Source organism: Actinomadura sp. J1-007 (assembly GCF_009793335.1).
Taxonomy (GTDB): Bacteria; Actinomycetota; Actinomycetes; order Streptosporangiales; family Streptosporangiaceae; genus Spirillospora; species Spirillospora yumaensis.
The window spans coordinates 966,885-1,080,275 of sequence record NZ_WING01000001.1 but is presented as its reverse complement, the minus strand read 5'-3'; the positions used below and the strand labels follow the sequence as shown (position 1 = coordinate 1,080,275).

104 protein-coding genes, 6 tRNA genes and 10 pseudogenes (1 of these 120 cut by a window edge) are annotated in these 113,391 nt (G+C 74.2%); 75 read left to right on the top strand and 45 right to left on the bottom strand.

Annotated elements, in window-relative coordinates; all coding sequences use genetic code 11:
* On the top strand, positions 1-130 hold the 3' portion of the coding sequence (cimA, locus tag GEV43_RS04935; protein WP_160819661.1) for a citramalate synthase. It extends 1,448 nt beyond the left edge of the window; only the last 130 of its 1,578 coding nucleotides appear in the window; the start codon falls outside the window, past its left edge; the stop codon is at positions 128-130.
* A 69-nt stretch (positions 131-199) separates the two neighbouring features.
* Positions 200-478 carry a GNAT family N-acetyltransferase gene (locus GEV43_RS04930; protein WP_160819660.1) on the top strand — a complete coding sequence of 93 codons (279 nt, stop codon included), beginning with the start codon at positions 200-202 and terminating at the stop codon, positions 476-478.
* Positions 479-555: 77 nt separating this feature from the next.
* On the opposite strand, the gene GEV43_RS04925 is transcribed toward GEV43_RS04930, so the two are convergent.
* Positions 556-945: an antibiotic biosynthesis monooxygenase gene (locus GEV43_RS04925; protein WP_160819659.1), complete on the bottom strand. Its 390-nt coding sequence runs from the start codon at positions 943-945 to the stop codon at positions 556-558.
* 312 nt (positions 946-1,257) lie between these two features.
* Between GEV43_RS04925 and GEV43_RS04920 the strand changes: the two genes are divergently transcribed.
* From GEV43_RS04920 to GEV43_RS04905, 4 genes are all read left to right on the top strand, one after another.
* On the top strand, positions 1,258-1,635 hold the full coding sequence (locus GEV43_RS04920; RefSeq protein ID WP_160819658.1) for a tol-pal system YbgF family protein: 378 nt from the start codon (positions 1,258-1,260) through the stop codon (positions 1,633-1,635).
* Positions 1,636-1,713: 78 nt separating this feature from the next.
* On the top strand, positions 1,714-2,682 hold the full coding sequence (locus GEV43_RS04915; RefSeq protein ID WP_160819657.1) for a cellulose binding domain-containing protein: 969 nt from the start codon (positions 1,714-1,716) through the stop codon (positions 2,680-2,682).
* Positions 2,683-2,725: 43 nt separating this feature from the next.
* Complete coding sequence (locus GEV43_RS04910) at positions 2,726-3,490, top strand: fumarylacetoacetate hydrolase family protein (RefSeq protein WP_160819656.1); 765 nt, start codon at positions 2,726-2,728, stop codon at positions 3,488-3,490.
* Positions 3,491-3,676: 186 nt separating this feature from the next.
* Positions 3,677-4,351, top strand: a complete 675-nt coding sequence (locus GEV43_RS04905; protein WP_309239459.1) for a DUF2461 domain-containing protein — start codon at positions 3,677-3,679, stop codon at positions 4,349-4,351.
* Between the two features lie 143 nt (positions 4,352-4,494).
* Here the strand turns inward: GEV43_RS04905 and GEV43_RS04900 are convergent, their stop codons facing one another.
* Entirely contained in the window at positions 4,495-5,097 is a 603-nt protein-coding gene (locus tag GEV43_RS04900) for a PadR family transcriptional regulator (RefSeq protein ID WP_160819655.1), read from the bottom strand.
* Between the two features lie 77 nt (positions 5,098-5,174).
* On the opposite strand from GEV43_RS04900, the gene GEV43_RS04895 reads away from it, so the two are divergent.
* The 4 genes from GEV43_RS04895 (at position 5,175) to GEV43_RS04880 (ending at position 5,985) form a co-directional block, all read left to right on the top strand.
* On the top strand, positions 5,175-5,576 hold the full coding sequence (locus tag GEV43_RS04895) for a VOC family protein (RefSeq protein ID WP_160819654.1): 402 nt from the start codon (positions 5,175-5,177) through the stop codon (positions 5,574-5,576).
* A gap of 130 nt (positions 5,577-5,706) precedes the next feature.
* Positions 5,707-5,778, top strand: a tRNA-Gln gene (locus GEV43_RS04890).
* A 30-nt stretch (positions 5,779-5,808) separates the two neighbouring features.
* Positions 5,809-5,883, top strand: a tRNA-Glu gene (locus tag GEV43_RS04885).
* A 29-nt stretch (positions 5,884-5,912) separates the two neighbouring features.
* Positions 5,913-5,985, top strand: a tRNA-Glu gene (locus GEV43_RS04880).
* 70 nt (positions 5,986-6,055) lie between these two features.
* Here the strand turns inward: GEV43_RS04880 and GEV43_RS04875 are convergent.
* From GEV43_RS04875 to GEV43_RS04865, 3 genes are all read right to left on the bottom strand, one after another.
* The gene (locus GEV43_RS04875; RefSeq protein ID WP_160819653.1) at positions 6,056-8,164 is read right to left on the bottom strand and encodes an MMPL family transporter; all 2,109 of its coding nucleotides are present in this window, start codon (positions 8,162-8,164) and stop codon (positions 6,056-6,058) included.
* A 557-nt stretch (positions 8,165-8,721) separates the two neighbouring features.
* Positions 8,722-9,195: a transcriptional regulator gene (locus GEV43_RS47890; RefSeq protein ID WP_206681065.1), complete on the bottom strand. Its 474-nt coding sequence runs from the start codon at positions 9,193-9,195 to the stop codon at positions 8,722-8,724.
* A gap of 81 nt (positions 9,196-9,276) precedes the next feature.
* Complete coding sequence (locus tag GEV43_RS04865) at positions 9,277-10,140, bottom strand: hypothetical protein (RefSeq protein ID WP_160819652.1); 864 nt, start codon at positions 10,138-10,140, stop codon at positions 9,277-9,279.
* Between the two features lie 209 nt (positions 10,141-10,349).
* Between GEV43_RS04865 and GEV43_RS04860 the strand changes: the two genes are divergently transcribed.
* On the top strand, positions 10,350-10,835 hold the full coding sequence (locus tag GEV43_RS04860) for a helix-turn-helix transcriptional regulator (RefSeq protein WP_160819651.1): 486 nt from the start codon (positions 10,350-10,352) through the stop codon (positions 10,833-10,835).
* Positions 10,836-10,876: 41 nt separating this feature from the next.
* On the opposite strand, the gene GEV43_RS04855 is transcribed toward GEV43_RS04860, so the two are convergent.
* Positions 10,877-12,970, bottom strand: coding sequence for a hypothetical protein (locus tag GEV43_RS04855; RefSeq protein ID WP_160819650.1), 2,094 nt, complete (start codon positions 12,968-12,970; stop codon positions 10,877-10,879).
* Between the two features lie 1,147 nt (positions 12,971-14,117).
* Between GEV43_RS04855 and GEV43_RS04850 the strand changes: the two genes are divergently transcribed.
* The 8 genes from GEV43_RS04850 to GEV43_RS04815 are packed head-to-tail and all read left to right on the top strand — an operon-like array spanning position 14,118 to position 22,207.
* Positions 14,118-14,465, top strand: coding sequence for an NADH-quinone oxidoreductase subunit A (locus GEV43_RS04850; RefSeq protein ID WP_160819649.1), 348 nt, complete (start codon positions 14,118-14,120; stop codon positions 14,463-14,465).
* Positions 14,456-15,583, top strand: a complete 1,128-nt coding sequence (locus GEV43_RS04845; RefSeq protein ID WP_160819648.1) for a hypothetical protein — start codon at positions 14,456-14,458, stop codon at positions 15,581-15,583. Before GEV43_RS04850 ends, GEV43_RS04845 begins: the two co-directional genes overlap by 10 nt.
* Entirely contained in the window at positions 15,576-16,472 is an 897-nt protein-coding gene (locus GEV43_RS04840; RefSeq protein ID WP_160819647.1) for a complex I subunit 1 family protein, read from the top strand. Before GEV43_RS04845 ends, GEV43_RS04840 begins: the two co-directional genes overlap by 8 nt.
* Positions 16,473-16,481: 9 nt before the next feature.
* The gene (locus GEV43_RS04835) at positions 16,482-17,033 is read left to right on the top strand and encodes an NADH-quinone oxidoreductase subunit J (protein WP_160819646.1); all 552 of its coding nucleotides are present in this window, start codon (positions 16,482-16,484) and stop codon (positions 17,031-17,033) included.
* Positions 17,030-17,332, top strand: a complete 303-nt coding sequence (gene nuoK, locus GEV43_RS04830; RefSeq protein ID WP_160819645.1) for an NADH-quinone oxidoreductase subunit NuoK — start codon at positions 17,030-17,032, stop codon at positions 17,330-17,332. The genes GEV43_RS04835 and nuoK overlap by 4 nt, the downstream gene beginning before the upstream one ends.
* Positions 17,329-19,323, top strand: coding sequence for a proton-conducting transporter membrane subunit (locus GEV43_RS04825; protein ID WP_160819644.1), 1,995 nt, complete (start codon positions 17,329-17,331; stop codon positions 19,321-19,323). Before nuoK ends, GEV43_RS04825 begins: the two co-directional genes overlap by 4 nt.
* Positions 19,320-20,834, top strand: a complete 1,515-nt coding sequence (locus tag GEV43_RS04820) for an NADH-quinone oxidoreductase subunit M (RefSeq protein WP_309239458.1) — start codon at positions 19,320-19,322, stop codon at positions 20,832-20,834. Before GEV43_RS04825 ends, GEV43_RS04820 begins: the two co-directional genes overlap by 4 nt.
* Positions 20,831-22,207: an NADH-quinone oxidoreductase subunit N gene (locus GEV43_RS04815; protein WP_160819643.1), complete on the top strand. Its 1,377-nt coding sequence runs from the start codon at positions 20,831-20,833 to the stop codon at positions 22,205-22,207. The genes GEV43_RS04820 and GEV43_RS04815 overlap by 4 nt, the downstream gene beginning before the upstream one ends.
* A 12-nt stretch (positions 22,208-22,219) precedes the next feature.
* Here the strand turns inward: GEV43_RS04815 and GEV43_RS04810 are convergent, their stop codons facing one another.
* The 7 genes from GEV43_RS04810 to GEV43_RS04780 form a co-directional block, all read right to left on the bottom strand.
* Entirely contained in the window at positions 22,220-22,936 is a 717-nt protein-coding gene (locus GEV43_RS04810; protein WP_160819642.1) for an alternative oxidase, read from the bottom strand.
* Between the two features lie 305 nt (positions 22,937-23,241).
* On the bottom strand, positions 23,242-26,253 hold the full coding sequence (locus tag GEV43_RS04805; protein WP_160819641.1) for a chitinase C-terminal domain-containing protein: 3,012 nt from the start codon (positions 26,251-26,253) through the stop codon (positions 23,242-23,244).
* A gap of 224 nt (positions 26,254-26,477) precedes the next feature.
* Entirely contained in the window at positions 26,478-27,593 is a 1,116-nt protein-coding gene (locus GEV43_RS04800; protein ID WP_160819640.1) for an abortive infection protein, read from the bottom strand.
* A 105-nt stretch (positions 27,594-27,698) separates the two neighbouring features.
* Entirely contained in the window at positions 27,699-28,541 is an 843-nt protein-coding gene (locus GEV43_RS04795; protein ID WP_160819639.1) for an alpha/beta fold hydrolase, read from the bottom strand.
* A gap of 121 nt (positions 28,542-28,662) precedes the next feature.
* Complete coding sequence (locus GEV43_RS04790) at positions 28,663-29,094, bottom strand: PaaI family thioesterase (protein ID WP_160819638.1); 432 nt, start codon at positions 29,092-29,094, stop codon at positions 28,663-28,665.
* 37 nt (positions 29,095-29,131) lie between these two features.
* Positions 29,132-29,530 (bottom strand): NUDIX domain-containing protein, encoded by a 399-nt coding sequence (locus tag GEV43_RS04785; protein ID WP_160819637.1) that lies wholly within the window; start codon positions 29,528-29,530, stop codon positions 29,132-29,134.
* A gap of 50 nt (positions 29,531-29,580) precedes the next feature.
* Entirely contained in the window at positions 29,581-30,228 is a 648-nt protein-coding gene (locus GEV43_RS04780) for a TetR/AcrR family transcriptional regulator (RefSeq protein ID WP_160819636.1), read from the bottom strand.
* Between the two features lie 73 nt (positions 30,229-30,301).
* Here GEV43_RS04780 and GEV43_RS49435 point away from each other — a divergent pair.
* Positions 30,302-31,143, top strand: a pseudogene (locus tag GEV43_RS49435) (oxygenase MpaB family protein).
* A 31-nt stretch (positions 31,144-31,174) separates the two neighbouring features.
* On the opposite strand, the gene GEV43_RS04770 reads toward GEV43_RS49435, so the two are convergent.
* Positions 31,175-32,047: an SAM-dependent chlorinase/fluorinase gene (locus tag GEV43_RS04770; protein ID WP_309239456.1), complete on the bottom strand. Its 873-nt coding sequence runs from the start codon at positions 32,045-32,047 to the stop codon at positions 31,175-31,177.
* Positions 32,048-32,180: 133 nt separating this feature from the next.
* Here GEV43_RS04770 and GEV43_RS04765 point away from each other — a divergent pair, with 133 nt between their 5' ends.
* Positions 32,181-33,131 carry a LysR family transcriptional regulator gene (locus GEV43_RS04765; protein WP_160819634.1) on the top strand — a complete coding sequence of 317 codons (951 nt, stop codon included), beginning with the start codon at positions 32,181-32,183 and terminating at the stop codon, positions 33,129-33,131.
* Here GEV43_RS04765 and GEV43_RS04760 read toward each other — a convergent pair.
* From GEV43_RS04760 to GEV43_RS04730, 7 genes and pseudogenes are all read right to left on the bottom strand, one after another.
* Positions 33,080-33,478 (bottom strand): RidA family protein, encoded by a 399-nt coding sequence (locus GEV43_RS04760; RefSeq protein ID WP_160819633.1) that lies wholly within the window; start codon positions 33,476-33,478, stop codon positions 33,080-33,082. The two genes, GEV43_RS04765 and GEV43_RS04760, sit on opposite strands and share 52 nt — an antisense overlap.
* A gap of 131 nt (positions 33,479-33,609) precedes the next feature.
* Positions 33,610-33,939, bottom strand: coding sequence for a DUF202 domain-containing protein (locus GEV43_RS04755; protein ID WP_309239455.1), 330 nt, complete (start codon positions 33,937-33,939; stop codon positions 33,610-33,612).
* Positions 33,940-34,102: 163 nt separating this feature from the next.
* Positions 34,103-34,324, bottom strand: a pseudogene (locus GEV43_RS49430) (YidH family protein); the annotation flags it as partial.
* Between the two features lie 209 nt (positions 34,325-34,533).
* Positions 34,534-35,118 carry a DUF2165 family protein gene (locus GEV43_RS04745; RefSeq protein ID WP_160819632.1) on the bottom strand — a complete coding sequence of 195 codons (585 nt, stop codon included), beginning with the start codon at positions 35,116-35,118 and terminating at the stop codon, positions 34,534-34,536.
* 365 nt (positions 35,119-35,483) lie between these two features.
* Positions 35,484-36,110, bottom strand: coding sequence for a MerR family transcriptional regulator (locus GEV43_RS04740; protein WP_160819631.1), 627 nt, complete (start codon positions 36,108-36,110; stop codon positions 35,484-35,486).
* A gap of 103 nt (positions 36,111-36,213) precedes the next feature.
* On the bottom strand, positions 36,214-38,646 hold the full coding sequence (locus tag GEV43_RS04735; RefSeq protein WP_160819630.1) for a glycoside hydrolase family 3 C-terminal domain-containing protein: 2,433 nt from the start codon (positions 38,644-38,646) through the stop codon (positions 36,214-36,216).
* Positions 38,647-38,729: 83 nt separating this feature from the next.
* Positions 38,730-39,449: an IclR family transcriptional regulator gene (locus tag GEV43_RS04730; RefSeq protein WP_160819629.1), complete on the bottom strand. Its 720-nt coding sequence runs from the start codon at positions 39,447-39,449 to the stop codon at positions 38,730-38,732.
* A 100-nt stretch (positions 39,450-39,549) separates the two neighbouring features.
* Between GEV43_RS04730 and leuC the strand changes: the two genes are divergently transcribed.
* The 4 genes from leuC to GEV43_RS04710 all read left to right on the top strand — a co-directional run bounded on the left by leuC (position 39,550) and on the right by GEV43_RS04710 (position 42,390).
* The gene (gene leuC / locus GEV43_RS04725; protein WP_160819628.1) at positions 39,550-40,947 is read left to right on the top strand and encodes a 3-isopropylmalate dehydratase large subunit; all 1,398 of its coding nucleotides are present in this window, start codon (positions 39,550-39,552) and stop codon (positions 40,945-40,947) included.
* 15 nt (positions 40,948-40,962) lie between these two features.
* Entirely contained in the window at positions 40,963-41,550 is a 588-nt protein-coding gene (leuD, locus tag GEV43_RS04720) for a 3-isopropylmalate dehydratase small subunit (protein WP_160819627.1), read from the top strand.
* A 170-nt stretch (positions 41,551-41,720) separates the two neighbouring features.
* On the top strand, positions 41,721-41,954 hold the full coding sequence (locus tag GEV43_RS04715) for a hypothetical protein (RefSeq protein ID WP_160819626.1): 234 nt from the start codon (positions 41,721-41,723) through the stop codon (positions 41,952-41,954).
* Between the two features lie 157 nt (positions 41,955-42,111).
* A complete protein-coding gene (locus GEV43_RS04710; RefSeq protein WP_131900547.1) occupies positions 42,112-42,390 on the top strand; it encodes an HU family DNA-binding protein in 279 nt (92 codons plus the stop codon).
* A gap of 83 nt (positions 42,391-42,473) precedes the next feature.
* Here the strand turns inward: GEV43_RS04710 and GEV43_RS04705 are convergent, their stop codons facing one another.
* Both GEV43_RS04705 and cofC read right to left on the bottom strand, forming a co-directional pair.
* On the bottom strand, positions 42,474-42,680 hold the full coding sequence (locus GEV43_RS04705) for a hypothetical protein (protein ID WP_160819625.1): 207 nt from the start codon (positions 42,678-42,680) through the stop codon (positions 42,474-42,476).
* 110 nt (positions 42,681-42,790) lie between these two features.
* The gene (gene cofC, locus GEV43_RS04700) at positions 42,791-43,462 is read right to left on the bottom strand and encodes a 2-phospho-L-lactate guanylyltransferase (RefSeq protein ID WP_160819624.1); all 672 of its coding nucleotides are present in this window, start codon (positions 43,460-43,462) and stop codon (positions 42,791-42,793) included.
* Between the two features lie 85 nt (positions 43,463-43,547).
* On the opposite strand from cofC, the gene GEV43_RS04695 reads away from it, so the two are divergent.
* Genes GEV43_RS04695 through GEV43_RS04680 form a run of 4 tightly spaced genes read left to right on the top strand, consistent with a single transcriptional unit; the run spans position 43,548 to position 47,759 of the window.
* Positions 43,548-44,495, top strand: a complete 948-nt coding sequence (locus tag GEV43_RS04695) for a 1-acyl-sn-glycerol-3-phosphate acyltransferase (RefSeq protein ID WP_160819623.1) — start codon at positions 43,548-43,550, stop codon at positions 44,493-44,495.
* Positions 44,496-44,512: 17 nt separating this feature from the next.
* Positions 44,513-45,502, top strand: a complete 990-nt coding sequence (locus GEV43_RS04690; RefSeq protein ID WP_160824306.1) for an NAD(P)H-dependent glycerol-3-phosphate dehydrogenase — start codon at positions 44,513-44,515, stop codon at positions 45,500-45,502.
* 13 nt (positions 45,503-45,515) lie between these two features.
* Complete coding sequence (locus tag GEV43_RS04685; RefSeq protein WP_241682783.1) at positions 45,516-46,625, top strand: PLP-dependent aspartate aminotransferase family protein; 1,110 nt, start codon at positions 45,516-45,518, stop codon at positions 46,623-46,625.
* Positions 46,626-46,646: 21 nt separating this feature from the next.
* The gene (locus GEV43_RS04680) at positions 46,647-47,759 is read left to right on the top strand and encodes a D-alanine--D-alanine ligase family protein (RefSeq protein ID WP_160819621.1); all 1,113 of its coding nucleotides are present in this window, start codon (positions 46,647-46,649) and stop codon (positions 47,757-47,759) included.
* Positions 47,760-47,769: 10 nt separating this feature from the next.
* Here the strand turns inward: GEV43_RS04680 and GEV43_RS04675 are convergent, their stop codons facing one another.
* From GEV43_RS04675 to GEV43_RS04640, 9 genes and pseudogenes are all read right to left on the bottom strand, one after another.
* The gene (locus GEV43_RS04675) at positions 47,770-48,990 is read right to left on the bottom strand and encodes an alkyl sulfatase dimerization domain-containing protein (RefSeq protein WP_160819620.1); all 1,221 of its coding nucleotides are present in this window, start codon (positions 48,988-48,990) and stop codon (positions 47,770-47,772) included.
* Between the two features lie 12 nt (positions 48,991-49,002).
* On the bottom strand, positions 49,003-50,373 hold the full coding sequence (locus GEV43_RS04670) for an MFS transporter (protein WP_160819619.1): 1,371 nt from the start codon (positions 50,371-50,373) through the stop codon (positions 49,003-49,005).
* A 152-nt stretch (positions 50,374-50,525) separates the two neighbouring features.
* On the bottom strand, positions 50,526-51,203 hold the full coding sequence (locus tag GEV43_RS04665) for a TetR/AcrR family transcriptional regulator (protein ID WP_160819618.1): 678 nt from the start codon (positions 51,201-51,203) through the stop codon (positions 50,526-50,528).
* Positions 51,204-51,411: 208 nt separating this feature from the next.
* Entirely contained in the window at positions 51,412-52,203 is a 792-nt protein-coding gene (locus tag GEV43_RS53180) for a beta-propeller domain-containing protein (RefSeq protein WP_309239454.1), read from the bottom strand.
* A 92-nt stretch (positions 52,204-52,295) separates the two neighbouring features.
* A pseudogene (locus GEV43_RS53175) lies at positions 52,296-53,300 on the bottom strand (beta-propeller domain-containing protein); the annotation flags it as partial.
* Between the two features lie 165 nt (positions 53,301-53,465).
* Positions 53,466-53,945 carry a carboxymuconolactone decarboxylase family protein gene (locus GEV43_RS04655; RefSeq protein WP_160819617.1) on the bottom strand — a complete coding sequence of 160 codons (480 nt, stop codon included), beginning with the start codon at positions 53,943-53,945 and terminating at the stop codon, positions 53,466-53,468.
* Positions 53,938-54,813 carry an NAD(P)-dependent oxidoreductase gene (locus GEV43_RS04650; RefSeq protein WP_160819616.1) on the bottom strand — a complete coding sequence of 292 codons (876 nt, stop codon included), beginning with the start codon at positions 54,811-54,813 and terminating at the stop codon, positions 53,938-53,940. Before GEV43_RS04650 ends, GEV43_RS04655 begins: the two co-directional genes overlap by 8 nt.
* Complete coding sequence (locus tag GEV43_RS04645) at positions 54,810-55,550, bottom strand: SDR family oxidoreductase (protein WP_160819615.1); 741 nt, start codon at positions 55,548-55,550, stop codon at positions 54,810-54,812. The genes GEV43_RS04650 and GEV43_RS04645 overlap by 4 nt, the downstream gene beginning before the upstream one ends.
* A 210-nt stretch (positions 55,551-55,760) precedes the next feature.
* Positions 55,761-57,221 carry an aldehyde dehydrogenase gene (locus GEV43_RS04640; RefSeq protein ID WP_160824305.1) on the bottom strand — a complete coding sequence of 487 codons (1,461 nt, stop codon included), beginning with the start codon at positions 57,219-57,221 and terminating at the stop codon, positions 55,761-55,763.
* A 44-nt stretch (positions 57,222-57,265) separates the two neighbouring features.
* Between GEV43_RS04640 and GEV43_RS04635 the strand changes: the two genes are divergently transcribed.
* Complete coding sequence (locus GEV43_RS04635) at positions 57,266-57,949, top strand: hypothetical protein (protein ID WP_160819614.1); 684 nt, start codon at positions 57,266-57,268, stop codon at positions 57,947-57,949.
* A 102-nt stretch (positions 57,950-58,051) separates the two neighbouring features.
* Entirely contained in the window at positions 58,052-58,435 is a 384-nt protein-coding gene (locus GEV43_RS04630; protein ID WP_309239453.1) for a helix-turn-helix domain-containing protein, read from the top strand.
* A gap of 64 nt (positions 58,436-58,499) precedes the next feature.
* Here the strand turns inward: GEV43_RS04630 and GEV43_RS04625 are convergent, their stop codons facing one another.
* Positions 58,500-59,201, bottom strand: a complete 702-nt coding sequence (locus GEV43_RS04625; protein ID WP_160819613.1) for a crotonase/enoyl-CoA hydratase family protein — start codon at positions 59,199-59,201, stop codon at positions 58,500-58,502.
* Between the two features lie 79 nt (positions 59,202-59,280).
* Between GEV43_RS04625 and GEV43_RS04620 the strand changes: the two genes are divergently transcribed.
* The 7 genes and pseudogenes from GEV43_RS04620 to GEV43_RS04590 all read left to right on the top strand — a co-directional run bounded on the left by GEV43_RS04620 (position 59,281) and on the right by GEV43_RS04590 (position 64,278).
* Positions 59,281-59,865 (top strand): TetR/AcrR family transcriptional regulator, encoded by a 585-nt coding sequence (locus tag GEV43_RS04620; RefSeq protein WP_160819612.1) that lies wholly within the window; start codon positions 59,281-59,283, stop codon positions 59,863-59,865.
* Positions 59,866-60,087: 222 nt separating this feature from the next.
* Positions 60,088-60,965, top strand: a pseudogene (locus GEV43_RS04615) (metal-dependent hydrolase).
* Positions 60,962-62,029 (top strand): PDR/VanB family oxidoreductase, encoded by a 1,068-nt coding sequence (locus tag GEV43_RS04610; protein ID WP_160819611.1) that lies wholly within the window; start codon positions 60,962-60,964, stop codon positions 62,027-62,029. Before GEV43_RS04615 ends, GEV43_RS04610 begins: the two are co-directional and overlap by 4 nt.
* 138 nt (positions 62,030-62,167) lie before the next feature.
* Positions 62,168-63,712, top strand: a complete 1,545-nt coding sequence (locus tag GEV43_RS04605) for a protein kinase (RefSeq protein ID WP_160819610.1) — start codon at positions 62,168-62,170, stop codon at positions 63,710-63,712.
* Positions 63,713-63,959: 247 nt separating this feature from the next.
* A tRNA-Leu gene (locus GEV43_RS04600) sits at positions 63,960-64,032 on the top strand.
* Positions 64,033-64,036: 4 nt separating this feature from the next.
* Positions 64,037-64,111, top strand: a tRNA-Leu gene (locus GEV43_RS04595).
* Between the two features lie 84 nt (positions 64,112-64,195).
* Positions 64,196-64,278, top strand: a tRNA-Tyr gene (locus GEV43_RS04590).
* Between the two features lie 46 nt (positions 64,279-64,324).
* On the opposite strand, the gene GEV43_RS04585 is transcribed toward GEV43_RS04590, so the two are convergent.
* Both GEV43_RS04585 and GEV43_RS04580 read right to left on the bottom strand, forming a co-directional pair.
* On the bottom strand, positions 64,325-65,182 hold the full coding sequence (locus GEV43_RS04585) for an SAM-dependent methyltransferase (RefSeq protein WP_160819609.1): 858 nt from the start codon (positions 65,180-65,182) through the stop codon (positions 64,325-64,327).
* A 65-nt stretch (positions 65,183-65,247) separates the two neighbouring features.
* Positions 65,248-66,237: a hypothetical protein gene (locus GEV43_RS04580; protein ID WP_160819608.1), complete on the bottom strand. Its 990-nt coding sequence runs from the start codon at positions 66,235-66,237 to the stop codon at positions 65,248-65,250.
* 195 nt (positions 66,238-66,432) lie between these two features.
* Between GEV43_RS04580 and GEV43_RS04575 the strand changes: the two genes are divergently transcribed.
* From GEV43_RS04575 to GEV43_RS04565, 3 genes are read left to right on the top strand one after another with little or no spacing between them, the layout of a single operon-like run.
* Complete coding sequence (locus tag GEV43_RS04575) at positions 66,433-67,248, top strand: aspartate dehydrogenase domain-containing protein (protein WP_309239452.1); 816 nt, start codon at positions 66,433-66,435, stop codon at positions 67,246-67,248.
* The gene (locus tag GEV43_RS04570) at positions 67,245-68,036 is read left to right on the top strand and encodes an alpha/beta fold hydrolase (protein WP_160819607.1); all 792 of its coding nucleotides are present in this window, start codon (positions 67,245-67,247) and stop codon (positions 68,034-68,036) included. The genes GEV43_RS04575 and GEV43_RS04570 overlap by 4 nt, the downstream gene beginning before the upstream one ends.
* Positions 68,033-68,548 (top strand): cupin domain-containing protein, encoded by a 516-nt coding sequence (locus tag GEV43_RS04565; RefSeq protein ID WP_160819606.1) that lies wholly within the window; start codon positions 68,033-68,035, stop codon positions 68,546-68,548. Before GEV43_RS04570 ends, GEV43_RS04565 begins: the two co-directional genes overlap by 4 nt.
* Positions 68,549-68,686: 138 nt before the next feature.
* Here GEV43_RS04565 and GEV43_RS04560 read toward each other — a convergent pair whose 3' ends face one another.
* The 4 genes from GEV43_RS04560 to GEV43_RS04545 are packed head-to-tail and all read right to left on the bottom strand — an operon-like array spanning position 68,687 to position 72,649.
* Positions 68,687-69,886 carry an alcohol dehydrogenase catalytic domain-containing protein gene (locus tag GEV43_RS04560; RefSeq protein WP_160819605.1) on the bottom strand — a complete coding sequence of 400 codons (1,200 nt, stop codon included), beginning with the start codon at positions 69,884-69,886 and terminating at the stop codon, positions 68,687-68,689.
* Positions 69,887-69,897: 11 nt separating this feature from the next.
* Entirely contained in the window at positions 69,898-70,776 is an 879-nt protein-coding gene (locus GEV43_RS49425) for an ABC transporter permease (RefSeq protein WP_160819604.1), read from the bottom strand.
* The gene (locus tag GEV43_RS04550) at positions 70,773-71,570 is read right to left on the bottom strand and encodes an ABC transporter ATP-binding protein (RefSeq protein WP_160819603.1); all 798 of its coding nucleotides are present in this window, start codon (positions 71,568-71,570) and stop codon (positions 70,773-70,775) included. The genes GEV43_RS49425 and GEV43_RS04550 overlap by 4 nt, the downstream gene beginning before the upstream one ends.
* Entirely contained in the window at positions 71,570-72,649 is a 1,080-nt protein-coding gene (locus GEV43_RS04545; protein ID WP_160819602.1) for an ABC transporter substrate-binding protein, read from the bottom strand. The genes GEV43_RS04550 and GEV43_RS04545 overlap by 1 nt, the downstream gene beginning before the upstream one ends.
* Positions 72,650-72,842: 193 nt before the next feature.
* Here GEV43_RS04545 and GEV43_RS04540 point away from each other — a divergent pair, with 193 nt between their 5' ends.
* Entirely contained in the window at positions 72,843-73,382 is a 540-nt protein-coding gene (locus GEV43_RS04540) for a MarR family winged helix-turn-helix transcriptional regulator (RefSeq protein ID WP_160819601.1), read from the top strand.
* 48 nt (positions 73,383-73,430) lie between these two features.
* On the opposite strand, the gene GEV43_RS04535 is transcribed toward GEV43_RS04540, so the two are convergent.
* A complete protein-coding gene (locus tag GEV43_RS04535; protein WP_160819600.1) occupies positions 73,431-73,568 on the bottom strand; it encodes a hypothetical protein in 138 nt (45 codons plus the stop codon).
* 161 nt (positions 73,569-73,729) lie between these two features.
* Between GEV43_RS04535 and GEV43_RS04530 the strand changes: the two genes are divergently transcribed.
* Positions 73,730-76,672 (top strand): tetratricopeptide repeat protein, encoded by a 2,943-nt coding sequence (locus GEV43_RS04530; RefSeq protein WP_160819599.1) that lies wholly within the window; start codon positions 73,730-73,732, stop codon positions 76,670-76,672.
* 25 nt (positions 76,673-76,697) lie between these two features.
* Here GEV43_RS04530 and GEV43_RS04525 read toward each other — a convergent pair whose 3' ends face one another.
* Together GEV43_RS04525 and GEV43_RS04520 are read right to left on the bottom strand one after the other, a co-directional pair.
* Positions 76,698-76,892, bottom strand: coding sequence for a DUF397 domain-containing protein (locus GEV43_RS04525; protein ID WP_160819598.1), 195 nt, complete (start codon positions 76,890-76,892; stop codon positions 76,698-76,700).
* Entirely contained in the window at positions 76,889-77,695 is an 807-nt protein-coding gene (locus GEV43_RS04520; RefSeq protein ID WP_160819597.1) for a DUF5753 domain-containing protein, read from the bottom strand. Before GEV43_RS04520 ends, GEV43_RS04525 begins: the two co-directional genes overlap by 4 nt.
* A 159-nt stretch (positions 77,696-77,854) precedes the next feature.
* Here GEV43_RS04520 and GEV43_RS04515 point away from each other — a divergent pair, with 159 nt between their 5' ends.
* Genes GEV43_RS04515 through GEV43_RS04490 form a run of 6 tightly spaced genes read left to right on the top strand, consistent with a single transcriptional unit; the run spans position 77,855 to position 82,483 of the window.
* On the top strand, positions 77,855-78,415 hold the full coding sequence (locus GEV43_RS04515; protein ID WP_160819596.1) for a TetR/AcrR family transcriptional regulator: 561 nt from the start codon (positions 77,855-77,857) through the stop codon (positions 78,413-78,415).
* Between the two features lie 13 nt (positions 78,416-78,428).
* Positions 78,429-79,613 carry a cytochrome P450 gene (locus tag GEV43_RS04510; RefSeq protein WP_309239451.1) on the top strand — a complete coding sequence of 395 codons (1,185 nt, stop codon included), beginning with the start codon at positions 78,429-78,431 and terminating at the stop codon, positions 79,611-79,613.
* Positions 79,613-80,392, top strand: a complete 780-nt coding sequence (locus GEV43_RS04505) for an SDR family oxidoreductase (protein ID WP_160819594.1) — start codon at positions 79,613-79,615, stop codon at positions 80,390-80,392. The genes GEV43_RS04510 and GEV43_RS04505 overlap by 1 nt, the downstream gene beginning before the upstream one ends.
* A complete protein-coding gene (locus tag GEV43_RS04500) occupies positions 80,389-81,729 on the top strand; it encodes a cytochrome P450 (protein WP_160819593.1) in 1,341 nt (446 codons plus the stop codon). Before GEV43_RS04505 ends, GEV43_RS04500 begins: the two co-directional genes overlap by 4 nt.
* Positions 81,726-81,920 (top strand): ferredoxin, encoded by a 195-nt coding sequence (locus GEV43_RS54595; protein WP_160819592.1) that lies wholly within the window; start codon positions 81,726-81,728, stop codon positions 81,918-81,920. The genes GEV43_RS04500 and GEV43_RS54595 overlap by 4 nt, the downstream gene beginning before the upstream one ends.
* Before the next feature lie 11 nt (positions 81,921-81,931).
* Positions 81,932-82,483, top strand: a complete 552-nt coding sequence (locus GEV43_RS04490) for a nuclear transport factor 2 family protein (RefSeq protein WP_160819591.1) — start codon at positions 81,932-81,934, stop codon at positions 82,481-82,483.
* A gap of 13 nt (positions 82,484-82,496) precedes the next feature.
* Here the strand turns inward: GEV43_RS04490 and GEV43_RS04485 are convergent, their stop codons facing one another.
* Both GEV43_RS04485 and GEV43_RS04480 read right to left on the bottom strand, forming a co-directional pair.
* Positions 82,497-82,964 carry a DUF3515 domain-containing protein gene (locus GEV43_RS04485; protein ID WP_309239450.1) on the bottom strand — a complete coding sequence of 156 codons (468 nt, stop codon included), beginning with the start codon at positions 82,962-82,964 and terminating at the stop codon, positions 82,497-82,499.
* 7 nt (positions 82,965-82,971) lie between these two features.
* Entirely contained in the window at positions 82,972-83,205 is a 234-nt protein-coding gene (locus tag GEV43_RS04480; RefSeq protein ID WP_160819589.1) for an Lrp/AsnC family transcriptional regulator, read from the bottom strand.
* Positions 83,206-83,348: 143 nt separating this feature from the next.
* Between GEV43_RS04480 and GEV43_RS04475 the strand changes: the two genes are divergently transcribed.
* The 3 genes from GEV43_RS04475 to thiD all read left to right on the top strand — a co-directional run bounded on the left by GEV43_RS04475 (position 83,349) and on the right by thiD (position 86,685).
* On the top strand, positions 83,349-84,284 hold the full coding sequence (locus GEV43_RS04475) for a thiamine-phosphate kinase (protein ID WP_160819588.1): 936 nt from the start codon (positions 83,349-83,351) through the stop codon (positions 84,282-84,284).
* Between the two features lie 870 nt (positions 84,285-85,154).
* On the top strand, positions 85,155-85,838 hold the full coding sequence (locus tag GEV43_RS04470; RefSeq protein WP_160819587.1) for a cellulose binding domain-containing protein: 684 nt from the start codon (positions 85,155-85,157) through the stop codon (positions 85,836-85,838).
* Positions 85,839-85,872: 34 nt separating this feature from the next.
* Positions 85,873-86,685, top strand: coding sequence for a bifunctional hydroxymethylpyrimidine kinase/phosphomethylpyrimidine kinase (gene thiD / locus GEV43_RS04465; RefSeq protein WP_160819586.1), 813 nt, complete (start codon positions 85,873-85,875; stop codon positions 86,683-86,685).
* 140 nt (positions 86,686-86,825) lie between these two features.
* Here the strand turns inward: thiD and rpmB are convergent, their stop codons facing one another.
* The gene (gene rpmB / locus GEV43_RS47875; protein WP_030164391.1) at positions 86,826-87,020 is read right to left on the bottom strand and encodes a 50S ribosomal protein L28; all 195 of its coding nucleotides are present in this window, start codon (positions 87,018-87,020) and stop codon (positions 86,826-86,828) included.
* 262 nt (positions 87,021-87,282) lie between these two features.
* Here rpmB and GEV43_RS54590 point away from each other — a divergent pair.
* The 23 genes and pseudogenes from GEV43_RS54590 to GEV43_RS04355 form a co-directional block, all read left to right on the top strand.
* A pseudogene (locus GEV43_RS54590) lies at positions 87,283-87,564 on the top strand (DAK2 domain-containing protein); the annotation flags it as partial.
* A 167-nt stretch (positions 87,565-87,731) separates the two neighbouring features.
* The gene (locus tag GEV43_RS49415; protein WP_309239449.1) at positions 87,732-88,901 is read left to right on the top strand and encodes a dihydroxyacetone kinase; all 1,170 of its coding nucleotides are present in this window, start codon (positions 87,732-87,734) and stop codon (positions 88,899-88,901) included.
* 30 nt (positions 88,902-88,931) lie between these two features.
* A pseudogene (recG, locus tag GEV43_RS04450) lies at positions 88,932-91,123 on the top strand (ATP-dependent DNA helicase RecG).
* A gap of 269 nt (positions 91,124-91,392) precedes the next feature.
* Positions 91,393-92,445 carry a HEAT repeat domain-containing protein gene (locus tag GEV43_RS04445; RefSeq protein ID WP_302930644.1) on the top strand — a complete coding sequence of 351 codons (1,053 nt, stop codon included), beginning with the start codon at positions 91,393-91,395 and terminating at the stop codon, positions 92,443-92,445.
* A gap of 265 nt (positions 92,446-92,710) precedes the next feature.
* Positions 92,711-93,271: a 16S rRNA (guanine(966)-N(2))-methyltransferase RsmD gene (rsmD, locus tag GEV43_RS04440; RefSeq protein WP_160819585.1), complete on the top strand. Its 561-nt coding sequence runs from the start codon at positions 92,711-92,713 to the stop codon at positions 93,269-93,271.
* Between the two features lie 112 nt (positions 93,272-93,383).
* Positions 93,384-94,835 carry a penicillin-binding transpeptidase domain-containing protein gene (locus GEV43_RS04435; RefSeq protein WP_160819584.1) on the top strand — a complete coding sequence of 484 codons (1,452 nt, stop codon included), beginning with the start codon at positions 93,384-93,386 and terminating at the stop codon, positions 94,833-94,835.
* A gap of 169 nt (positions 94,836-95,004) precedes the next feature.
* Positions 95,005-95,487, top strand: a complete 483-nt coding sequence (gene coaD / locus GEV43_RS04430) for a pantetheine-phosphate adenylyltransferase (protein ID WP_160819583.1) — start codon at positions 95,005-95,007, stop codon at positions 95,485-95,487.
* A gap of 154 nt (positions 95,488-95,641) precedes the next feature.
* Positions 95,642-96,133 (top strand): annotated as a pseudogene (locus GEV43_RS04425) (DUF177 domain-containing protein); the annotation flags it as partial.
* 180 nt (positions 96,134-96,313) lie between these two features.
* On the top strand, positions 96,314-96,493 hold the full coding sequence (gene rpmF, locus GEV43_RS47870; RefSeq protein ID WP_309239999.1) for a 50S ribosomal protein L32: 180 nt from the start codon (positions 96,314-96,316) through the stop codon (positions 96,491-96,493).
* A gap of 322 nt (positions 96,494-96,815) precedes the next feature.
* Positions 96,816-97,661, top strand: a complete 846-nt coding sequence (gene rnc / locus GEV43_RS04420; protein ID WP_309239448.1) for a ribonuclease III — start codon at positions 96,816-96,818, stop codon at positions 97,659-97,661.
* Positions 97,654-98,547, top strand: a complete 894-nt coding sequence (gene mutM / locus GEV43_RS04415; protein ID WP_160819581.1) for a bifunctional DNA-formamidopyrimidine glycosylase/DNA-(apurinic or apyrimidinic site) lyase — start codon at positions 97,654-97,656, stop codon at positions 98,545-98,547. Before rnc ends, mutM begins: the two co-directional genes overlap by 8 nt.
* 71 nt (positions 98,548-98,618) lie before the next feature.
* Positions 98,619-98,900, top strand: coding sequence for an acylphosphatase (locus GEV43_RS04410; protein ID WP_160819580.1), 282 nt, complete (start codon positions 98,619-98,621; stop codon positions 98,898-98,900).
* 179 nt (positions 98,901-99,079) lie between these two features.
* Positions 99,080-99,277 (top strand): hypothetical protein, encoded by a 198-nt coding sequence (locus GEV43_RS04405; RefSeq protein ID WP_160819579.1) that lies wholly within the window; start codon positions 99,080-99,082, stop codon positions 99,275-99,277.
* A 638-nt stretch (positions 99,278-99,915) separates the two neighbouring features.
* Positions 99,916-103,583, top strand: a pseudogene (gene smc / locus GEV43_RS04400) (chromosome segregation protein SMC).
* A gap of 67 nt (positions 103,584-103,650) precedes the next feature.
* The gene (gene ftsY, locus GEV43_RS04395) at positions 103,651-104,805 is read left to right on the top strand and encodes a signal recognition particle-docking protein FtsY (RefSeq protein WP_160819578.1); all 1,155 of its coding nucleotides are present in this window, start codon (positions 103,651-103,653) and stop codon (positions 104,803-104,805) included.
* A gap of 417 nt (positions 104,806-105,222) precedes the next feature.
* The gene (locus GEV43_RS04390) at positions 105,223-106,563 is read left to right on the top strand and encodes an ammonium transporter (protein WP_175249977.1); all 1,341 of its coding nucleotides are present in this window, start codon (positions 105,223-105,225) and stop codon (positions 106,561-106,563) included.
* A gap of 2 nt (positions 106,564-106,565) precedes the next feature.
* On the top strand, positions 106,566-106,904 hold the full coding sequence (locus GEV43_RS04385) for a P-II family nitrogen regulator (RefSeq protein WP_160819577.1): 339 nt from the start codon (positions 106,566-106,568) through the stop codon (positions 106,902-106,904).
* Positions 106,905-106,912: 8 nt separating this feature from the next.
* Positions 106,913-109,270 carry a [protein-PII] uridylyltransferase gene (locus GEV43_RS04380; protein ID WP_309239447.1) on the top strand — a complete coding sequence of 786 codons (2,358 nt, stop codon included), beginning with the start codon at positions 106,913-106,915 and terminating at the stop codon, positions 109,268-109,270.
* Positions 109,271-109,734: 464 nt separating this feature from the next.
* Positions 109,735-111,320: pseudogene (ffh, locus tag GEV43_RS04375) on the top strand (signal recognition particle protein).
* A gap of 327 nt (positions 111,321-111,647) precedes the next feature.
* A complete protein-coding gene (rpsP, locus tag GEV43_RS04370; RefSeq protein ID WP_160819576.1) occupies positions 111,648-112,112 on the top strand; it encodes a 30S ribosomal protein S16 in 465 nt (154 codons plus the stop codon).
* A 1-nt stretch (position 112,113) separates the two neighbouring features.
* Positions 112,114-112,356, top strand: coding sequence for an RNA-binding protein (locus GEV43_RS04365; RefSeq protein WP_021598307.1), 243 nt, complete (start codon positions 112,114-112,116; stop codon positions 112,354-112,356).
* Between the two features lie 110 nt (positions 112,357-112,466).
* Positions 112,467-112,988, top strand: a complete 522-nt coding sequence (gene rimM / locus GEV43_RS04360; protein WP_160819575.1) for a ribosome maturation factor RimM — start codon at positions 112,467-112,469, stop codon at positions 112,986-112,988.
* Positions 112,985-113,206 (top strand): annotated as a pseudogene (locus tag GEV43_RS04355) (tRNA (guanosine(37)-N1)-methyltransferase TrmD); the annotation flags it as partial. The gene rimM and the pseudogene GEV43_RS04355, both read left to right, overlap by 4 nt.
* Positions 113,207-113,391: the final 185 nt, after the last annotated feature.

Genomic DNA, 113,391 nt, shown 5'->3' with positions numbered 1-113,391 from the left:
CGAGTCGGGCGACGGCGACCGCGAGTGGGGCACCGTCGGCGTCGAGGACAACGTCATCGCCGCGTCGTGGCAGGCCCTGGAGGAGGCCGTCACGTACTCCCTGCTGCACGCCGGCTACGAGGCCGGCTGACGTCCCGCCGCCCGCCCGGGCCCGGGGCGTCCCGGGCTTCGGGCGGCCGGGGGAGGGCATGATCGGGGCATGAGCACTGAGATCACCGACAACCCCCAGGCGGACCGGTACGAGATCCGCGTGGACGGGCGGCAGGCGGGCTTCGCCGAGTACCGGACGCGGCCGGGCGAGATCGTGTTCACCCACACCGAGGTGGACCCCGCGTTCGAGGGCCAGGGCGTCGGGAGCGCGCTGGCCCGGGGAGCGCTGGACGACGTCCGGGCCAAGGGCTCGCGCGCCGTCCCGCTGTGCCCGTTCATCAAGTCGTGGATCGACCGGCATCCCGACTACCAGGACCTGGTCGCCTGATCCGCTCCCCGCGCCCGTCCCGCGCGCCGCCGCACGGCGGGCCGCGCCGGCGGGCGCGGGGCGGGCGCGGGGGCGCGTCAGCTCGCGGGCTTGGGGTCGGCGCTCTCGACGACCTCGAAGCTCCACAGCTCCGAACCGCTCGCGGCCGGGCCGCCGTGCCCGTGCCCCTGGCCCGGGCTCTGCCCGTGGCCGTGGCCGTGGCCCTGCCCGGCGGCCTCGGCGTCCTTGGCGGCCTGGGCGTGGCCGCGCTGGAACGCCTGGCTCTCCGTCCAGCGCTGGAAGTCCTCCTCGCTGCGCCACCGCGTGTAGACCATGTAGCGGTCGGTGCCGTCCACCGGGCGCAGCAGCTCGAAGCCCTCGAACCCGTCGGCCGACTCCACCAGCCCGGCCCGCCCCGCGAACCGCCGCTCCAGCTCGTCCCGCATCTCCGGGCCCACCGTGAGAACGTTGATCTTGACTACGGACACGTCCGCCTGACCTCCCCTGGTCGCTGCGCCCACCGTACCGGTCCGTCCGGCGCCCCCTCGGGAGGCCCCGGATGGTCCGCCCGGCGGGCGTTCCGACTGGATCCTGTCAGGACCACTTGTCGCTCGAAGCGCCCCTTTCGCCGGATGATTTACGGCGTCGCGGGCGTCATCAGATGAAAAATCAACCCAAATTGACTAAAACGGTGGCGCGAAGCGGGGCCTGCCGTCACCATATGGGGCACGGTCGCGCGTCCGGCCCGGCACCGCCCCCGCCGCGCACCCGCCCCATCCGCTACCTCCCGGAGTGATCGCATGTCTGTCCGCCCCTGGCGCCCCGAGGACCTCGGGCGGCCCACGGACGGGTCGTGGGCGGACGTGGCGTTCGGGCTCGGCGAGATGTACGAGCGCGAGGGCGACCTGGAGCAGGCCGCCGACTGGTACCGCCGCGCGGCCGAGTCCGACCGGCCCGACGCGGCGCTGCGCCTCGGCGACGTCCTCGGGCGGCTCGCCGACGCGCGCCGCGACGCCTCCGCCGACGCCGCCGAGAACCTCATCGCCGAGGCGACCCGCTGGCTGAGCGGCGCCCACGACGCCACCACGCCGGACGCCATCGAGCTGATCACCGACATGCTCAACCGGCAGCTCCGCCAGGCGGCGCGCCGGGGCCTGGAGCCCGCCGCGGTGGCCTGACCGCCGCCCGAACCGAACCGCCGCCGCGTTCGTCGCACTCCATGACACCGGCGAACGGTGAGAAGGCGAGGCGGCGAGATGAGCGGCGGCGAGCCGGGATACGTCCCTCCGGACCACGAGACCACGACCGAGTTCCCGATCCCCCGCGTGCCGCCCGCCGACGCGACCGCCCCGGCCGACGCGACCGCCCCGGCCGACGCGACCGCCCCGGCCGACGCGACCGCCCCGCCGGGCGCGACGGCCCCGGACGGCGCGTTCGACGCGTTCGACGCGGACAGGACCGTCCAGGACGCGCCCGTGGACCTCTCCCCGGCCGAGACGGTCACGGACGAGCCGGTCACGGAGGCCATGACCGCCGTCACCGGCCTCCCCGCCGCGAACGCGGGGCCGATGCCGTCCCGCCCGCCGGAGCCCGCGCCGCCGTCCGCGCCGTCGTCGCCGTCCGTGGACGGGCGGGGGCGGAGCCGGTCGCTGGTGGGCGCGGCCGTCGCGGCGGTGGCGGTCGTCGGCGCCGGGGCGGTGGTGGCGGTCCTGATGGGCGGCGGCTCGGGCACGCCGGAGCGTTCGGCCGCCGCGACGCCGTCCGCCCCTGCCGCTCCCTCGGCGACGCCGGTCTCGCCGAGCCTGGCGTCCGGCGCCCCGGCCCCGTCCGCCCCGGCCACGCCGTCCGCCCCGGGCGAGCCGTCGTCCGCGACGCCTGGCGCACCGAGCGCTGCCGGGGCGCGGCCGACCATGGGCGTCGTGATGACCGGGAACGGGATCACGCACCGGCTCGTCCAGCGCGACGAGGGCTACTACGAGGGCGAGCTGCTCATCGCCAACCGAGGCACCGCACCCATGGCGAACTGGACGGTCACGTTCGCCGCGCCCGGCGCCGACGTCAAGAACGTCTGGGGCGGACGGCTCGTCCGCCGGGGCTCCGCCGTCGAGATCGGCGCCGCCGAGCCGATCCCGCCCGGCGAGACGTTGGAGGTGCGGTACGGGGCGGCGGGCGAGGCCGTCAGCCCGCAGGGGTGCAGGCTGAACGGGCGGCCCTGCGGGTTCTGACCACCGAGGATGCGCGGACGACCGCCGTACTAGGCTTCCGGCCATGCGTATCGCGAGGTTCTCCACCGACGAGGGCATGTCCTTCGGGGTGGTCGAAGAGAACACCGTCGCCGCCGTCGCGGCCCATCCGTTCGGCGAGCTGGCCTTCACCGGGCAGCGCTTCCCGCTCGCCGACGTGCGGCTGCTGGCGCCGATCCTGCCGAGCAAGATCATCGCGATCGGCAAGAACTACGCCGACCACGCCCGCGAGATGGGCGGCGAGCCGCCCGCCGAGCCGGTGCTGTTCGCCAAGCCGTCCACGGCGGTGATCGGGCCCGGCGAGGCGATCGCCTACCCGCAGAAGCTGTCCGAGCGCGTCGACCACGAGGGCGAGCTGGCCGTCGTGATCGGCCGCATGGTGCGCGAGGTCCCCGCCGCCCGGGCGAACGAGGCGATCCTCGGCTACACCTGCGCCAACGACGTCACCGCCCGCGACCTCCAGAAGCGCGACGGGCAGTGGACGCGCGCGAAGGGCTTCGACACGTTCTGCCCGCTCGGCCCCTGGATCGAGACCGAGATCGACCCGTCCGACCTCGCCATCTCCACGTCGGTCAACGGCGAGGTCCGCCAGGACGCGCGCACCTCGCTGCTGCTGCACGACATCCCGTCGCTCGTCGCGTACGTCAGCCAGGTCATGACCCTGCTGCCCGGCGACGTCATCCTCACCGGCACCCCGGCGGGCGTCGGGCCCCTGGAGATCGGCGACGAGGTCACCGTGACCGTGGAGGGCGTCGGCTCCCTGACCAACCGCGTCGTCGCCCGCGACTGACCGCCCACCCGAGCCCCGAACCCCAGCCCCGCGCGGGGGCGAGGCGCGAGCGGTGCCCAGATCGCCGCCGATCGTTCGCGTTCCGGCGCGCGGGGCGGGGGTCCGGTGGGTGATCGTGGCGGAAGTGTCGTACGGCGTCCCTAGGCTGGCAGCGACGGGACGCCGTACGGACGACGGGGAGGGATCGTGGCATTCAGCGGATTCGGCGAAGCGGCCTTCGAGTTCTACGAGGGGCTGCTCGCCGACAACAGCAGGTCCTACTGGACGGCGCGCAAGAGCGACTACGAACGCCACGTCCGCGGCCCCATGGGCGAGCTGTGCGCGGAGCTGGAGGACGAGTTCGGCCCGGCCAAGCTGTTCCGGCCCTACCGCGACGTCCGGTTCAGCAAGGACAAGACGCCCTACAAGACCCACCAGGGCGGCATCACTCCCGAGGGCTTCTACGTGCAGGTCGACGCCGACGGCCTGATGGTCGCCGGCGGCATGTACGCGCCGACCACCGAGCAGCTCCACCGCTACCGCGCGGCGGTCGACGAGGACCTGTCCGGCAAGGAGCTGGAGACGATCGTCGACGGCCTGCGCGAGGAGGGCCTGGAGATCGGCGGCGACCGCCTGAAGACCCGCCCCCGCGGCACGCCGCCCGACCACCCGCGCCTCGACCTGCTGCGCCACCGCTCCCTCTACGCGCACGAGGGCTGGCCCTCCGACCCCTGGATGGCCACCTCCGAATTGGTCGAACGCGTCCGCGTCGCGTGGCGCCGCCTCCGGCCCCTGGTCGAGTGGGGCCACACCCACATCGGCCCCCCGACTTCTCCCGCTGACCCCCGCCTCCTTCCGCTGACCCCCGGCTTCCCGCCCTGACCCCCGGCTTCGCCTCCTGATCCCCGGCTTCCCGCGCTGATCGTTGGCTTCCCACGCTGGCCCTCAGCGGCGGTCGGCTGACTTTCGGCCGCGTCCGCTGATCCGGCTTTTCCTGCCTGGTTCCGGCTGGTTCTTGGTGTGGGTCAGTCGGAGAAGGCGTTCGGGGGGACTCGGGCGCCGGTGCCGGGGGAGGTGCCGGTCCAGGTGGCGACCTCGGCCTCGGCCCATTCGGCCCAGCGCAGCAGCAGGTCGTTCTGCTCGCGGAGGAGGCGGGCGGTCAGCGCGATCACGGGGAGCCGGTCGGGGTACGGGCCGCCGGTCTGCTCGTACTCGGCCATCCGGGCGCTGGTGGCGGCCACGCGGCGTTCGGCGTCAGCGCGGACGCGGGCGAGGGTGGCGCGGAGCTGGTCCAGGTCGCCGTGGTCGGCGAACGCCACCTTGACCAGTGCCTCGAACTCCAGCACCGGGCCGGCGGCGGGCTCGTCCAGCCAGCGGCGCAGTGCCGCGCGGCCCTCGTCCGTGATCTCGTAGACGGTGCTGCGGCGGCGGCCGGTGTACTCGGCGTGCGACCGGGCGAGGCCGTGCTCGGCGAGCTTCTTCGGCTCCTCGTACAGCACGCTTCCGGCGCGCGGCCACATCGCGCGCAGCGAGCGGTCCATCTGCTGCTTGAGCTCGTACGTCGTCCACGGGCGGACGGCCAGCAGGGACAGGATCGCGTACGAGGTGGTGGTGAGTTCGCGGGCCATGCCCTTGACGATACTCCGCTCCGGAGTATCGTCGGAGGCGAGACCCATGCTCTGATCCGGAGTATCGAGGAGGCCCCGTGCCCGCCATCACCGGCCTGTCCCATGTGTCGCTGTCGGTCCGCGATCGCGACGCGAGCGTCCGCTGGTACTGCGACGTGCTGGGGTTCACGCCGTTCCACCAGGAGGACGGCGACGAGTGGCTGGAGACCATCTGCCTGCACCCGGCGAGCCTGATGGTCCTGGGCATGCAGCAGCACCGCGACGCGGCGGGGGAGGGGTTCGACCACCGCCGGACCGGGCTCGATCATCTGGCGTTCGCGGTCGCCGACCGGGCGGAGCTGGACGCCTGGGCGAAGCGGTTCGCCGAGCTCGGGATCGCGCACTCGCCGGTCGCCGAGACCGCGTTCGGGCCGGTCCTGTGCTTCCGCGACCCGGATGGGGTGCAGCTCGAACTGTTCGCGACCGTCGTGCCGGAGTGAGGGCCGGGCCGGACGGGTCCGGCGGGCGCGGGGGCGCCGCGGGAATCGTTTTGGTCCAGGTCCCCGGGTCCTGTATTCTCATCGAGGCGCGAGCGACCCGGGTGAAACGTCCGGGAAGTCCGCAACCCACTGGGGTATGGTGTAATCGGCAGCACGACTGATTCTGGTTCAGTTAGTCTAGGTTCGAGTCCTGGTACCCCAGCTTCGTCCATCACGGTGGACGATCGTGTCTGGCCCCCGTCGTCTAGTGGCCTAGGACGCCGCCCTCTCAAGGCGGTAACGGCGGTTCGAATCCGCTCGGGGTACGGAAAGCACAGGCTCCACGCTCCACCGCAGGCCCCCGTCGTCTAGTGGCCCAGGACGCCGCCCTCTCAAGGCGGTAACGGCGGTTCGAATCCGCTCGGGGGTACGCGAATCAGCCCGAAGCCCTGATCACCGAAATGGCGATCAGGGCTTCGGCCTTTCCCGCGCCTTCCGCGTCAAACCTTCTGCGGGACGGGCGGCGCTTCGGCGGGCACCGCGCGGGCGAGCCGTCCGGGCCACCAGAAACCGCGGCCCGCGTCCAGCGCGAGCGCGGGCACCATCACCGACCGCACGAGGAACGTGTCCAGCAGGACGCCGATCGCGACCAGCAGCCCGATCTGCACCATCATCGTGACCGGCATGAGGCCGAGCACCCCGAACGTGCTCGCCAGCACCAGCCCCGCGCTGGAGATCACGCCGCCGGTGACCGCCAGCCCCCGCAGCACCCCGGCGCGGTGCCCCGCGGGCCCGGCCGGGCCGCGCCCGACCTCCTCCCGCACGCGCGAGACCAGGAACAGGTTGTAGTCGACGCCGAGGGCGACCATGAACAGGAAGCCCATCAGCGCGACCTGGGTGTCCAGCGCCGGGAGGTCCAGCGCGTACCGGAACAGCAGCCACGAGCCGCCGAGCGCCGCGAAGTACGACACGATCACCGTCGCCATCACCAGCAGCGGCGCGACCAGCGCACGGAGCAGGACCATCAGGATCACCAGCACCACGCCCAGCACCAGCGGGATCACCGCCCGCCGGTCGTGGGCCTGGGCGTCCGCGAGGTCCAGTTCGGACGCCGCGCCGGCGCCGACGACCGCGCTCGGCGCGGGACCGGCCAGCGCGGCGCGCATGTCCCGCACGGTCCGCCACGCGGCGGGGCTGTCGGGCGCGTCGTCCAGCACCACGTCGATGCGGGCGAGCCGTCCGTCCGTGGACGGGGCGGGCCGCCCGACGCGGGCGACGCCGGGGACGCGGGCGACGGCCGGGCCGGCGGCGGGGGCGGCGGCCGCGTCCGCGACCACGGTGAGCGGCCGGTCCTGCCCGCCCGGGAAGTGCTCGGCCATGAGGTGCCGTCCGAGCGAGGAACTCGGCGTCGTGGTGAGGGTGTGGTCGCGGTCCAGGCCGGTGCTGATCCCGAGGACGCCCGCCGACAGCGCGGCGAGCACCGCGAGGCAGCCGATCCACACCAGGCGGGGGCGCGGCGCGACGAGCCGTCCGACCCGTTCCCACAGGCCGGTCCGGGCGGGCGGCGCGTCGCCGAACCGGGGGATCCGCGGCCAGAACACCCACCGCCCGAAGACCACCAGCGTGGCGGGCAGCAGCGACATCACGACCAGCAGGCCGCACAGCACCCCGATCGCGCCGATCGGGCCGAGCGCGTAGTTGAACCCCATGTCCGCGGCGAGCAGGCACAGCAGCCCGACGCTGACCGTCGCGGCGGACGCCACGATCGGCGCGGCGGCGCGGCGCAGCGCGGCCCGCATCGCCGCGTGCCGGTCCTCGTGCGCGCGCAGCTCCTCCCGGTAGCGGGCGAGGAGCAGCAGCGCGTAGTCGGTGGTGACGCCGAAGACCAGCGCGTTCAGGATCGCCGACATGCCGTCCGCCACGTACAGCCCGGCGTGCTCGGCCAGCAGGTAGACGACGGCGCTGGTCACCTGGAGCGAGATCGCGGCGTTCAGCAGCGGGAGCAGCCACAGCAGCGGACTGCGGTACGTCATCAGCAGCACCAGCATGACCAGCACCGCCGTGGCGGCGAGCAGCGCCCCGTCCACCTTGCCGAACGCGTCGCCCATGTCGAGCGCGTTCCCGGCGGGGCCGGTCAGCATGATCCGCAGGCCCGGCGGCGCGCCGCGCTCGGCCCGGTCGCGGACCGTCTTCGCGCGGTCGGCGAGGTCGTCGTCGTCCGCGAGCGGGACGGTCAGCAGCAGCGCCTCGCCGTCCCGGGACGCGGCGGGCGGCTCGACCCGCCCGGCGGCGAGCGGCGCGAGCGCCCCGGCGTCGGCGCGCGCCTTGGCCCGGTCGGCGGCGGTGACCCCGCCGTCCCGCGCGTACACCAGCAGGCCAGGGGCGAGCTCGCCGCCCGCGAACCGCGGCGCCAGCTCCTCGACCCTGGTCGACTGCGCGCCGCGCGGCAGTTCGGCGGCGGACTTGCTCTGGACGGCGTCGGACAGCTTGCCCGCGAACGGGACGGCCACGGCGACGATCGCGACCCACAGCAGCAGGACCGCCCATTTCGCCCGCCGTCCGGACGGGAGCCCGGCCAGGCGGCCGGGGAGTTTGCGCGAGAGCAGCACGAAGTGCTCTCCTTTCCGATGGAGGTCGTACACGGATGACCACGCCTCGGCGTGGCGATGCGGCTTCCTTCACCCGGGCCGTCGAGCTGCCACTCGACGGCCCGGGGCCGTTCACTGGATCCCGTCCGGCGCCTCCTTCGCCCCATCCGCACCGTCCGGCGCGTCCGTAACGGCGCCGGGCGGGTGGGTCCTTTCTGCGTTGTCGCCCGCGTTCGCAGTGGCGTCGGGCGGTCGCGTTTCTTTCGCGCCGTGTGCTGCGTTCGCCGTGGGGCCGGGCGGACGCGTTTCTTCTGCGTTGTCGCCCGCGTCCGTAGCGTCCGTGGCGGCGGTGGTCGGCTGTGGTCCTTCCGTGCGGTCGCGCGCGTCCGCGGCGGTGCCGGCTGGTTGCGTTGCTTCTGTGTCGTCGCCCGCGTTCGCCGGGGTGCTGGGTGGCTGCGTCCTTTCTGTGGTGGCTTCTGCTTCTGCTTCGGTGACCTCGGGGAACGCGCGGAACCTGGCGTGCAGCGTGCGGGTGCCCGGCGGGCGGGGCTCGCCGTCCGGGACGCGGTAGCGGTAGATCAGCGCGATGTACTCCTCGAAGAACGGCCGTACCTGTTCGGGCGCGAGCGTGACGGTCGAGTACGAGAACAGCAGGGCGTCCCCCCACGGGCCGAGCCCGTCGCGGGCCCGCTGGAACCGTTCGAGCAGTTCCATCTCGTCGGCGTACTCCGTGCGGAGCATCTGCCCGACGGCCTCCCGCATCCGCGGCGACTGCCTGCTGTACGGGGGAGGCGGCGGTCGCCGGGGACGACCCGCCACCAGCGCTCGCGGCCCTTGGCCAGCTCGGGCACCTCCTCGACGAAGCCGTACTTGGCGAGCCGCCGCAGGTGGTAGCTCGTCGAGCCGGTGCTCTCGCCGAGTTCGCGCGCGAGCGAGGTGGAGGAGACGGGGCCGTTCCTGAGGATCTGGGCGATGCGCTGCCGCAGCGGGTGGGCGAGCAGGCGCACCTGTTCGGGGTCGGTGAGCTCCTTCGGTGGCGGTTGCTCGGTCATGGCGCTGACGCTAATGCTTGCAAAGCCTATTTGCAATGCTTGTTGGCAAAGAGGCTTTGCAACTCGTCGCGGGGCGGATGGTCAGCGGTCGGCGGCCAGGTGGTCGCGCATCCGGGCCAGCGCGTCGGCGCGCGTGAGCACCGGGACCGTGCGGCCCGTTCCGGTGAGCCCGCCGTCCCGTTCCACCGTGCGGGTCGGGCCGTGCGGCCACGGTCCGTTCACCAGCGTGACGAGGCCGTGCGCGAGGCCGCGCCGGGCGAGGGGCGGGACGGCGGCGTCGTCCGGGCCGGGCGCGCGGATCCAGAACGTGGCGGGCAGGTCGCGGCCGCCGGTCGGGCTGAGGTCGGGGTTGGCGCGTTCGGCGGCGGCCGTGAGCAGTTCGAGTTCGAGGTGGGCGGCGGCGTCCTCGGAACGGTCGAAGACGTGCAGCCGGGCGTCCGGCGCGTAACGCAGCTCCTCGCCGAGGCCGTCGCCGAACAGGCGGTCCAGCTCCGCGCGCATGACGACGACGTTCGTCCGGGACGGCTCGCGGGTCAGCAGCTCGACGAGCACCGCGCGAACGAACCCGTCCGCGCCGGGGCCGACCACGCCGACGCCGTGGGGACGCGCCAGTTCGCGGGCCGTCGCCGCCGCACCGTCGGCTGCTCCGCCGGGAACGGGGGCGTGCGCGGACGCGTGGGTGGTGGCGGGGCGGTTGTCCGCGTTCTGCGGGCTTGGGGGATTGGTGTCCTGGGGGGACGGGGCGGGATGGGGGCGGAACCGGCGCATCAGGGACGCCGCGAGCAGGAGGGCGGCTGCGGTGATCGGCGCGGCGACGTCCAGCGGCGCGCCGCGTTCGTCCGGCGGGGGAGCGGGGAGGCCGGGAGCGGCGGCGCCGAACGTCGCGGCGGCGGCCAGCGCGAGTGCGCGTCCCACCCGTCCGCGCGAGCGGGCGCGAACCGTCACAGGCGGCCACCTCCCCCGACGATGACCTGCGATCAGTGACCCGATGCAACCAGCGTCCGGGGGGCGGTCCCGCTCCCGACACGGCGGGCGGGACGAAGGTTAGGGTTCCGTGATCACCTTGATACCGAGCGGGACCCGTCCGTGTCCTTGGCTGACGGACACGGCATCGGTCAACTAAAGTCGTTGGACGGACGATTCTGGAGGGTGCCGTGGACGCGGATCGGGCGCGAACCATCGAGGGGGTCTCCCCGGCGGCGACGCTGGCGGAGAAGGTCGAATGGCTGATCCGGAACCTGTGGCCGCCGCACGCCGAGCCGCCGCGCAACAACGTGGAGACGGCGGCGGCGATCGCGCGCGCCACCGGGGAGGACATCTCGTCCACCACCGTGTGGAAGCTGCGCACCGGCCGCCAGGACAACCCGCAGCTGAAGACGCTGACGGCGCTCGCCACGTTCTTCGGCGTGCCGATCGGCTACTTCGGCTTCCCGGGCGAGTCCGGCCCGATCGACGACGACCTCACCATGAAGGCGCTGCGCCGCGAGGTCGAGAACGGCGCCGTCCGCCCCGAGGTGCTGCGCGCCCTGGTCGACCTGTCGCCGCAGGCCCGCTGGGTCGTGGACGAGATGATCCTCGCCGCCGCCCGAGCCGACCGCGCCCGAGCCGACCACGCCCGCACCCACCCGCCCGCGCCCTGAGCCCGCGCCGAGCGCCCCGCGGACGGGCGGGGTGCGCGGCGTCAGGGGAGGGGGGTGTGCCAGAGGGTCGGGGTGGCGCCGTCCGTGCCGACCGCGAGGAGGCCGTCGCCCTGCGCGGTGAGGGCGGTGAGGCGTTGCGCGCCGTCGCCGTCGAGGCCGCGCCCGCGCGGGCGGATCGTTCGCCAGGACGTCCCGTCCGCCGAGGCCCACAGCGCCACGTCGGAGCCGCCGGCCGGGCTTCCCGCCACGACGAACCCGCGCGGACCGGCGAGCGCGGCGGTCAGCTCGCTCGCCTGGAGGGGCTGGGCGCGCCACGTCCGGCCCGCGTCGGACGACACGGCGACGGCGGCCCGCCCGTTCCCGGACGCGAGCGCGGTGAGGGTGTCGCCGCGTGCGACGACCTGCGTGAACGACGTCCCGGCGGGCAGTGCGGGCGCGGTGGACGCGCTCCACTCGCCGCCGTCGGGTGACGTCCACACGGCGGGCTTGCCGTCGCCGTCCTCGCCGACCGCGACGTAACCGGACGAGACGGCGGCGACGTCGCGCGGTTCCGCGCCCTTGACGTCGCCGGTCCCGGCGTGCCAGGAGGTGAGGTCGTCCGACCGCCACGTTCCGGCGGGGCCCGCGACGACGTAGCCTCGCGGGCCGTACGCGGCGCCGGTCAGCTCGCCGTCCTTGAACGCGGGCACTCCTGCGGCCGTGTTCCAGGCGGCGCCGTCGGCGGAGGTGAGCAGGAGGGGGCGGGTGCGGTTCGCGCCGCGGCCGGCGGCGACCCAGCCCTTCGGGCCGTACGCCGCCGCAGTGATCCGCTGGAGGCCGGGGCCCGCGAGCCCGGTGCCGCCCGCGCGCGTCCACGACGCGCCGTCCCTGGTCGTCCACACGGCCGCGTCGCCGCCGCCGCTGCCGACCGCGAGGGTCGTCCCGCCGCCGGACGCGAGCCGGGCCACCGTGCGGTCGGGCGTCACCGCGCCGGGCACGCCGAGCAGGTCGATGTCGCCGTGCCTGGCCCCGGGCGCGGCGAGGTACGCGCCGGTGTCCTGGCGGCCCGCGACGAGAACTCCCTTCGGCAGCGCGGCCGTCCCGTCCGCCTTCCGCCCGCCGTCGCCGGGGAGCCGTTCCACGTTGTCCCAGGTGACGCCGTCGCCGCTGCGCTGGACCGCGACCCGCCCGTCGGTGAGCGGGATCAGCACGGCGAGCCCGGCGTCCGACCCGCCGAACGCCGCGAGCCGCGCGTAGGTGCGGCGGTCGATCGTGCTCGACCGCGCCCAGCTCACCCCGTCCGCGGAACGGAAGAACACCGCGAGCCCGCGCCTCTTCGGATGCTTGGACGAACCGCTGGTGCGGCGGCCCTCCCGCGCCGCGAAGAACCCGCCGGGCCCGGCGGCCAGCCCGACGACCGAGCCGTACGACCCGTCGCTCTGCGGGATCTCGGCGCGCGACCAGGTACGCCCGGCGTCCGCCGACCGCCACACCTCGCCCTTGCTCTGGAGGACGAGCGTGTCGCCGCTCGCCGCCAGCCGTTCCGGGCGGACGCCGGGCAGGGACGGCGTCGTACGCGTCCACGCCGTTCCGTCCGGGGACGTCCACAGCACGGCCTGCCCCTGCCCGGACGTCCCGACCGCCGCGAACCCCGACGCGGTGGCGGCGACCGCCGTCACCTTGTCGCCGGCGGTGAACACGGCCTTGTCGCCTGCGCGGGGCGTCCACGTCCGCCCGTCCGCGCTGGTCCAGGTGGCGACGCCGGACGGGCCGTCCCCGAGCGCCGCCCAAGTCTTCGCGCCGGCCGCGACCACGCGCGGGACGTCCGCCGGGTCGCCGGGGGGCTCGACGTTCCCGAGGGCCCAGCCCTGGCCGCCGTCCGCGGAGACCAGGAACTGGCCGCGCGGCCGGTCCACGGTCTCGCTGCCCACGGTCACCGCGACGCCGCCGCGCACCGCGACGCCGCTGATGGACTGCTCGTGCCCGTCGTACAGCGCGGGCTGCACGGCGAAGATCCCGGACGCGTCGCGCGCCCCGCCCTCGCCGCCCTTGCCGCCGCCGGCGGCGTCCCCGCCGGACCCGCCGTCGCGGAGGAGGTACACGGCGCCGCCCGCCACGAGCGCCGCCACGGCCGCGACCGCGATCCCCGACCGCAACCCCGGACGGAAGATCCGCTGGGGTCCCGGGCGGGGAGGTGTCGGCGTCGCGCGGGGCCGCTCGAACGACGAGCCGTCCGTTTGTGGCACCCCCGCCAGCGGGGCCTCCGGTGGCGGGGCCTCTGGTGGCGGGGACGAAGGCGGGGGTGGGGCGGAGGCGGCAGTGCTTGGGCCGCTTCTTGGGCCACACCGCCGGACGACGAGGAGGTCGAACGCGACGGCGGCCCTCCCGGACGCACCGAAGCCTGCGGACCCGTCGCCGCAGAACGAGGCCACGGCCGCGCTCCCGTACCGGAGGGCGTCGATGCGGATGGAGTCGTGAGCCGGGGCGTTGAGGTGCGGGCGGACGGAGACGCCGTTGCGGCCGGAGGCATCGGCGCGGCTGCGGAACGCGGCGTCTCGGCGGGTGGCGGAACGGACGTCCAGGGCGGCTCGGGCGCTGTGGACGGAGTCGCGGGGGGCGTGGAGGAAGGGTGCGCGTGTTCGGGCGCGGCTGTGGGGCCGGAAGGTGCCTGAGGCGCAGGTGCAGGTGCAGGTGCAGGTTGGAGCGGCTGCACGGGCCGGTCGGTCGGTGGGGTGGCTGCGGGAGCTGTGGGAGTGGGTGCGGCCGGAGGCGGGAGCTGCGGGGGAGCGGTGTTCGGGGGCGCGGCGGCTGTGGGATCGGGGGCGGTCTGCGGATTGGGCGCGGACGTAGACGGGGCCGGGGTGGTGGCGGGAGTGGACGTAGGTGATGCGGGGGCGGGCTCCGGGGATGGGGTGGCGCGCCAGCTTGCGACGAGTTTGTCGTCGCTGGTGTCGTCGTACGTCGGGCGGCCCCAGTTCGGGGGCGGGGCAGGGGGTACGGGTGGTGGTGCCGCACGTTCCCGGTCCTCATGGTCGCCGGATGTGCTCACGTACGCCCCCTTCGTGACAGCACAAAGGCGAAGTGTACGAAACGTGCGACGGCGAGAGGAAGGCGAAGCGCGGGAGGCGGTCCGGGCGATCGCGGCAACGCGACGTGAACGCGGGGCGGACGGCCGGGCGGTCGGCGTCGCGTGCCGTTCGCGCTCAGGAGACACGTACCCCCGGGAGGTTTCCGAGCTCGAAGATCAGGTACACCGACCGTGGGCGGCCGGTCGGTCCCGGCCGTTCGCGGAAAGGGGCGCCGATGCAGCCGTACGTCGCCGTTCTCGCCCTGGCCGGGCTGGTCGGAGCCGTGGTCGCGGCCGTCTACGCCGTCTCGTCCGTGCTGGCGCCGCCCGGGACGGTGGATGCCGGTCCGTTCCTGTCGGGCGCCCGTCCGCGCGAGCACGCGCTGTCCCGCTACCACGCGCGGTGGTACGCGGTGACGATGGTCTTCCTCGCGTTCGACATGGAGATGGTCTTCATGTTCCCGTGGGCGCTCGTCGTGGCGTCGATGGGGGCGAAGGCCGTCGTGGAGATGTTCCTGTTCCTCGCGTTGCTGCTGGTCGGGGTGCTGTACGCGTGGCGGGAGGGCGCGTTCCGATGGGCGTGAGGGAGGTCCTCGCCCGGTACGCGGCGGCGCGTCCGAGGCCGTTCGTCGTAGCCGCGGCGGACGGGACGCGGGCGCGGCTTGCGGTGGAGGCGGAGCTGCGGCGGCGCGGTTGGCGGGCCGCGGCGTCCCCCGCCGAGACGGGACTCGTCGTCGTGTGCGGCGAGCCGGGGGCGGAGCTCGCCGAGGCCGTCGAGGTCGTCTGGCGGGACGTCCCCGGTCCGCGTGCGCGCGTCGATCTGCCCGGCGGGACGTCCCCGGAGGACGTCGCCCGCGCGCTGGACGGCGCCGTCGAACGGCTCGCCGACCTCGACGCGCAGCGTTCGGACGCGCAGGCGCGCGCGGCCGCCGGGTTCTGGACGCCCGAGAGCGCCGACGAGCACGAGGGGATGGGCCACGGGCACGCGGAGATGGGCGACGAGCACGGGGGGATGGGGAACGGCCAGGCCGGGATGGGCCACGGGCACGGCGGGCACGATATGGGCGGGCATGCGCATCACATGGGTGCGCCGGCCGGGCTCGCCATGGCGGAACGGGCCGATGACCGCGATGGGCTGCGGCTGGACGTCCTGCATGTGCCGCTCGGGCCCGTTCTGAACGCGTGGCCCGCCGGGCTGCGGGTCGATCTGTCGCTCCAGGGCGATGTGGTGCAGGCCGCCGACGTGACGGTGGTCGAACGGGGCGGCGGCGGGTCGTTCTGGGGCGGGCGGCCGGTCGCGCGGCGGCTCGACAGCGTCGGGCGGCTGGCGGAGGTGGCGGGGTGGCCCGCGGCGGCGCGCCGGGCCGCGGAGTTGCGGGACGCGGTGCTGGACGGACGGTCGCCGGGCTTGGACGCGTTCGCGCGCTGGATCGGACGTTCGTGGGCGCTGCGCTGGATGACGCGCGGCGTCGGAACGGTCACGCCCGAACTCGCCGGACGGTACGGGCTCCCCGAAGGCGACGTCGCGGCACGGCTCGACGGGTGGCTCGCGCAGATCGACGGCCGGGCCGTTCCGCGGGACGAGCCGTCCGGCGCGGCCCTGGCCGTCCTGCCCGAGCTGCTGGACGGGGTGGAGCTGGGCGAGGCGCGGCTGATCGTGGCGAGCCTGGACCCCGACCTGTCGGGAGGCGCGGATGCGTGAGTCCCCCGTCTGGGCCGTGGTGGCGCTGCCGTTCGCGCTGGCCCTGCTGGTGTACGCCGCCGCCGCGCTCGACGCGGTGCTGGCCGGGGGCGGCTTCCGCGACCCGCTGTACGAGGGCGTACGGCTGCTCGTCCAGCAGCGCCGCCGCACGCTCGCGCCCGACCGGCTCCTGACGCGGATCGGCGTCGTCGCGCTGCCGCTCGCGGCGGTGCTGGGCGCGGTCGTGGTGCCGCTCGGCGGGCGCGCGGTCGCGGACCTGACGGTCGGCGTCGTGTGGTTCAACGCGATGGAGGTCGTGGTCTGGGGCGCGGTGTGGCTGGCCGGTTGGGGCGCGAACTCGGCGTACGGGCTCGTCGGCGGGTACCGGTTCGTCGCGCAGGGCCTGGCGTACGAGCTGCCGCACATGTTCGCGCTGATCACGGCCGCGCTCGGGGCCGGGTCGCTGCGGGTGGACGAGATCGCGCACGCTCAGGGCGGGCTGTGGTTCGCGGTGTGGATGCCGGTCGCGTTCGCGGTGTACCTGCTCTCGGCGGTCGCGATGGCGTTCTGGGGCCCGCTCGGGCATCCGGCCGGGAACGACCTCGCGGGCGGGGCGGCCGTCGAGCTGACAGGCCCGGACCGCCTGGTGTTCCTCGCGGGCCGGTACCTGCTGCTGGTGGTCGCGGCGGCGATGGCCGTCCCGCTGTTCCTCGGCGGCGACGGCGGGCCGCTCCTACCGGGATGGCTCTGGACGCTCCTGAAGACGGGGGCCGTTCTGGCGGTGCTGGTCTGGTCGCGTCAGTGGCTCCCGGCGCTGCGGATGGACCGCTTCATGACGGCGGCGTGGACGGTCCTGATCCCGGCCACGCTGCTCCAGATGCTCGTCGTCGGAATCGTCGTCCTGGACTGAGGGGGGGACATGCAGACGTTCGCGTTCTGGGCACTGGCCGCCGCGGCGGTCGGGACCGGCGTCGCGGTGTTCGCGGTCGACTCGATGGCGCGGGCGACGTTCTCGCTGCTCGCGTCGTTCCTGTGCGTGGCGGGGCTGCTGCTGCTCGCGGGCCTCCAGTACCTCGGCGCGCTGGTCGTCCTGATGATGGTCATGGAGATGCTGGTGATGGCCGTCTTCATGATCATGTACATGATGAACCCGGCCGGGCTGATGCCGATGACGATGGTGCACAACCGGCGCGGCGCGCTGCTGGTCTCCGGCGGGCTCTTCGCCGTGATGGCGGCGGGGATCCTCCTCGTCCGCTGGCCGGAACGGCGCGGCCGCCCGCCCGCCGACCCGACGGCCGACCTCGGCATGGCGCTGATGGGCCCGAAGATGCTGGTCATGATGGTGATCGGGATCGCGATCCTGGCCACCATGATCGCCTCGGTGGTGCTGGCCGTCCGCGGCGGCCGCTACGGCCGCGCCGAGGGGGACGGCGCGGGCGGGGACGGCGCGAACGGCGGTGGTGCGGGGTGAGCCTGGAGGCGTTCTTGCTGGTGGCGGCGGCGCTGTTCTGCGTCGGGCTGTTCGGGGCGCTGTCGCAGCAGTCGATCGTGATGCTGATGATGGGCCTGGAGCTCATGATCAACGGGGTGGTGGTGGCGGGCGCCGGGTTCTGGCTGCGCGTCGCGCCGAACGCCGACGGGCAGGTGCTGCTGCTCGTCGCGATCACGGTGATGGCGCTGGAGATGGCGATGGGCTTCGCCGTCGTCACCGCGCTGTTCCGGGCCCGGGACGTGGACATGACCGACGACGCCGGGGACCTCAAGGGATGATCTGGGCCCTCGTCGCGACGCCGCTCCTGGCCGGAGGGGCGCTGCTGCTGTGCGGGCGCCGCGCCGACCGGTACGCGCCGCGCGCCGGCGTCGCGGTGGCCGCGGCGGTGCTCGCGCTGGCGGTCGCCGCCGCGGCCGTACGTCCGCGCGCGCGTTTCCGGTTCCTGCCCGGCTGGGACTCGGGCCTCGCCGTGGACGGCCTGTCCGCCGCCATGGCCGTGACGGTCGCCGCGATCACGCTGGCCGTCCTGCTGTACGCGGCGGCCGGCCGCGAGCACGAGCGCGCAGGCGTGCGCGTAGGCGTAGGCGATAACGGGGGCGGGGGCGAGGGGGAGGTACGGGAGGCGCGGTTCTTCGGGCTGATGCTCGTGTTCGCGGGGGCGATGCTCGTGGCGGTCACCGCGACGGACCTGGTCCTGCTGCTGATGGGCTGGGAGGTCATGGGCGCCATGTCGTACGCGCTCATCGGGTACTGGTGGGCGGACGGCGGGCGGGTGCGCGCGGCCGGCGTCGCGTTCCTCACGACCCGCGCGGGCGACCTCGGCCTCTACGCTGCGGCTGGGCTCGCCGTCGCCGGAACGGCCGTCGCCGGAACGGGCGCGGCGGGTGCGGGCGCGGCGGGCGCGGCGGACGGCGGAGCCGGTCCGGGGGCGGGGGCGCTCCTGCTCGGCGGGCTCGCGGGTACGGGCGAGCCCTGGCGGGATCTCGTGGCGGCGGGGATCGTCGTCGCGGCGCTGGGGAAGTCGGCGCAGCTCCCGTTCTCGTTCTGGCTGTCGCGGGCGATGGCGGGTCCGAGCCCGGTGTCGGCGCTGCTGCACTCCGCCACGATGGTCGCGGCCGGCGCGTACCTGCTGCTGCGCCTGCGCCCGCTGCTGGACGCCACCGGCTGGGCGGGGCCGCTCGTCGCGTGGGCCGGTGCGCTCACCGCGCTGCTGCTCGGCGCCGTCGCGCTCGCCCAGACGGATCTGAAGCAGCTCCTGGCCGCCTCGACGTGCGCGCAGATCGGGTTCATGGTGCTGGGCGCGGGCACCGGTGCGGTCGCGGGCGGGACGGCGCACCTGGTCGCGCACGCGGCGGTCAAGAGCCTGCTGTTCCTGTGCGCGGGCGCCTGGCTCGCCGTTCTCGGCACCAAGGACCTGGACGGGCTGCGCGGAGCCGCGCGCCGCCACCCGGTCGTCGGCGTCGCGTTCGCGGCGGGCGCGCTCGCGCTGGCCGGGCTGCCGCCGCTGTCGCTGTGGATCACCAAGGACTCCGTCCTCGCCGCCGCCCGGGACGTCTCGCCCGCCCTCTACGTGCTCGGACTCGCCGCGTCCGTGCTGTCGTCCGCCTACGCCGCCAAGGCGCTGCTGGCCGTCTGGCGTCCCGCACCCGAGCCCGCGCCCGAGCCCGCGCACAAGCCCGAGCCCGAGCCCGGGGCGTCGTCGGGTGAACGGGTCGGAGCGCTGCGGGTCCTGCCGCTGCCCGTCCTGGCGGTCGCGGCGTGCGCGCTGGGCGTTCTCGGCCTGCCGGGGGTCGCGGGCCCGTGGCGGCGGGCGCTCGGCGTGCCGGGAGAGCACGGCCCGGACGCGTCCGAACTCGCCGTGTCCGGGGTACTCGCCGCCGCCACGCTGGCCGCGGTCGTCGCCTTCGCCGGACGCCGCACCGCCCCGATCGCGTCCGCGTGGGCGTTCGGGTGGCTCGGGCTGGAGCGGGCGGTGGACGTCGTTGTCGTGCGGCCGGTGTTCGGTGCGGCCCGCGTGCTCGCCGCGTTCGACGACCGGGTGGTGCACGGGTGCGTGCGCGGCGTCGCGCGGGCCGGGCCGTGGGCGGCGGGGCTGGCGGCGCGGCGCGTGGAGGTCCGGGTGGACGGGCTGGTCGCCGCGGTCGGCCGCGGGGCGCGGCGCCTCGCGGTCCTGGCGCGCCGCCCGCAGACCGGGCAGGTCCACACCTACTACGCGCAGGCCGCGGTGCTGCTGGCCGCGCTCGTCCTCATCGCCGTCCTGATCGGGTGACCGTGCTCTCACTGGTGATCTTCCTTCCGCTGGCCGCCGCGCTCGGCCTCGCCGCCGTGCCGCGGGCGCCGCGCCGTGCGGTCCTCGCGGCGTGGATCGGGACGTCGGCCGTGGACCTCGCCCTCGTCGCCGCCCTGTGGATCCGGTACGGAACGGGCGGCGGCGCGGGAAGCGACGGCATCGCGTACGAGGAGAACGCCCGCTGGATCCCGTCGGTCGGCGCGGGCTACCACGTCGGCGTGGACGGCCTGTCGATGCCGCTGCTCGCGCTCACCGCGCTGCTGTTCCTCGCCTGCGCCGTCTACTCCGTACGGCAGGAGCACCGGCTCCGGGCGTTCGCCGTGCTGTTCCTGTTCCTGGAGACGGTGTGTCTCGGGCTGTTCGCGGCGCTGGACCTGCTGCTGTTCTTCGTGTTCTTCGACCTGTCGATCGTCGGCATGTACTTCGTGATCCTGCTCTGGGGGCACGGCGAACGGGCCCGTTCCGCGCTGACGTTCTTCCTCTACACGTTCCTCGGGTCGCTGGTGCTGCTGCTCGGCTTCATCGGCCTGTACCTCGGGGCCGACCCGCACACGTTCGACATGGTCGAGCTGATCCGGCGTCCGCCGCTGGACGGCTCCCCGGGGCTCGCCGCGCTGACGCTCCTCGCGATCGGGATCGGGCTCGGCGTGAAGACGCCGGTCGTGCCGTTCCACACCTGGCTGCCGCCCGCGCACACCGACGCGCCCGCGGCGGGCTCGGCGGTGCTGGCCGGGATCATGCTGAAGATGGGGACGTACGGCCTCGTCCGGATCGCGATGCCGATGCTGCCCGACGCGTGGCGCCGCTACGCGTGGGTGCCGCTGGTGATCGGCCTCCTCGGCGTCCTGTACGGGGCGCTCGTCGCGCTGGCGCAGGACGACCTGAAGCGGCTCGTCGCCTACACCTCCGTCAACCACATGGGCTACGTCGTCCTCGCGCTCGGCGCGGCCGGGTTCTCCGGCGGGACGGCCGCCCGCGAGCTGGCGGTGAGCGGCGCGGTCACGCAGATGGTCAGCCACGGGCTGGTCACCGGCGCGCTGTTCCTGCTGTGCGGCGTCCTCAGCGACCGCGCGGGCAGCTACGCCATCGGCCGGTACGGCGGCGTCGCGCGGGGCGCGCCGGTGTTCGCGGGGCTGACGGCGGTGGCGGCGTTCGCGTCGCTCGGGCTGCCGGGCCTGTCCGGCTTCGTCGCCGAGTTCCAGATCTTCACCGGCGCGATCGGCGCCGGGCGGGCCGGGGTGGCCGCCGCGGCGGCGCTGTCGGTGCTCGGCGTCCTCGTCACGGCGGGACTGTTCCTGCGCGTCCTGCACCGCGTGCTGCTCGGCGGTCCCGGCGAGCTGACGGGACGGGTCACCGACGTGCGCCGTCCCGAGCTGGCCGCGATCGCGCCGCTGCTCGTCCTGTCGCTGGCCGTCGGCGTCGCGCCGCGCCCGCTGCTCGACACGATCGCGCCGCTGTCGGACGCCGTCGTGGCGCTGGTGGCGCGATGAACGAGAACCCCGCCGACCTCGCCCCCGAGCTGTGCGTGCTGATCGCCGCCGTGCTCGGCCTGGTCAACGGGCTGTTCCTGCCCCGCGCCCGGCAGTGGTGGGTCGCGGGCGTGTGCGCGGCCGGGCTGCTGGCCGGCCTGGTCGTGGCGGGCCTCGCCGCGACCAGGCCCGACCTGGCGGCGTTCGACGCGTTCGCGATCGACCCGATCACGCACGTCACCCGGATCGCCGTCCTCGCCACCACCGCCGCCGTCATCGCGCTCGCCGCCGCGACGGTCCGCGGCCACCCGCGCGAGACCGAGTTCTACGTGCTGACGATGCTGTCGGCGCTCGGCGCGATCACGCTCGGGGCGTCGTCGGACCTGCTCGTGCTCGTCGCCGCGTACCTGCTCGCGAGCATCCCCGCGTACGCGCTCGCGGGGTTCGGCAAGGACGCGCCCGGCACCGAGGCGGCGCTGAAGTACTACCTGATGGGCGCGTTCCTCGGCATCCTCATGCTGGCCGGCGCCACCCTGCTGTACGGCGTCGGGCGCGGCACGGCGTACGGGCCGCTGCGCGACGGGCTCGGGACGGCGCCCGCCGCCGCCGTCGGCGCGGCCGTCGTGGCGCTGCTCGCCGGGCTGCTGTTCAAGGCGGGCGCCGTCCCCGGCCACTACTGGGTGCCGGACGTCGCGGAGGGCGCGCCGCCCGTCGTCGCCGCGTTCGCCACGACGGTCCCGAAGATCGGCGCGTTCGCGGCGCTGCTCCGGTTCGGCGCGGACGCGCTGCCGCCCGGCACGTTCGACTGGGCGCCGCTCGTCGCGGTCGTCGCGGCCGCCACGATGACGCTCGGCAACCTCGCCGCGTTCGGCCAGGACAACGTGCGGCGCCTGCTCGCGTACTCCACGGTCAGCCAGGCGGGCTACCTGCTCGTCCCCGTCGCGATGGCCGCCCGCGGCGACCTCGCCGAACCCGCCCTGCTCTACTACGCCGCCGCCTACGCGGTCACCAACCTCGGCGCGTTCGCCGTCGTCGTGGCGGTCGGACGGGACGACCTGGACGGCTACACGGGCCTGCTGCGCGCCTCGCCGCTCCTCGGCGCGTCCCTGGCGGTCTGCCTGCTCGGCCTCGTCGGAACGCCGCCGACCGCCGTGTTCGTCGGGAAGGTGCTGATGTTCGGCGCGGCGCTCGACGGCCACTACGCGTGGCTCGCCGTCCTCGCCGCCGTCAACTCCGTGGCCAGCGTCTTCTACTACCTGCGCTGGATCGTCCCCACGTTCGGCAAGCCTCGGCCCGGCCTCCGCCCGGCCCGCGCGCCGACGGCGATCGCGGTCGCGCTCGCCGCCGCCTCCCTCGCCCTCGGCCTCGCCAGCGGCATAGCCCTCTCCCTGTAGCGGAGGACCCGGTCACGGGGTGTCCTGGAAGCGGGGGGCGCGCAGGTTGGCCAGGCTGTCCTGCTTGTGGGTCCGCTCGTCGTGGCCGATCTGGCGGAGCAGGTCGGCGAGGGAGGCGTAGCGGCCGTACTCCTCGGCGTACGTGGCGGGGGCGGCGGCGTCCTCCAGCTCCGGGTGCTCGGCGACGAACGCCATGTACTCGTGCTCGGCGTGGTCCTCGAAGTCGGCGTTCAGCCGGTAGCTCGCCTCCGGCCGCACGAGGAACAGCATCCACGACACGTGGTAGTAGAAGAACGCCACGAGCCACGGCGCGACGCGGTGCAGCAGGAACGACTGCCGGTGCCCCTCCCGCTGGACGAGGTCCTGGAGGATCAGCAGGTGCCACTGCTCGTTGTCCTGCTCCTCCCGCGTCTCCACGATCCGCTCGTACACCCGCTTGGCGAGCGCGGAGCGGCGGCGGTGGCGGGCGAGCGAGAGGTAGCCCATCCGCTCCCACGCCTGGTACGGGACGCGCGCGATGAACTCCAGCATGGTGAACTTCACCAGCGTGCGCTCGCGCCCGTACACCAGGTCCATCTGCTTGAAGAGCATCCGCGCGAGCAGTCCGTAGCGCAGCCGCGGGTTCTCCAGCGTCTCGATCTGGGCGGCGCGCAGCTCCCACGGCGAGAGCTTGGGCGGCCCGCCCGCACGGGGGCCGGTGGTGGCCGGGTACGTCTCTGTGATCGTCATGCCCTGATCCTGCGCGGACGGTACGGGCCCGCACGTCGGCCGCGAAGAGTCACTTCCCGTACCGCTGGAGACGTCGCCCCCGCCCCCGCGGTACGCCGCCCGGCGTAAGGGAAGTCCCCTAGGGCCTGTCCGGTGGATCGTGTACTGGTCCACGGCGGGATGGTGGCCAGGACGATCGCCGCCCGGTAGTGGCCGGGTCGGCACCGGCGGCGACCTGCCCCGCGGCGCGGCTCCCGGCGGACACGGGCGGGGCGTATGCCGGGAAGCCGGCATACGCCCCGCGTCGTGTGGAGCCGCCTACCGTGTCAGCGGTTGCGGCCGCCCACCGAGGTGGTCAGCGGGTAGTCCTGGGTGAGCGCGTAGGACTTGCCTCCGAAGGTGAGGACGAAGTTGGACGGTGTCGCGATCGGCAGCTGGTAGCTGAGCGCGACGGTGGCGGTTCCGCCGTTCGGGATGCTCGTGTAGTTCGGGACGGTGAGCGTCGCACGATGGAAGTCGCCCTTCAGGCCACCGACGTTGTTGCCGGTGTGGCCCGCCTGGACGGACAGGGTCCAGCCCGTCTGCTGCGTCATGGACGCGGGCGCGGACGTGCCGTAGTCGAACTTGAACGTGGCGCCGCCCGGAATGGCCTGGCCCGAGTTGTTGGTGATGCGCAGCGTCGGAGTGATCGGGTAGTTGGCGTCGCCCACCGGGAACCGGACCAGGTCGACCTTCACGTCGAGCGTCTCCTTGGGCATCGTGTGGTCGGACTTGCGGTTCTGGTACGGGCCGGCGCCCTTGAGCTTGTCGTTGATGAGGCTCGTCAGCGTGTCGCCGATGAAGTACTCGCCCTTGCCGCCGTTGCGGGCCGGGTCCCAGGCGTAGTCGCCGGCGAGCTCCCAGTACATGACGCCGCCGATGCCCTTGTCGACCACGTACTGCGCCTTGGCGGCGATGGACTCGTCGTCCTCGGTGGAAAGGAACACCTTCTTGGTGCTGTTCCACAGCCACGGCGCCTTCATCGTGCTGTCGTACTGGCGCGTGTAGGTGCCGGTGAGACGGTCGGCGGGGTCGTTCACCGGGTCGAGGCCGTAGGCGCCGATGTAGCTGCCCTGGATGCCCTTCTCCAGGTTCTTGGCGTGCCACATCGGGTTGCTGCCCGACGCCTGTTCCACGCCGGCGTTGTCGAGGTCGTGCCAGAGGTTGTCGAGCCCGACCGCGCCGTTCCCGCACGGCGTCGTGGAGCCGACGTCCTTTCCTGTGCCGGGCGGGCACTTCGTCTGGTCGGGCAGTGCGGCCTTGCCCCACAGCCCGTTCGTCCCGCCGGTGACCTGCTGCCATCCGCGGGTGTAGAAGGGCAGGCCGAGGTTGATGCGCCCGGCCTGCATCGCGCCGCGGAAGTAGTGGTAGGCCCAGTCGGTGTTCAGATAGCCCATTCCGTAGGCGTTGTAGACGCCGCCTTCGGCCTGCTCGTTGTCCTTGCCGTCGTCGTAGAGGGCCGCGTTCGGGCCGACGAAATGGTTCCAGGAACCGTGCAGGTCGTACGTCATGATGTTGGCGTAGTCCAGGTAGGGCGTGACCTGGTAGCTGTCGTGCCCGCGCAGGATCCACCCGGACGCCGAGACGGCGGCCGTCAGCATGTAGTACTTGCCGTCGGCTGCGCTGGCCGCGTCCAGCTTCTCTCGCAGCGTCTTCATCAGCGCGACGTATCCGGCCATCAGCTTGGCGCGCCGCGCGTTGGAGAAGGTGAAGTCGTCGGGGTGCCCGGCGTACTTCATCGAGGTCGCGTACTCGTAGTCGATGTCGGCGCCGTTGAACCCGTACTGCCGCAGGAACGAGACGACCGAGTCGGCAAAGGTGTTGATCTTGTCCTGGCTGTCGGTCAGCGTGTAGAAACCGCCGGACGCGACGCGCTTTCCGTTGTCGTCGAGGTAGCCGCCGGTCTCCGCCCAGCCGCCGATCGAGACCAGCGTCTTGACGTTCGGGTGCTGCTTTTTGAACTTGTTGAGCAGGTTGAAGTGGCCCTTGTACGAATAGGCCGGGTCCATCTCCGCGCCCTTCACGCCCGGCCATTCCATGCCGATCGCCGGGTTGTTCGCGTTGTCGCCGCCGACCGACACCTTGTTCTGGCCGTCGATGTGGGCGAAGGCGTAGTTGATGTGAGTGACCTTGTCCCAGGGGACGTCGCTGGCGAGGTAGCGCGGCGCGCCGTTCTTGCCGTCCCGCCAGCCCGTGAAGTAGCCGATGGACCGGCGCGGGTGGCCGTCGCCCATCTTCTCGCGGCCGCCGTCGTCGTAGACCTCGCAGTACGGCGGCGTGACGCCCGGCGTCTGGTAGAGGCCGTCGGGGCGGCAGCCGGCCGTCCCGGAACCGATCTTCGCGGTGACCTCGTTGCTCAGCTCGGACACCTGGCCCGTGCCGTCCTTGGCGCGCACCGCGAAGCGGTAGCTGCCCGCGGTCAGCCCGGACACGGTGGCGCTCGTGCCGGTCACCGACTGGACGACCGAGCCGTTCTGGAGCACGTCGTACCCGGTCACGCCGTGGTCGTCGGTGGCGGCGCCCCAGCTCAGGCTGACCGAGTCGGCCGCGACGCCGGTGACGCGCAGCTCGCCCGGCTTGGACGGCGGCATGTCCTCGCCCGTCCCGGGGGTGGTGACGGTGACCGCTGGCGCGGCCTGGGAGACCTGGTCGGCGGTGTCGCGGGCGCGCACGGTGAAGGTGTAGCGGCCGCCCGCCTTCAGACCGTCGATCTTCGCGGTGGTGCCGGTGACGGTGGCCGCGACGGCGGTGTCGTTCAGCACCTCGTAGTTCTTGATGCCCTTGTCGTCGGTCGCGGCGTCCCAGGCCAGGGAGACGGACGTGGCGGTGACCTCGGTGGTGCGGAGGTTCGCGGGCGCGCTCGGCGGGGCGTCCACGGTGCCGCCGCCGCACGGCCGGCCGTCGAGCAGGCAGTTCTGCGGCTCGGTCAGCGTGCCGGTGAAGGAGACGAGGAAGCCGAACGACGCGGTGGCGCCCGGCGCGACCGAGCCGTTGTACTCGCGGTTGGTGAACGTGTGGTGGCTGCCCGAACTGGCGAGGGAGGCGTCCCAGTAGGAGCCCATCCGCACGTTGGACGCGAGATCGAATTCGAGCTTCCAGCCCGACATGGACGCGCTGCCGCCGTTGGTGATGGTGCAGGCGTACTGCGCGCCGCCGCCCCATTCCTGAACGGTGCGGCAGGCGGCGGTCGGCTCGGCTGCGCTGGCGGGCGTGGTGACGGCGACGGACAGACCGAGCATCAGGAGGAGCGCGGTGCATCCGGCGAGGATCGCCCGGAGCGGGGAACGGCGTGCGGCCACGGCAATCCTGCTCCTTCATTAATTAGGAAAGTATCCAAATTGTGGTGACCATAACCGCACTTCAACGGGCTGGCAAGCTGTGAAATTCAACGGTGCCATTCAGTCTGAATCGGTCCAGCAAGAGCACTGGACCACTGAAAAAGTCACCCATCGTGACCGGCCGGAAGCGTCCGCCGGGGGCGCGCGAAGACGCGGCGGAGACTGCTGTTCGGCGCCGGCCGGCCCTAGGGGGCGAACCGGCGCGCCACCGTGTGGAACGACTGCTTCGGCTCGAAGTGGCCCGTCGCCGCGTAGCCCTTGCCCGACTCCGGCGGGAGCACCTTGACCAGCGAGAATCCCGCCATGTCGTAGTCGTACAGGCGCTTGCCGTTGTGCGGCGAGTCGGACTCGATGAAGTTGTAGACGAACGCGCCGTACACGCCCTGCGCCTCGTACACGTCGAGCAGTTCGGAGATGTAGGCGGACTGGGTGCGCTCGTCGCGGACGTAGCCGGGCCGCACCACCGGTGGCTCCTTCGCCCAGTCGATGATCTGGAAGCCGTCGCCGCCCCGCTCGTCCGCGCCCCGGTACGTGCAGCACCCGAACTCGGTGATCACGACCGGCTTGCCGAACCGGTGCAGCGCCCGCACGTCCCGCTCGTAGGACGCCTCGTTGGACGCGTCGCGGTAGAGGTCGACGCCGACCGCGTCGAAGCCGCGCCAGCGCACCTCCTCCCACACGCCCGAGGAGTAGGTGACCCGGCCGCCGAACACCGGGCGCACCGCCTTGAGCGCCCCGGCGAGGAACGCGTTGAGCCGTTCGTTGTAGCCCGCCGCCTCCGGCGTGCCGAGCGCGGCGCCCCGCTCCTCCCAGTTCCGGCCGGGCACGAGGCCGTCCATGAAGATCGTCAGCTCGCAGCCGAGGGACAGGCCGACCCCGTGGCCGCGCCTCCGCAGGCGCTCCCCGTACCGCGCCACCTCCAGCACGAACGCCAGGGTGTCCTTCGCGCCGTGATCGAATTTGCGGGGCTCGAACCAGACGAACATCCCCTCCGCCGCCGCGTGCTCCGCCGCCTCCCTCAGCCGCCGCAGGTCGGACCCGAGCAGGATGACCGCGTTGCAGTGCAGGTCGCGCCGGATCGTCCGCATCTCGCGCCGGACGTACTCGCCGCGCCACACCTCCCGCTCGGTGTCGTAGTTGACCCCGCGCTGCGGCAGCCGCCCCGCCGGCGCGGCATCGGCCCGCGCGGCGGCGGGCCGCAAGGCGGACCAGCCCTGGTCGGTGCCGGACGCCGCCGTGAGCGCGACCGCGCCGAGCCCTCCCGCCAGTACGCTCCTGCGGCCGAACGACGCTTCACCCATCGGACACTCCTCGCTTGTCGGGCCACCCGACCGCGAGTCTCCGCCGCCCGCCGCGCCCCCCGCATCGGCCACCTGGGGCCGGGGGACAGACCAAAGTCGGTGCGTCTAGCCGCCGGAGGTATGGCGAAGGACGGCGGGCACCACGACGTCCCAGACCCGGCACGGGAGCTCCTGCCCCGTCTCGGGCAGGACGAGCAGCTCGGCGCCCGGGATCTCGCGCGCCAGCGCCCGCCCGTTGCCGATCGGGAAGAACGGGTCGTCGTCGCCGTGGACGACCAGCGTCGGCGCGGTGACCTCGGGCAGCCGCTCGCGCCACCGCTCGCCGCAGTCCATCGCGGCGAACGCGGTCCCGAGCTGGTTGGACCGCTGGAACCGCCCGCCGGCCCGGTCGAAGATCCTCCCGGCCCGCTCCCGCACCTCGGCCTCGTCGACGCCCCGCGTGCCGCCGAAGACCCGCGCGTGCGCGACCATGTACTCGACCACGTCGTCCCGGTCGGACCAGTCCGGCTTCGGGGCGCCCGTCACGAACGCCATCAGCTCGGGCGCGTGCTCGGGCAGGTCGGCGTCGGCGGGGCCCGGGGCCGTGGGCCGCGTCCCGACCAGGGTCAGCGACGCGACCCGGTCCGGGTGGTCCAGCGCGAGGAGCTGGGCGATCCAGCCGCCGGGCCCGAACCCCGCCACGTGCGCGCGGGGGAGCCCGAACGCGTCGAGCACGCCCACCGCGTCCGCGACGAGATCGCGCAACGTGTAGCCGGGCGCGTCCGGGTCGACCGTGACCGAACGGCCCGTGTCGCGCAGGTCGTACCGCACGACGAACCGCCGCCCCGCCGCGAGCCGCGCGCACAGGCCGTCGGGCCACGTCAGCATCGAGAGGCCGACGAGCAGCAGCGGCGGGTCGCCGCCGTCCCCGAACGTCTCCGTGCAGATACCGCCAGATGTCCCGTCCATCGATGCCTCCCTCTCGGTTCCCCATTCAGACCGACCCGGAAGCCGGAATTCATCGCACCCCTAAACCGCTCCCGCCCCGGTCCGGCCCGGTCCGGCCCGGCCCGGCACGCGAGCGGCGGCCCTAGCGGACGGTCTGGACGCGCGCGGTCGCCGTCGCGACCGCGACCGGTCTGCCGTCGGGCCCGGCCAGCTCCCCGGCGAGGAAGCACACCTCCCTGCCGCGCTGGACGATCCGGCCGTGCCCGATGAGCCGTCCCGGACGGGCGGGCCGGAGGTACTGGACGTGCAGGTCGAGGGTCGGCGCGAAACGGTCGGGCGGGAGCGTCGCCACCAGCGCCGGGCCGAGCGTGTCGTCGAGCATCGCCGCCAGGAACCCGCCCTGGATCACGCCCATCGGATTGGTGAACGACTCGCCCGCCTGGAACGCCACCTCGATCGTCCCCTGCTCGGGGTCGACGGCGACGAGCTCCCAGCCGAGGAGCTCCGCCGCGGGCGGCGGCGGGACCCGGCCCGCCACGACGTCCCAGAACGGGCCCTGCCTCTGAACGTCCATGGGCGGCATTGAACAGGCCGCCACCGACAGAACCGGGTCAGGGCAGCAGGCCGCGCGTCCGGGCGAGGTCCAGCGCGGCCCGGGCGGCGGGCGCCAGCAGGCCGCGGTCGGCCGGGGCGACGTAGTGGAACTCGTCCACCTCGTTCGTCGCCGCGATGTCGCCCCGGTAGGCGGCGGTGAAGCAGGCCATGCGGACGTGGGCGTGGGCGGGCTGGTCGTGGGCGGGGGCGCGCACGACGCCGAGCTCGCGGAACGTGGCGGCGTCGAGTTCGAGGGCGAGCTCCTCGCGCACCTCGCGCGACAGCGCCGACCAGTCGGTCTCGCCCGCCTCCCGCTTGCCGCCGGGAAGGTACAGCAGGTCGCGTCCGCGCGACCGGACGGCCAGCATCCGGCCCTCGTGAACCTGCACCCACGCGACGACGTCGAGATCCTCCATGGCGATCAGTCTCCCACCGCCCCGCCGCGGGCCGGGAGCGCGGCGGCGGGTCAGGAGTCGGACGCGCGGAGGGTGGCGAGGGCCGAGGTGGTCGCGAGGAAGAGCTCGACGCACTCGTCCAGGAGGCGGTCGCGGGGGGTGGACGGGTCCCGCATCCACGCGGTCAGCGTCTCGGCGAAGCCTCCGACCAGGAAGCGGGAGATCAGGATCAGGTGCCGGTCGCTCGGGGCCTCGCCGTCGCCGTACGCGTCGCGGGTGCGGTCGGCGACGAGGCGGGCGATGCGCTCGCCCGCGCTCAGGCGGCGCTCGGCGAGCGGCGGGCTGCCCATGGCCACGGTGAGCACGACGTGCCCCTTGCGGGGGTCGTCGCCGATGAAGTCGATCGCGGTGCCGAGGCCCGTGCGCAGGCGGCCCCGGGTGTCGGCCGGGGCGTCCGCGAGCGCCTCGGTCCCGGCCCGGACGAGCTGCTCGACGATGTCGTCGAACACGGCGACGATCAGCGAGTCCAGGTCGGGGAAGCTCTCGTAGAAGTAGCGGGCCGCGAGCCCGGCGTGCTCGCAGACCTTGCGCAGGGTCGTGGCCTGGAGGCCGCCGGTGCCGAGCAGGTCCAGCCCGGCCTCCAGCAGCCGGGCGCGGCGCTCGGCGCGGCGCGCGTCGGCGTCGACGCCGCCGTAGACCCGGGGTGACGCGGAGCTCACGCCCCCCATCTTGACACAGCCGTTTCTTGATCTCTAAATTCTGCACACAGGCGTTTACTGATCTGGAGGCGGCATGACCGAGCTTGCCGAACGGGCGGACGCCGCCCCCGTCCCCCGTGCGCACACCGAGCTGATGACCGGCCTCGCGCTGGTCGCGGGCGGCGCGAACGTCATCATGCAGCTCTCCCGGCGCCCCGTCGGGCGCGGCGTGGTCGAGAGCAAGGTCGACAGCGGACGGCTGGACCTGCACCCGGTCAAGCGCACCCGCACGACCCTCACCTACCTCGTGGTCGCGGCCGTCGGCACGCCCGAGGAGCGGGAGTGGATGCGCCAGGAGGTCAACAGGTCGCACCGGCTGGTCCGTTCGGACGAGGACAGCCCGGTCCGCTACAACGCGTTCGACCGCGAACTCCAGCTCTGGGTCGCCGCCTGCATCTACCGGGGTACGAGGACACCTACCGGGCGTTCTACGGCGACCCCGGCCCGGAGACGCTGCGCCGGTTCTACGAGCACGGCGCCCGCTTCGGGACGACCCTCCAGGTGCGGCCCGACATGTGGCCCGCCGACCGGGAGGCGTTCGAGGCGTACTGGAAGGAGTCCGTCCAGCGGATCGAGGTCGACCGCCAGACGCGCGCCTACCTGCGCGGGATCGCGGAGGTGAGGTTCCTCCCGGGCCCGCTCGCCAAGGTCCTCGGCCCGTTCAACCGGGTCATGACGGTCGGGTTCCTGCCGCAGGAGTTCCGCGACGAGCTCGGCTACGAGTGGACGGGCCGCGACCGGGCCGTCTTCGCCGCCGCGCTGAAGGGCATGGCCGTGGCCAACCGGCTGATGCCGGGGCCGCTGCGCAGGTTCCCGTTCAACGTCTACCTGTGGGACTTCCGCCGCCGCATGCGCAAGGGCCGCTCCTTCGTCTGAAGCGGCCCCGCCCTCTGCAGACCGCTCGCCCTCAGCGGGGCGCCGGGGCGGGCTCGGTCGGGGCAGGCACGGTCGGGGCGCGGCGGATCGTCAGCGTGCCGTCGTCGTCCAGGGCGAAACGTTCGGCGGCCGAGCCCTGGTTGACCGCCAGCCCGAGCCAGCCGGACGAGTCGACCCACACCAGCGGCTCCCCGCGCGCGACGCTCCCGAACGTCTCGGCGAACGGCGCGCGGACGCGGCGCGGCGTCCCGTCCGCGCCGGTCAGGGACAGGTCGAGCGGGTCGCCGTACGCGACGCCGCCGAGCGCCGCCGCGAGGTCGTCCCGGCCGGCGTGCAGGACCAGGCTCCCGTAGCGGTCGGTGTAGAGCACCCCGGCCGTCAGCTCGCCCTCGCGGACGGACGGCGCGCGGACGTCCAGCGGGACCAGCGCGTCGGGATCGACCGCCGGGCCGAGGTCGGCGACCTCGACGCCGCGCGCCACGTGCGCCCCGGCGGGCGCGAACACGTCGCGGCCGTGGAACGTGGTCGAGACCGACTCCTGCCGGTAGGCGGGGTTCTCCAAGACGTGCGCCCGGACGGCTCCGCCGAGCTTCTCGGCGGCGGGCGGCAGCAGGCCGTTGTCTGGGCCGATCAGCACGTCGCCGCGCCCGGTCACGACCGCGACGGGCCGCCGGGGCGTGCCGACGCCCGGATCGACGATCCCGATGTGCACGCCCACCGGCAGGTACGGCAGCGCCTGGCGCAGCAGCATCGCCCCCTCGCGCACCCGGTACGGCGTGATCTCGTCGCTCAGCACCAGCACGGCGGCCGTCGGCGCGATCGCGTGGACGACCCCGGCGCACGTGCCGGTGTAGGCGGCCCCGAAGTCGGTGGCGAGGCTGACGAACGGACGGCTCTCGGACACGGAACGACCCTCACGACCCGGCGGACCTGCGGAAACGACGAACGGCGCGGCGCCGGGCGTGCGCGCGGCACGGCCGCCCGAGGCGTTCGGCCCGAGGCTATCGCCGGGCGCGGCGTTACGTAAGCTCGCCCCCATGCGCGCCGAGTCCCTCGACCCCGTCCTGCTGCGGACGTTCGCGGCAGTCGCCGACCTCGGGTCGTTCACCGCCGCCGCGTCCGCCGAGGGCTACACGCAGTCGGCGGTCTCGCGGCAGATCGCCGCGCTGGAGGAGGTGTGCGGCGTCGAGCTGTTCGCGCGCGGCGCGCGGGGCGTACGGCCGACCCCGGCGGGGGAGTACCTGCTCCCGCACGCGCGCGCGTTGCTCGAACGGCTCGCCGACACCGCCCGCGCGCTCGACGGCCTGCGGCGGCTCGACGCCGGGACGCTGAGGCTCGGCGCGTTCCCGACGGCCACCACGGCGCTCGTCCCGCGCGCGCTCGCCCGGTTCCGCGCCCGGCATCCCGGCGTGCGCCCGTCGCTGCGCGAGGGCACCACCGAACGGCTGCTCCCCATGCTCGAAGCCGGCGACCTCGACCTCGCCGTGGTGAGCACGCACAAGACCCCGGACCTCGCCGCCGCGGACCTCGTCCACCTGCTGGACGATCCGCTGCTGGTCGCGCTGCCCGCCGGCCACCGCCTCGCCGGCCGGGACCGCGTCCCGATGGCCGAACTGGCGGACGACCCGTGGATCGTCGCCGACACCCCCGAGGCCGTCGCCGCGCTGCGGGCCCGCTGCGAGGCCGCCGGGTTCGTGCCCGAGACGCCGCTGCGGGCGTCCGAATGGCTGTCGAAGCTGGGCCTGGTCGCCGGAGGGCTCGGGGTCACGCTCGTGCCCGCGCTCGCCGCCGGCGCGGCGGCCACCGACGGCGTTGTGCTGCGCCCCGTCGCCCCCGAACCGCTCCGCCGGACGGTCTACGCGGCCGTGGCCCGGCACGCGCGGCGCTTCCCGCCGGTGACCGCCTTCCTGGACGACCTGCGCGCCGCCGCCGGGCCTCAGCCGGGCAGCGCGGCGACGACTTCCACCTCCAGCAGCGCGTCCGGGTGAAACAGGCGGGGCACCTCCACCGTGGTGCTCGTCGGAAGTCCGCCGCCGAAGAACGGGCCGCGCACCTCGGCGTACTCGGCGAGCAGCCCCAGGTCGGTGACGAACGTGCGCACGTTGACCACGTCGGCGAACGACGCGTCGTGCGCCGCGAGGATCCGTTCCAGGATCGAGAACACGACCTCCGACTGCCTGGCCATGTCGCCCGGCGCGTCGATCCCGCCGTCCGCCCCGAGCGCGATCTGTCCTGAGACGTACAGCATCGGCCCCGACGTGACCTGGACGGCGTGGGAGTAGCGGCCGGGCGGCGGCGCGGGAACGGTCGCCGGGTCGCTGCGGGTGAGACGCATAGCGGGATCAACCTCCGTCGTTCGGATTCGGCCCGAACGACGCTAGGCCGCGGCCAGACATGCCACAAGCGAGTCTCTCGCACACCACCCATGCGTACCGGACATGCCTGAACCGCCGCGGCCCGCCGCCGTCAGGCGAGCGCGAAGGCCAGGCCGACCGCGCCGAGCAGGACGGTCAGGCAGGTGGTGAGCAGGACCGAGGCCGGGTCGGCGACCGGGCGCCCCGCGCGGAGCCGGCCGTTCCGCGCGCCCAGCCGGGCGCGCGCCCGGTGCAGCAGCAGCCCGGCCGACCCGCACACGACGGCGGACGCGACGGCGGCGCCCGTCCACGTCGGAGCGAGCCGGATGCACAGCAGCCCCGTGACGATCAGCGCGAGCGTGGTCCGCGACCAGGCGAGCGCGGTGCGTTCCGGCTGGGCGCCCGGATCCCACAGGTCCGGACGGCGGCCGGACCCGTTCACCGGGTGGCCAGCAGCGCGACCACCAGCGCCACCGCCGCGGCGGCCAGCCCGTACGCCATGACCGGCGCGAGCGCGGGGGCGGCAGGGTCTCGTGGCGGCGCAGCGCGCGCTCGGTGCGCAGCCAGCGCCGGAACGCCAGCATCGCGAGCAGCGCGCCCGCGCCGGAGAACACCAGCGCGAGGACGTGCCGCAGCGGCGAGACGATCAGCTCCCCGCTGAGCGCGATGCCGATGCCGCCCGCGACGAGGGCGAGCGCGGTGCGGATCCAGGCGAGGAACGTGCGCTCGTTCGCGAGCGTGAAGCGCGGGTCGGGATCGCTGCCCTCGGCGAGGAGCCGGTCCCGCCAGCCTCCGCCGGTGGAGCCCGGGACGTCCTTCGCGGTCATCGGCACCTCAACCCTCGGCCCTGCCCTGTGGAAGCGCGGGGCCGGACGCCCCCGCGGACCTTCATATTAGGTCATGCCCGCGATTACGGATTTGTCGGGACCATTTGCTCAAAGAATTCCGACCCGTTATCCCGGAATTGTGCGGTAGGGGGCGCGGAATGCGGGCGGGCGCCCGCCGAGCGGCGGGCGCCCGCCGGCCGGGCCGCAGGTCAGGCGGCGCCCCGGCCGGACCGGGCCGCGTCGGACTCGTCCGCCGCGCGGTCGTTGGTCATCGTCAGGTAGACCAGCACGATGCCGATGTAGGTGCACAGCCGGACGGCGTCGGGAATCCCGTTCCAGGTCTCGTTCATCCACATGCCGAACCATTCCCCGGCCACGGCCTGGAAGCCGAAGAACCACAGGAACAGGCCGATCGTGCAGCCGACCACGCCCCACCGCTTGGCCTTGCGGTACGCGGCGTCGGGCGCGCGCAGCGTGCGCGCCTGCCGGTACGCCGAGGCCAGGCAGGTCACCATGATCAGCGCCTCGGTGACGATGACGCCGACGTAGGCGAGGTGGTGGAACCAGTTCCAGGAGATCGCGCGATAGTTGATCTTGCTGACCTCGTGCAGCGCCGGCTTCTGCGCGTCCATCGCGAACACGTGCGAGACGAAGTTGAAGTTCGTCCAGTAGTCGGTCACGTTGCCGAACACCACGAAGAAGGCGAAACCGCCGACGGTGAAGGTGAGCAGCGCCTTGGTGGCGCGGATGAACCACGTCGTGTCGAAGCGCTGCACGCGTGCGGGAGAAGTCATCGGACTCGTCCTTACGGTCGCGGGGACAGGGGTGAGAGCCCCTCGTGCGAGCGCAAGAACACGTACCCGGGGCCCGTTCGCCGCCCGACCTTGCGTACGGGTCCCCGGCGGGACGTCCGTGACGGGCGTGGTCCACTGGCTCCGTCGCCGGCTGCGACGTCGCGGGCCCCGTTGGCCTGAGGTGTGACCTGCGGTTCCCATGATACGCGATGGAAACGGTGAAATCGGACACAGCGCAGGTGGGCGCCCCCGAGCCGCCCGAGCGGCCCCGGACGGACGGGGCGCGGAGGTGGACGGGCGCGCGGCCACGCCTGGAGGCGGGCAAAGGTGCCCGAAGGCGGGCGAAGGCGGGACGGGGCCGGGGGTCAGGCGCCGAAGCGGCGGGCGGACGCGTCCTCCTGCGCGAGCCGGTGCAGCGCGGTGAGCACCTGCTCGTACAGGACGGTCGAGACCAGCAGCGAGTGGACGGTGCGGGTGCGCGGGGCGTCGTCGCTGACCCGGCGCAGCTCGTGCTCGGCGACCTCGGTCGCGGCCCGCACGTAGGGGCGCAGGTCGGTCAGCGTGATCGGGAAGCCGAGGCGGCGGAGCGCGACGAACGAGTGCGCCAGCAGGTCGCGGGCGGGCGCGCCGCCGCCGACCTTCCAGCCGAGCTCGCGGACCAGCGCGTCGACGTCCTCGCGCGCGGCCCGCCAGTGCGGGTCGTCGGGCCGCTCGACGTGCGGGCCGATCGCGTACTGGGTGGTGCCGAACAGCTCGTGCAGGCCGACCGACGGGTCGTCGACGCTCGCGATGATCTGCTGGATGGCGGCGACGGGCAGGTCGCCGATGTCGCGCAGCGCGTTGATCAGGCGGAGCCGCTCCAGGTGCCGCTCGTCGTACTCCGACCGGGTCGCGCTGACCGCCGAGCCCTTGGGGAGCAGGCCCTCCCGGATGTAGAACTTGATCGTCTGGACGGTCAGGCCGCTGCGATCGCTGAGCTCGGAGATCTGCACCGCGCACCCCCTCGGATGGATGGTAACGCCATCCAACCGGCCGGTGAGGGCGGTATCCGGCAACGCACCGGGGTCGTCCGGACACGATCCCGTCACGGCCCCGTCACCCGATCCGGGCCTCCAGGCGGGTGTCGGCGATCGACCGGCCGACCCGCAGCGTGAACGGCCCGGACGCCCGGTCCGCATGGCCTGACGGCCCGTCCTCGTGCCCGGACGGCCGCGCGGCGGTCAGGCGCTCGTCCAGCTCGACGCGGACGGTGACCGTCTCGCCCGGCGCGGCCTCGGCGATGCCGAAGCCCGCCAGCCGCACCGGGAACGCCTCCCCGTACGCGTAGCACTGCACGACCTCGCGCCCGGCGCGGGGCCCGGCGTTGCGGACGGCCACCTCGGCCGTTCCGCCCGACACGACGAGGGACGCGTACTCCCACGCGGTGTAGCCGAGCCCGTGCCCGAACGGGTACGCGACGTCCTGCGGCGGGTAGTGGCGGTAGCCGATCGCCGTCCCCTCGGAATATTCGAGGGTGCCGTCGCCGTCGGGGACGGGCGACAGCACGCCGGTCCCGGTCACCGGGAACGTGGTCGGCAGCCGCCCGCCCGGCTCGGCCGCGCCGGTCAGCACGTCCGCGATCGCGGCCCCGCCCTCCTGGCCCGGCAGCCACGCCCACAGCACGGCGGCGACCTCGTCCCGCCACGGCATCAGCACCGGCGCGCCCGCGTTGACGACCACGATCGTGCGGGGGTTGGCGGCGGCGACCGCCGACACCAGCTCGTCCTGGCGGCCGGGCAGGGCGAGTGACGTGCGGTCGAAGCCCTCGCTCTCGACCTCCGGGTTCGTGCCGACGACCACGACCGCCGCGTCGGCCTCGCGGGCGGCGGCGACGGACGCGGCCAGCTCGCCGTCGTCCGTCAGGCGCGGCGCCTGGTGGCCGATGCCGAACGAGGCGAACGGCCCGTCGCCCGTCAACGCGTGCCGCAGCTCGACGTCGACCGGCTCGCCCGCCTTCAGCGCCGCCTCCACGCGGTGCTCCGGAGGCCGCATCACCGCCTCGACCGGGTCGCGGTCGCCGCGCGCGAGCGCGACCGGCGCGACCGTGCCGCCGACCTTGAGCTCGTGGTCGCCGACGCCGGTGACGGCGAACGTGTGGACGCCCTCCTCGGCCGGGGTCACGCGCGTGCGCGCCACGATCACGCGCGTCTCCTCGGGGACGTCCTGGAAGAGGATGAACCGCGCGGCCTCGCGGCGTTCGGAGCGCAGCACGGCCCCCGCCGCGTCGAGGAACTCCAGCCGTACGCCCGGGTCGCCCGAGACCGGGTCGGTGGTCAGGCCGAGCGGTAGCGGGGCGAGCCGTTCGTGCGGGAACGCCCCCGGGCGCACCGTGATCCGCGCGCCGTCGCCGAGCGCGTGCCGGAGCCCTTCCTCGGGCGTCACGACGTGCTCGGGGTTGACGTGCGCGCTGCCTCCGCCCTGGGCGCTGAACCGTACGGCGTTCGGCCCGATCAGCGCGACGTGCGGGGCCGCGCCCGGACCGGCTCCCGTCCCGAGCCCGCCGGGCGTCAGCGGCAGGGCGTCGCGCTCGTTGCGCAGCAGGACCATGCCGCGCGCCGCCAGGGCGCGGAGCCGTTCGCGGACGTCGCCGGGAACGGGCGCGGGCGGCGGCACCGGGAAGCCGTCCAGGGCCCCGACCCGCGCGGCCAGCCGCAGCACGCGCCGTACCTTGTCGTCGACCAGTTCCTCGGCGACGCGGCCTTCGCGGACGGCGGCGGCGAGCCTGCCGCGCCAGCGGTTCTCGGGCAGGCCGGGCATCTCCAGGTCCATGCCCGCGTTCGCGCTGCCCTCGGTGGAACGGATCGCCGTCCAGTCCGACACCAGGACGCCGTCGAAGCCCCACCGCTCCTTGAGCAGGCCGGTGAGCAGGTCCCGGTGCTCGGTCATCGTCGTTCCGCCGACCTTGTTGTAGGCGGCCATCACCGCCCACGCGCCCGCGCGGACGGCCTCCTCGAACGGCCGCAGGTAGAGCTGGTGGAGGGTCTCCCCGTCGATGCGCGCGTCGTACGACATGCGCGCGGTCTCCGAGTCGTTGCCCACGAAGTGCTTGACCGTCGCCGCGACGCCCGCGGACTGCACGCCCCGCACGAACGCGACCGCGATCCGGGCGGTGAGCAGCGGGTCCTCGGACAGGTTCTCGAAGTGCCGGCCGCCGAGCGGGGTGCGGTGCAGGTTGACCGTCGGGGCGAGGAGGACGTGCACGCCCATCGCGCGGGCCCGCGCGCCGTTCAGCCGCCCGGCCTCCCCGGCGGCGGACGGGTCCCAGGTCGCGGCGAGCGCGGTCGGGTTGGGGAACAGCAGGCTCGTGGAGCGCTCGTCCCAGGTCGTGCCGCGGACGCCGCTCGGGCCGTCCGACATCACCAGGCGGCGCAGGCCGATCTCGGGGAGGGGGCGCAGCGTCCAGAAGCCGTCCCCGGTCAGCAGCCCGGCCTTCGCGTCGAGGGAGAGCGAGGCGACCCGTCGGTCCAGCGCGTTCTCATCGATGGTCACGTGGTCATCCTCTCCACCCGCGACCGGGCCGACCCCTCGGCCGGGAGGGAACTCGGAGGGGTCAGGCAGGGGGCGGGGAGGGCTCAGGACGAGGTGCGGCGCATCGACTCGCTGATCTTCTCGGCGGCGGCCATGACCGGTCCCGCGTGGAGGCGGCCGGGGGAGCGGGTCAGGCGTTCCAGCGGGCCGGACACCGAGACCGCGGCGATCACCCTGCCGCCGGCGCCACGGATGGGCGAGCTGACCGAGCCGACGCCCTGCTCGCGCTCGCCGACGCTCTGCGCCCAGCCGCGGCGGCGGACCGACGCCAGCGTCGTGGCCTCGAACTTCGCCCCGCGCAGGCCGCGGTGCATGCGGTCGGGCTCCTCCCAGGCGAGCAGGATCTGGGCGGCCGAACCGGCGGTCATGGGCAGCGCCGCCCCGACCGGGATGGTGTCGCGCAGGCCGCTCGTCCGCTCGGCGGCGGCGACGCAGACGCGCACGTCGCCCTGGCGGCGGAACAGCGACGCGCTCTCGCCCGTCAGGTCGCGGAGCTGCGCCAGGATCGGCTGGGCGATGGCGAGGAGGCGGTCCTCGCCCGCGGCGACGGCGAGCTCGGCGAGGCGCGGGCCGAGGATGAACCGGCCCTGCGTGTCGCGGTGGACGAGGCGGTGGTGCTCCAGCGCGACGGCGAGCCGGTGGGCGGTCGGGCGGGCGAGGCCGGTGGTCTGGACGAGCTGGGCGAGGGAGGCCGGACCGGCTTCCAGCGCGTTCAGGACCAGAACCGCTTTGTCAAGTACGCCGACTCCGCTAGAGTTGTCCATGTCTTGATATTGCCGTCTCGTCATATGAGATGCAAGTCGAGGTGACCGGGACCACTACGGCGCACCGGCGCGCCGGAGACGACACAGGTGAGGTGGAGCGATGGGCCGCACGATGGCCGAGAAGGTGTACGACGCGCACGTCGTACGACGTGCCGAGGGTGAACCGGACCTGCTCTACATCGACCTGCACCTGGTCCACGAGGTGACCAGCCCGCAGGCGTTCGACGGCCTGCGGATGGCGGGCCGCCCGGTCCGGCGCCCCGACCTGACGATCGCGACCGAGGACCACAACGTCCCGACGACCGACCTGCTCAAGCCGATCGCCGACCCGGTGTCGCGCACCCAGGTCGAGACGCTGCGCAAGAACTGCGCCGAGTTCGGGATCAGGCTGCACCCGATGGGCGACGCCGGGCAGGGCATCGTCCACGTCATCGGCCCGCAGCTCGGGCTGACCCAGCCCGGCATGACCGTGGTGTGCGGCGACTCGCACACCTCCACGCACGGCGCGTTCGGCGCCCTCGCGTTCGGCATCGGGACGAGCGAGGTCGAGCACGTCCTCGCCACCCAGACGCTGCCGCAGATCCGCCCGAAGACCATGGCCGTGACCGTGGACGGCGCGCTGCCCGAGGGCGTCACCGCCAAGGACCTCATCCTGGCGATCATCGCCAGGATCGGCACCGGCGGCGGCCAGGGCCACATCGTGGAGTACCGCGGCGAGGCGATCCGCTCGCTGTCGATGGAGGGCCGCATGACGGTCTGCAACATGTCCATCGAGGCCGGCGCCCGCGCGGGCATGATCGCCCCGGACGAGACGACGTTCGAGTACCTCAAGGGCCGCCCGCACGCCCCCGAGGGCGCGGAGTGGGACCAGGCCGTCGAGTACTGGACCTCGCTGCGCACCGACGACGACGCGGTCTTCGACCGGGAGGTCGTGATCGACGCGGCCGAGCTGACCCCGTTCGTCACCTGGGGCACCAACCCCGGCCAGGGCCTGCCGCTCGGCGACTCCGTGCCCGACCCGGCCTCGTTCGCCGACCCGACCGCCCGCCAGGCCGCCGAGAACGCCCTGGCGTACATGGGCCTGACCGCCGGCACGCCGCTGCGCGAGGTCGCCGTCGACACCGTGTTCGTCGGCTCCTGCACCAACGGCCGCATCGAGGACCTGCGCGCCGTCGCGGGCGTGCTGAAGGGCCGCAAGGTCGCGGACGGCGTCCGGATGCTGGTCGTCCCGGGCTCGATGGAGGTCAAGAAGCGGGCCGAGGAGGAGGGCCTGGACGAGGTCATCTCCGCCTCCGGCGCCGAGTGGCGCGAGGCGGGCTGCTCGATGTGCCTGGCGATGAACCCCGACAAGCTCACCCCGGGCGAGCGCAGCGCCTCGACGTCCAACCGCAACTTCGAGGGACGGCAGGGACCGGGCGGGCGGACCCACCTGGTGTCGCCCGCCGTCGCCGCCGCCACCGCCGTCACGGGGCGTCTGACCGCCCCCGCCGACCTGTAGAGGGATTTGCCGACCATGGAAGCGTTCACCACCTACACGGGGCGCGCGGTGCCGCTGCGCCGCAGCAACGTCGACACCGACCAGATCATCCCGGCCGTCTGGCTCAAGCAGGTCAGCCGCACCGGGTTCGACAAGGGGCTGTTCTCCGCCTGGCGCGAGGACCCCGGCTTCGTGCTCAACCAGCCCGAGTACGACGGCGCGGGCATCCTGGTCGCCGGGCCCGACTTCGGCACCGGCTCGTCCCGCGAGCACGCCGTCTGGGCCCTCCAGCAGTACGGGTTCCGCGTCGTGATCGCGCCGCGCTTCGGCGACATCTTCCGCAACAACTCCACCAAGATGGGGCTGCTGCCGGTCGTCCTGCCCGCCGAGACCGTCGAGGCCCTCCAGGACCGGGCCGAGAAGGACCCGAAGGCCGAGATCACCGTCGACCTCGACCGGCGCGAGGTGCGCGCCGGGGACCTCGTCGCGCCGTTCGAGATCGACGACTACACCCGCTGGCGGCTCATGGAGGGCCTGGACGACATCGGCCTGACCCTGCGCCACGCCGACGGGATCGCCGAGTTCGAGCAGGCCCGCCCCGGCTGGCTCCCCGCCACCGCCTGAGCACCGCGCCGCGCCGCCCGCCGCCCGCCGTGCGCGCGGGTCGCGGCGCGCGGCGCGACCCGCCGAACAGGGCCGGACGTCCGGAAACGGACCCCGGTGGTACGGGCGTGCCTCCGCACCGAGGACAATTCACACTGCGGAGACACGCTCGTACCGTTGGGGGGCTCCAATTGAGCACGGTCCCATGGACCGGACCGGACTGGGACGACCCGGAGCTGACCCGTATGGCGGAGCGGTTGCGGGACGCCCATCGGCTCGTCGCGCCGCTGCCGCCCGAGACCCGGCAGCGGCTCATCCGGCACCTCCTGGCCATCACCGACCTGGCCAAACGGGACTCCGCCCTGGCCGCTCGCAGGCTCGACGCGTTCCTGGCCGATTTCCGCGACGGCGCCGGCTCCCGATAACGTGCGGGTGGCCGGATCTGGTCCGGCTGCCCGGCGAGACGGGGGCGAGACCGACATAAACGCCAGCGACACGGCAACTCTTGCGTGCAGGTGATTGTGTCCTTGCGGAGGGTCCCTTAGTTTCGTTCGGGCAAGGGGGGAACTAGAGGAGTAACCCATGAACAAGCGTGAGCTGGTCGACGCCATCTCTGACCGGCTGGGCAGCAAGAAGGCCGCAGCCGAGGCCGTCGACGCGATCCTGGAGACGATCCAGACCGCGGTCGCCAAGGGCGACAAGGTGGCGATCACCGGGTTCGGTTCGTTCGAGAAGGCCGACCGGCCTGCCCGTACGGCCCGTAACCCCGCAACGGGCAAGACCATCCAGGTTCCCGCGACGTCCGTGCCGAAGTTCAAGGCCGGCGCGGACTTCAAGAATCTGGTCGCAGGAAAGAAGTAATCGCACATCGGCAGCGCCCGGGACCGTTCCGAAAAACGGTTCCGGGCGCTGCCGCTTGTACGGGTACTTTTCCACGGCGGACGTTAAGGGGAAGGCAACGGGAACGTCGACAGCGTGATGGCCGTCACCCGCTCCCCGTCCGTCGCGAGGTTCACCCGCTGGCCGAGCCTCAGCATCCGCAGGCCGCCCGCGGCGAAGGCGTCTCCGTCGAAGGCCAGCTCCGATCCGTCGTCCAGCAGCACGCTCCCCGAGCGCGTCGCGGCGTCGTAATCCCGCACAGTCGCCTGCATGGCCGCAGCCTACGCCCGTCGGGCCGGGCCCCCGCAGGCCCCGGCCCACAGCCCGGCCCGCCGCCCCGTCCGGAGCCCGGTCCGCCGTCCCGTCCTCGGACCGCGCGGCCTCAGGCGGGGGCGGCCAGCGCGGGCAGCAGGGACGCCACCGCCGCCGTGCGCGGACCGGTCCCGAGCGCCAGCGCCGCCTTCAGATCGTCCAGAGTGTCCACATCGCGGCGTACGCTGTCGATATCGCCGAGCGAAAGCTCGCGGGCGCCGCGCGCACGGTGCGCGGTCCGCGAGTCGCCGCCGAACGCGGGGGAGAACGGGACGCCCGGCCGCGCGGTGTAGAGGGTCGTCCCGACGCCGACCGCGTCGGGCACGAACGCCTCGGGCGCGCCCGCCGCGGCGTCCAGCACGCGGCGCAGCTCCGCCGGGCGCAGCGCGGGAAGGTCCGCCGACAGGGCGCCCACGCCCGCGTCCGGAGCCAGCTCCCGGCCGCGGCCCGCCCCGTACACCAGGGCCGGGTTGAGGCCGGAGTCCGGCTCGTCCGGGACCACGCGCGCGCCCAGGGCGGCCAGCTCGGCGGCGGGAAGGGGATCGTCGGTGACCACTATCACATCGCGGACGCGGTCGCAGCGCAGCGCCGCGGCGACCGTGTCGGCCGCCACCGCGAGCGCGAGCGCCTCGCGGTGCGGCCCGGCGGCCCCGGACATGCGGGTCTTCGCCCGTGCGAGCACCTTGACCGGCACCACGAGCGACCACTGGAGATGGGGCGCGCCGCCCCCTGCTGTAGACATGGCAACTCGACACTATGCGCGCGCAACCGCGACACTTGAGGACACCCCACGTTCACGTGGAGTACGGACAGGAGAGGGGCGGGTCATGGGCCACGGGTACTCACCGGCCTGGCGCAAGCTCACGATCGTCATCCTGCGACCGCTGCTGTACGGGCTGCTGAAGCGGGACTGGCGCGGCCGGGGGAACGTGCCCGGGACGGGCGGCGTGATCATCGCCGCCAACCATATCTCCGAGTCCGACCCCCTCGCCCTCGCCCACTTCGTGTACGAGGCGGGCCGCTACCCGGTGTACCTCGCCAAGTCCACGCTGTTCGACGTCCCGTTGCTCAAGGCGGTGCTGCGCGGCACCGGGCAGATCCCCGTCTACCGCGACCGCGCCGACGCCGGCCTCGCGCTGCGCGACGCCGAGCGGGCCCTGCTCGACGGCGAGTGCCTGATGTTCTACCCGGAGGGGAGCTGCACCCGCGACCCCGAGCTGTGGCCGATGACCGGCCAGACGGGCGTGGCGCGGATGGCCCTGAAGACCGGCGCGGCCGTCGTCCCGGTGGCGAGCTGGGGCGCGCACGAGCTGCTGCCCTACCGCAAAGGCGAGCGGCGGGGGCTCGCGGGCAGCCTGAAGAAGGGCTTCCACCCGTTCCCGCGCAAGACCATGCGGGTGATCGCGGGCCCGCCGATCGACCTGTCCGCGTACGCGGGGGAGCCGCTCACCAAGGAGACGCTGCGCGCGGCGACCGACGAGATCATGCGGCGGATCGCCGCCCTGCTGGGCGAGCTGCGCGGCGCCGAGCCGCCCGCCGAGCTGTACGACCACCACAAGGTCCTGGAGGAGCGCCGCCGCGCCGCCGACGCGCGCGCCGCGGCCGGGGCCGGGCCGGCCGCGCCGGAGCCGCGCCCCGCGCCCGACCAGGCCGGAGCCGCCGAGGTGGCGCGGCCCGACAGCGAGGTCTCCGCCGCCGCCGACGCGGCGGCGCCCGGAGGCGACGAGCGCGCCGGAGGGCCGGGCGGCGCGGCGAAGGGCGGTGCGGCCTCGTGACGTTCCGTACGGCCGTGATGGGCGCCGGGTCCTGGGGCACCACGATGGCCAAGCTGCTGTGCGACGCCGGCGGCGAGGTCACCGTGTGGGGACGGCGCGCCGACGTCGTCGAGGCCATCAACGAACGGCACGAGAACTCCGACTACCTGCCCGGCATCGCGCTGCCCGAGGGGCTGCGCGCCACGCTCGACCCCGCCGCCGCCCTGGCGGGCGCCGACTTCGTCGCGCTCGCCGTCCCCGCGCAGTCGCTGCGCGAGAACCTCTCGGCCTGGCTGCCGCTGCTGCCGCCGGGCGCGGTGCTGGTCAGCCTGATGAAGGGCGTCGAGCTCGGCACCACCCGCCGGATGTCGGAGGTGATCCGCGAGGTGGCCGACGTCCCGCAGGAGCGGGTCGCGGTGTTCTGCGGCCCGAACCTCGCCCGCGAGGTCGCGACCGGCCAGCCCGGCGCGGCCGTCGCCGCCTGCTCCGACGAACGGGTCGCCCAGCGGCTCCAGGCCGCCACCATGACCCCGTACTTCCGCGTCTACACCAGCACCGACGTGATCGGCTGCGAGCTGGGCGGCGCGGTCAAGAACATCGTGGCGCTCTGCGTCGGCATGTCGGTCGGGCTCGGGTTCGGCGCCAGCACCCAGGCGCTGCTGATGACCCGCGGCCTCGCCGAGATCGCCCGGCTCGGCGCCGCGCTCGGCGCCGACGAGCACACCTTCGCGGGCCTCGCCGGGATGGGCGACCTGGTCGGCACCTGCATGTCGCCGCTGTCGCGCAACCGGACGTTCGGCGAGAACCTCGGCCGCGGCATGACCCTCGACCAGGTCATCGCGGTGACCAAGCAGACCGCCGAGGGGGTCAAGTCCTCCGAGGCGGTCATGGAGCTGGCCCGCAAGCACAACGTCGAGATGCCCATCGCCGAGGCCGTCTCCGCGGTGCTCTACCACGGCATGCCCATCAAGGACGCGGCGATCTCGCTCATCTCCCGCTCTCCGAAACCGGAGCGCTACGGCGTGTGACATGCTGTGCGCGATGCGTAGAGACAACCGCGGGCGGGGCGAGAACACCCGCGCCGTCCATCTGCCGCCGGACGCGTTCGCGCAGGGCATCGCCTCGCTGGAGGGGTTCAGGCTGAGCGAGCCCGTCGAGGGCGAGGCGTTCGCCTCCGGCATGGCCGCCGTCACCGCCGTCCTGCTGGCCTTCACCGGTGCGGGCGCGCACGTGGTCGCGCCCGCCGCCGTCTCCGCCGGGACGCGCGGGCTGCTGGCCGGGCCGCTGGCGCGGTTCGGCGTGGAGACCACGTTCGCCGACATGGCCGACCCGGCGGCGGTGCGCGCCGCGATCCGGCCGCGGACCCGCCTGGTGTGGGCCGAGGCGCTCGGCGGGCCCGGCCTCGCCGTCGCCGACCTGCCGCTGCTCGCCGGGATCGCCCGCGAGGCGGGGGCGCTGCTCGCCGTCGACTCGACCCGCGCGACGCCGGTGGTGTGCCGCCCGCTGGAGCACGGCGCCGACCTGGTCGTGCACGCCGACGCGTCGTCCATCGGCGGCTGCGGCGAGGCGGCCGGGGGCGCCGTCGTGGGCGCCGCGCACCTGGTCGCCGAGGTCCGCCTGGCGGGCGCGGCGACCGGCTCCGCCCTCGCGCCCGCCGAGGCGTCCGCGCTGCGCCGGGGCCTGGAGACGCTGCCGCTGCGGGTGCGCCGCCAGTGCGACACCGCCAGCATGTTCGCCGCCTCCCTCGCCCGGCACCCCGCCGTACGGGCCGTCCACTACCCGGGACTGCCCGGCCACCCGGGGCACGCGCTGGCCCGGGAGCTGTTCGACGCGGGGCCCGAGGGCACGCGGTTCGGCGCGTCCGTCACGGTCGTCCCGCACGGCGGCCGCGAGGCGGGCCTCGCGTTCGCCGAGGCGCTGCGGCTGGCCGCCGCCGTGACCGGCCCCGGCGGGCCCGTCCCGAGCGGGACGCGCACCCGGGCCGAGCACGCCGCCTCCGCGGCCGGGGACGCCGTCCGGTTCTCGATCGGGCTGGAAGACGCCGATGACCTGGTACGCGACGTGACCGAGGCGCTCGGCGCCGAGGGCGGGGGCGTGCCGGCGCCCGCGCCGCCCGCGGGCCCGGACCCGCTCGTGGCCGATACGGGCTGATCACCGGTAGGGTCGGGCATCATGTCCCAGCTTTCACCCAAGATCCGCGTGGCGGTGGTCTTCGGCGGGCGCAGCTCCGAGCACGCCATCTCCTGCGTGACCGCGGGCGCCGTGATGGCCGCCGTCGACCGGGACCGCTACGAGGTGGTGCCCGTCGGCATCGCCCGCGACGGCCGCTGGGTGCTCGCGCCCGGCGACCAGCGCCTCGCGATCGAGGACGGCCGGCTGCCCGAGGTGGACGGCTCCGGCAGCGCCCTCGCCCTGCCGTTCGACCCCGACGCCGGCGGCCTGATGGTCGTCGAACCCGGCGCGGTGCCCCGCACCCTCGGCGACGTCGACGTGGTGCTGCCGCTGCTGCACGGCCCGTACGGCGAGGACGGCACCATCCAGGGCCTGCTGGAGCTCGCGGGCGCCCGCTACGTCGGCGCCGGGGTGCTCGCCAGCGCGGTCGGCATGGACAAGGGCTTCATGAAGCTGGTCTGGCAGGCGCAGGGCCTGCCGGTCGGCCCGTACGTCACGATCACCGACCGGGAGTGGCGGCGCGAGCGCAAGCGCAAGCTCGACGAGGTGCGCGAGCTCGGCCTGCCGGTGTTCGTCAAGCCCGCCCGCGCCGGGTCCAGCATGGGCATCACCCGCGTCACGTCCGAGGACGCCTTGGACGCGGCGGTCGAGACGGCCCGCGAGCACGACCCCAAGGTGATCGTCGAGGCGGCGATCACCGGCCGCGAGATCGAGTGCGGCGTGCTCCAGGGCCTGGCCGACGAGCCGAGCGAGGCGAGCCTGCCCGCCGAGGTCCTGATGGGCGGCGGCGCCGACTTCTACGACTTCGAGACCAAGTACCTCGACAGCTCGCTGCGCATGGACATCCCGCCCGACCTGCCCGCCGAGGCGATCGAGGAGATGCGGCGGCTCGCGGTCCGGGCGTTCGACGCGCTCGACTGCGAGGGCCTCGCCCGCGTCGACTTCTTCTACACGCCCGAGGGCCGCTGGATCCTCAACGAGATCAACACGATGCCCGGGTTCACCCCGGCGTCGGCGTTCCCGCAGATGTGGGCGGCGAGCGGCCTGGACTACCCGGCCCTGGTCGACCGGCTGCTCCAGACCGCCCTCGCCCGCCCGGTCGGACTCCGCTGACCCGCCCGGCTCAGGCGCGCCGGTAGAGGCTGCGGGACACGTAGCTCGTCACCTCCGCCGCGCGCAGCGCGCACAGCTCGGCCTTGAGGGAGCGCGCCTCGGCGATCTCCGGCGCGGCGTCCGGCGGGCCGTCCGGCGCGAGCGCGAGCACGTCCACGACGTGCAGGGCCTCCTGGACGCGTCCGGCGTCGCGCAGCTCGCGGGCCTTCGCGAGGACGGCCGCCTTGTCGGCGACCGCGTCCGCGACGGCCGCGGCGGCGGCGTCCGGCGGCGCCGGGTGCAGGCTGGTCGGGTTGCCGTCCCACCAGCCCGTCTCCGAACGGACGATGTCGCGGACGATGAACTCGCGGTGCCCGTACGTCTCGCGCATCCACGGCACGTCGAACAGCTCCGCCGGGTACTCCAGGTCGTGCAGGATCTCCACGGCCGACATGCCGCGGTTGAGCCGTTCGACGGTCTCGGCGCGCAGCCAGCGCAGCGCCGCGGCCGTGCCGGTGAGCACCCGCCCGATGCCCTCCCGGCGCACCGGCCCGAACTCCGGGACCAGCACCGCCGGGTCGAGCGCCGCGAGCCGGTCGAGGGTGTCGGCCCAGCGGACGGCGTCGCGCAGCGTCCGCAGCGGGGTGCCGATGTTGGGGATCGAGTCGATGACGGCGGCGCCGGCGTACAGGATCCGCTCGTCCGGGAGCCACACGGCCGTCGCGTCGTCGGTCTCCGACGGCGCCTCGATCAGCCGGACGGTGCGGTCGCGGCCCGCGTGCAGGGTGAGCGTGCCGGTGTACGTCGCGTCCGGGAAGGTCAGCGGCGGAACGGGCGGCAGCGCGTCCTTCGGCCGCCGGAACTGCATGGCGTTGATGTGGTTCTGCAACCCGGCCGTCTCGATGTAGCGGCGGTAGCGGCGGACGACGTTGGCGTGCGCGACGATCGTCGGCCTCGGGTCGCCGCGCCGTTCCGCGTCCTCCAGGAACGCGGGCACGCCGTAGTTGTAGCCGAGGTGGCCGTGGCTGTAGACGATCCAGCGCAGCGGCGCGCCGGTGTGCTCGCGCAGCGCGGCCAGCACCTCCGGCACGCGCGCCCGCGAGGCGCCGGTGTCGACCAGCAGCAGGCCCCGCCCGGTCTCGACGGCGAACCCGTTGCCCTGCACGCCCACCGAGTACACGCCGGGCGCGACGGGCTCCACGCCGCCCTTCGCCTTGAGCGGCCCTCCGAGTTCGGTGTCCTGAACGGTCAAGGTCTCTCCCTCCTACAGCCCGAGGCGGCGCGCGTCGCGCTCGGGGTCGATGGTCAGCATGCCGACGGCGCCGCAGACGACGAGGATCGCGGCGGCGGTCAGGTAGGCGTGCTCGAAGCCCGCCGCGCGGGTGGCGGCGGCGTCGATGATCCGGCCGGTGACGGCCGGGGCGGCCACCCCGCTGAACGTGACGATCGCGACGGTGGTGGCCAGCACCGACCCGCGCCGCCGCGCCGGGACGATCTGCGAGGTGGTCAGCAGCGTCAGCGGGAAGATCACGTTGGGCAGCCCGAACGCGACGGTCAGCAGCGGGATCTTCCACCCGGACGGCGCGTACTGGAGGGCGACCACGCAGAGGCCCGCCGCCACGACGAGCGCGCCGCCGACGATCCCGCGCGCGGCGCGGCCCGACGCCCCGCGCCGCATCCACACGCCGCCGAGCCAGGGCACCACCAGCAGGACGACCGCGCCGAACAGGCTCGGCAGCACGATGATCCGCCCGGTCTCGGACGCGCTGTGCCCGAGCACCTTCTCCAGGTAGGCGGGCAGCCAGGCGCCGTGCAGGGCGAGGCTCCAGTAGCCGCCGATGCCCGCGACCAGCCCGCCGATCCACGTCCGGTTGAGGAACAGCCTGCGGTACGGAATGTCCGGCTCCGCGAGGGCGCCGGCGTCCGCGCGGGTCTCCGCGCGGGCGTCCGCGTCCGGGCTCTCGGGGGCGGCGCCGGTGAGGGGGCCCTCGCGGCCGATGACCGTCCACAGCGCCACCCAGACCAGTCCGGCGGCGGCGAGCGTGACGAACGCCGACCGCCAGCCGTGGTGGCGGATCATGTAGACGAGGACGGGCGAGGCGATCGCGAGGCCGAGCGCGCCGCCCATCTGGGTGAGGGCGGTCGGCACCGAGCGACGGTCCTCCGGGAACCACTTCTGGACGGCGTGCACGGTCATCGGCGACGTCGGGCCCTCCGCCGCGCCGAGCGCGATCCGGCTGGCGTACAGCATCGGCACGCTCGCCGCGATGAGCAGCGGCAGCGAGGTCACCGACCACAGGAACGCGAGGACGCCGAGGATCCAGGTCGTCCGCACCCGGTTGGACAGCAAGCCCACGATGACGCCGGACAGGCTGAACAGCAGGTAGAAGCTGCTCGCGATCGTGCCGTACTCCCCGGAGCTGAGGCCCAGCTCGTCCATGATCGGAACGCTCGCCAGGCCGAGCACGGCCTTGTCGGCGAAGTTGATCACCATGAGCGCGACCATCATCGCGGTGACCGCCCAGGCGCGCCCGCCGGGGCGGTAGGGGTTCGCGAGGGCCCCGGCGGGGCCGTCGCCGGGGCCGTCGCCGGGCTGGGGGAGCGCGCGGACGCGCGGGGTTCGCGGAGCTGACAACGTGGCCTCCATCCGGCGCGGCCTGCGGCGCGCCCTGCGTGGATGTAAGCCCAGCGATTAGCGTTACGTCAATGTCTCGGCGGAAGTTTCTTAGCGTTCCGTTAAATGGCCGGAGGGCGGAGTGACCGGGAAACGCCTGGTGGGGACGTGGGTCAGGGCCGGGCGGCGGGCGCGGTCTCGCGGGCCGGACCGTCCCCGGGAGCGGCGCCGGACGCGCCGGCGCGGGCCGCGGACGGGCCGTCGAGGCCCGACAGGGCGTGCGCGACCAGGTCGGTGACGCGCTCGTCCAGTTCCCGGACGCCCACGCCGAACTCCTTGGCCAGCCGGTTGCGCGTCAGCACGTAGCCCTGGGCGAGCGCCACCATGACAGCGTGCATCGCGACGGTGTCGGCGCCCGCCGCGACCGCGCCCTCCTCCTGGTCGCGCCGCAGCACGTCCTGCGTGCGGTCGCGCTCGGGCATCATCCGGATCCGGGTGTCGCCGTCGAGCTGGAGCAGCGCCGCCAGCCGTACGGAGGACGAGTGCCGGATCGACCCCTTCAGCACCTGCCGCACCCGCTCACCGAACGGCGTCGCCCGGTCCCTGATCCGGATGTGCGTCGAGCGCTCCCGGGCGTTGCGGCGCAGCGCCGACCGCAGCAGGTCGCGGCGCGAGCCGAAGTAGTGGTAGACGAGCCCGCGGTTGACCCCGGCCAGGTCGGCGACCTCGCGCAGGTTGAGGCCGCTCAGCACGCCGTCGCGCTCGATCAGCTCCAGCGCCGCCTCCTCCAGCGTGCGGGCCGTCAGCTCGGCGTCCATCGAGGGGCCGGACGGCTTGGCGCGCTGGGGCATGAGGGGCTCCCGAGGTGGGCCGGTGGTGACAGGGGCCATCCTAGTCCGTTAACGTTCCGCTAAACGTCCTCAACTTTCGCGCGAGTGCGTTAACTGTCCGGCGGGGCGAGGCCGGAGGCGAGCCTCGCCGGACAGATCGCGAAGCGATGCAGCACTCGCAAAGCAACGGCTAGGTGTGAGCCCTAGGCGAGCGCCGTAGGCCGGGGCTTCAAAAATGCAGCCAGGCTCGTTCCTTGAGGGAGGTGGTGTCGGTGGCCTGGGCGCCCTGGTCGGAGAACGTCCACAGGGTGTCGCCGACGAGCAGCGACCGTTGCACGGAGGTGCCGAAGTCGCTGCCCGGGTGCCGGACCGAGCCGAGCCGCTTCACGCGGTCGCCCTCGACCTTGAGCACGAGGGCCTCGCCGCGGGTGGCGTTGTGCCGTGACACGGGCACGACCGTCAGGCCGTTCCGGGGCCAGTACAGGAACGCGTGCGGCTCGAACTCGGCCGCGGCCGACGAGGCCGGCAGGCGGTAGCCGTCGAGCTTGCGCGGCGCGGCGTTCACGTCGAACAGCGACACCTGCGTGCCGCGCGTCCGGCCGCCTCCGTCCGCCTCCTGCCCGACGCCGATGAGCCGTCCGGGGGAGGCGGGGTGCAGGTACGCGGAGTAGCCGGTGATCTTGAGTTCGCCGGTGACGCGGGGCTTCGCCGGGTCCTTGAGGTCCACCGCGTACAGCGGATCGACCTGCCGGAACGTCACGACGTACGCGGCCGGGCCGAGGAAGCGCACCGAGTAGATCCGCTCGCCCTTGCCGAGCCCGCCGATCTCCCCGATCCGCTCCAGCCGCGCCCCGCGCCGCGCGAGCACGCGGACCGCGCTCTCGGTGCGGGCCGCGGGGTCGTTGCTCGTCGCGGTGTCCGGGCCGCCGCGCGGCGAGACCGCCGGCGTGGTGGTCGTGGCGATGCGCAGGTTCCCGCCGTACTCCGACAGCGAGTACTGGTTGAGCAGGACGCCCGGCACCGAGCCCGACGCCACGTACCGGGGGCGCTCGGCCCCCGCAGGTCGAACCTGTGCACGTCGGTGCGCTGCTCGGCCGGGCGCGGGTCGGTGCGCCGCTCGTCCCAGGCCGGCGCCTGCGGCGGAACGCCCGTGACGTACAGGGACGATCCCGTGCCGTACACCGTCTGCCCGTCGGCCGCGACGGCCACCGGCGACGGGTCGCCGAGCCCGCGCGACAGGTCGAACGTCAGCACGCTGAGCATCGTCGTCCCGGTGTAGGAGGCGGGACGGCTGATCCGGTCGCAGGGCGTCCGGTACGTCTTACCGCCGACCGTGAACGCGGGCCGCCACGCGTCGAGCGGCGCCTTGCGGACGAGCTCGCGGTTGCGGTCGACGGCCCGCCGCTCGCCCGCGCCCTCCTTGGGCGGCGTGGACTGCGCGGGGAAGTCGATGCGCGGCGTCGAGCGGACGACCACGCGCGCCACCGACCCGGTCTGGCGCGCGTCCACGTACGCCGCGTCGGTGGTCATCGACGCGGCGACCTTGGGGGCGCCGGAGAGGTCGACCAGCGTCAGCCGGGTCTGCGGCCGTTGCGGCCGGGGCCCGGCGGCGGGGACGTCCCCTCCCGGCATGGGCCTCGCGTCCAGGAGGCGCGGCGCCTCGGGCGTCAGGACGAGCGCCCGGTCGCCGCTGAGGAGGAGCTGGTCGTCGCCGCCGACGAACGCCGGTCCGCCCGGCGCCCCGTCGGGGCCGCCGTCCGCCCGCGGCAGTGTCAGCGTGTGGACGACCTTGCGGGACGCCGCGTCGATGACCTGGAGGCGTCCGCGCGCGAGCGCGACGATCCGGCGGCCGTCCGTCTTGACCAGGTCGGGCTCGTCGGCGCTCGCCTCGTGCGCGTTGGTGCCGGAGTGCGCGGGCGCCTGCGCGGCGGAGCCTTCGCCGGACGCGGCGTCGGGGCCGGGCGCGGCGGCGGGCGTCTTGGCGCGGGCCGGACCGTCCTCGGCGAGGCCGGAGTACAGGCCGGGAGCGCCGATGCCGTACGGCCCGACCTGCTTGGCGGTCGCGTCGCGCAGGCCGGACAGCACGTCGTCGCAGCCGTCGTACGCCACCAGCCGCATCGGGGGAGCGCCGGCGGCGCCGGATCCGCCGCCGTCGCCCGCCCCCGAGCAGCCGGCGAGCAGGAGTGCGGTGACTGCCGGAGCGATGGGGGTGAGGGTGCGGGCACGCATGCGCCTTGGACGCCGGAACGGCCGGCGAGGTTCCGATGATTCGGAAATTTCCTGTTATGCCCGGTCGGTGTCCCCGTCCTTCGCCGCGCCCGCGCCGTTCCCGGCATCGCCATCCTTCCCGGCGCCGCCGTCCTTCCCGGCGCCGCCGTCCTTCCCGGCGTCGCGTTCCTCGGCGCGGCGCTTCTTCTCGTGCTTGGCGATCAGCCCGTCGATCTGGACGCTCAGCTTCGAGCCGAGCGGCCAGCCCGCGTAGTGGGTCAGGAAGATCCCGATCTCGCGGAGCTCGTCCGGCGACAGCTCCCCGTTGCCGAGGGCCGCCGGGATCTGGATGTCGAGCACGTCGTTCAGGCCCTGGCCCGCGAGCATCCCGATCAGCAGCAGGCGCCGGTCGCGCAGGCTCAGCCCCGGACGCGTCCAGATGTCGCCGAACAGGTGGTCGACCGTGATGCCGAAGAAGTCGCCGGGCGCGTCGCCGACCTCCCAGCCGTACACCCGGCGCATCATCTCCAGGCCGCGCGCGCGTCGCTCATCCATCGGCGCGCTCCCCCTCTCCCGCCAGGCCGAGGCCGGCGGCGAGGCGGCCCAGCGCGAGCCGGGCGAACGGCGCGTCCACGCCGAGGCTCTCCGCGAGGTCGAGCGCGAGGGACAGGTCCTTCTCCCCGAGATCGCGGACGTGCCGCAGGATCGCGTACAGCTCGTCGTCCGGCTCCACCGGCGCCGTCGTGGACCTCAGCATGATCGACCCCGCCCCGCCGGTGATCGCGTCGGTGTGCCGGACGATCCGCCCGAGCTTGCGCAGCGACACCCCCGACGCCTCGGCCAGCCGCTGCGCCTCCGCCGCGGCGGAGAACGCCGCGAAGTGCAGCAGGTTGCGGGCCAGCTTCGTGCGCGTCCCCGCGCCCACCGGCCCCATGTGCAGCACCAGGTCCGCCCACGCCCCGAACGGCTCGCGGCAGCGCTCGAACGCCTCGTCCGACCCGCCCGCCATGACCGCGAGCGTCCCCGCGCTCGCCCCCATGAACCCGCCGCTCACCGGCGCGTCCACCACCTCGATCCCGTACGGGCGGGCGCGTTCGGCCAGCTCCTCCGCCGTGCGGACGCCGATCGTGGAGTGCACCGCGAGGACCGTGCCCGGCCGCGCGGACGCCAGCACCTCCGCCGCCACCTCGTTCACCTGCGCGTCGTCGCGGACCATCACCGACACCAGCCCGGCGCTCGCGGCGACCTCCGCGACGCTCCGCGCGGCCCGCGCGCCCGCCTTCACCAGCGGCGCGGCGGCCTCGGCGCGCGTGTCGTAGACGACCAGGCCGCGGTCCACCAGGTGCGCGGCCATCGGCGCGCCCATCTGCCCGAGCCCGACGAACCCCACGGTCCGGGCGGACCCCGCTCGGTCGGCGCTCATGACCGGAACACCTCCCCGCCGTCCACGTTGAAGATCTGCCCCGTCACCCACGCCGCGTCGTCCGACAGCAGGAACAGGCACGCCCCGACGAGATCCTCGGGCGTGCCCATCCGCTTCAGCGCCATCCGGTCGCGGACGATCTTCTGCGACATGCCGCCCGGGACGACCGTCCGGTTGGCCTCGGTGTCGATCGGTCCGGGCGCGATCGCGTTCACCCTGATGCCCATGCCGCCGAGCTCGTGCGCGAGCTGCTGCGTCAGCCCGTTCACCCCGACCTTGGCGAGGCCGTAGAAGCCGGAGTACTGCCACGCCGCCGTGGACGACTGGTTGACGATCGACCCGCCGCCCCGCGCCGCCATGTGCGCGTGGACGGCCCGCGCGCACAGCAGCGCGCCGTCCATGTTCACCGCCATGAACCTCTTGTAGTAGTCCCAGTCCACCGTGAACAGGAAGTCCAGCTTCATCGTCCCGAAGATCGCGGCGTTGTTGACCAGGTGGTCGATGCCGCCGAACCGGTCCACGGCCGCCTCCGCCATGGCCTGCACCGACGCCGGGTCCGACACGTCCGTCCGGACGAACAGGCCCTCGACCTCGTCCGCCACGGCCCGCCCGCGCTCGTCCACGTCCGCGACGACCACCGACGCGCCCTCCGCCGCGAGCGCCCGCGCGTACGCCTCGCCGATCCCGCCCGCCGCCCCCGTGACGACCGCGACCTTCCCCTCGAACCGCCCGCTCATACGCTCCGTCCTCCGGTCGCCTGCGGGCGCTTTTCGGCGCCGCCTTCCCTCGTCGCTCCTTCGTCGCTCCTCAGTCCAGGCGACGCCGCGCCCTCCGGCTCCCTCATATGCCCTGTCCTCCGGTCGCCTGCGGGCGCTCTTTGGCGCCGCCTTCCCTCGTCGCTCCTTCGTCGCTCCTCAGTCCAGGCGACGCCGCGCCCTCCGGCTCCCTCATATGCCCTCCGCGATCGCCTTGGTCTCCAGGTACTCCTCGAAGCCGGCCACGCCCATCTCGCGGCCGACGCCCGACTGCTTGTAGCCGCCGAACGGGACGTCCGCGCCGTACCAGACGCCGCCGTTCACGCTGACCGTGCCGGTGCGCAGCCGCGCCGCGACCGCCCGCGCCCGCGCGGGGTCGCCGGCGTGCACGGCGCCCGACAGGCCGTACGGCGAGTCGTTCGCGATCCGCACCGCGTCGTCGTCGCCGTCGTGGGGCAGCAGCACCAGCACCGGCCCGAAGATCTCCTCGCGCGCCGTGCGGCTCTCGTTGGTCAGCCCGGTGATCAGCGTCGGCTCGATCCAGAAGCCGCGGTCGCGGTCCGCGGGGCGTCCGCCGCCGCACGCGAACGAGCCGCCCTCCTCCAGCGCCAGCCTCAGGTAGCCCTCGATCCGGTCGCGCTGCCGCGCCGAGACGACGGGCCCGCAGATCGTCCCGCCGTCCTGCGGGTCGCCCGGGCCGAGCTTGCGCAGCGTCCGCGCGGTGATCTCGGCCGCCTCGTCGTACCGCTCGCGCGGGACGAGCAGCCGCGTGGTGATCGCGCACCCCTGCCCGGCGTGGGTGACCCCGGCGAACGCGGCGTACGAGCACGCGGCGCGCAGGTCCGCGTCGTCCAGCACGATGAACGCCGACTTGCCGCCGAGCTCCAGGAACACCCGCTTCACCGTCGCGGCGGCGGACGCCATCACCGCGCGCCCGGTCGCGGTCGAGCCGGTGAACGACACCAGGTCCACGCGCGGGTCCTCGACCAGCCGCGCGCCGAGCGCGTGGTCGGACGAGGTGACCACGTTGACGACCCCGGGCGGGATGTCGGTCTCCTCGGCGATCAGCGTTCCGAGCACGGCCGCGCACCAGGGCGTGTCGGGCGCGGGCTTCAGCACCACGGTGTTCCCGGCGGCGAGCGCGGGCCCGAGCTTGGCCAGGTTGATCTGGTGCGGGAAGTTCCAGGGCGTGATCGCGCCGACGACGCCGACCGGCTCCCGGGTCACGCGCCGCAGGCTCGGCATCCCCATCGGCTCGGCGCGGCCGAGGTCGCGCTCCCACACGTACGACTCGGCGAGGTCGGCGAACCACCCGAGGTCGGCGACGGGCGCGTCGAGCTGCGCGCCGGAGGTCAGGAAGCGCGGCGCGCCCGCCTCGCGGATCGTCAGCTCGCGGATCTCGTCCGCGTGCCGGGTCAGCGCGTCGCGGAGCTGCCGCAGGCAGCGCACCCGCAGCGGCACGTCGGTCGCCCACGCCGAGGCGTCGAACGCCCGGCGGGCGGCGCCGACGGCGTCGTCGAGGTCGGCGGCGGTCGCGTCGGCGGCGTGGCCGAGCGTCTCGCCGGTCGCGGGGTCGAGGGTCGCGAACGTGCCGCCGTCCCGCGCGGCGCACGTCCGTCCGTCCAGCAGGAGGGGGGAGGGATCGGCGAGCAAGCGATCGGTTGTTCTGGACACGTGTCCAGACTACAGTTCAGGGCATGACGGAACGCAAGCCCCGTGAGGACTATTCGGGCGACTTCGACCCCGACTTCCGCTTCGAGGACCTGTCCAGGGAGGCGCTGGTCCGCCTCGTCCGCGAGTACGCGCTGATCGTCCACCTGCTCGACCGCTCCACCCTGATCGCCGTCGGCATGCGCTACGGCCAGCGCGTCGTCGAGGAGATCGCGATCGAGGAGTGGAAGGGCGCGAGCCCCGTCTACACCGAGCGCGTCCGGCAGATCATGAACATCGAGGGGGACGGCGTCTCGGCGATCTTCAAGTGCCTCCAGCTCGACCCCGGGTTCGCCCAGCACTACATGGACGTCGAGTACGAGCTGGTCTCCGAGACGCACGGGTTCTTCCAGCTCCGCTCGTGCGGCGCGCTGCTGGACGTCGAGCCGTTCGGCGAGCGGTCCATCAAGGGCATGTGCCACACCATCGAGGACGGCACGTTCGACATCACCGCCCAGGCCGTGAACCCGAAGGCGCGCGTCCGCCCCGTCCACCGGCCGCCGCGCGTCCCGGCCGGACGCGTCCCGCACTGCCGGTGGGAGGTCGTCATCGACGACGACACCGAGGTGCTGCCCGAGGCCGACATCACGCGGATGACCCGGGGCACCACCGCCGCCACGTACAGCTTCCCCGCCATGCGCGACGGCACGCCGCACGTCCCCGCCCGCTGATCCGCCGCGCGCCCGTCCCCGGGAGCCTGCCTCGCGCGCTCCCGCGGACGGGGCGCGCCGCGAACCGGCGCGGCCGGGCTTACCGGGGGTAAGCTCCGGCGGGTGGACGTACAGGACGGGGACGCGCTGACGGACGTGTTCCGGGCCGACTGCCCGGGGCGCGAGGTGTTCGACCACATCGCCGGGCGCTGGGGGATGCTGATCCTCGTCGCGCTGTCGGACGGGCCGCTGCGCTTCTACATGCTGCGCGACCGGATCGGCGGGATCAGCGAGAAGATGCTCTCCCAGACCCTCCGCACGCTCACCCGCGACGGCCTCATCGACCGCGAGGTCGAGCCGACGATCCCGCCCAAGGTCTCCTACAGCCTCACCCCGGTGGGCCGCGACCTCGCCGGTTCCCTCCAGAAGCTCGTGAACGTCATCCGCTCCAAGGTCCCGGCGATCGTCGAGTCGCAGCGCCGTTACGACGCGGACCCCGGCCGCTGAACGAGGCGTCCGGACCAGGCGTCCGGACCAGGCGTCCGGACGAGCCGGGCCGCGCCGGAACGCGTCAGAACGCCGGCAGGACCGCCTCCGCGTGGCGGGTCTCGTTGGCCGCGGCGTCGCGGTCGCTCAGCGACCACTGCTCGATCACCGAACGGCGCGCCGCGCGCAGCGCCTCCTGGGGCGTCTCGGCGATCTCCCTCGCCAGTTCGAGCGCGGCCGGCAGGGCCTCGCCCTCGGCGGTCAGGCGCGTGACCAGCCCGATCCGTTCGGCCTCGGCGGCGGGGACGCGGCGCGCGGTGAGCAGGATGTCCAGCGCGCGGGCGTGGCCGACCAGGCGGGGCAGCCGGACGGTGCCCGAGTCCATGCACGGCAGGCCCCGCCGCAGGTTGAGCGCGCCGAACTCGGCCGTCGCGGACGCCACGCGCAGGTCGCACCAGAGCGCCAGCTCGAAGCCGCCGCCGAAGCAGTAGCCCTCCACCGCCGCGATCACCGGCTTGCCGAGCGCGGTGCGGGTGACGTTCATCGGGGGAGCGGTCTCGGTCGGGACGGGGAAGTCGCCCGCCGCCATCGCCTTGAGGTCGTTGCCCGCGCAGAACGTCCCGCCCGCGCCGGTCAGCACCGCCACCTTCGCCTCGGGATCGCTCTCGAACGCGGCGAACGCGTCGCCGAGGGCGCGCGCCATCGGCCCGTCCACGGCGTTGCGGCGTTCGGGCCGGTCGATCGTGACGACGTGGACGGGCCCCTCGCGCTCGGTCCGTACGGGCATGGCGCCTCCTCGGATGGATAGATCGATCGTCATAATCTAGATAGATCGCTCTAGCTGGCGCAAGGGCTAGGGTGGCGGGATGGCGAAGGACACGCGGACGCGCCTGCTGGAGGCGAGCGCGCAGCTCTTCCGCGAGCAGGGGTACTCCGGGACGGGCCTCAAGCAGATCACCGCGGCGGGCGGCGCGCCCTGGGGCTCGCTCTACCACTTCTTCCCCGGCGGCAAGGAGCATCTCGGCGCGGAGGCGGTCGCGCACTCGGGCGCGCGCTACCTCAAGCTGTTCGACCGGGTGTTCGCGCAGGCGGACGCGGAGGTCGTGCGGTCGGTGCGCGACTTCTTCCACCTCAGCGTCGACGCCCTGGAACGGTCGGGGTGGGGCGACGGCTGCCCCATCGCGACCGTGGCGCTGGAGGTCGCGAGCACGAGCGAGCCGTTGCGGCACGCGTGCGCCGAGGTGTTCGCCGCGTGGGAGGCGTCGATCGCGCGGCGGCTCGCGTCCGCCGGGATCGCCGAGGACCGGGCCGCCGAGCTGGCCGTGTACGTGCTCGCGGCGTTCGAGGGCGCGATCGTCCTCAGCCGCACGGCGCACGACACCCGGCCGCTGCGCGTCACGGCCGACGTCGTCGCGGCCACCCTGACCGCGGAACTCCCCGCCCAACGGTGACCGCGCCTGGGTGGTGACGGTGCGTGGACGGGGGCGGTGCCTGCCGGGTGGCCTTCGTCGGCCAGTGATGAGGCTCACCTGCGGGGTCTGTTGTCGGGTGACAAGGCGCGCGGTACTTTCTGGACAAATCGTCAATAGTCGTTCGCCCGGCGGCTCCGCACCGCCGCCGTGCGCCGCCCCGCCCCCACCCCCCGCCGGCGCGCACCAGGAGGAGAAGGCCCCATGCCCGTAGAGATCTCCGAGCCGGAGAACCTCGTCCTCCAGGCCCGGGACGTGCGCTTCGACTGGTCGGAGCTGCCGCTGCACTGGATTCCCGGCGATCCCGTGGCGACCCACCTCATCAACGTGCTGCACATGCTGCTGCCGCGGGCGAGGAGTGGTTCGTCAAGGTCTTCAAGCAGGCCGTCCCGTACATCAAGGACGACGCGCTGCGCGACGACGTGCTCGGCTTCATCGGGCAGGAGGCGATGCACGCGGCGTCCCACGACGGGGTGCTCGACCACTTCGTCGAGCAGGGGCTGGACGTCCGGCCGTTCGTGCGGCAGGTGGAGTTCGTGTTCGAGGGGCTGCTCGGCGACCGGGACCTCACCGGCGACCGCGCGCGGGCCTGGCTGTTCGAGCGGATCTGCATCATCGCGGCGATCGAGCACTTCACCGGCGTGCTCGGCGACTGGATCCTCAACGCCGGCGCGCTGGACGAGGCGGGCGCCGACCCGACGATGATGGACCTGCTGCGCTGGCACGGCGCCGAGGAGGTCGAGCACCGGCACGTCGCGCACGACCTCTACATGCACCTGGACGGCTCGTACGCCAACCGGCTGCGCGCCATGGCCGAGACGATCACCGCGCTCGCCGCGCTGTGGCAGCGCGGGCACCGGTTCCTGATGGCCCGCGACCCGGTCGTGCGCGGACGGATCAAGGGCGGGCTGCACCACCTGCGCCGCACCGGCCCGGCCGGGCTCACCCCCGACGGCCGCATGGTCGCCGCGTCCGTGCGCCGCTACCTCAGGCGGAGCTACAGCCCGCTGCACGAGGGCTCGACGGCGCAGGCCGTCGCGTACCTGGCCTCGTCCCCGGCGGCGCGGGCGGCGCTGCGGTGAGCGCGATCCCGCCCGACCTGCGGGGCCGCCGCGCCCGCGACCCGTTCTGGGTCGCCGTCAACACGGTGTTCAACGGCATCCAGCGGGTCCGCTCGCTGCGCGCGCCGCACCTGCCCGCCGTCCGGCCCGTCGACCGGACCCTGGCGCTGGTGGTGCGGGAGGCGCGGCGCGAGGCCGGCGACGTGGTGAGCCTCGTCCTCGGCGCCCCGGACGGACGGGCGCTGCCCGCCTGGCAGCCCGGCTGCCACCTCGACGTGCTGCTGCCGTCCGGACGCCGCCGCCAGTACTCGCTGTGCGGCGACCCCCGCGACCGGCGCTCGTACCGGATCGCGGTACGGCGCCTGCCCGCGGGCGGCGGCGGATCGGTCGAGATGCACGAGGCGTACCGCGAAGGGTCCGCGATCACCGTGCAGGGGCCGCGGAACGCGTTCCCGTTCCTCGCCCGCGACCGGTACCTGTTCGTCGCGGGCGGCATCGGGATCACCCCGATCCTGCCGATGGTCCGCGCCGCCGAACGGGCCGGCGCCGACTGGCGGTTCGTCTACGCCGGGCGCGACCGGGCGTCCATGCCGTTCCTGGACGAGGTCGGCGCGCTCCCGGCGGAGCGCGTCACCGTCCGCGCCGACGACGAGCGCGGCGGCGCGCCCCGCGCGGACGAGCTGCTGGCGGGCGCGGCGCCCGGCGCGGCCGTGTACTGCTGCGGGCCCGCGCCGATGATCGACGGCGTGCGCGCCGCGTTCGGCGACGGCGACGGCCGCGGCGCCACCCTGCACTACGAGCGGTTCGCGCCGGCGCCGATCACCGACGGCAGGCCGTTCGAGGTGGAGCTCGGACGCGGCGGGCCGGTGCTGCCGGTGCCCGCCGACCGGTCCGCGCTCGACGTGATCAGGGAGCGGAGGCCGGACGTGGCGTACTCCTGCCGCCAGGGCTTCTGCGGAACGTGCCGTACCGCCGTGCTGGCCGGCGACGTCGACCAGCGCGCCGCGCCGGACGCGGGCGCCGACGGCTCCATGCTGGTCTGCGTCTCGCGGGCGCGCGGCGGGCGGATCACGCTCGACCTCTGAGGCGCGCCGCGGCGCGCGGGCCCCGGCCGACGAGCCGTCCCCCGGCCGACGAGCCGTCCCCGGGACGCGACCCGGCGTCCCCTCCGGTTGTGCCACGCTTGGGGGGTTTCATCCCAGCCTCCGAGGAGATCCCGCGCCGTGCCGGAGACACCGCATCCCGCCCTGCCCGACCGCATCGGCCCGTACCTGGTGGTCGACCGGCTCGGCGAGGGCGGCATGGGGACGGTCTACGCGGGCCTGGACGGGACGGGCCGGAAGGTCGCGATCAAGGTGATCCGGCGCGAGCACGCGGCGGACCGGCAGTACCGGGCGCGGTTCCAGGCCGAGGTCGCCGCCGCCCAGCGGGTCCGCCCGTTCTGCACCGCGCCGGTCCTGGACGCCGACCCGTCCGCCGACCCGCCGTACCTGGTGACCGAGTTCGTCAACGGCCTCAGCCTGGACGAGACCGTCGCCAAGGAGGGCGCGCTGCGCGGCGCCGACCTGGAGGCCGTCGCGGTCGGGATCGCGACGGCGCTGACGGCGATCCACGACGCGGGCGTCGTGCACCGCGACCTGAAGCCCGGGAACGTGCTGCTGTCCGGCTACGGCCCCCGGGTGATCGACTTCGGCATCGCCCGGTCGCTGGACGGCACCCGGCTGACCGCGACCGGCGGCCTCGTCGGCACCCCGGCGTTCATGGCGCCCGAGCAGCTCAGCGGGCAGGGCGCGACCGCGGCGTCCGACGTGTTCGCCTGGGGCGCCACCGTCGCGTTCGCCGCGCGGGGCGACTCGGTCTTCGGCGGCGACTCGCTGCCCGCGATCATGCACCGGATCCTCAGCGGCGAGCCCGACCTCGGCGCGCTGGACGGCACGCTGCTGGAGGTCGTCCGCGCCGCCCTCGCCAAGGACCCGGCGCGCCGCCCGACCGCCCAGGCGGTGCTCGACCGCCTCATCTCCAGCGGCGCCCGGCCCCGCACGGCCGTGCCCGCTCCCGCTCCCTCCCCGGGCCCGGCGACGCCGCCGCCCTCGCGGGCCGTCCCGAAGCAGCCCGCACAGCCGTCGCAGGCGTCCCAGGCGGGGGAGCGGGCCGGGCAGGCGGGGCAGGCCGAGTCGCCGGTCGAACGGCAGTACCGGCAGGCGGCGGAGGCGGGCGACCCCGCCGCCATGCGTAACCTCGGCATCCTGCTCAGCCAGAGCGGCCGGATGGCCGAGGCGGAGGTCTGGTACCGGCACGCCGCGGCGGTGGCCGCGTCGCAGGCCCAGGCCCAGGCGTCGCACGGGCCGCACGGGTCGCATCAGGCGTACGGGCAGGCCGCCGCGGGCTACGGCGGGTACGCCACGCACGGCGGGTACGGCGCGGCGACGCAGGGCCAGGGCGCGCACGCGGGCCATCCGGCGCACGCCGCGCCGTACGGCAAGCCGAAGTTCAACAGCGCGGCGGTCTACGCGCTGACGTTCGGGCTGGTCGGGCTGGTCACCTGCGGGCTGCCGTCCATCCCGGCGATCGTCGCGGGGCACATCGCGTGGGCGCAGGTGCGGCGCACCGGGCAGCGGGGGCTCGGCTTCGCCGCGACCGGGATCGCGCTCGGCTGGGTGATGGTCGCGTTCTGGGCCCTCGTCGGGCTCGGCTACCTCCTGCCGGACGACTCGTCCGGCTCGTCCACGGACCCGTCCTCGTCCACCGCGCGGCCGTTCGAGAACTGACCGGCGGTCGGGCGATAAATGCGTTGCGACGGCTTTCGGGCGGATGGCACGGTAGGTGACGTCGGCCCGTCCGAGGGGACGGAGCGAACGACACGGACGCCGAGAGGAGGACTGGCCATGGAACGGCCCGGCTATCGACTGCCCTCGGCGTCACCCGCCCGCCGCACCGGCCGGTACTTCCTCTCCTAGGAGCGCCCCGCCCGAGCCGCCGCGAGTGACGCCACCTCCTCCCGCGCCTTGCGCGCACGCGGCTCTATCCCAACGGCAGAGGACTGTCGCTCAGAACGGCAGAAGTCCGGGTTCGAATCCCGGGAGTCGCACGATGCCCCCGTCGCCCAATTGGCAGAGGCGCCTGGTTGAGGGCCAGGAATGGTGCAGGTTCAAGTCCTGCCGGGGGTACGGCGCGGGCCCGCGTGCCGGGGACGGTGCGGGCCCGCGTATCGCGGTACGGCGCGGGCCCGTTCGTCACGGGCCCGCGCCCTGGGGGCGGCGCCGACGTCGGAGAGTCGGGTCTGCCTGTAAAGCAGTTGCCTCGCGCTGAGTGGGTTCGAATCCCACCCGCCCCACACCGTCCGCTCCACGCCGCCCGCTCCGTACCGCCCGTTCCGCGTGCTACGGCTTACGGAGCAGGCCGCCGTACTCGTACAGGCGCCGGTTGAGCCTGGTCGCGCCGACGTAGGCCGACAGTTCCTCGGGCGCGGGGCGCAGCGGCGGCTGGTCCGGGTCGGGCCGCCAGTCGAGCAGGTTGACCAGGCCGGGCTCGACCGGCTCCAGGCCGGGGAAGAGCGCGTCGAACTCGGCCGGCGTGCGGGTCTGCCACGGGATGCCGTCGTCGCTGATCTGCCTGCTCATCGCCCGGCCGCGCTCGCCGTCCTCGCACACGACCTGGGACGCGCCGACGTAGCTTCCGGAGACGGCCCGGTCGGCCACCGCCATCAGGACCGAGCGCGGGTCGCCGAACCCGCCGGTGTCGGGCAGGTGGTGGACGACCGAGAGGAACAGCGTCGCGACCGGCTCGGTCCAGTCGATCAGGTCCCTGAACGACGGGTCGTCCATGACCGCCCGCTGGTCGCGCATGTCGGCGGCGATCACGGCGGTGTTGGCGTTCTGCGCGAGCAGGGACCGGCCGTGCACGAGGACGATCGGATCGATGTCGACGTAGACGACGCGCGCGTCGGGAGCGAGGCGCTGGGCCACCTGGTGGACGTTGTCGTCGGTCGGGAGCCCGCAGCCCATGTCGACGAACTGCCGGATCCCCGCCTCCTCCACCAGGTACCGGACGAGCCGGTAGAGGAACTGGCGGTTCTGCCGGGCGATGTCGACGCACTCGGGGAAGCCCTGGACGGTCTTCAGGATGAACTCGCGGTCGATCGCGTAGTTGTCCTTGCCGCCCAGCATCCAGCCGTACGCGCGCGCGGAGGTCGGCACGTCGGAGGGGACGGCGGTCTCTGATCGGTCTGCGTTGCCCATGGCGCTCCCGTGTCGTGGCGCGGCCCGCCCGGCTCGGGGAGGGGCGGCGGGCCGTCGGTGGAACGTTACCGCCCGCCGACTCCGCTGTGTCGATCTTTGTCGGAACGCCCGGTCCCCTCGATGAGGGCGAGCGCGCCCGCGACGCCCATCAGCAGTCCGGCGACGGTGGTGAACGTGTGGACCGCCGCTCCGAAGCCCTCGCCTCCGGCGCCGAACAGGCCCCAGGAGAACAGCGCGCCGGCGCCGGTCCAGGCGGCGGTGAGCGGCCCCCGGAGGCTCCCGCGGCCCCACCGGTGGACGAGGGCGAGGATCCCGGCGGCGGCGACGAACGCCAGCGTCCCGCCGACGAACACGAACGTCCGCTGGGCGGCGGTCTCGAAGGCGGCGTCGCCGCCGAGCCGCCCGCCGGTGACGGCCCAGGCGATCTGGACCGCGCCGGACAGGACGGCGACGGCGGCGGACCCGTTGGCGAACAGCACCTGGAGCGGGTGCGTGAGGCCCTTCGGCAGGTCGCGGGTGCGCAGCTCGAACAGCTCGGGCCAGCGGGTCCGCGCGTGCAGGGTGAACGCGGCGAGCAGCAGGACCGCCTGGAGGACGAACCCGCCGTAGACCACGGCGAACACCCAGGTGTGCAGCGCGTCGCCGTCCCCGGAGGCGGGGACGGGCGAGCCGCCGGCGATCGCCTGGACGAGCAGGCCGAGCGGCAGCCCCACCGCGAACGGCGCGAGCAGCCCGGTGCCCACCCAGATCGGCACGAGGACGAGCCAGGCGGGGATCCGCCGCCCCCACCGGTAGGTGAACGCGAGGGCGACGGCGGCCCCGGCCAGGTCCATCGCCGCGGTGACGACGTTGGCGGCCACGACACTGCCCTCGTGCATCTCGCCGCGGTCGGCGCCGGTCAGGCCGACGTTCCCGCCGGCGATCCAGATGGCCTTGAGCGTGAGGTACGGGACGCACACCGCGACCGCGGCCCAGCAGATCGCCAGCCGGACGCGCCACAGGCGGCGGTCGGCCGGCGCGTGCCGTCCAGCCGGCGAGGACAGGGAGAGGGTCATGCGGTCCAGCGTCTTGCGCGCGGCGTTCCGGTGCCTCCCGCCGGAAGGGGAGCCGGTTCCCCTGTACGGGTGATTGCCGGGGAGCCGGCGGGAGGAGCCGGGAGGAGCCGAGGCCCGCGCGCTTGCGCTCGGCCGTCCGGCTTGGTAAATATTTCGAGCCCAAGTATTTTCAAGTCAAGCTATCGAGGTGAGGGCGTGCGGGACGACCGCGCCGCGGCGCTGCGGGTCGGCGTGCTCGGGCACGGGGCCATCGGCGCGAAGGTCGCCGGGCTGCTGCGCAGGGGCGAGGTGCCCGGCGCGGAGCTGGCCGGGGTGGCGGTGCGCGGCGACGCGCCCGTGCCGATGCGGGCGCGCGGCGTCCGGGAGCTGGTCGGGGCCAGCGACGTCGTCGTGGAGGCCGCGGGGCAGCGGGCCCTGTGGGACCACGGCGCCGAGATCCTCGACGCGGGCCGCGACCTGGTCGCGGTGTCGGTGGGCGCGCTCGCCGACGACGGCCTGTTCCGCGGCCTGACCCGGCCCCGCGCGGGCCGGCTGCTGGTGTGCCAGGGCGCCCTCGGCGGCCTGGACGTGGTGCGCGCCGCCGCGCTCGGCGGCCCGCTCACCTGCGTGCGGCTGACCTCGTCGAAGCCGCCCGCCTCGCTCGTCCAGCCCTGGATGGACGACGGTCTCGCGGCGCGGCTGCGGGCCCTGCGGCCCGGCGACGAGCCCGTCGCCGTCCACGACGGGTCCGCGCGGGAGGCCGCGACGCGGTTCCCCCGCAACGCGAACGTGGCGGCCACGCTGGCCCTCGCCGCGGGCGACTGGTCCGCCGTGCGGGTCCGGCTGGTGGCCGACCCGGCGGCGGTGCTGACCCGGCACGTCGTGGAGTTCCGCGGACGGGTCGGGGAGTACCGCTTCGAGCTGGCCAACCACCCCGACCCCGGCAACCCGGCCACCAGCGGCCTGGTCGCGTACGCGGTCGCGCGCACGCTCGCCGACCTCGTCCCCGGCACCGCCTGGAGGGTCGCGTGAACGCCGGAGGCGCCGAGGCTCCGGGCGCGCACGTCACCGACACCGGCGGGACGGGGGCGCCCGTCCTGTGCCTGCACGGGATCGGGTCCTCGGGCGGCGCGTTCGACGCCGTCACGCCGCTGCTCGCGGACGGCCTGCGGATCATCGCCTGGGACGCGCCCGGCTACGGCGCCTCGCCCGACCCCGCCGGCCCGCCCGGCATGGACGGCTACGCCGACGCGGCCGTCGCCGTCCTCGACCGGCTCGGCCTGTGCCGCGCGCACGTCCTCGGCGTCTCGTGGGGCGGCGTCATCGCGACCAGGATCGCCCTGCGCCATCCCGGACGGCTCCGCGCGCTCGTCCTCGCCGACTCCACCCGCGGGTCCGGAGCCGACCCGGCCAAGGCCGCCGCGATGCGTTCCCGCGCCGCCGAGCTGGACGAGCACGGACCCGAGGCGTTCGCCGCCGGGCGCGCGAAGCGGCTGCTGTCGCCCGCCGCGCCGCCGGAGGCCGTCGAACGGGTCGCCGCCGCGATGGCCGCCGCGATCCGGCTCCCCGGCCACGGGTACGCGGCCGAGTCCATGGCCGAGACCGACCACGGGCCGCGGCTCGGCGAGGTCCGCGCCCCCGCCCTCGTCGTGGTCGGCGACCGCGACGCCGTCTGCCCGCCCGAGGAGTCCCGGCGCCTCGCCGCCGGGATCCCGGGCGCCCGCTACGCCGAGATCCCCGGCGCCGGGCACCTGTCCAACCAGGAACGGCCGGAGGCGTTCGCCGCCGCCGTACGCGAATTCCTAGAGGAGAACCCATGACCAGCGACACCGCCACCACCGATCTGGACGCTTTGATCGACTCCTGCGTCGCCTCCAAGGACAGCCGCAAGGAGGACTGGGACACCCTGGCGTTCCAGGCGAAGGCGGGCGAGGAGTTCCGCCGCGCGCAGATCCGCTACATCGGGTCCGGCGCGACCGGGAACCACGAGAGCGACTCGCGGATCCTGCCGTCGGAGCACTTCACGTTCTCCAACATGCGGCTCCCGGTCGGCGGCGTCGGCCCCGAGCACACCCACCACGACGTCGAGGAGGCGTTCTTCGTCCTGGAGGGGGAGCTGGAGGTCACCGTGCACGACGTGGAGGACGGCACCAGGACCGCCAGCCGCGTCCTCGGCTACCGCGACCTGATCCGCGTCCCCGCGGGCGTGCCGCGCAGCCTGAGGAACGTGGGGGACGGCGAGGCGCTGTTCTGCGTCATCATCGGCGCGCAGAAGCCGCAGCTCCCGACCTACCCCGCCACGTCCCCGATGCACGGCGTCACCCGCGACTGAGAGCGTCCGGCCCCGCGAGCGCGCGCCAGGCGGCTCCGGGGGCCGGAGACCAACCGGAAAGGGAAAGGCGCCGGGACCGTCCGACTGGTCCCGGCGCCTTGGCGTGCGGCGGATGGTTCAGGGCGTGCGGCGGATGGTTCAGGGGATGAGCACGTACTTGCTGACGCCGCCCGCGCCGAACCGCTCGTACGCCCCGGCGGCGTCCGCGAGCGGCACGGGGGTCGCGCGCACGACCTCGCCGATCGCGAGGCCGCCGCGCAGCACGGCGCTCGCGAGCTCGTCCAGGTAGCGGCGCGCGGGCGTCGCGCCCGCGCTGACGGTGATCGCCTTCGACCAGATCCCGCCGAGCCACAGCCCGAGCGCGGGCCGCGCCCCGGGCGGGCCCGCCGGGTACACGCCGGGGATCGCGACGGCGCCGCCCGGACGGACCACGCCCACCACGTCGTTCAGCGCGGCGGCGGGACGGACCTCGCCCGCTCCGCCCGCCCCCGCGCCCGCGACGGCCGCGTCGGACGCGCCGACGCAGTCGATCCCGGCGTCCACGTGCGGGACGCCGAGCACGTCGGCCACCATGTCCGGCAGCGCGCCCGCGCCCAGCAGGACGGTCTCGAAACCGGCCGAACGGGCGTGCTCCAGCCGCCCGGCGTTGAAGTCGCCGAGGATCACGGCCGCGGCGCCGAGCAGCCGGCAGGCCGCCGCGCACGCCAGCCCGACCGGCCCCGCGCCCGCGATGTAGACGGTGGAGCCGGGGCCGACGCGCGCGCCCTTCGCCGCGTGGTAGCCGGTCGGCAGCACGTCGCCCAGCAGCGCGACGTCCAGCAGCCGCTCCCGCGCCTGGTCGGCGTCGGGCAGCACGTACAGGTTGAAGTCCGCGTACGGGACGAGCGCGTGCTCGGCCTGGAGGCCCGCCCAGCCGCCGAACCCCTCGCCCATCCCGTACGTCGCGCCGGGCCGGGACGGGTTGGCCGCCAGGCAGTGCCCGGTGAGGCCGGCGCGGCAGTTCGCGCACCGGCCGCACGCCACGTTGAACGGCACGGCCACCACGTCGCCGGGACGGACCCGTTCGACGTCGCGGCCCACCTCGGTCACCACGCCGGTCAGCTCGTGCCCGAGGACCATGCCGGGCACCGCGCCGGGCCCGTGCAGGGTGTGCTGGTCGGAGCCGCACACGCAGGTCGCGAGCGTCCGGACGAGCACGCCGTGGTCGCAGCGCCGGGGGAGCACCCCCGGCGCCGCGCGCACGTCCAGCGACGGCATCGGCGCCTCGCCGACCCCGGCCCGTCCGGGCCCGGCGAAGACGACGGCGCGCTGCGTCCCCCCGGCGGCGGTCCCGCTCACAGCGACCCCGCTCACAGCGACCCGGACGCCTCGAACGTCCGGCCGCTCTTGCGGCCCGGCACGAGGACCCGCTCCAGCACCTCCACGACCAGGAACAGGACGAACCCGATCACCGTCAGCCACGCGATCGACGCGAACACCGTCAGGCTGTCCATGTCGCCGCGCGCGGTGATCAGCAGCACGCCGAGGCCCTTGTCGGCGCCGACGAACTCGGCGACGACCGCGCCGACGACCGCGAGGGTGATGCCGACCTTGACGCCGGCGAAGATGCTCGGCAGCGCCCACGGCCAGCGGATCTTCCAGAACGCCTGCCAGCGGCCCGCGCCCATCGACCGCACCAGCATCAGGCTCTCCGGCCGCGCGGCGCGAAAGCCCACCAGCGAGTCGATCACGATCGGGAAGAAGCAGATCAGCGCGACCATCAGCACCTTCGGGAGCTGCCCGAAGCCGAACCAGATGATGAACAGCGGCGCGACCGCCACCTTCGGCACCACCTGCGCGATGATCAGCAGCGGGTACACCGCGCGCCGCACGATCTCGCTGTAGACCATCGCCACCGCGATGGGCAGCGCGACCGCGACGGCCAGCGCGAACCCGACGAAGATCGCCACGATGGTCGGGACGGACTGCTCGGCGAACGTGCCGAAGTCGCCGAACATCTTGTCCAGCACGTCCAGCGGCGCCGGGAGCACGTACTCCTCCACGCCGCCGAACGACACGATCGCCTGCCAGAGCGCGACGAGCGCGACGACCAGCACGCCGGGCAGCACCCAGTCGGCGACCTTCGACTCCAGGAACCGCCCGCGCCGCCTCGGCGCGGCGGGCGCGCCGCCGCTCCCGTGCGCGGACGGCGCGCGGCGCGCCGCGTTCTTCTCCTGCGTCGGGCTCACTTGGCCTCCTCCGAGAGCACGCCGAGCGTCTCGAACACGCCCCGGATCTCGCCGACCAGGTCGGTGAACACCGACCCGGCGCGGGCGCTGAGGTGCCGGGGCCGGTCCAGCGGGACGCGGAACTCGGCCGCGATGCGGGCCGGGCGCGGCGAGAACACCAGCACCCGGTCGGCGAGGAACACCGCCTCGTCGATGCTGTGGGTGACGAACACAACCGTCTTGCGGCGCTCCATCCACAGCCGCTGGAGGTCGATCTGGATCTGGTCGCGGGTGAGGGCGTCGAGCGCGCCGAACGGCTCGTCCATCACCAGGATCTCCGGGTCGTGCAGCAGCGCCCGGCACAGCGCCACGCGCTGCCGCATCCCGCCGGACAGCTCGTCCGGGTAGCGGCCCTCGAAGCCCTTGAGGCCGACCCGCGCGAGCAGCTCGCGGGCGCGCGCGTCGGACTCGGCCTTCGGCGCCTTGCGGATCTCGGCCTGGAGCAGCACGTTCTGGAGCGCGGTGCGCCAGGGCAGCAGCTCGGCGCTCTGGAACACGATGCCGAGGTCGGTGTACGGCTTCAGCACCGCCTCGCCGCCCACCCTGACCTGCCCGGACGTGGGCTGGGTCAGGCCGGCCAGCGCCATCAGCAGCGTGCTCTTGCCGCAGCCGCTCGGTCCGACGATCGCGAGGAACTCGCCCCGCTCCAGCTCGAACGACATCTCGCTGACGGCGGTGACGACGCCGCCGCCGGTGTCGAACGACTTGGTGAAGGCGTCGAACTCGACGTACGGCGCGGCCGCCGCGGGCGCCACTACTCGCTCCCCAGCGGGTCGGCGCACTTGTCCAGGAACGCGTTGCTGGCGACCTCGGCGGGCTTCACCTTGCCCTTGTCCACGCCGCCGTGCCGTTCCATGATCTCGATCGTGCTGCGCCAGTCGGCCTCGGCCGTGCAGCCGAACGGCTGGCCCTGCGTCCGCGCGGTCGCCATCAGCTTCGCCGACGCCAGCCACTGCTCCTTGACGACCTGCTTCGACAGCGCGCTGGTCTTCGCGACCTTGAAGAACGAGGCGACCGCGGCGTCAGGGTCCCGGTCGGTCGCCGCGACGGCCTCGGCGGTCGCGGCGAGGAACTTGCGGACCGTCCCGGGGTGCTCCTTGGCGAACCGCTTGGAGGTGACGATCCCGGACGACAGCACGTCCAGCCCGGCGTCGGCGTACCCGAGGGTCCTCAGGTCGCAGTCGCACTTGATCTTCATGTTGGGCCCGGTGACGTTGGTCAGCCCGAACGTGAACCGGGTCTTGCCCTGCACGAACAGGCTGTCGCGCGTCGGCACGTCCACCTTGTTGAACCTGACCGAGCCCTCGTCCAGCCCGCTCGCCTTGGCGAACGCCGGGAACACCGTCTCCGCGGCCGATCCCGCCGTGTAGCCCGCCGTCTTGCCCGCCAGGTCCTTCGCCGTCCTGATGCCCGAGTCGGCCCGCGTGAAGATCGCCAGCGGCGACCGCTGCACCATGCCCGCCACCATCTGGACCGGCATGCCCTTCCCGGCCGCCTGCACGAGCGAGCCCGCGTCGGCGTAGCCGAGGTCGTCCGACCCGTTCGCCACGGTCTGGAGCGTCGTGGCCGAGCCCTTGCCCGGGTTGAGCGTGACGTTCAGCCCGTGCTTGGCGTAGACGCCCTGGTCGACGCCCGCGACGAGCGGGAGGACGGCGCCGGTGTAGAAGACGTCCGTGCGCAGGTCGATCTTGATCCGCCCGGAGGCGTCCTTGGACTCGCCCGAGCCGCCGCACGCGGCGAGCGCCAGGGCGGCGGCCGCCGCGACGGCGGCGCCGGCCGCCAGCCGCCGCGCGCGGGGCGCACCGGAGGGAGTGTGCCCAGAAGTTGTGTGCATGTGACCTCGTTCGGGAGTTGGCCGGGCGGTTGCGCCCCACGCCGAGCTCCGCCGCCAGCGGGCGGAGGTATATATTTTAAGACGGAGTATCTGGGACCCAAATAACTTGTGTCAAGGTATCTTGGTTCCGCTACTCTTCCGCTACCGGCTTCCCGGCCGACGACGGCCCGGCTCTCATCCCACGGACGGTGCAATGGACACGGTCGAGAAGGTCCTCGACGAGTGGCGCAGGGAGCGCCCCGACCTCGACCCCTCGCCGATCGGCGTCTTCGGCCGCCTGCGCCGCGTCGCCGAGCTGTCCCGCCACGAGCTGGAGGGCTACCTGACGCCGCACGGCCTGACGCCCAAGTCGTTCGACGTGCTCGCCAACCTCCGCCGCGGCGGCCCCCCGTACCGCAAGACCCCCTCCGAGCTGGCCGAGTCGTCCCTGCTGTCCAGCGGCGCGATGACCGGCCGCCTCGACAGCCTGGAGCGCGCGGGCCTCATCACCCGCACGCCCCACCCGAGCGACCGCCGCGTCATGTTCGCCGAGCTGACCCGGGACGGCATCGACCTGATCGACGAGGTCTTCGCCCTGCACCTCGCCAACGAGGAGGCGCTCCTGGACGGCCTCGCCGCCCCCGAGCGCACCCAGATCGCCGCCGCCCTGGCCCTGCTCGAACGCACCATGCAGACCGTCATCGCGTCCCGCCAGGCCCCGGCCCCGCGCCGCCCTCGCCGCACCGACCGCTGACCTGCGCAAAAGGGTAGGTCACCGTGGTCCCGGCCCGCTCCACCGCCCCTACCCGTCACGTCCGTCGCGTCCGTCATGCCCGTCGCGCCGGTCCCGGCGGGTCTCGCGGCGGTCGTTCCGCACGGCGAGAACGGCCGTGAGCGTCTGGAGCGCGAGCGCCAGCCCCGCGAGGTAGTGCGCGATCATGTCCGTCCCTTCCCCGCGGGACGTTCCCGCGGCCTCGCCCCCGGTGTACGGGCCGCCCCGGCCGTCCGGAAAAGGGCGCGGACAAACCCCGGACAAAAGCCCCCGGAGCTCCCCGGCCGTAGGACAATCGCGATGTCCGGACGGCGGCGCGGGAGGCCAATGTGGGGCGGCTCAGGGAACCGATCGACGACAACGCCCCCGAGGCCCTGCGCGACCTCGCGCAGCGGCTCCGCGACGCGGTGGACCGGGCCGGTTTCGGCGCCGTCCGCGACGTGGGGGAGGCCGCCGGGCTCGGCCACGGCACGGTCGCCGACGCCCTCTCGGGCGGGCGCGCCCCGACCTGGCGGACCGTCGGCAGGATCCTCCAGGCGTGCGACATCAGGCCCGACACCGCCTGGCGCCGCGCGCAGGAGAACGCGAAGGCCGCCGAGACCGCGTGGAAGAACGCGGCCCGCACCGGCCGGGCGTCAGGGCCGCCCGAGACGACCGAGCCGCCGCCCGCGCCGTCCCGGCCGGGCATGTTCTCGATCAAGCCGCCGTTCGGCGAGCTGCCCGCCCGCCTCCGAGGCCGCGACGGCGTCGCGGCCGTCCTGCGCGCGCGGCTGACAGAGCCGACCGGGCGCGTCCAGGTCCTGCACGGCCTCGGCGGCTGCGGCAAGACGACCCTGGCCCTGCACCTCGCCCGGCTCGCCCGCGAGCAGGGCCACCGGGTCTTCTGGCTCTCCGCCCTGGACCGGGACCGCCTGATCACCGGCATGCGCGAGACCGCCCGCGAACTCGGCGCCTCCGAGGAGGACGTCGAGGACGCCTGGACGGGCCGTACCAGCGCGATGGACCTGGTCTGGCGCCACCTCGACGCGTCGCCCCGGCCCTGGCTGCTGGTGATCGACAACGCCGACGACCCGGCCGTCCTCGCCGCCGAACGCGGCGCGCCCGGCGACGGCACCGGCTGGGCCCGCGCCACCCCCGGCGGCCTGACCCTGATCACCAGCCGCGTCGGCTCGGCCGAGACCTGGGGAGGCGAGGCCGACTGCCACCACATCGAGCCCCTCACCCCCGCCGACGGCGCGGACGTCCTCATCGACCTCGCCGGGCACGCCGGCACCGAGCACGAGGCGCGCGCCCTCGCCGAACGCCTCGGCGGCCTGCCCCTCGCCCTCCGCCTCGCCGGCTCCTACCTGGCCCGCACCGCCCGAGGCGCGGGGCTCCTGCGCCACCGCCACGACGGCTCGTCCCGCATCCGCACGTTCACCGCGTACACCGAGGTGCTCGGCGACGTGGGCACCGCGCTGCTCGACGCGGGCGCTCCGCAGGACGGCCAGCACCGCCGCCTCGTCAGCCGTACCTGGGAGCTGAGCCTCGACCTCCTCGACGCGCAGAACCGGCCCGAGGCGAGGACCCTGATGCGGCTGCTCTCCTGCTTCGCGCCCGCCCCGTTCCCCGTGGACCTCCTCGACCTGCCCGTGCTCGCCGCGCACGGCCTGCTGCCCGACCCGCCCCTCGCCGACCGCGTCGACGACGCACTGGAGGCGCTGGTCGAACTGAGCCTCCTGGAGGTGGACGAGACGTCGCCCGACCTGCCCTGCCTCGTCGCGCACCGCCTCGTCCTGGAGTCCAACGCCGACCGGCTGCGCACGGCGCCGCCCGCCGAGCGCGCCGCCGTCCGCGCGACCGCCGCCGCCCTGCTCGAACGCGGCGGCGCGCGGGCGCCCGAACTCCCCGCCAACCGCGAATGGTGGCGGCTCCTCGTCCCGCACGTCCGGCGCCTGGCCGAGGAGGCGCCCCCGGACGACCCGCGGCTCGTGGCCCAGGCGGTGGAGATCGGCCTCGGCGCGATCGCGTACCTGTGGTTCAACGGGAAGCAGGAGGCCGCCGAGGGGCTGATCCTGCTCCTGCGGCGGCGCGCCGAGGTCCTGGAGCCGGAGCATCCGGCCCGCCTGTCACTGCGGCACCGGTACGCCCTCGCGTTCCTCTACGACGAGGAGGAGAGGACGGAGTACGCCGACGTCCTGCGCGCCCAGCGCGACGTCCTCGGGGCCGACCATCCCGAGACTCTGATCACTCACCACAACTGGGCGGCCTCGCTCGCGCGGGCCGGCGCGCGGGACGACGCCGAACGCGAGCTGCGCGCCGTCCTCGCCGCCCGCACGCGCGTGCTCGGCCCCGCGAACCCGTACACCGTGGTCACGCACAGCGCCCTGGCCGCCCTGCTGGAGGAGCGCGGCGACGCGGGCGAGGCCAACGCCTCCGACGAGGAGATCGAACGCACCGGCGAGGACCGGCGCGCCGTGACGATGCAGCGCAGGCACGACCGAGTGCACGCCCTCGACGCGTCGGGCGACCACCCCGAGGCGGAGGCGGCCTGCCGGTCGATCCTCGCGGACCTGGAGGCGCGCGGCGACACCGGCGCGTCCCTCTACCGCGACATGAAGCGCGCCCTCTCCCGCAACCTCCAGACGCAGAAGCGGTTCCCGGAGGCGCTGGCGGAGATCGACGGCTACATTGACCTGCTCGCCGACTTCTGCGCGGACGGCGACCCGGCCGTCCTCCAGGCCCGCCACGAGCGCGGCCACCTGCTGAGGCGGATGGACGACGACGCCGGAGCGGAGTCGGAGTTCCGCGCCGTCCTCGCGACCCGGCACGGCCTGATGGACGATGACGACCCGGTCGTCCTGAAGGAACGGCACTGCCTGGCGCACGTCCTCAGCGACCTCGGCCGGCACCGCGACGCCGCCGACGAGCTGCGCCCGGTCGCCGACGCGTACGACCGGCGCGACGGCGCCGAGGCCGGAACGGCGCGCGGCGCCCGCTACTGCCTGGCGACGATGCTGCACCGCGACGGGCAATGGGACGAGGCCCACCGCTCGTACGCCAAGGTGCTCGCCGCGGAGACCGCCGTCCTCGGCGCCGACCACACCGAGACCCTCGTCACCCGCCTCGACATCGCCGAGGTCCGCCACGCCGCCGGCGTGATCGACACCGCCACGGCCCGCACCGAGTACGAGGCCGTCCTGGCGGCTCAACTGGCGGCCGTCGGCGAGGACCACGCCAACACCCGCGCCGCCCGCCGCGCCCTGACCCGCCTGGAAACTGAGGACGCCTGACCTCCCTCGGCGTGCGCCCCCGCTACTACAGGTCCAGGCCCCCGTCCTTGACGCGAGCGATGAACGCGGCGAACGCATCGGGCGCGATCTCCAAACGCGGCCCCGCGGGGTCGGTGGAGTCGCGCACTCCCACCGAGGACGCGAGAGCGGCGAGTTCGACGCAGGCGCCGCCTTGCTGGTCGGAGTAGGTGCTCTTGCGCCAACGGGAGGTGAGGTTCACGGGCTCTCCAAAATGGCTTCGATCAGACGCCGTGACTTTTCGATCGTCTCCGCTGAAGACTGGAGATGGTCGAAGAGTAGCCCGAGATCATGCACCTCGCCCGACGCCTCGATGATCGAGCCGTGGCCGTTCGCGCCTTCCACGTAGCCGAGGTCTCCGCCTTCGGAGTAGCCGAGCAGGTAGAACTCGCCGCTCGCGTAGACGGGCGCGCCCGCAGGGATCACCTGGAGGTGGATGGTGGGGTGCTCGGCCAGCTCCAGCAGGTGCCTGAGCTGCTCCCTCATGAGCTCGAAGCCTCCGACGTTCTCGCGGAGCGCCCGTTCGGCGATGAGGGCGAGGACGAACGGTGGATCGTCGGTGAAGAAGTTCGCCTGACGAGCGAGGCGGGTCGCGACGAGGCGTTCGATCTGGTCGGCGCGCGTCCCCATGGACAGGATCGCCCGGACGTACGCCTCGGTCTGGAAGAACCCAGGGATGATCAGCGGCTGGTAGGTGCGGATGCTGTCGGCCTTCTCCTCTTGGTCGGCGAATTCGAGGAAGCTGGCGAGGGTGCCGACCTCCTTGGCGACGAGGGGCTGGAGGTCCGTGAGGGTGTCCGGGAGACCGTAGAAGGCGTCGAGGCGGCCGCTCGCGTCCAGGGACGGGATGCGGCGCATCGTCTCGTAATGGCCGTAGAGCTGCCTGGAGATGTGGGCGGCTGCGGCGGCTTCGGCCTGTGAGGCTCCGATGCGCTCCCGTTCCTTGCGGATGCGGTAGGCGTACAGGGCGGTGGCCGAGGTGGTGGGGTCGATCTCGCTGGTCATCGTCGCCTCCGGAGGGTGTCGAAAACATTGCACAACGTAGTTGGAGGCGATGGGCCGAGGGTCGCGGGCGAGGGCTACAGGCGTTCTGTAGAACCGGATGGAGCTTGCAGAGGAAAGGGAACTGAACTAATGTCTGGACACGTGTCCGGGGAACAGCAGATGACGACGGAGCCGACGCGGCGGCGGCTCACCGAGCGGCAGGCCGACACGGTGCGGCGGCTGACCGACGCGGCCGTGGCCGAGGTGCGGGAGGCCGGGTACGAGGGCCTGACCGTGCGGAACGTGGCGCGGCGCGCGGGGGTCGCGCCGGCGACGGCCTACACCTACTTCGCGTCCAAGAACCATCTGATCACCGAGGTGTTCTGGCGGCGGCTGAGCGCGCTGCCGCCCGTGCAGGCGGCGGGGAACCAGCGGGAACGGGTCGTCGAGGTGCTGCGGGAGATCGCGCTGCTGGTGTCGGACGAGCCGGAGCTGGCGGCCGCGTGCACGACGTCGATGCTCGGCACCGACCCGGACGTGCGGGAGCTGCGGACGCGGATCGGGATCGCGATCCGCGAACGGCTCGGGGCGGCCCTCGGGGAGGGCGCCGACGCCAAGGTGCTGGGCGCGCTGGAGCTCGCCTATGCCGGTGCGCTGGTGCACGCGGGCATGGGCTACACCTCCTACGCGCGGATGGCCGACCGGCTCGCGGAGATGGCCGAGCTCATAGTGCCCGAATAACGAGGTGACGGGTGTGGACCCCTCTTACAGCCCCTACGACTACGCCGTCCACGAGGACCCCTACCCGATCTACGCGCGGCTGAGGGACGAGGCCCCGCTCTACAGGAACGACGAGCTCGGGTTCTGGGCGCTCTCGCGGCACGCCGACGTCGCGGCGGCGTTCAGGGACCACGCGACGTTCTCCAGTGCCAACGGCGTCTCGCTGGAGCCGAGCGCCTGGGGCCCGCACGCGCACAAGACGATGTCGTTCCTTGCGCTGGACCCGCCCCGGCACACGCGGATGCGGGCGCTGGTGTCCAAGGGTTTCACGCCGAGGCGCGTCGCCCGGCTGGGCGACGGCATCCGCGAGCTGGCGCGCGGGTACCTGGACGCCGCGCTGGACGAGCGGGAGTTCGACTGGGTCGCCGACTTCGCCGGGCTGCTCCCCATGGACGTCATCTCGCAGATGATGGGCGTCCCGGAGGGCGACCGGGCGGAGGTGCGGCGGCTCGCCGACCTGGTGGTGCACCGGGAGGAGGGGCTGAACGACGTGCCGCCCGCCGGCATGGGGGCCGCCCTCGAACTGGTCGGCTACTACCAGGACATGGTGGGCGAACGGAAGCGGCGGCGGCGCGACGACCTGACATCGGCGCTGCTGGACGCGGAGGTCGACGGCGACCGGCTGGACGACCGCGAGATCATCGCGTTCCTGTTCCTGATGGTCGTCGCGGGCAACGAGACGACGACCAAGCTGCTCGCCAACGCCCTGTACTGGGGTGCGCGCAACCCGGCGCAGGCGGCCAAGCCGTTCGCGGACCCGGGGCGGGTGGACGCCTGGATCGAGGAGACGCTCCGCTACGACACCTCCAGCCAGATGCTCGCGAGGACGGTCGCCAAGGACACCGTCCTGCACGGGCGGACGGTCCCGGAGGGCGACCGGCTGCTGCTGCTCGTCGGCTCGGCCAACCGCGACCCGCGCGTCTTCGAACGGCCCGACGACTACGACCTGGACCGCGACACGTCCCAGCTCGTCAGCTTCGGCGGCGGGCGGCACTTCTGCCTCGGCGCCAACCTCGCCCGCCTGGAGGCGCGGATCGCGCTGACGGAGCTCGTCGGACGGGTCTCCCGCTACGAGGTCGACGAGGGGCGCGCCGAACGCGTCCACTCGGTCAACGTGCGCGGCTTCGCGAGGCTGCCCGTACGCATGGAGGTGCTGTAGTGCCGAGGTTCGATCCCCATCCCGAACGGCGCCCCGCCCTGGTCGCCGGAGCGTCGTCCGGGATCGGCGCCGCGACCGCGACCGCGCTCGCGACCGCGGGGCATCCCGTCGCGCTCGGCGCGCGGCGCGCCGACAAGTGCGAGGAACTGGCCGCGACGATCCGGGCGGGCGGCGGCGAGGCGTTCGCGCATCCCCTGGACGTGGGCGACTCGGGCTCGGTCAAGGAGTTCGTCGCGGCGGCGCAGGACGCGCTCGGCGCGATGGAGATCGTCGTGTCCGGCGCGGGCGACCTCGCCGCCGATCGCATCCACGAGCTGGACTCGGACGCGTTCCTCGCGCAGGTGCAGGTGCACCTCGTCGGCGCGCACCGGCTCGTGTCGGCGATCGTGCCCGGGATGGCGGCGCGGCGGCGGGGCGACGTGGTGTTCGTCTCGTCCGACGTCGTGCGGATGCCGCGCACCCGGATGGGCGCGTACGTCGCCGCGAAGAACGGCGTCGAGGGCATGGCCCGCGCCATGCAGATGGAGTTGGAGGGGACGGGGGTGCGGGCGTCGATCGTCCGGCCCGGCCCGACCGCGACGGGCATGGGGATGGGCTGGGACGCCGAGACCACGGGGGAGGTCCTGGAGGAGTGGGTGAAGTGGGGCGCCGCCCGCCACCCGTACTTCCTGCGGCCGTCGGACGTGGCGGCGGCGGTCGCGGCCGTCGTCGCGGCGCCGCGCGGCGCGCACCTGTCGCTCGTCGAAGTGCAGCCCGAGGCACCCCTGGAGAAGCCATGACAGCGCTGACCGAGCCCCGCGCCGTGTCCGGCGGCCCCGACCACCTGGACGAGCTGCGCTCCGACCCGATCGGGCTGATGCGCCGCGTCCGCGACGAGTGCGGCGACGTCGGCGAGTTCCGGCTCGCGGGCCGGCGCGTGGTGCTGCTGTCGGGCGCCGAGGCCAACGAGTTCTTCTTCCGCGCCCCGGACGAGGAGCTCGACCAGGCCGAGGCGTACCCGTTCATGACCCCGATCTTCGGGGAGGGCGTGGTGTTCGACGCGACGCCCGAGCAGCGCCGCGAGGCCCTGCACAACCAGGCGCTGAAGGGCTCGTTCCTCAAGGGGCACGCCGCGACGATCGCCGCCGAGGTCGACCGGATGGTCGCCGGATGGGGCGACGAGGGCGAGATCGACCTGCTCGACTTCTTCGCCGAACTGACGATCTACACCTCGTCGGCGTGCCTGATCGGCCGCAAGTTCCGCGAACGGCTCGACCGGCGGTTCGCCGAGCTGTACCACGACCTGGAGCGCGGCACCGACGCGATCGCCTACGTCGATCCGTACGCCGACATCGAGAGCTTCCGCAAGCGGGACGCGGCGCGCGCCGCGCTCGTCCGGCTCGTCCAGGGGATCATGGACGGCCGGCCGCCGAACCCGCCCCGCGACGACCGCGACCTCCTCGACGTGCTGATGTCGATCAGGGAGGAGGACGGGACGCCGAAGTTCAGCGCCGACCAGGTCACCGGCATGTTCATCTCGATGATGTTCGCCGGGCACCACACCACGTCCGGGACGGCCGCCTGGACGCTGATCGAGCTGCTGCGCCACCCGGACGTCCTGGACGGCGTCGTCGGCGAGCTCGACGGCCTGTACGAGGACGGCCGCGAGGTCAGCTTCCAGGCGCTGCGCGCGATCCCGCGGCTGGAGTCGGCGGTCAAGGAGGCGCTGCGGCTGCATCCGCCGCTGATCCTGCTGCTGCGCGTCGCCCGGTCCGACCAGGAGGTGCTCGGCCACCGCATCCCGGCGGGCACGATGGTCGGCTGCTCGCTGGCGGTGTCCAACCGCATCGCCGAGGACTTCCCCGAGCCCGACGCGTTCCGCCCCGAACGGTACGCCTCGCCCCGCGAGGAGGACCTCGCCAACCGCTGGACCTGGGTGCCGTTCGGCGCGGGACGGCACCGCTGCGTCGGCGCGAACTTCGCGATGATCCAGCTCAAGGCCATCTTCTCCGTCCTGCTGCGCGACTGGGAGTTCGAGCTCGCCCAGCCGCCCGGGACGTACCGCAACGACCACTCCAAGATGGTCGTCCAGCTCGCGCGGCCCTGCGCCGTCCGCTACCGCAGGAGGCGGCCGTGAGGATCGAGGCCGACCTCGACCTGTGCCAGGGCCACGCGATGTGCGAGCTGGAGGCGCCCGACGTGTTCGAGGTGCCGCCCAAGGGCAAGGTCCGCGTCCTGGACGACGCCCCGGACGCCGCGCTGCGCGACGAGGTCGCCAGCGCCGTCCGCTACTGCCCGACCCGCGCGCTCAAGCTGCTCGAACCGTGACAGGAGACGTGATGCCCGCATTCCCCCGCGAGGAGCTGGACGCGATGGTCGAGCACTGGCTCGACACCAACCGGCGGTGCGAGGAGCTCGGCGACTGGCGGCCCCTCGCCGACCTCTACACCGAGGACGCCACGTACGGCTGGAACATCGGCCCCGGCCAGGACTTCATGGCCGTCGGCCGCGACGAGATCCGCGACCTCGCGCTCGGCTCCGAGATGGGCGGCCTGGACGGCTGGTCGTACCCGTACCAGAGCATCCTGGTGGACGAGCGCAAGGGCGAGGTCGTCGGGTTCTGGAAGCAGGTCGCCGACGCGCGCCGCCCCGACGGCACCCCGTACGAGGTCGCGGGCATCGGCGGGAGCTGGTTCCGGTACGCGGGCGGCCGCCGCTGGTCGTGGCAGCGCGACTGGTTCGACCTCGGCAACGTCACGTCCGTCTTCGTGGAGATGATGAAGGCGGACGTCCTGTCGGAGGGGATGAGGCGGCGCCTCGACCGCGCCGCGGCGGGCGACCCGGTCCCCGGCTACTACCCGAGAGGCGAGGCCCCCGTCCCCCTCTGGTGAACGGGGCGCGGCGCTAGATCTGGCCCTCGGGCTTCGCCGGGATCGTCGTCTTGATCGCGTCGCCCAGCTCGATGAGGACGTCCCCGGGCGGGCTGTACTTGGCGGGCACCGTGACCTCCACGTACGCCTGCCGCGCCACGGCCGTCCACGTGACGGGACGGCCCGACGGCTGCCCGAACCAGTCGACCCCGTTGACCGTGCTGAGCTGCGTGTCCGGCCGCAGCCCCGGCGGGCGCGGCACGCCGCAGCGCAGCGCGATCGCGGGCGACCCCCACGCGGCGGTCAGCGGCGAGCCGGGGGAGGCGTCGCGGCGCGAACGGCCGTGCACCTTCTCCGGCAGCCGCAGCCCCTCGCAGAGCCGGGTCGTCGCCGCGTCGGGCCTCGGCGGCTGGATCTCGACCGCCCCGTCGCCGCAGCCCGCCGCGAGCAGCGCCACCGGGACCAGGCCGGCGAGGGCGAGCAGGCGGAACGGACGGGGCACGGCGGGGTCAGATGTGCACGATCGGGCAGGTGAGCGTACGGGTGATCCCCTCCACCGCCTGGATCTGCGCGACGACGAGCTTGCCCAGCTCGTCGACATTGCGCGCCTCCGCTCGGACGATGACGTCGTAGGGACCCGTGACGTCCTCCGCCAGGGTGACGCCGGGGATGCCGGCGATCTCACCGGCGACCGCGGCCGCCTTGCCCACTTCGGTCTGGATGAGGATGTAGGCCTGCACCATCACGTCCTCCCCTGGGCGGAGAAATAGCCGTCGGACGGTCACCGTATCGTGTAATGCGCCACGGCGGGCGTCCGGGGGCCGCCCGATCGCGGACGCCCCGCGCCGCCCGTCCGCCCGTGGCCGCGACGGGACGAGGGGTGCGCATGGGGACGATCGGCGAGCTCGGCGAGTTCGGGCTCATCGGACGGCTCACCGGCCGCCTGCCCCAGGGCGGCGACGTCCGGCTCGGCCCCGGCGACGACGCCGCCGTGATCGCCGCGCCCGACGGCCGGGTCGTCGCGACCACCGACCTGCTCGGCGAGGGCCGCCACTTCCGGCTCGACTGGTCCGGGCCGTACGACATCGGCCGCAAGGCCGCCGCGCAGAACCTCGCCGACGTCGTCGCGATGGGCGCCCGCCCCACCGCCCTGCTGATCGGCCTCGCCCTCCCGGCCGCCACCGACGTCGGCTGGGCCGAACGCCTCTACGACGGCCTCGCCGACGAGTGCGCCGTGGTCGGCGCGTCCGTGGCCGGAGGCGACGTCGTCTCCGCGCCCGAGATCACCATCGCCGTCACCGCCCTCGGCGACCTCGGCGGCCGTCCTCCGCTCACCCGCTCCGGCGCCCGCCCCGGCGACCTGGTCGCCGTCCGGGGCGCGCTCGGCCACTCGGCCGCCGGCCTCCACCTCCTCCAGAACCCCGGACCCGGCGCCCGTACCGCCGCCGAGCAGCGACTGGTCCAGGCCCACCTGCGCCCCGTCCCGCCGTACGAGGCGGGCGCCGAAGCACGCGAACTCGGCGCGACGGCGCTCCTCGACGTGAGCGACGGCCTCCTCCAGGACCTCGGGCACATCGCGGCGGCGAGCGGCGTACGGATCGAGGTCGACTCCGCGGCCGTCCCCGCGCCCCCGTTCCCCGGTCCCGAACGGCGCCGCTTCGCACTGACCGGAGGAGAGGACCACGCGTTCGCCGGAACCTTCCCCGCGACGGCCGTTCCGCCCCCATCCTGGACGGTGGTCGGAAAGGTCAGGGAAGGCCGCGGAGTGACGCTCGACGGCGCCGTCCAGGGCCCCGGCGGATGGGACCATTTCCGCGAGTAAACGCATGTGAAACGCAATGGGACGAGTACCTCGCGTTTACTCATCCGGTAGGCATGTTTGGTGCTGGTTTGGTATACATCCTGTGATCGAAGAGGGATGGGATGGGACGACACACGAGACTCCAGCACCCGGACGACGAGCCCTCGGGCGAGTCGGAGCAGTACACCGGGCGCTCGACCGGGCCACCTCCCGGCCCTCCTCCGGGCACCCCTTCCGGCCCCTCCGGAAACCACCCCCGAGGGTCTCGTTCGACACCGCTCCCTTCGGCGTCCCCCAGTACGCCCCGCCCGCCCCCGCCTCCGAACCCCCGCCGCCCGCCGCCGACTCCCCGTCCACCGGCACCTCCCCCTTCGGCACCCCCAGGCCCCCCGGGAGCCCCCACCGAGGCCGACACCCCCCCACCGGCCGCCCCCTCTACACCGACGCGCCCCCACAGTCTGCGCCCGCCTACGATGACGCGGCCCCCTGGGCGCGCCCGTCTACGACAACGCGGCTGCGCCGCCCGCGGCCGCCTACGGTGACGCGTCCCTTCCCGGCGCGCCCGTCCACGACGGCGCGACCGCGTCGTCCGCGGCCGCCTACGACGACGCGACTCCGCTGAGCGCGCCCGTCTACTACAACGCGGCTGGGCCTTCCGGGCCCACCTACGGCGACGCGGCTGCGCCGTCCGCGCGGGGCTATGACGCTGCGGGGCCGCTGGGCGCGCCCGTTCACGACGACTCGACGCCGCCGTCCTCGTCCGGGTCCACCGGTACCTCTCCGTTCGGTGTGCTGGGTGGGGGAGGGGCGTCGGGCGGGCAGGAGCCGTCCACCGGTACCTCTCCGTTCGGGGCGCCTGCGTTCGACGCCTCCGGGTTCGGGGGGCCGTCCATGGACGCGACGCGTCCCGAGGGCGCGCGGCGCGCCGCGTCCGGCGGGGGCTCGCAGCAGCCTCCCGGGCAGCCTCCGAACGAGCCGCCCGCGTTCGGGCACGAGGCGCCTCCGCCTCCCGACGCTCCGGCGCCGTCGTCCGGCGACTCGGGAACGAAGTGGACGAAGGCGTTCGCGAAGCTGCCCGTGCCGCTGCTCCCGATCGTGGCGCTCGTCGTCGCGGTGGGCGTGGTCGCGTACGCGCTCAGCACCCAGCAGATCTCCCTCAACTTCGCCGGGGCCGCCCCGAAGGAGCCGCAGGTCGGCCCCAAGGACGGGCAGGTCGCGCAGCGCGGGCCGGGGGAGCGGGCCAGCCGCGGCGCGGGCCGCGCCGACGGGCTCGTCATCAGGTTCCAGGCCGTGTCCCGTACGAGCACCGGGTACCGCGCCACCGTCACGATCGCCAACCGCGGGCAGCGTCCGGTCCCGCGCTGGGCGCTGGCGTTCCAGATCCCCGGCACGTCCGTACGGGCCGTCAAGGGCGCCACCCTCGCCAAGCCCGGGGCGCGCCCGCTCATCCGCAGCCGCGCCGGCGCGCCCGCGCTCGCGCCCGGCCACTCCGTGCGGTTCGTGTTCGCCGCGAAGGGGCCGGTGCACGGGCCGTCGTCGTGCATCCTCAACCGGCTGCCCTGCGCCCGCGTCTGACCAGGATGGGGCGTACGCCCTCTAAAGTGGCGGTATGACGCAGAATCCGGGACAGGCCCCGCCCCTCGTGCTCACCATCGCGGGCTCCGACTCCGGCGGCGGCGCCGGCATCCAGGCCGACCTGAAGACGATGTTCGCCCTCGGCGCCCACGGGATGAGCGTCATCGCGGCCGTCACCGCCCAGAACTCCCTCGGCGTCCAGGGCTACTGGGAGCTGCCGCCCGACGCCGTGCGCGCCCAGCTCGACTCGGTGCTGTCCGACATCGGCGTCCACGCGATCAAGACGGGGATGCTCGCGTCCAGCACGCTGGTCGAGATCGTCGCCGAACGCCTCGCCGCGTCGGACGCGCCGTCCGTGGTCGACCCCGTCGGCGTCTCCAAGCACGGCGACTCGCTCCTCGACCCGTCCGCCGTGGACGCCGTCCGCACCCGGCTGCTGCCCGCCGCGACCGTCGTCACGCCGAACCTGTGGGAGGTCGAGCAGCTCACCGGCGTGAAGGTGGTGGACGAGTCGGGCCTGCGCGAGGCCGCCGAGGCGGTCAAGGCCCTCGGCCCCGCCTGGGTGCTGGTCAAGGGCGGCCACCTGCCCGGCGAGCCGTCCGACCTGCTCTTCGACGGCGAACGCGAGTACCGCTACACCGCGCCCCGCCACGACAACCGCCACACCCACGGCACCGGCTGCACCCTCGCGTCGGCGATCGCGTCGCACCTCGCGCTGGGCGAGACCGTGCCCGACGCCGTCGCGAAGGCCAAGGAGTACGTCACCGGCGCGATCGCGGCGGGCTTCCCGTTGGGCGCCGGGATCGGCCCCGTGGACCACCGCTGGAACCTCCGCCCCGCGCACTGACCCTCAACGGCGCGTCCCCGCGCCGGGCGGGGTCCGGGAACGCGAAAGTCGGCTCGCCGGAGGTTCCGGTGAGCCGACTGAGGCGTGCGGCGGGCCGCCGGACCCGCCGTGCCGAGGCGGGCGGGTCGGGCCGCGAGGGGTCAGACGGTCGGCTTGACGACCTTGCCGGCCTTGATGCAGGACGTGCAGGCGTTGATCCGCTTGGTGCTGCCGTTCACGACGGCGCGCACGCGCTGGATGTTGGGGTTCCAGCGGCGCGGGGTGCGGCGGTGCGAGTGGGAGACGCGCATGCCGAAACCGGGTCCCTTGCCGCAGACGTCGCAGACGGAAGCCACGGGAAACTCCAAGTGGGTGTCGATGCTGAGCTGGAGCGCCCGAACGCCGGGCAGGTTGCCGGCCATCTGGCGCGCTCACTGATGGGCGCCCCGGACGAGGCGCACGAATCAGAGTAGCCGAACGCGCGTCGGGTAGGCGAATCGGCCTGCGGGTTCGGTCGCCGCGCGGGGCCGGGAGGAGGGGCCGGTTCGTGCGGGGACGTTCCCAACGGCATGGTCCGCGCGGTACAGAGGTACCGCGGACACGGCGAGGGGAGCGAGTGTGGGCGAGGTCCTCGACGGTGCGGCGGTACGGCGGTGGAGCAGGCTCGCGGCCGAGGCCCTCGGCCGGACCCGCGGCGAGATCGACGCGCTGAACGTGTTCCCGGTGCCCGACGGGGACACGGGCACGAACCTGCACCTGACCGTCCTCGCGTCCGCCGACGCCGTGGCCGGCCTGCCCGCGGACGCGGCGGCGGGCGAGGTGTGGCGGGCGCTGGCGCGCGGCGCGCTGCTCGGCGCCCGCGGCAACTCCGGCGTGATCCTCAGCCAGGTCTTCCGCGGCCTAGCGGAGAGCCTCGCCCGCCCCCCGGACGACGCGACCCCGGGTGAGGCCGGGGCGTTTGCGAAGGCGCTCGGGTATGCGGCGGGCCTCGCTCGGGGGCCGTTGAGCATCCCGTCGAGGGGACGATCCTCAGCGTTCTGGAGGCGGCGTCGGAGGCGGCGGCGCAGGTGCCGCCGGGCGGCGGGCTGGACGAGGCGGTGCGGGCGGCGGCGGCCGGGGCGAGGCGGGCGCTCCGGCGCACCACCGGGCAGCTCGACGTCCTCGCGCGCAGCGGCGTCGTGGACGCGGGCGCGGCCGGGCTCTGCGTCGTCCTGGACGCGCTGGCCGCCGTGGTCACCGACGAGTACCCCGAACGGTACGAGGTGCCCGCCCGCACCGAGGCGCAGCCCGCCCGCGACGAGGCGCCGCAGACCGCCCCGGCCGCCGGGACCGGCCCCGGCTACGAGGTCATGTACCTGCTGGACGCGCCGGACGGCGCCGTCCCCGCGCTGCGCGGGACGCTCGACGGCCTCGGCGACTCGCTCGTGGTCGTCGGCGGCGACGGCCTCTGGAACGTCCACGTGCACGTGGACGACGCGGGCGCGGCCATCGAGGCGGGCCTCGAGGCGGGCCGCCCGTACCGGATCCGCGTCACCTACCTCCACGGGGCGCCCGGCGACGGGCAGCACGCCCCGTGCGTCGGCCGCGCCGTCGTCGCGGTCACGGCCGCGGACGGCCTCGCCGCCCTCTTCGAGGGGCACGGCGCGCGGGTCGTCCGCCGCGAGCCGGGGGCGGTGCCGCCGCTCGCCGTGCTGGCCGAGGCGATCCTCGCGGCGGGCGACGAGGTCGCGGTCCTGCCGAACGAGCCGGAGGTGCTGGCCCTCGCCGAGGCCGCCGCCGAACGGGCCCGCGACACGGGCGCCCGCATCGCCGTCGTCCCCACCAAGGCGTCGGTGCAGGGGCTCGCCGCCCTCGCCGTCCACGATCCGCTGCGCCGCTTCGGCGAGGACGTGATCGAGATGACCCGCGCCGCCGGGGCGACCCGGTTCGGGCACCTGGAGGTCGCCGCGGGGGAGGCGGTCACGAGCGTCGGGCTCTGCCGGCCCGGCGACGTCCTCGGGATGATCGAGGGCGACGTCGCCGTGATCGGGGACCGGATCGCCGACGTCGCCCTGCACGTCCTGGACCGGATGCTGTCGGGCGGCGGCGAGCTGGTCACGCTGATCCCGGGCGTGCACGCGCCGCCCGACCTCGCCGCCCTGCTCGAACGGCGCCTGCGGGACGCCCGCCCGGACGTCGAGGTCGGCGTGTACGACGGCGGCCAGGAGCGCCTGCCGTTGCTCATCGGCGTGGAGTGAGACCCGTCCCGCCCTGCTAGAAAGGACCGCGTGGCGAATCTCGACGAGCCGTTGCGCAAGGTTCTCGGCGACAAGACGGCGAAGGTGCTGGCCAAGGGACTCGACCTGCACACGGTCGGCGACCTGCTGCACCACTACCCGCGCCGCTACGCCCACCGCGGCGAGCTGACGCCGCTCAGCGGCCTCCAGGACGGCGAGCACGTCACCGTCATGGCCGAGGTCGTCAAGGTGCAGGGCCGCACCCTCACGCGCAGCCCCGGCTACGTCCTGGAGATCACCGTCACCGACGGCACCGGCGAGCTCAAGCTGAGCTTCTTCGGCCGCAAGGGCTCCTACATCCCGAACGGGACCTGTCCCCGGGCACCCGCGGGCTGTTCGCCGGCAAGATCAGCACGTACCGGCCGCGCAGCGGCAGGGAGCAGCGGCAGCTCACCCACCCGCAGTACAAGGTCGTGGCCGCCAGGTCCGCCGAGCAGGCGGCGCAGGAGTGGGCGGACGAGATCATCCCGATCTACCCGTCCACCAAGGGCCTGGACATCGAGACGATCGGCAAGTCGGTGGGCATGGTCCTCGACCAGCTCGAACTGCCCGCCGACCCCGTGCCCGCCCCGCTGCTCACCCGCCGCGGCCTGATCCCGCTCGCCGAGGCGTACGAGGGCATCCACCGCCCGAAGACGTGGGACGAGCTGTCCCGCGCCCGCAAGCGCCTCAAGTGGGACGAGGCGTTCGTGCTCCAGGTCGCCCTGGCCCAGCGCCGCCGCGCCGCCGCGGCCCTGCCCGCCAAGCCGCGCCCGCCGGTCGTCGGAGGCATCGGCTCGGAGTTCGAGGCCCGGCTGCCGTTCGACCTCACCAAGGGGCAGCGCGAGGTCGGCGACGAGATCGCCGCCGACCTCTCCCTCGCGCACCCCATGCACCGCCTCCTCCAGGGCGACGTCGGCGCGGGCAAGACGGTCGTCGCGCTGCGCGCGATGCTCCAGGTCGTCGACGGCGGCGGGCAGGCGGCGCTGCTGGCGCCGACGGAGGTCCTCGCGCAGCAGCACTTCCGCTCGATCACCGGGATGCTCGGCGACCTCGGGCAGGCGGGGCAGATCGGCGGCGCCGACAACGCCACCCGCGTGACGCTGCTGACCGGGTCGCTCGGCGCGAAGGCGCGGAAGGCGGCGCTGCTGGACGCCGCGTCCGGCACGGCCGGGATCGTGGTCGGTACGCACGCCCTGCTCCAGGACAACGTGCAGTTCGCCGACCTCGGGCTCGTCGTGGTGGACGAGCAGCACCGCTTCGGCGTGGAGCAGCGCGACGCGCTGCGGGAGAAGGTGAGCGGGGGACGGCCGCACGTGCTGGTCATGACCGCGACGCCGATCCCGCGCACGGTCGCGATGACGGTCTTCGGCGACCTGGAGACCTCGGTGCTCGGGCAGCTCCCGGCGGGCCGTTCGGAGATCGGGACGCACGTCGTGCCGCCGGAGCGGCCCGCGTTCCTCGCCCGCACGTGGGAGCGCATCCGGGAGGAGGCCGCGCAGGGCCGCCAGATCTACATCGTGTGCCCGCGCATCGGCGAGCAGGAGGGCGACGAGGGCGACGCCGCCCCGGCGGGCGAGGAGGGGCGCCGCTCGCCGCTCGGCATCATGGAGCTGCTGCCGATGCTGGAGGACGAGCTGCTGTCCGGGCTGCGGATCGGCGTCCTGCACGGCAAGCTGCATCCGGACGAGAAGGACGCGGTGATGCGCCGCTTCACCGACGGCGACCTCGACGTGCTGCTCGCGACGACGGTGATCGAGGTCGGCGTCGACGTCCCGAACGCCACGGTCATGGTGATCATGGACGCGGACCGGTTCGGGGTCTCGCAGCTCCACCAGCTCCGCGGGCGGGTCGGCCGGGGCTCGCTGCACGGACTGTGCCTGCTGGTCACCGACGCCGAGCCGGGCAGCAAGGCGCGCGAGCGTTTGGACGCGGTCGCCTCCACCACCGACGGGTTCAAGCTGTCGCGGCTCGACCTCGAACAGCGCCGCGAGGGCGACGTGCTCGGCGCGACCCAGGCGGGCCGTTCGTCCAGCCTGCGCCTGCTCACCCTCCAGCGCGACGAGGACGTCATCAAGGACGCCCGCGAGGAGGCCACGGCCCTGGTCGACCAGGACCCCGGGCTGGACGACCACCCCGGCCTGGCCGCCGAACTGGCCACCCTCCTGGACGAGGAACGAGCCGAGTACCTGGAGAAGACCTAGCCCCGCCCCGGCTACCGGTGCGCCCGCGATCACGTCTCCCCGCCGCCCGGCCGCATATTCCCTACTTAACGAGTTGACTTACTAGGGAATTTGTCGGACGATGAACACGTGAACCCCAGTGAGGTCCCGACCGCACGGCGCCGCGCGCCCCGGTGGCTCCGTATGGGCCGCCAGCACAGCGCCCTGTGTACCCGCCGCTGATCCCGACCCCGCCCGCCGGCCCGCATGCCGGCGGCGCCCCGGATCCGACGGCTCACCGGAGGCCGCACATGACGCTCACCGACCGGAACGACCCGGCCGACCACGGCCGTACGACCCTGCCCGCGACCGGCCCCGCCGGACCGCCCGACCCCGCTGGACCACCCGCCCCCGACCCCGCGACCGCGACCGCCTCCGAAGGGGACGGCGCACGCGGCGCGACCGCGGTCGGGCTGCTCGCGCGGGTGATCGAGCTCCACCGGCTCGAACGCCTTCACCTCACCGACGTCGACGCATACCTGCGCGACCCCGAGCCCGAGGTCCGCGCCGCCGCCGTCACCGTTCTCGCCAAGGCCGCGGCGAGGGGCGACGCCCCGCGCGGCACCGGCGACACCCTCGCCTGGGCGCTCGCGGACGAGAGCGGCACCGTCCGCCGCCTCGCGGCCGACGCCCTCGGCGGCCTCCCCGAGGTCCACCTCGGCGACGACGGCGTGGACGCGCTGCGGCTCGCCGCCACGCGCGGCCGCGACGCCCATGTCCGCCGGACGGCCGCCGACCTGCTCGGCATCCTCGTCCGGGGCGCGGGAGAGCTGTACGCCCAGGGCTTCGAGGACGACGAGGCGCAGGTGCGGGTGCAGGCCGTCCTCGGCCTGATCGCGCTGCGCGCCGCGGACGAGGTCGCGGAGGCGGCGGACGACCCGTCCCGGGAGGTGCGGGTCGCCGTCGCGCAGGGCGTGGCGCGGCTCGCCGAGCCGTCCGGGATGCCCGCGCTCGAACACCTCCTCGGCGACCACGACCCCGTCGTCCGGATGGCGGCCATCGACTCCGCCGCCGAACTGGGCGTCCCCGAGCCGCTGGAGGGACGGGTCGTGACTGCGATCGCGCACGCGAGCTGGCAGGTGCGCCGCCGCGCCGCGCTCGCCCTCGGCTCCGCCGTGCCGGACGTCGCGGTCCACCCGCTCATCGCCGCGCTCCGCGACCGCGTCGTGGACGTCCGCCGCGCCGCCGTCCAGTCGCTGGAGCAGTGGGCGGGCGACCGGCCGGAGGTGGTCACCGCCCTCACCGAGGCGCTGGCCGATCCCGATCCCGGCGTGCGCACGCAGGTCCGCTGGGCCCTCGCCTGACCGCGGCCCGCCGGCCGCCGCTCGTTCCGCGACGCGTTCGGCGCGGAACGGGCGGCGCGGGCGGGTCGGCCCGGGCGGGCTGGCCCGGGTGGGAACGGCGCGCCGCGAGGTCGGGGGCGGCGGGCCGTACGAGCGGGCGGGACGTTCCGGGGTGGGGACGTCCCGCCCGCCTCGACCTCGGCGTTCGGGGTCTCCTGGAGTCACCGGGGTATCGGCGGACGGCGGCCGTGCCCCGGAGCGCGGCCGTCACCGGGATACTTGGGGAATGACCAGGGTGATCGCGGGAAGCGCGGGCGGGCGGCGCCTGGCCGTACCGCCGGGAAGGGACACCAGGCCGACCAGCGACCGCGCGAGGGAGGGCCTGTTCTCGACGGTGCTGGCGCTGCTCGGCCCGCTCGACGGGCTCCGGGTCGCCGACCTGTACGCCGGGTCGGGGGCGGTCGGGCTGGAGGCGCTGTCGCGGGGCGCGGCGCACGCGCTGCTGGTCGAGTCGCATCCGCGCGCGGCCAGGGTGGTCCGCGAGAACGCCGCGTCGCTCGGCCTGCCCGGCGCCGTCCCCCTCGCCGACCGGGTGGAACGGGCCGTGCGCCGCCCGCCGGGCGAACCGTACGACCTCGTCTTCGCCGACCCCCCGTACGCGCTGGAGGACGAGGCGGTCACCGGCCTCCTGGAGGCGCTGCGCGACAACGGCTGGACGGCGCCGGACGCGCTGGTCGTCGTGGAACGCTCCGTGCGCGGCCGTCCGTTGGACTGGCCGGAGGGCTACACCGCCGAACGCGACCGCCGCTACGGCGAGGCCGTGTTCTGGTACGGGCGCGCGGGGTAGAGCGAGACCAGGTAGCCGATCCGGAGGAGAAGGACGGCGGGCCCATGATCGCGACCCTCCACCGTACGGCTACCATGTGTGGTCGGCTGACTTCGGAGGGTGGGGCTCGCTCATGAGGCCCGGTATCGACAAGGCCGTGGGCCGCACGTGGATCGTGATGCTGGTGATGAGCGTCGCGCTCATGGCCAACGTCACCTACGTCCAGGGCTTCGCCGCCCAGGGCCTGCGCGACGACCGGCTGAACGCGCGCCAGTTCCAGGACCGCGACAAGATCGAGCGCGGGCCCATCGTCGCCGGCGGCGAGCGGATCGCCTGGTCGGTGCCCGTCGCGGGCAAGCGCTTCCAGCGCCGCTACAAGCAGAGCCAGATCTTCTCCCCGGTCACCGGCTACTTCTCCCGCTTCTCCCAGACCGGCCTGGAGAACGCCGAGAACCACGTCCTCGACGGCACCGACCCCCGCCTCGCCACCACCGACATCATCAACAAGATCATCGGCAAGAAGCTGCCCGGCGGCACCGTCGAGACCACGATCGACCCCGACGCCCAGCGCGCCGCCTACCAGGCGCTCCAAGCGACCGGCGCGCGCCGCGCCGCCGCCGTCGTGCTGGACGCCCGCACCGGCGCGATCAAGGTGATGGCGTCCACGCCCTCGTACGACGCCAACGACGTGGCCGTCCCGGACGCCAAGCAGGCGCAGCGCGTGTTCGACCGGCTCAACGAGCAGCAGGGCAAGCCGCTGCTCAACAAGGCGGCCGGCGAGGTGTTCCCGCCGGGCTCCACGTTCAAGACCGTGGTCGCGTCCGCCGCGCTCGCCGCCGGGACGACCGAGGGCAGCCGGGTCCGGGCCGGGCGCAGCTACCGCCCGGCGGGCGCCGGCCAGGCGATCAACAACGACGCGGGCGACATCGGCGGCCAGTGCGACCTGCCCGCGATCCCGCTCAAGGACGCGTACGCCCAGTCCTGCAACACCACGTTCGCCATCATGGGCGCGGTGCGTCCGGGCAACGACGCGGTCGCCCGGCAGGCCGCCCGCTTCGGCTTCTACGACCCGATCCAGATCGAGAAGGGCATGACGAGCGCGCCCAGCTCGTTCCCGAAGACCGGGTCCCCGGCGCTCAGCGCGCTCGGCTCCATCGGCCAGGGCAGCACCGTCGCGACCCCGTTGCAGATGGCCATGGTCGCCGCGGCGGCCGTCGACGACGGCGAGGTCATGCGCCCCTACCTCGTCGACCGGATCCGCGGCTCGGACGGCTCGCTCGTCGAGAAGGCCAACGGGCGCCGCCTCGGGCGGGCCCTGGACTCCGACCAGGCGGGCCAGCTCCGCGACATGATGCAGGAGGTCGTGCGCAGCGGGACGGGCAAGTCGCTGCGCGGCGGCCCGATCGTCGGCGGCAAGACCGGCACCGCCGACATCGAGGGCGCCTCCTACAACGACCGCTGGTTCATCGGCTTCGGGCCGAAGAGCGACGCCCGCTACGCCGTCGCCGTCATGACCGAGTCCGACGGGTACGGCATCAAGTCCGGCCCCGTCGCGGCCGACATCCTCGAAGCCCTCCGCGGCTGACCGCCCCCTCCGCGCCCGCCCGGCAAGGGAACGCGGGCCGGCGTGCGGCGGAGCGAGCGGCGTCCCGCGGCGGCGAGCCCGGTGGAAGGCGGGCTCGCGGCGGTTTGGTACGGTCGCGCCGCAGGCCCCGACCTGCACGGAAGGCCAGTCGCAAGGATGGAGTGACCTCGTGCGCCGTGTCGTTTGTCCCGGCTCTTTCGACCCCGTCACCAACGGCCACCTCGACATCATCAGCCGGGCCTCCCGCCTCTTCGACGAGGTGGTCGTCGCGGTGCTGATCAACAAGACCAAGAAGGGCCTGTTCACCATCGAGGAGCGGATCGACATGCTCGGCGAGGTGACCAAGGAGTACGGCAACGTCAAGATCGACAAGTGGCACGGCCTGCTGGTGGACTTCTGCCGCCAGAACGACATCCCGGTCATCGTCAAGGGCCTGCGCGCGGTCAGCGACTACGAGTACGAGCTCCAGATGGCCCAGATGAACCACCGGATGGCGGGCGTGGAGACCATGTTCATGTCCACCAACCCGCTCTACTCCTACCTCTCCTCCAGCCTCATGAAGGAGATCGTCAAGTACGGCGGCGACGTGTCCGGGCTGATCCCCGAGACCGTGCACGAGCGCCTCGCCGCGCGGCTCCAGCAGCCCGGCTGACCCCGCCGCGGCGTCCTGACCTCGGCCGCCGGGCCCGCGGGGCGGCCCGGCGGGGCCGCCCAGGGGAGCGGGCGGCGGGCGGGCCTCCGAGTTGGGGCACGCGCGTGTGTTCGGTACTCTGGGACACCGGCCGGAACGACGGCCGTCATTCGCCATGCCTCACGAAAGCAGGAGTCCACTGACTCGCCTCGATCCCCACGCCCCGCTGGTGCTCGACACCAGAGCCCTGGGCAGGCAGCCGGGGTCCTCGCGTGAAGAGCTCCTCGACGTGCCGGCCCCGGAGGATTTCGGCCTCGAGATGGTGGGCGTGCCCGAAGGCGCCACGATCGAGCTGCGGCTGCGGTTCGAAGCGGTCCTGGAGGGCGTGCTCGTCACGGGCACCGCGTCCGTTCCCCTCGAAGGGGAGTGCTCGCGCTGCCTCGACCCGATCGACTCGACGTTCGAGGCCGACTTCCAGGAGCTGTTCGTCTATCCTGACACCCGCTCGGGCGGCAACGCGGGCGACGACGAGCTGCGCCTCGAAGGCGACCTGATCGACCTCGAACCCGTCCTGCGGGACGCGGTGGTGCTCGCGCTGCCGCTGTCGCCGCTGTGCCGGGACGACTGCCCGGGCCTGTGCCCGGACTGCGGCGCCCGGCTGGCCGACGCCGGCCCCGGGCACCACCACGACGTCGCCGACCCCCGGTGGGCGGCGCTGCACGACCTGGCCGTCGACGACGACCCCGCACCGAACGGGACGACGTCGTCGGCCTCCCCCACCGGGGGAGCGGGGGGTCCTCCCCCCGCGGCTCAACCGACCCACGAGAAGGAAAGCAGGAGGGCTGACGTGGCCGTCCCGAAGCGGAAGAAGTCGCGCAGCAACACGCGGCACCGTCGTGCGCAGTGGAAGACCGCCGCGCCGACCCTGGTCGAGTGCCCGACGTGCCGCGACAAGAAGCTGCCGCACACCGCGTGCGCGACCTGCGGCACCTACGACCGGCGGCAGGTCATCGCCCCGTCGGCCTGAGTTCTGAAGCATCCCGGGGGGCGGATCCGCGAGCACGTCGCGGCCCGCCCTTCCGGATGCCCGGGCAACGACCACCCCGGCGCGCGACGCCGGCGTGGTGACCGGCCGAGGACCGGAGCCCGGAGCCGTGGTGCACGCCGGGATTGACCGACCGGCGCGCACCTCGTCTTCGCGGACCTCTCCTCCCGCCGTGAGTCGCGTCGGCACCGCCCACGCGCCATGCCGCTCCCCGCGGACCGGCCCCGGACCCCGGGGCCGCGGCTCCGGGAACGGCACTGACGGCGTCCGCGACCCCGCGGCGCCCGGCCTGTGAGGAGGGCCTGTGAGCGGCAAGAAGCCCGGTCCGGCGCCGGACCGCGCGGAGCTTTCCCGCGCGCTCGGCGTGGAGGTGACCGGTGACCTGCTCGAACGCGCGCTGACGCACCGTTCGTACGCGTACGAGAACGGCGGCCTGCCCACCAACGAGCGCCTGGAGTTCCTGGGCGACTCGGTGCTCGGGCTCGTCGTCACCGACACCCTGTTCCGGGGGCACCCCGACCTGCCCGAGGGGCAGCTCGCCAAGCTCCGCGCCGCCGTCGTCAACATGCGCGCGCTCGCGGGCGTCGCCCGCTCCCTCGGCGTCGGCGCCCACATCCGGCTCGGACGCGGCGAGGAGGGCACCGGCGGGCGCGACAAGGCGTCGATCCTCGCCGACACCCTGGAGGCGCTGATCGGCGCCGTCTACCTCGACCGCGGCCTGGACGAGGCGTCCGCGCTCGTGCACCGGCTGTTCGACGCGCTGATCGCCCGTTCGGCGGGGCTCGGCGCGGGCCTGGACTGGAAGACCTCGCTCCAGGAGCTGACGGCCGTCGAGGAGCTCGGCGTCCCCGAGTACCACGTCACCGAGAGCGGCCCCGACCACCAGAAGACGTTCCGCGCGTCGGTACGGGTCGGCGGCTCCACCTACGGGGCGGGCGAGGGACGCAGCAAGAAGGAGGCCGAGCAGCACGCCGCCGAGGCCGCCTGGAACGCCATCCGCGAGATCGTCGTCCGCCGCGACGCCAAGACCGGCGCCGCCGTCGACGCCGAGCCCGGCGCGCACGGCGGCACCGCGGCGGGCGGGGACGGCGAGGGCGCGGGCGGGGCCAACGGCGACGGCAGCCGCTCCGCCGGGCTGGCCGGTGCCTGAGCTCCCCGAGGTCGAGGTCGTCCGGCGCGGCCTCGACCGCTGGGTGACCGGCCGGACCATCGCGGCGGTCGAGGTGCTGCACCCGCGCGCCGTCCGCCGGCACGCCGCCGGACCGGACGACTTCGCCGGACGCCTCACGGGCCGTACCGTCACCGCCCCGCGCCGCCGCGGCAAATACCTGTGGCTGCCCCTCGCCGACGAGCCCGACGCCGCCTCCGAGGCGCTGCTCGCGCATCTCGGGATGAGCGGGCAGCTCCTCGTCGGCGAACCCGACCGGGAGCGGGAGAAGCACCTGCGGGTGCGGCTCACGTTCACCGACGGCGGGCACGACCTGAGGTTCGTCGACCAGCGGACGTTCGGGCACCTGATGGCGACCGACCTCGTGCCCGACGCGCACGCGCCCGGCCACGGGCTCGTCCCCGCGCCGGTCGCGCACATCGGCGCCGACCCGCTGGAGGACGCGTTCGACGAGGACGCGTTCGCCAAGGCGCTGCGCCGCAGGCGCACGGGGATCAAGCGCGCGCTGCTCGACCAGACGCTGATCAGCGGCGTGGGCAACATCTACGCCGACGAGGCGCTGTGGCGCGCCAAGCTGCACTGGGCGCGGCCCACCGAGACGCTCACCCGCGCCGAGGCCGGCCGGGTGCTCGCGGGCGCACGCGACGTCATGACGGCCGCGCTCGAGGTCGGCGGCACCTCGTTCGACAGCTTGTACGTCAACGTCAACGGGGAGAGCGGCTACTTCGACCGCTCGCTGGACGTCTACGGCCGCCGCGACGAGCCGTGCCGCCGCTGCGGGACGCCGATCCGGCGCGACGAGTTCATGAACCGCTCGTCCTACAGCTGCCCGGTCTGCCAGCCGCGCCCCCGCCGGGCGCGCTATTGACCGCCGTACGTGTGGACGGGGGCGTGACCAGGCATGATGTGGTCGGGGAACGAGCTGGAACGGGACGCGAGATGGACTCGGAGACTGTACGGTTGACCGCCTGGGCCCGCGGCCGGGTGCAGGGGGTGGGGTTCCGCTGGTGGGTCCGGGCGCGCGCGCTCGAACTCGGCCTCACCGGCAGCGCCACCAACCTGCGCGACGGACGGGTCGAGGTCGTCGCGGAGGGGCCGCGCGCGGCGTGCGAGCGCCTCCTGGAGCTGCTGCGCGGCCCGGGCACCCCGGGAAGGGTCTCCGGGGTCGCCGAACGCTGGAGCGAACCGCGCGGCGAAGCCTCCGGTTTCCTGGAACGGTGATCGGGTAGGGCATTCCGGTTCGTACCTGCTAAACTAGTGACGACAGGTTGTTACCGGCCTGTGATGTGCGTCTTGACCGAGACACCGGCCGGTGCGACTCTAGATGATACGCGCACCGACGATTTGTTGCTCTTCGTGCGCGATCCCTGCTGGTTACTCAGCGTGGAGGACCCTTAGTCATGGCGAAGGCTCTACTCGGCCACGTCGGCGGTCCCGACCCCCGGATGGTCGCGGAGATGCGGCGCCTTCAGCAGCGCGTACGTGATCTGGAAGCCGAGCTCGTACGGCTTCAGGCAGAGAACGACGCGCTCGCGACGGCACCGGACGACGACGTGATGTCGCTCGCAGTGAAGGAACGTGAACCGGCCCTGACCTGATCGGTCCGGTGCCTTTCCGAAATGGAACACAGGGACGCCGCATGGATGGCGTCCCTTCTGTTTGCCCGCATCCGCGGTGATCAGGCGAGCGCGGCCCGCCGTCCGGGCCGCGCCGCGTCGCGGCGTACCCGCGGTCCTGCCGTACCCGCTTAGCGGCGTACCCGGCGTCCTGCCGTCCCACCGTCCCACCGCTCGCCCGGCCCCTGCGCCTCGCGACCGCGGGACGGACCCCCGGCGTACGCCGCGCACCTTGTTTCCGCGCACGTCAGGCCCGCGCGCCTCGTTCCGTGCACGTCAGGCCGTTGCGGCGATCCGCGTCCGGCCGTCACGGGACGACGGAGCGCCGCGCTCGCGACCGTTCGCACCAGCCCCTCAGCGCTCCGGCGCGCGGGGCCCGCTGCCGTACCCGAACGCATGTCCGGCGCCCCGGCGCTGACCGCTGAGCGGAGATACGGGCGCGGTTGCCGGGAACCGACGGTCCCTGCGGGTATCGTTCGTCGGGTTCCCGGGGCCCGAGCCGGTGCGGGAACGGGGCGCCGCCCTTCCCGGAGGAGGCCGGAGGGCCCGATCGGACGAGACGTTCGGGGAGGGCCGGGAGGCCGTCTCCCCGCGCCATCCCGGAGGAGGACAGCGAGCGCGTGTACCTGAAGAACCTGACGCTGCGCGGCTTCAAGTCCTTCGCGTCCTCCACCACCCTCAGGTTCGAGCCCGGGATCACCGCGGTCGTCGGGCCGAACGGGTCGGGCAAGTCCAACGTCGTCGACGCGCTCGCCTGGGTGATGGGCGAGCAGGGCGCCAAGTCCCTGCGCGGCGGCAAGATGGAGGACGTCATCTTCGCCGGCACGGCCAGCCGGGCGCCGCTCGGCCGCGCCGAGGTCGTGCTCACCATCGACAACGCCGACGGCGCGCTCCCGATCGACTACACCGAGGTGAAGATCAGCCGGCTGATGTTCCGGTCGGGGCAGAGCGAGTACGCGATCAACGGCGACCCGTGCCGCCTGCTCGACATCCAGGAGCTGCTGTCGGACTCCGGCATCGGCCGCGAGATGCACGTGATCATCGGGCAGGGCCAGCTCGACCGCGTCCTGCACTCGGGGCCCGAGGGCCGCCGCGCCGTGATCGAGGAGGCCGCGGGCGTCCTCAAGCACCGCAAGCGCAAGGAGAAGGCGCTGCGCAAGCTGGACGCCATGCAGGGCAACCTGACCCGCGTCCAGGACCTCACCGGCGAGCTGCGCCGCCAGCTCAAGCCGCTCGGCAGGCAGGCCGAGATCGCCCGCCGCGCCGCCGTCATCCAGGCCGACCTGCGCGACGCGCGCATCCGGCTGCTGGCCGACGACCTGGTCACGTTGCGGACCCGGCTCGCGCAGGAGGCCGCCGACGAGGCGGCGATCCTCGAACGCCGCGTCGAGACCGAGCGGGCCCTCGCCGAAGGCCAGGAGCGCGAGGCGGTGCTGGAGGCGGCCGAGGCCGAGGAGGCGCCCAAGCTCGCGCGCGTCCAGGACACCTGGTTCAAGCTGTCGGCGCTCAAGGAGCGCCTGCGCGGCGTCGCCGACCTCGCCGCCGAACGGCACCGCAACGCCGCCGAGGCCCGCGACGACGAACGGCGCGGCCGCGACCCCGAGGACATGGAGCGCGAGGCCGTCGCCGTCCGCGAGCAAGAAGAGATGCTCCGCGCCGCGCTGGAGGAGGCCCAGGACGGGCTGGCCCGCGCCGTCGAGGAGCGGACCGGGGCCGAGGAGGCCCTCGCGGGCGAGGAGCACCGGCTGCGGGCCGCCGCCCGCGCCGCCGCCGACCGCCGCGAGGAGCTGGCGCGCCTGCGCGGGCGCGTGGAGGCGCTGCGCAGCAAGGTCCAGGCCGGCCAGTCGGAGATCGGGCGCCTCGGCGAGGCCCGCGCCGAGGCCGAGCGGCGGGCCGAGGCCGCGCGGGAGGAGTTCGAGGCGTTCGAGGCCGAGGTCGTCGAGGACCCCGAGCTCGCCGCCGAGCACCGCGCCGCCCAGGAGGCCCTCGCCACCGCCAAGGACGCCGCCGAGGAGGCGCGCGCCGCGGTCGACGGCCCCAGGCAGGAGCTGAAGGACGCGCGCGCGGCCGTCGCGGCGGCCCGTTCCGCCGACGCCGCCGCGCAGAAGCGCGTCGCCGCGCTCCAAGCCCGCATCGAGGCGCTCAACATGACGCTCGCGAGCGCGGCCGACGGCGGCGAGGCGCTCCTCGCGGCCGGGGCCGACGGCTCGCTCGACGGCGTGCTCGGCACGGTCGCGTCGCTGCTGACCGTCCGGCCCGGCTACGAGGCGGCCGTCGCGGCGGCCCTCGGCAACGCGGGCGAGGGCATCGCGGTCGGATCGCTCGACACCGCCGAGGCCGCCCTCGCCCTGCTGCGCGCACGCGACGCCGGACGCGCGGGCCTGGTCGTGGGCGGCGGCCCGTCCTCTCCTCCGCCGCGCGTGGACGGGATCGACTACGCGATCGACGCCGTGACCGTTCCCGACTCCGTACGGCCCGCGCTGGAGCACCTGCTGAACGGCGTCGCCGTCGTCGCGGACGTGGCCGAGGCCGCCCGGCTCGTCCGCCGCGAGCCGTCCCTGAGGGCCGTCACGCGCGACGGCGAGCTGGTCGGCGCGCACTGGGCCCAGGGCGGCGGCGCGGGCGGCGCTCAGAGCCTGCTCCAGATGCGCGCGACGCTCGACCAGGCCGCCGAGGACCTCGCCGCGGCCGAGACCGCCGCCGAGCAGAGCGCCGAGGCGCTCACCGGCGGCATGGAGCGCGAGCAGGACGCGCAGTCCGCGCTCGACGCCGCGCAGTCCGCCGTCAACCAGGCCCAGGCCGTCGTCAACCAGGCGCAGAGCGACCTCGACCGCGTCGCCGGGCGCGTGCGGGAGTTCGACGCGCAGGCCGCGCAGGAGGCCAAGCGCGCCGCGCGGCTGGAGGCCGACGTCCGCGCCGCGCGCGGCGAGGCCGAACGGCTCACCAAGGCCCTCGACGCCGCCGGGGAGTCGCTCGAACGCGATGCCGCCGCCGCCGAGGAGCTGGCCCTGCGCCTCGCCGAGTCGGAGGAGGCCGCCGAGGTCGCCGACGACGCCGGGCACGACACCGAGACCCGCGACGAGCTGTCCGCCCGCTGCCAGGAGCTGCGCTCGGCGGAGATGGAGTCGCGGCTGACGGTCCGTACCGCGGAGGAACGGGTGCAGGCCATCGAGGGCCGCGCCGACGGCCTCGAACGCGCCGCCCGCCGCGAACGCGAGGAACGTTCCCGCGCCGCCGCCCGCCGCGCCCGCCGCGAGGAGCAGGCCAGGACCGCCTCGGCGGTGCTCAAGGGCGCCCGCGCCGCGCTGGAACGGATCGAGCTGTCCCTCGCCTCCGCCGTGACGCAGCGCGAGGCCGCCGAACGCGCCCGCGCCGAGCGCGAGTCGGAGCTGAAGGTCGTCCGCAACCAGGTCAGGGAGCTGTCGAGCACCCTCGAACGCCTCGTCAACGTCGTGCACGGCAACGAGGTCGCGCGCGCCGAGCAGCGGCTCCGCCTCGAACAGCTCGAAGAGCGGGCCATGGAGGAGTTCGGCCTGGAGGTCGACTCCCTCGTCCAGGAGTACGGCCCCGACCAGCTCGTTCCCCCGGGCCCGAGGCCGCCGAGGACGCCGCGCCCGTCCCGTACGACCGGGCCGTGCAGGAGAAGCGCGCCAAGGCAGCCGAACGCCAGCTCAACCAGCTCGGGAAGGTCAACCCGCTCGCGCTGGAGGAGTTCGCCGCCCTGGAGGAGCGGCACGCGTTCCTGACGTCCCAGCTCGACGACCTCAAGAAGACCCAGCGCGAGCTGCTCAGCCTGGTCAAGGAGGTCGACGAACGGGTCCAGCAGGTGTTCGCCTCCGCCTACGACGACACCGCCCGCGAGTTCGAACGGATCTTCGCGCGGCTCTTCCCCGGCGGCGAGGGCAGCCTGTCGCTCACCGAGCCCGAGGACATGCTCGCCACCGGCGTCGAGGTCGCCGCCCGCCCGCCGGGCAAGAAGGTCAAGCGCCTGTCGCTGCTGTCGGGCGGCGAGCGGTCCCTGGTCGCGATCGCGTTCCTCGTCGCGGTGTTCAAGGCGCGGCCGTCGCCGTTCTACGTGCTGGACGAGGTGGAGGCCGCCCTGGACGACACCAACACCCAGCGCCTCATCCACGTGTTCGAGGAGCTGCGCGAGTCGTCCCAGCTCATCATCATCACCCACCAGAAGCGCACGATGGAGGGCGCCGACGCCCTCTACGGCGTCAGCATGCGCGGCGACGGCGTCACGCAGGTCGTCAGCCAGCGCCTCCGAGAGCACGAGCCCGCCTGACCGGCCGCGTCCCCTCGGGGGGCGACGGGGCGTGGCCCTCTGACGACTGTGGAAAACTGGGGTCGCTATGGAATATCTGATCCTCATCGCCGCACTGGTCGTGCTCGCCCTGATCGTGGGCGGCGTGATGTTCCTGCGGCCCGGGCGGCGCCGCCCGCCCGTCGAACCCGCCGAGCGTCCCGACGAGACCGCCCCGGCCGCCGGCACCGCCGTCGTCGACGAGGACCAGGCGGCTCCGACCATCGAACGGGCCCCGCCGACGCCGGTGGTGCCGCCCGAACCGGAGATCGAGAAGCCGCCGCCCGGCGCCGGCCGCCTCGTCCGGCTGCGGGCCCGCCTCGCCCGCTCGCAGGGCGCGTTCGGCAAGACCCTCCTCGGCCTGCTGTCGCGCGACACGCTCGACGACGACGCCTGGGAGGAGATCGAGGACACGCTGATCACCGCCGACATGGGCGCGGCGGTGGCCCGGCAGATCACCGACGACCTGCGCACCCGGGTCCAGGTGCTCGGCACCCGCAGCCCGGACGAGGTGCGCGCGATGCTCAAGGAGGAGCTGGTCAAGCAGATCGGCCCCGACCTGGACCGCTCGCTGCGCACCGAGCCGCACGGCGGCCACCCCTCGGTGATCATGGTGGTGGGGGTCAACGGCACCGGCAAGACCACCACCTGCGGCAAGCTCGGCCGCGTCCTCGTCGGCGACGGGCGCAGCGTGCTGCTCGGCGCCGCCGACACCTTCCGCGCCGCCGCCGCCGACCAGCTGGAGACCTGGGGAACCCGGGTCGGGGCGCAGGTCGTCCGCAAGGACGAGGGCGCCGACCCCGCCAGCGTGGCGTTCGACGCGGTCAAGCGCGGCATCGACAGCAAGGTCGACACCGTGATCGTCGACACCGCGGGCCGGCTGCACACCAAGACCGGCCTGATGGACGAGCTCGGCAAGGTCAAGCGGGTGGTCGAGAAGCAGGCCGAGGTCGACGAGGTGCTGCTCGTCCTCGACGCCACCACCGGGCAGAACGGCATGCAGCAGGCCCGCGTGTTCGCCGAGGTCGTCAACATCACCGGCGTCGTGCTGACCAAGCTCGACGGCACCGCCAAGGGCGGCATCGTCGTCCAGGTCCAGCGCGAGCTCGGCGTCCCGGTCAAGCTCGTCGGCCTCGGCGAGGGCCCCGACGACCTGGCGCCGTTCGAGCCCGAGGCGTTCGTGGACGCCATCCTCGGAGACTGACCGCCGCCCTCACCCCGCGGGACCCCCGCCCTCGCACTGCGGGAACGCCTCGCCTCCGCACGGCGAGACCACCCCGCCCACGCACTGCGGGAACGCCTCGCCCCGCACGGCGGGAACGGCCCGCCTCCGCACGGCGGGAACGGCCCGCCTCCGTAACGCGGGAACGCCCCGCGCGCATCCGTCCGATGCGCGCGGGGCGTTCTGTTTTCGTTGTGAAATTCGTGTCAACGGAAACGTAAAGCCGCTATGGGACGCCCAAATTGTCCGAAGAATAGGGAAGTGAGGCTTCCGAAACATCTCCGAAACACAGCCCGGCCGGGTTTCACACTCCGGAAACGCAAGGGCCTTTCAGGTGAAACCGCCGCGTTCGAGTCTCTGAGCAGTCACGTTCCCTGGCGAGGAGGGACCCTTCCCGAGATGAAGATCGACAGCGGTAGTACCGCCTGGATGCTGGCGAGCACCGCGCTCGTCCTGCTCATGACGCCGGGCCTGGCCTTCTTCTACGGAGGCATGAGCCGGGCCAAGAGCGTGCTCAACATGATGATGATGAGCTTCGTCAGCATCGCCGTGGTGGGCATGCTCTGGGTCGTCTACGGCTACTCCCTCGCGTTCACCGGCGGCGGGCTCAGCTCGTTCATCGGCGGGCTCGGCGACTGGGGGCTGGTCGGCCTGGAGAAGGTCGCGACGACCGAGGACGGGACGGGGATCCCGCAGCTCGTCTTCGTCGCGTTCCAGGCGACGTTCGCCATCATCACCGTCGCGCTCATCAGCGGCGCCGTGGCCGACCGCGCCAAGTTCGGCGCCTGGGTCGTCTTCACCGTCGTCTGGGTGACGCTGGTGTACCTGCCGATCGCCCACTGGGTCTGGTGGTCCGACGGGCAGGAGAACGGGAAGTCGGGGTGGATCTTCGATCTGGGCGCCCTCGACTTCGCGGGCGGGACCGTCGTGCACATCAACGCCGGCGTCGCGGCCCTCGCGGTGGTCCTCGTGCTCGGCAAGCGCAAGGGCTGGCCGAAGGACCCGATGCGGCCCCACAACCTGCCGTTCGTGCTGCTCGGCGCGGGCCTGCTGTGGTTCGGCTGGTTCGGGTTCAACGCCGGGTCGGCGCTGTCGGCGGGCTCGACGGCCGCGGTCGCGTTCATCAACACCCTGGTCGCCACCTGCGCCGCCGCGTTCTCCTGGATCATCGTCGAGAAGCTCCGCGACGGCAGCTCCACCACCCTCGGCATCGCGTCCGGCGTCGTCGCCGGCCTGGTCGCGGTCACCCCGGCCTGCGCGTTCGTCACCCCGCTCGGCGCGATCGCCCTCGGCCTGGTCGCCGGCGCGGTCTGCGCGTTCGCGGTCGGCCTGAAGTACCGGCTCGGCTTCGACGACTCGCTCGACGTCGTCGGCGTCCACATGGTCGGCGGCATCGTCGGCGCGCTGCTGATCGGCGTCCTCGCCACCACCGCCGTGAACGACGCGGGCGCCGACGGCCTCCTCGCCGGAGGCGGGTTCGGGCTGCTCGGCAAGCAGGCCGTCGCGGTCGCCTCGACCCTCGTCTACTCGTTCGTCGTGACGTTCGCCATCGCCAAGGCCATCGACCTGGTGATGGGCTTCCGGATCAGCGAGGAGGACGAGATCGCCGGGATCGACGGCACCGCCCACGCCGAGACCGCGTACGACTTCGGTACGGTGCACGCCGGCGGCGGCGCGTCCGTCGCCCGTCCGGCACCCGCGCCCGTCTCCGACGGCGCCGCTAAGAAGGTGGAGGCGTAGCGATGAAGCTGATCACGGCGGTCATCAAGCCGTTCAAGCTGGACGAGGTCAAGGCGGCCCTGGAGGCGTTCGGGGTCAAGGGCCTGACCGTCAGCGAGGCCAGCGGGTACGGCCGGCAGAAGGGCCACACCGAGGTCTACCGGGGCGCGGAGTACAAGGTCGACCTCGTGCCGAAGCTGCGGGTCGAGGTGCTGGTCGAGGCCGAGGACGCCGACGACATCATCGACGTCATCGTCAAGGCCGCCCGCACCGACAAGATCGGCGACGGGAAGGTCTGGGCGGTCCCGGTCGACTCCGTCGTCCGCGTCCGGACCGGCGAGACCGGCCCGGAAGCCCTGTAGGGAGCGCAGTGGCCCTCGCCCGCGAGACGGCCGGACCCGCCCCGGCCGGAGCCGCCGGAGCGGCCCGCGCGGCCCTCAGAGCCGCGCGGGCCGACCGCGCCACCGCCCTCGACGCCTGGCTGGCCGCCCTCCTCCCGTCCCGTCCGGACATCGCGCTGGCCGCCGTCGGCAGCCACGCCCGCCGCGAGCTGACCCCCGGCGGCGACCTCGACCTCGTCCTGCTGCACCGCGGCCGGGCCGACGTCGCCGAACTCGCCGACCGCGTCTGGTACCCGGTCTGGGACTCGGGGACGCGGCTCGACCACTCCGTCCGCACCGTCAACGAGGCGCGGACCGTGGCGCGCGGCGACCTCAAGGCCGCGCTCGGCCTGCTGTCGGCGCGCCGCGTCTGCGGCGACCGCGCCCTCGTGGACGAGCTGCGCGCCGCCGTCCTCGCCGACTGGCGCGCCGACGCCCGCGTCCGGCTCGCCGAGCTGGCCGAACTGAGCCGGGCGCGCTGGGACGCGCAGGGCGAGCTGGCGTTCCTCCTCGAACCCGACCTCAAGGAGGCCCGCGGCGGCCTCCGCGACGTGCACGTCATGCAGGCCGTCGCCGCCTCCTGGGTCGCGTCCGCCCCCGACGCCCGGGTCCGCGGCGCCCACGACCTGCTGCTCGACGTACGGCACGCGCTGCACGACGTCACGGGCCGTTCGTCCGACAGGCTCGTCCTCCAGGAGCAGGACGCCGTCGCGAAGGCCCTCGGGATGCTGGACGCGGGCGTCCTCCAGCGCGCGGTCACCGAGGCCGCGCGCGCCATCGCGTACGCGGGCGACAACCTGTGGCGGCGCGCCGAACGGTTCTCCGCGCCCCGCCGCCCGCGCTCGGCCGCGCGCCCCCGCGGCGTCGAGCGCAGCCCGGTCGGCGACGGCGCGGTCGAGCACGAGGGCGAGGTCGTCCTCGCCCGCAACGCCGACCTCGACGACCCGGCCCTCGTCCTGCGGGTCGCCGCCGCGGCGGCGCAGGCGGGCCTGCCCCTCGCGCCCGCCACCCTCGACCGCCTCGCCGAACGGGCCGCCCTCCCGTCCGAACCGTGGCCCGCCCCGGCCCGCGATGCGCTGGTCTCCCTGCTCGGCGCGGGCCCCGCCGCGATCGGCGTCTGGGAGGCCCTCGACCAGGCCGGGATGATCGTCCGGCTGCTCCCCGACTGGGAACGCGTCCGGAACCGGCCACAGCGCAACCCCGTCCACCGCTTCACCGTGGACCGCCATCTCGTCGAGTGCGCCGCCGGAGCCGCCGCCCTCACCCGCGAGGTCGCCCGCCCCGACCTCCTGCTCGTCGGCGCGCTCCTGCACGACATCGGCAAGGGCTGGCCGGGCGACCACTCCGTCGGCGGCGCCGTCGTCGCCCGCGACCTCGGCGCCCGGCTCGGCTTCGCCCCCGACGACGTCCGCGTCCTGGAGGCCGTCGTCCGCCACCACCTCCTGCTCCCCGAGACCGCCACCCGCCGCGACATCGACGACCCGAAGACCGTCCGCTCGGTCACGGACGCCGTCGCCGCCGTCCCCGGCCGCGAGCACGAGATCATCGAACTGCTCGCCGCCCTCGCCGTCGCCGACGGCCAGGCCACCGGCCCCGCGGCCTGGGGCGCCTGGAAGGCCCGCCTCGTCGCCGAACTCGCCCGCCGGGCCACCGCCGCCCTCTCCGGCGGCACACCCCCGCCAGCCCCCGCCCTCGCGCCCGAACAGCTCGCCCTGGCCCGCCACGACGGAGGCTCCGTCCGCGTCACCGGCTCCCGCGTCACCATCGCCGCCCCCGACCGCCCCGGCCTCCTCTGGCGCGCCGCCGGCGTCCTGGCCCTCCACCGCCTGGCCGTCCGCACCGCCCGGACGATCTCAGCCCCCACCACCCCGCCGGACGCGCGCGGCGATGAGTCCAGGCGGCGATCGAACGGCTCCGGGGGGACGGCCGTGCTCGACTTCACCGCCGTTCCGGAGTACGGGACGCCGCCGGACCCGGCCGCCCTCGAAGCCGATCTGCGCCGGATGCTCGCCGACCGCCTCGACGTCGCCGAACGGCTCGAACGGCGCGCCCGCTCCATGCGGGTACGGCGCGGCGTGACCGTTCCGCCGCCTCGGGTGACGATCGTCGACGACGCGTCCAGCACGGCGACGGTCGTCGAGGTGCGGGCCCACGACCGCCCCGGCCTGCTGTGGCGGGTCGGCCAGGCGCTCGGCTCGTGCGGCCTCCAGGTCCGCGCGGCCCAGGTCGACACCCTGGGCGCCGAGGCCGTCGACGTCTTCTACGTCGTGGACGGCGAAGGCCGCCCCCTCACCGACCCCGCCGCCCTCTCCGCCGTCCGAACCCAGGTCCTCGCCGCCCTCCAGTAACCCCGAAACACATCACCCCCACCTCGCCCACCACAACAGAACACCCACGGGCGCGGCTCGCCCGCCCCAACGGAACGCCCACGGGCACGGACTCGCCCGCCACAACAGAACGCCCCGTACGCCCGCCGTGCGCCCGCCGTTCGACCACCGTGCGGACCGCCTGCGCCCCCGTGCGTCCGCCGTGCGCCACCCATGCGACCGCCGGGCGATGACCGAGGGACTGCTGCGCCCCCGTGCGTCCGCCCTGCGCCCGCCGAGTGATTCCCGCGAGACGGCCGCGAGACGACCGTGCGACGACCGCTGGACGACTGTGCGATCGCCGTGCGACGGTCGCTGTGCGATCGTCGCGTTGCGAGCCGGCGGCGGGCGGCCTGAGAACGGTGCGTTCGGGCGGGCGGGGCTCGGCCCCCGACCCGATAGTCTGATAGGCGATCCCAGAAGCTTTCCAAGGACGGTCCAGACACGTGTTCGAGACGCTCTCCGACCGGTTGACGACGGTCTTCTCGTCGTTGCGCAGCAAGGGCCGGCTCTCCGAGGCCGACATCAACGCGACGGCCCGCGAGATCCGTGTCGCGCTCCTTGAGGCCGACGTGGCGCTGCCCGTGGTCAAGGACTTCATCGCCCAGATCAAGGAACGGGCACGGGGATCGGAGGTCTCCCAGGCGCTCAACCCGGCCCAGCAGGTCGTCAAGATCGTCAACGAGGAGCTCATCAACATCCTCGGCGGCGAGACCCGCCGGATCAGGTTCGCCAAGAACCCGCCCACCGTGATCATGCTCGCGGGCCTCCAGGGCGCGGGCAAGACGACCCTGGCGGGCAAGCTGGCCCGGTGGCTGAAGTCCGAGGGCCACGCGCCGCTGCTCGTCGCCGCCGACCTCCAGCGTCCGAACGCCGTCCAGCAGCTCCAGGTCGTCGGCGAGCGCGCCTCGGTGCCGGTCTTCGCGCCCGAGCCGGGCAGCGGCGTCGGCGACCCGGTGGACGTCGCGCGCCGGTCCATCGACCAGGCCAAGCACGCCCAGCACGACGTCGTCGTCATCGACACCGCCGGCCGCCTCGGCATCGACGCCGAGATGATGCAGCAGGCGATCGACATCCGCGACGCCGTCCGCCCCGACGAGGTCCTGTTCGTCGTGGACGCCATGGTCGGCCAGGACGCGGTCAACACCGCCCAGGCGTTCATGGACGGAGTCGGCTTCGACGGGGTCGTCCTCACCAAGCTCGACGGCGACGCCCGGGCGGCGCCGCGCTCTCGGTCCGGCACATCACCGGCCGCCCGATCATGTTCGCGTCCACGGGCGAGAAGCTGGAGGACTTCAGCGTCTTCCACCCCGACCGGATGGCCGGGCGCATCCTCGACATGGGCGACATCCTCACCCTGATCGAGCAGGCCGAGCAGGCGTTCGACGCCGCCCAGGCCGAGAAGATGACCACCAAGTTCGCGTCGGGCGAGGACTTCACGCTCGAGGACTTCCTCGAGCAGATGATGATGATCCGCAAGCTCGGCCCGATCGGCAACCTGCTCGGCATGATGCCGGGCATGGGGCAGGTCCGCGACCAGGTCAGCCAGATCGACGACAAGGACCTCGACCGGGTCGCCGCGATCATCCGCTCGATGACCCCCGGCGAGCGCTCCAACCCCAAGATCATCAACGGTTCCCGCCGCGCCCGCATCGCCAAGGGCTCCGGCGTCACCGTCGGCGAGGTCAACAGCCTCGTCACCCGGTTCTTCGACGCCCAGAAGATGGTCCGCCAGATGGCGGGCGGCATGGGCATTCCGGGCATGCCGGGCCGCCGCAAGGCCAAGCAGGCCGCGAAGGCGACCAAGAAGAAGGGCAAGCAGCGCAGCGGCGACCCGCGCAAGCGCGCCGCCGGCAAGAACAGCGCCGAGCAGCCCGCCGCGGCCCAGGAGAGCGCCCCCCAGGGCCTTCCGCCCGGCCTCGGCGGTCCCGGCGGCGGCCCCGGCGCCCTGCCCCCGGGCCTGGGCGGCCAGCTCCCGCCCGGCTTCCAGATGCCCGACCTCGGCAAGCTCCAAGGCCGCAAGAAGAAGTGACCCGCCGTCCGGGGCCCGCCGCGCCGTGGGCCCCGGCGACCTGCGACACGCCGAGTGCCGAAGGCGCGGCGACCTCGGCGGCACGTACGGCAAGGGCGTCGCGACGGAGGCTGACTGGGCGGTCACGGAGAGAAATGGGCGCGTGTCATCCCACGATTGCGCTTTTCTCGCGATCGTCTGGCAGAATGGCAGGCTGGAAACCCCGGAATCGCCAGGCGCCCTCTCTCGTCCTGTGCGGCCGGAGTCCATCGAGCGGCCGGGTCACCGGTGTTCCCCACCTGGGTACGGCCTGCTCACCCTGTACGAAGTCTGGAGAACACCACACCCGTGGCAGTCAAGATCAAGCTCAAGCGTCTGGGGAAGATCCGGAACCCGCAGTACCGGATCGTCGTCGCCGATGCCCGCACCAAGCGTGACGGTCGGGCCATCGAGGAGATCGGGCTCTACCAGCCCAAGCAGGAGCCGTCGCTCATCAAGATCGACTCCGAGCGCGCGCAGTACTGGCTGGGCGTCGGCGCGCAGCCGACCGAGCCCGTGCTCAACCTGCTGAAGATCACCGGTGACTGGCAGAAGTTCAAGGGCGAGCCGGGCGCCGAGGGCACCCTCAAGGTCGCCGAGCCGAAGCCCGACAAGAAGGCCGTCTTCGAGGCCGCCGTCAAGGAGTCGCTGGGCGACGACGCGGGCGAGTCCACCGCCGCCCGCGGCAAGAAGAAGGCCGAGCCGAAGAAGACCGAGGCCAAGGACAACGAGGCCAAGGCCGCCGAGACAACCGAAGTCAAGAGCGAGGGCTGACGTGCTCGAAGAAGCGCTCGAGCACCTGGTCCGCGGGATCGTCGAGAACCCGGACGACGTCCGGGTTCGCGCCCGCCGGATCAGGGGCGGCCGGGTCCTGGAGGTGCGCGTGCACCCCGAGGACCTGGGCAAGGTCATCGGCCGAAGCGGTCGTACCGCCAAGGCCCTGCGCACGGTGATCAGCGCCCTCTCCGGAGGACGCTACGTGCGCGTGGACCTGCTCGACGTCAACGAGGTCCGCTGAGTGTCCCTCCGGCATGAGACGTGCCGGGGAGCCTCCGGAGGCGCCACCGGCGACCTCCGGTACGCGCGGACCCGCGCCGGTCGCACCGACCGGCGGTCGGAGCGGGCCCGATGAGCGAGCCGCTCGTGGTGGGCCGGATCGGTCGGCCGCACGGGATCCGTGGCGAGAACACGATCGACGTCCGTACGGACGATCCGGACGCCCGCTTCGCGGCGGGCGCCCAACTCGCCACCGACCCCGCGGCCGCCGGCCCGCTCACCGTCGAGCGCGCCCGCTGGCATTCGGGACGCCTGCTCGTGCGCTTCGCCGGGATCGGCGACCGCGACGCCGCCGACGCCCTGCGCGGCACGTGGCTCGTCGTCGATCCTGACGACATCCCCTCGTCCGGCGATCCCGACGACTTCCACGACCAGGAACTCGTCGGGCTCGCCGTGGTCACGACCGCGGGCGACGAGATCGGCACGGTCGCCGAGATCCGGCACCACGGCCAGGACCTCCTGGTCGTGCGCCGCACCGGAGGCGGCGAGGCCCTCGTGCCGTTCGTCGCCGCGCTCGTCCCCGAGGTGGACGTTCCCGGGGGACGCCTCGTCCTCGATCCGCCCCCCGGCCTGCTGGACGACACCGAGCCGTGAGAATCGATATCATCACGATCTTCCCGGAGTACTTCGCTCCGCTGGACGTCTCCCTCCTCGGCAAGGCCCGCCGCAACGGCCTGCTCACCGTCGACGTCCACGACCTGCGGCGATGGACCCACGACCGGCACCGCACCGTCGACGACACCCCGTACGGCGGCGGCCCCGGCATGGTCATGAAGCCCGGCCCGTGGGGCGAGGCCCTGGACACCATCGCCCCCTTGCCCCACACCCCCGCCCCATCCTCCCCCCAGCCTCCCGCCACCCCTTCCGACCAGAACCCCGTCCCGGCGCCCACCCAGGCTCCCGCCTCGGCCCCGATCAAGCTCCCGACCCATCCTCCGCCCAGGCTCCCGCCTCGGCCTCTGATCAGGCTCCCGGCCCATCCTCCGCTCAGGCTCCC

Coding starts and splice junctions, on each gene's coding strand:
- GEV43_RS04930 (WP_160819660.1), top strand. CDS start 200: ATGAGCACTGAGATCACCGACAACCCCCAGGCGGACCGGTACGAGATC.
- GEV43_RS04920 (WP_160819658.1), top strand. CDS start 1,258: ATGTCTGTCCGCCCCTGGCGCCCCGAGGACCTCGGGCGGCCCACGGAC.
- GEV43_RS04915 (WP_160819657.1), top strand. CDS start 1,714: ATGAGCGGCGGCGAGCCGGGATACGTCCCTCCGGACCACGAGACCACG.
- GEV43_RS04910 (WP_160819656.1), top strand. CDS start 2,726: ATGCGTATCGCGAGGTTCTCCACCGACGAGGGCATGTCCTTCGGGGTG.
- GEV43_RS04900 (WP_160819655.1), bottom strand. CDS start 5,097: ATGGCCCGCGAACTCACCACCACCTCGTACGCGATCCTGTCCCTGCTG.
- GEV43_RS47890 (WP_206681065.1), bottom strand. CDS start 9,195: ATGACCGAGCAACCGCCACCGAAGGAGCTCACCGACCCCGAACAGGTG.
- GEV43_RS04850 (WP_160819649.1), top strand. CDS start 14,118: ATGCAGCCGTACGTCGCCGTTCTCGCCCTGGCCGGGCTGGTCGGAGCC.
- GEV43_RS04845 (WP_160819648.1), top strand. CDS start 14,456: ATGGGCGTGAGGGAGGTCCTCGCCCGGTACGCGGCGGCGCGTCCGAGG.
- GEV43_RS04840 (WP_160819647.1), top strand. CDS start 15,576: ATGCGTGAGTCCCCCGTCTGGGCCGTGGTGGCGCTGCCGTTCGCGCTG.
- GEV43_RS04835 (WP_160819646.1), top strand. CDS start 16,482: ATGCAGACGTTCGCGTTCTGGGCACTGGCCGCCGCGGCGGTCGGGACC.
- GEV43_RS04825 (WP_160819644.1), top strand. CDS start 17,329: ATGATCTGGGCCCTCGTCGCGACGCCGCTCCTGGCCGGAGGGGCGCTG.
- GEV43_RS04815 (WP_160819643.1), top strand. CDS start 20,831: ATGAACGAGAACCCCGCCGACCTCGCCCCCGAGCTGTGCGTGCTGATC.
- GEV43_RS04810 (WP_160819642.1), bottom strand. CDS start 22,936: ATGACGATCACAGAGACGTACCCGGCCACCACCGGCCCCCGTGCGGGC.
- GEV43_RS04800 (WP_160819640.1), bottom strand. CDS start 27,593: ATGGGTGAAGCGTCGTTCGGCCGCAGGAGCGTACTGGCGGGAGGGCTC.
- GEV43_RS04795 (WP_160819639.1), bottom strand. CDS start 28,541: ATGGACGGGACATCTGGCGGTATCTGCACGGAGACGTTCGGGGACGGC.
- GEV43_RS04790 (WP_160819638.1), bottom strand. CDS start 29,094: ATGGACGTTCAGAGGCAGGGCCCGTTCTGGGACGTCGTGGCGGGCCGG.
- GEV43_RS04785 (WP_160819637.1), bottom strand. CDS start 29,530: ATGGAGGATCTCGACGTCGTCGCGTGGGTGCAGGTTCACGAGGGCCGG.
- GEV43_RS04765 (WP_160819634.1), top strand. CDS start 32,181: ATGCGCGCCGAGTCCCTCGACCCCGTCCTGCTGCGGACGTTCGCGGCA.
- GEV43_RS04760 (WP_160819633.1), bottom strand. CDS start 33,478: ATGCGTCTCACCCGCAGCGACCCGGCGACCGTTCCCGCGCCGCCGCCC.
- GEV43_RS04745 (WP_160819632.1), bottom strand. CDS start 35,118: ATGACTTCTCCCGCACGCGTGCAGCGCTTCGACACGACGTGGTTCATC.
- GEV43_RS04730 (WP_160819629.1), bottom strand. CDS start 39,449: ATGGACAACTCTAGCGGAGTCGGCGTACTTGACAAAGCGGTTCTGGTC.
- leuC (WP_160819628.1), top strand. CDS start 39,550: ATGGGCCGCACGATGGCCGAGAAGGTGTACGACGCGCACGTCGTACGA.
- leuD (WP_160819627.1), top strand. CDS start 40,963: ATGGAAGCGTTCACCACCTACACGGGGCGCGCGGTGCCGCTGCGCCGC.
- GEV43_RS04710 (WP_131900547.1), top strand. CDS start 42,112: ATGAACAAGCGTGAGCTGGTCGACGCCATCTCTGACCGGCTGGGCAGC.
- GEV43_RS04705 (WP_160819625.1), bottom strand. CDS start 42,680: ATGCAGGCGACTGTGCGGGATTACGACGCCGCGACGCGCTCGGGGAGC.
- cofC (WP_160819624.1), bottom strand. CDS start 43,462: ATGTCTACAGCAGGGGGCGGCGCGCCCCATCTCCAGTGGTCGCTCGTG.
- GEV43_RS04695 (WP_160819623.1), top strand. CDS start 43,548: ATGGGCCACGGGTACTCACCGGCCTGGCGCAAGCTCACGATCGTCATC.
- GEV43_RS04690 (WP_160824306.1), top strand. CDS start 44,513: ATGGGCGCCGGGTCCTGGGGCACCACGATGGCCAAGCTGCTGTGCGAC.
- GEV43_RS04685 (WP_241682783.1), top strand. CDS start 45,516: ATGCGTAGAGACAACCGCGGGCGGGGCGAGAACACCCGCGCCGTCCAT.
- GEV43_RS04680 (WP_160819621.1), top strand. CDS start 46,647: ATGTCCCAGCTTTCACCCAAGATCCGCGTGGCGGTGGTCTTCGGCGGG.
- GEV43_RS04665 (WP_160819618.1), bottom strand. CDS start 51,203: ATGCCCCAGCGCGCCAAGCCGTCCGGCCCCTCGATGGACGCCGAGCTG.
- GEV43_RS04655 (WP_160819617.1), bottom strand. CDS start 53,945: ATGGATGAGCGACGCGCGCGCGGCCTGGAGATGATGCGCCGGGTGTAC.
- GEV43_RS04650 (WP_160819616.1), bottom strand. CDS start 54,813: ATGAGCGCCGACCGAGCGGGGTCCGCCCGGACCGTGGGGTTCGTCGGG.
- GEV43_RS04645 (WP_160819615.1), bottom strand. CDS start 55,550: ATGAGCGGGCGGTTCGAGGGGAAGGTCGCGGTCGTCACGGGGGCGGCG.
- GEV43_RS04635 (WP_160819614.1), top strand. CDS start 57,266: ATGACGGAACGCAAGCCCCGTGAGGACTATTCGGGCGACTTCGACCCC.
- GEV43_RS04625 (WP_160819613.1), bottom strand. CDS start 59,201: ATGCCCGTACGGACCGAGCGCGAGGGGCCCGTCCACGTCGTCACGATC.
- GEV43_RS04620 (WP_160819612.1), top strand. CDS start 59,281: ATGGCGAAGGACACGCGGACGCGCCTGCTGGAGGCGAGCGCGCAGCTC.
- GEV43_RS04585 (WP_160819609.1), bottom strand. CDS start 65,182: ATGGGCAACGCAGACCGATCAGAGACCGCCGTCCCCTCCGACGTGCCG.
- GEV43_RS04580 (WP_160819608.1), bottom strand. CDS start 66,237: ATGACCCTCTCCCTGTCCTCGCCGGCTGGACGGCACGCGCCGGCCGAC.
- GEV43_RS04565 (WP_160819606.1), top strand. CDS start 68,033: ATGACCAGCGACACCGCCACCACCGATCTGGACGCTTTGATCGACTCC.
- GEV43_RS04545 (WP_160819602.1), bottom strand. CDS start 72,649: ATGCACACAACTTCTGGGCACACTCCCTCCGGTGCGCCCCGCGCGCGG.
- GEV43_RS04540 (WP_160819601.1), top strand. CDS start 72,843: ATGGACACGGTCGAGAAGGTCCTCGACGAGTGGCGCAGGGAGCGCCCC.
- GEV43_RS04535 (WP_160819600.1), bottom strand. CDS start 73,568: ATGATCGCGCACTACCTCGCGGGGCTGGCGCTCGCGCTCCAGACGCTC.
- GEV43_RS04520 (WP_160819597.1), bottom strand. CDS start 77,695: ATGACCAGCGAGATCGACCCCACCACCTCGGCCACCGCCCTGTACGCC.
- GEV43_RS04515 (WP_160819596.1), top strand. CDS start 77,855: ATGACGACGGAGCCGACGCGGCGGCGGCTCACCGAGCGGCAGGCCGAC.
- GEV43_RS04500 (WP_160819593.1), top strand. CDS start 80,389: ATGACAGCGCTGACCGAGCCCCGCGCCGTGTCCGGCGGCCCCGACCAC.
- GEV43_RS04490 (WP_160819591.1), top strand. CDS start 81,932: ATGCCCGCATTCCCCCGCGAGGAGCTGGACGCGATGGTCGAGCACTGG.
- GEV43_RS04480 (WP_160819589.1), bottom strand. CDS start 83,205: ATGGTGCAGGCCTACATCCTCATCCAGACCGAAGTGGGCAAGGCGGCC.
- GEV43_RS04475 (WP_160819588.1), top strand. CDS start 83,349: ATGGGGACGATCGGCGAGCTCGGCGAGTTCGGGCTCATCGGACGGCTC.
- GEV43_RS04470 (WP_160819587.1), top strand. CDS start 85,155: ATGGACGCGACGCGTCCCGAGGGCGCGCGGCGCGCCGCGTCCGGCGGG.
- thiD (WP_160819586.1), top strand. CDS start 85,873: ATGACGCAGAATCCGGGACAGGCCCCGCCCCTCGTGCTCACCATCGCG.
- GEV43_RS04445 (WP_302930644.1), top strand. CDS start 91,393: ATGACGCTCACCGACCGGAACGACCCGGCCGACCACGGCCGTACGACC.
- rsmD (WP_160819585.1), top strand. CDS start 92,711: ATGACCAGGGTGATCGCGGGAAGCGCGGGCGGGCGGCGCCTGGCCGTA.
- GEV43_RS04435 (WP_160819584.1), top strand. CDS start 93,384: ATGAGGCCCGGTATCGACAAGGCCGTGGGCCGCACGTGGATCGTGATG.
- GEV43_RS04410 (WP_160819580.1), top strand. CDS start 98,619: ATGGACTCGGAGACTGTACGGTTGACCGCCTGGGCCCGCGGCCGGGTG.
- GEV43_RS04405 (WP_160819579.1), top strand. CDS start 99,080: ATGGCGAAGGCTCTACTCGGCCACGTCGGCGGTCCCGACCCCCGGATG.
- ftsY (WP_160819578.1), top strand. CDS start 103,651: ATGGAATATCTGATCCTCATCGCCGCACTGGTCGTGCTCGCCCTGATC.
- GEV43_RS04390 (WP_175249977.1), top strand. CDS start 105,223: ATGAAGATCGACAGCGGTAGTACCGCCTGGATGCTGGCGAGCACCGCG.
- GEV43_RS04385 (WP_160819577.1), top strand. CDS start 106,566: ATGAAGCTGATCACGGCGGTCATCAAGCCGTTCAAGCTGGACGAGGTC.
- rimM (WP_160819575.1), top strand. CDS start 112,467: ATGAGCGAGCCGCTCGTGGTGGGCCGGATCGGTCGGCCGCACGGGATC.